Source organism: Streptomyces sp. NPDC005799 (genome assembly GCF_040630525.1).
GTDB classification, from domain to species: domain Bacteria; phylum Actinomycetota; class Actinomycetes; order Streptomycetales; family Streptomycetaceae; genus Streptomyces; species Streptomyces griseorubiginosus_B.
In genome coordinates this window covers 1-111822 of sequence record NZ_JBEXXQ010000005.1, presented here as the reverse complement: position 1 = coordinate 111822, position 111822 = coordinate 1, and the positions used below count along the sequence as shown (strand labels likewise).

Here is a 111822-nt window from a genome sequence, read left to right as displayed (position 1 = left end):
CCCTGCTGCACCACCGACTACCTCCGGCACGACGACGCCGACACCAAGGTCGTCATCTCCAACATCAGCTCCTCCAGCTCGGCCACCGACAAGGCCGACGCCACCTGGATCGTCCGCGCGGGCCTGGCCAACAGCTCCTGCCTGTCCTTCGAGTCAGCCAACAACCCCGGCCAGTACCTGCGCCACTACAACTACGAGCTGTACCTGAACGTGGACAACGGCGGCAGCGCATTCGCACAGGACGCCACCTTCTGTCCCACGACGGGCAACAGCGGGGTGGGCCACTCCTTCCAGTCCGTCAACTACCCGACGAAGTACATCCGCCACTACAACTACACGGTCTACATCGCCAGCAACGGCGGCTCCAACGCCTGGGACTCCGCGTCCTCGTGGACCCAGGACACCAGCTGGCTCACCGCCTCCCCCTGGAGCTGACCGGCACTTGCCCCCTCTGAGCACCCCGGCGAGCACGGCAGCCCTACAGAACCCCCAGGGAAGCCGTGCTCGCTTTCTTGCTCGCACGGAAACCTCGGTCGCCCGAGGGCTTGCGGCTGGGATGCGATCAGAGGGTCAGTACGACACGCTCGTGCATCTGACGGCCTTCGAGCACACGGTGCGCCTCACTGGCGTCCTGCATGCGCATGGTTGCGTACCCCCGCAGCCGGAGCCGCCCCTGCGTCAGCATGGACATGGTGTCCTCCAATGCGTGCGGAGCCCGCTGCGGACTGGGATGTGACAGTGTGACACCGAAGTCCGCCGCAGCGGGGTCGGACAAGGTCATGACGCGGTCGGCGGTTCCGGTCAACGCGATCGCGTCCGCCAGCACTCCCTTGCCCCACGCGTCGAAGGCGAAGTCGACAGCCCCGACACTCCGGACCGCGTCCACCAGCTCCGCGCCGTAGCGTACGGGCGTGGCACCCAGGGATGCGACCAGTGCATCGTCCCGCGCGCCTACGGCACTGATCACCTTGATGCCCTGAGCGACAGCCAACTGCGTCGCGATCAAGCCGACAGCCCCGCCCCCACCGAGCACCAGCAGTGTGTCGCCCGCCTTCACCGCCAGCTGCCGCAGGACCCCCGCTGCCGCCTCCGCCGAGGCCGGCAGAGAGGCTGCGGCCGCCCACGCGACGGAAGGTGGCTTGTGGACCCACATCGAGGCAAGCGCGTATTCAGCGTATCCACCAAGGTCGAAAAGCAGTGCCGCCACTTCTTCGCCGATCTGCGTTCCCTCGACTCCGGGTCCGACCGCGTCGACAGTGCCGGCCACCTCGAAGCCGAGTACGGCGTTGCGGCGTAGCGAAAAGGCTTTGAGCCGACCAGACCGCAGGGCGAGGTCGGTCGGGCCGATGCCCGCCGCCTTCACCTTCACCCTGATCTGCCCCTCGCCCGGCTCGGGAAGCGGGACGTCAGCCCATCGCAGCACGTCAGGACCGCCAAAGCCGGTCAATATAATCGCTTTTGGCATGTTTCCTCCGTCGAGAAGTTCATGAGTTCGTGTCATTCCGTTGGCGGGACGGCGCTAGGCGGGACGCGCGACGGGCAGCAGGCCGAGCTCCAGGAGGCTTTCGGCGGTGGTGGCGACAGCGTCGTCGCTGGTGCGGGGGTTCCAGTTGAGGACGGTGCGCGCCTTGTCGTTGCTCACATGGCGGATCTTGCCGAGGTTGGGTAGCACGCCCTTCAGCGCCGGGTTGGCCTCGGCGGCCCTGCGTACCGTCTCGTCCGGAAGCTCGGTGGTCGGGACGGCACCGGCGGCGTCGCCGAGCCGGTCGCGGATGGCGCGTGCGATCTGGTGCAGGGAGACGGCGTCGCCGGCGGCGGCGATGAAGCGTTCGCCGGCTGCCCTGGGGTCGGTCATGGCCTTGAGGTGCAGGTCGGCGGCGTCCCGGACATCGACGACGGCGAAGTGCAGGCGGGGTAGGCCGGGCATGGTGCCGCTGAACAGGCCGGTGATCATGTTGATCGAGGAGGAGTGGTCGTTGCCGACGACGGGGCCGAAGATGCCGACCGGGGCGATGGTGGCGAGCTGGAGGCCGTTGCCCTCGTGCTCGACGAAGTCCCAGGCGGCTCGCTCGGCCAGCGCCTTGGACCTGATGTAGGCGGGGATGTCGCTGTCCGGGTCGGTCCAGTCGTCCTCGGTGAAGGGCTGTTCGGTTGCGGGCCTGCCGTAGCCGACGGCGGCGAACGAGGAGGTGACCACCACGCGTTCGACGCCCGCGTCACGGGCGGCACGCAGCACGCGCAGCGTGCCTTGACGGGCCGGGACGATCAGATCGTCCTCGTGGTCGGGCTCGCCGCCCGGGAAGGGGGAGGCGGTGTGCAGGACGTAGCGGCAGCCCGCCACCGCCTCGGCCCACCCCTCGTCAGCGGTCAGGTCCGCCACCACGAACACGAGCCGCTCACCCGCGTCCACGCCCATGGCCTCCACGTCCCTGCGCACTTGGGCCTCGCGGTCGGCGGTCCGCACCGTGGTGCGGACCTGGTAGCCCTCACCAAGTGCCTGGGCGATCACACGGGAGCCCAGGAACCCGGAGCCTCCGGTGACCAGGACGGTACCGGTCGAAGTGCTGCTCATGGCTGGCCAACTTCCTTTGTCTTCTCGTCCTTGTAGTGGCCTTGTATGGAAAGGGATCAGCTGCGGCTAACTGGTCAGCGCCGGCAACAGCAGGGCGTCCATGACCGCGATGAGCTGGTCGGCGTCGGCCTCGGTGCCCGTGAAGAGCTTCTCCGCGAAGACGGTGCCCATCAGGAACATCTCGGAGTGCGCCAGAGCCGGATTGTCGGGACGGATCGTTCCGCGCTCGACGTGCCGGGCCAGGATGGTACGCAGCGCGTCGAGGTAGGGGGCGAACAGGACGTCCCGCAGGGCCTGGGCGAGGGCCGGGTCGGACATGATGGCCTGCCAGATTCCCAGCGTCGGGGCGCCCTTGGGGTGCGGTGCCGGCATCATGCGGGCCAGGGCCACCAGGTCGTCGCGGAGGCTTCCGGCGTCGATGTGCGGCAGCGGCGGGTACTTGCGCGCCATCATCGCCGTGATCACCAGCTTGGGCTTGTTCTCCCACTGCCGGTACAGCGTGGCCGTACTCGCCTGCGTCCGCCTGGCCACCTCGTCCACGGTCGCCTGCTCGTAGCCGACCTCCGCGACCAGATCGAAGGTGACGTCGAGGATCTCGCGCTCGCGCTCCTGTGTCAGCCGTTTGCGCCGGTTGGGGGCCGGTACCTGCCCAGTCATCAGTGATTCCCGTCGTCCAAGGTGCCGGCCCATGCCGCGTATCGAAAACGAGCTTTCGACAATACGTTTTCGATAAGGGACTGGCAAGTGGGCAGCGCCGTCCGAAGACGTCGTGGCTCACGGACCCGGATGGCTACCGGCTCGAGCTGGTGGAGTGGCCGTCCGGACATCCCGACGGCATCACGGCAGCAGACTTCTCCTGAAGCGTCCTGGCCGAGTTCCACGACCCCGCGCGCCTGGCGGGCGACATCAGACGGTTCACCAAGGCGGTTCTGCTCCCTCTCCGATTCCTCTACACCGCCGCCACCGGGGATCCCGGATCCACCGACGACGCCATCCACCACCACCTCGCCCATCCCTCACCGGTCGCCGGTGAACTCGTCCGCGCCGCGACGCGCGCACGCCACGGACAGCCGGGCCCGGCAGAGCACCTCACCGAGCTCCTCCGTGCCGACCTTGTCCCCCTCTACCTCCACTACATCGACAGCTGTCTCCCCGGACTGACGCCCGCGGACATCGACCTGTCCCATGGCCTCACCCTCTGGCGGACACGACTTCTGGACGAGAACAACACGCTGCCCGCACACCGCCCTCCAGAGAGCGACCTGCCCCATCGGGACCTTTGAGACGCAGCGCCTAATTCGGGTCGAGGACGGCCTGGAGGGCCGGGGCGAGGCCGCGTTCGATCTCGTCCGGCGTCAGGGTGGTCACTGCGGGGAGCCGCAGTAGATAGCGGGTGAGTCCGAGGCCGAGGAGCTGTGCGGAGACCAGGCCGGCCCGGCGTGCGGCGTGGTCCGGGCCGAGAGCGGCGGCCAGGGCGGGGGCGACCTGCGCCGCGAAGATCTCGTGCATCCGGGCTGCGGCCTGTTCGTTGGTGACCGCCGAGCGCATCAGGACCAGCAGTGCGTCGTCGGCCGGGTCGCCCTCCCAGCGTGCGAGGAAGTGCCGCACCAGGGTCTGGGGGACCTCGTCCGGGGGGACGTCCGTGAGGTCGGGCAGTCGCAGGTCGATGGTGAGTGTCGCGTCGAAGAGCTGGGCCTTGTTGCCGAAGTAGCGCATGACCATCGAGGGATCGATGCCGGCGTCGGAGGCCACGGCTCGAATCGTCGTGCGCTCGTAGCCCTGTGCCGCGAAACGCTCGCGTGCGGCCCGCAGGATCGCGGCCTTGGTGCGGTCCGAACGCCTGTCGGTGCTGGTGATCTCGGTGCCTCGCGTCATGCCAACGACTGTAGGTCAACGTGTGTTGACTTTCCAGTGCGGAATCGCGCATCATGCCAACAACTGTTGGCCAACAGCTGTTGGCAAACGTTCGTTGGCTTCGTCTCCCCGGAAGGAAACCCCGACATGAACACCACCGCACTCCCGGCCCGCACCGAGGTCGCCATCGTCGGCGGCGGCCCGACCGGGCTCGCGCTCGCCGTCACACTCGCGTCCGCCGGCATCGACTTCGTCGTCCTGGACCGGCTGGCCCAAGGCGCGAACACCTCACGGGCCGCCGTCGTCCACGCCCGCACCCTGGAGGTCCTGGACGAGCTGGGAGCGTCCGAGGACCTGATCCGGCGAGGCGTCCAGGTCACCCGGTTCGCCGTCCGCGACGGTGCCCGGAGGCTGCTGACCGTGCCGTTCGACCAGCTGCCCACGGCGCATCCGTACACGCTGATGGTCCCGCAGCACGAGACCGAGAGCGTGCTGCTGGAGCGGCTGCGGGCGATCGGTGGCGACGTGCACCGCCCCTACGAGGTCGCCTCCGTCGTCCAGGACGCGGACGGTGTCACGCTCACCATGACCACCGGCGAGACGCTGCGCGCCGCGTACGCCGTCGGCGCCGACGGTATGCACAGCACCGTGCGCGAGGCCGCGGGCATCGGGTTCTCCGGCAACGCCTACGCCGAGTCCTTCGTGCTCGCCGACGTCATGATGGACTGGGCCCCGGGCCCCGAGGAGGTCTCGCTCACCTTCGGCACCGCGGGGCTCACCGTCGTAGCGCCCCTGCCCGGAGGGCGCTACCGGGTCGTCGCCACCGTGGACGACGCGCCCGCCACACCGGATCTCGCCTTCGTCCAGCGGCTGTTGGACGAACGAGCCCCGGGCCAGGCCAAGGTCACCGGCCTGGCATGGTCGTCACGGTTCCGGGTGCACCACCGGGTCGCCGACCACTACCGTGCCGGCCGTCTGCTGCTGGCCGGCGACGCCGCCCATGTGCACAGCCCCGCCGGCGGTCAGGGGATGAACACCGGCATTCAGGACGGCTACGCCCTGGGCCAGGCGTTCGCGTCCGGAGAACTCGACGGCTACGAGGCGCGGCGCCGGCCCGTCGCCCAGCGGGTGGTCGCCTTCGCCGACCGGATGACCCGCGTCGCCACCACGCACAACGCGGTGGCTCGCGGAGCACGTAACATCGCCCTTCCCCTGCTCGGCCACACGGCGATGCCCAGGAAGCTCGCCACCGAACTCGCCGAGCTCAATTACCGGTAGGGCCACCGTGGTTCGCGGCTTCTCATCCCTGGGAGGTGGACCCTCGAGGTGGATCCTCGACGAATTCCGTGGAAACTCCACCTACTTCACGTGCCCATGACAGCATTCGGGCTGATGTTGCCTGTGTTGTCGAACGGGGAGTCGAATGAGGACGAGGCGTAGGGTGGCAGGGGTGTTGGCCGCGGCCGCCATGGCCGTGCTGGCGTGGGGGACACCGGCGCAAGCCGCGACCCCGGTGCCCACACCCGGGGCGCTGCTCCCGAACGGGACCAGTGCAGCGATGAGCAAGCTGGAGCTGACCGAGCACCGTGTGTCCCCCACGACGATCAGTACGCTGGACGGTCACCTGCCCAATGTCGGGGTGGACACGGTCCTGAAGTCCGCCAACCACCCCATGTACAGCAGCAGCGGTTCCGGGTGCACGAGCACCGAGTTGGCCGCACGGCCGATCAACCCTGCGGCGTCATCGGCCTACTGCTGGGACACCGGCGACGCCCTCACCCAACAATTCGTACCCCAGGGACTGACCTCGTCCGGCGACGCCGACGACGACGGCATGTGGGGCACGAACAAGGTGATCCTCTCGGGGTGGACCAACAACGACGACCTCGCGAGTTCCACCCCCGATGACGACGGCCTGGCACGGGTGGCGTTCATCGACGCCAACACCCCCGGCGCCTTCAAGTACCGGTGGGTGCTGCTGGTCGTGCCCACCAATGGCGGCGACGACTTCGACAAACTGGGCTCTCACCTCGGTGGCATGGTCTGGTTCGGCGACAAGCTCCTGGTCACCGCGTCCCGTGGAGACGACAGCAACAACGCGCTGTTCGTCTTCGACTTCAAGCACATTCTGCAGGCGACCGTGAACTCCCACGAGATCGGCAAGGTCAGCGGCGGCTACTCGGCACGCGGCTACCAATACATCATGCCCGCGATCGGTTCCTACAGCCTGGGCGGCAAGTGCAGTGGCGCATCCGTCACCGGCTACCCCTGCTTCGACGGGCTCACCATGGACCGCAGCACCAGCCCGTACAGCATCGTCGCCAACGAATGGCGCACCACCGGCGGTGACGCCCAGCCCGCCCGGATCTTCCGCTACGACCTCGCCGCTCCCGGCGGTGCCATGCCGCTCGTCACCAGCGGGGGGAAGGCCTATGCCGACCCGACCAAGAGCTACGTGACCAACAACGCGGCGGGGTTGCAGGCGGTGCTCGCGAACAACGACAAGTACTACGCAGCCGACGCCCTGTGGGGGCCGGGGGTGCACGGCATCATGTGGAAGATGAGCGCCGGCGGCGCCGCCACGTCGCACACCTGCAGCGGACAGGTCCAGGCCAACGCATGCTGGGCCCAGCACAGCGAGGGCATGTCGCTGTGGTGGAGCACCCAGCAGTTGTGGTCGCAGACAGAATGGGCCGCGGACTCCACCGGAGCGTGGAATCAACCGGCCATTCCCGAAAGGGTGTTGTTCTCCGTGCCGTTCTCCAACATGTGACGGCGGCGCCGGGCGGCGAGGCGGCACGCCATGAAGCCGCCGTGCGGGCGGCCTCCGCGCCGTGAGCGCCATCGCGACGACCGTGCGCTCACAGGTCCAGGACCAGGCGGGGCCCGCAGGAGCGGGAGACGCAGATGAGCATGGTGTCGCCGGCTGCCCGCTCGTCCTCGCTCAGGAGCGAGTCGCGGTGGTCGGGCGTTCCCTCGAGCACGTCGGTCTCGCAGGTGCCGCAGGTGCCCTCCTGGCAGGAGAAGTCGACCTCGACGCCTGCCTCCGTGAGGACCTGGAGCACGGAGCGGTCGGGCGGAACCGTGAGCGTGAGCCCGGCGCGGGCCAGTACGACGTCGAAGGCCTCGGTTCCGTGCGAGTCGGTCCGCTCCGCCGGGGCGAACCGCTCGACGCCCAGGGTGCCGGGCGGCCAGGCGGCGCACCGCTCCTGCAGGGCACGCAGCAGGGGCTCGGGGCCGCAGGCGTGTACGAACGTGCCCGTCTGCGGTTCGCCGAGGAAGTCCGTGAGATCCAGCAGACCGAACTCGTCCTGCGGGCGGACGAGGACGCGTTTTCCGTAGGGGGCCAGGCGGTCGAGGAACGCCATCGATCTCCTGGTGCGGCCGCCGTAGAGCAGACGCCAGTCGCTTCCCGCGGCGTCCGCCTCCTCGATCATGGGCAGGAGGGGCGTGATGCCGACGCCGCCCGCGATGAACAGATGGCGTTCAGCCGGCCGCAGCGGAAAGTTGTTCCGTGGCCCGCGCGCCCGTACCGCGGTCCCCTTCCTGAGGTGCTCGTGGACGTAGGCCGAACCGCCCCGGCCGTGCGGTTCACGCAACACGGCGATCTGCCAGGCGTCACGGTCGGCCGGACGTCCGCACAGGGAGTACTGACGGATCAGGGTGCTGTCCAGGAGCAGGTCGATATGGGCTCCCGGGGTCCACGGGGGCAGCGGCCCGCCGTCGGGGCGGCGCAGGGTGAGGCAGACGACACCGTCGGCGGCGTCGGTGCGGTCCGCCACGACGAGGGTCGCCTGGTCGGTGGGCAGGAGGTCGGTCATGGTCGTCAGCTCAGTCTCGTACTCGATGGGTGGGAAGGGCTGTCAGACCCGCGGTGGGACGCGCAGCAGCAGTGCGTCGCCCTGGCCGCCGCCCCCGCACAGGGCCGCCGCGCCCGTGCCGCCGCCGCGTCGCCGCAGTTCCATGGCGAGGGTCAGCACCAGCCGGGCGCCGGTCATGCCCACGGGATGGCCCAGGGCGATGGCTCCGCCGTTGACATTCACCCGCTCCGGCGGAACGTCGAGCTCCCGGACGGACGCCAGGGCCACCCCGGCGAACGCCTCGTTGATCTCCAGCAGGTCCAGGTCGGTGGTCTTGAGCCGGCCGTCGCGGGCGAGGGCGTCCCGGACCGCCCCGGCAGGCTGGACGAGCAGCGAGGGATCGGGACCCGCGACGGTGCCGTAGGCGCCGATCTCCGCGAGCGGGACCAGACCTTCCCGCGCGGCGCGTTCGGCGCTCATCACGACGACGGCCGCGCCGCCGTCGGACAGCTGTGAGGAGTTGCCCGCGGTGATGGTGCCCTCGGCGGAGAAGGCGGGCTTCAGCCGTCCCAGGCCGTCCGCGGTGCTGTCCGGCCGTACGCCTTCGTCCGTGTCCACCACGGTCTCGCCGCGGCGTCCCGTCACGGTGACGGGTGCGATCTCCTCGGCCGGCGTGCCCGACTCCTGGGCGTGGGCGGCCCGTTGATGCGACAGGGCGCTGTACTCGTCCTGCTCCTGGCGCGTCAGGTCGTACGGCCGCTGGTAGCGCTCGGTGGCGGCACCCATGGAGACGCCGTCGAAGGCGCACACCAGGGCGTCGCGGTCGAGGGCGTCCTCGGCGGTGGCGGCGCCGTACGCCAGGCCGCCGCGTGCCGTGCGCAGCAGGTAGGGAGCGCCCGACATGGACTCCATGCCGCCCGCGACGACGACCTCGTGGCGCCCGGAGGTGATCATGAGGTCGGCCAGGGCGATGGCGTGCAGACCGGACAGGCAGAGCTTGTTGACGGTGCTCGCCGGGACGGAGAACGGAATGCCCGCGGCCACGGCCGCCTGCCGGGCCGGATTGGGACCGGCCCCGGCCTGGACGACGTGGCCCATGACGACGGCTTCCACGGCGGCGGGCTCCAGTTGTACGGCGGCCAGTGCGGCACGGATGGCGTGCGCGCCGAGGTCGGCGGCGCCGACCGTGCTCAGGGCGCCCATGAGCTTGCCGATGGGTGTTCTGGCGCCTGCGACGATGACGGATCCGGGCACGGCCGGCACCTCCTGGGTACGAGGGGAACGAGGTCAGGCAGCCGCGTCGACGGCGCGCTCGGCGACGAGATGGCCCGTCTCGTTCACCGAGTGCAGGACGATCCGGCCGCCGGGCATCCGCCGTACCCGGCTGACCGAGGTGTAGTCGGGGTGGAACCAGAACATGCGGGGCAGGCCCAGCACCGTCGCCAGATAGGTGTTGGTGATGCCGCCGTGGCACACGACCGCGACACGTCCGCCGGGGTGGGCGTCGAGGATGGTCTGCATGCCCCGTCTCGCCCGGGCCCGGAAGGCGTTCCAGTCCAGATCCGGTACGAAGTCCTCGTAGCGGCCCTCGGACAGGGCGAGCGAGCGCGGGTCGTCCGCACGGATCTGTTCCGGCGGCGTGTAGGGGTGTGTCACGTCGGTGTCCCACTCGCGCAGGTCGTCCAGCACTGCGGCGGTCAGTCCCGTGAGCCGCTCCACGGGAGCCGCCGTCTCTCGCGCCCGCTGGAACGGGCTGGTGTACAGGGCGTCCAGGCCTTCGTGCACCAGCCAGGCGGCGAGCCGCTCGGCCTGCGCCGTGCCCTGCTGCGACAGCCCGGGGTCGTACTCGCCCGCCCGGGGAAGGCCGTGGCGGATGAGGAGGAGTTCGGTCATGGAGAGGTCCTTGACGGGGAGGGGAGTGGCTCAGCCGGCGATGGTGCGCTCGGAGCGCCAGTAGGGGCGGCGCATCGCGCGTTTGTCGAGCTTGCCCATGGCGTTGCGCTGCAGTTGCGGGACGAACTCATAGGTTTTCGGGCATTTGTAGGCGGCCAGCTTCTCGCGGCAGAACCGGTCCAGTTCTCCGGCCGTCGGCTCGTCGTCGACGGTCACGACCAGGGCGCGCAGCGACTCGCCGAAGTCCGGGTCGGGTACGCCGATGACGGCGACGTCGGCGACCGCGGGATGCAGCCGCAGCACCGCCTCGCTCTCGGCCGGGTACAGGTTGACCCCGCCCGAGACCACGACGTCGGCGGCCCGGTCGGTGATGAAGATGTAGCCGTCCGCGTCGACATGACCGACGTCGCCGAGGGTGAAGACACCGGGGGAGAGGTAGGCGGCCTTCGTCTTCTCGGGGTCCGCGTGGTAGCGCACGCCCCGGCCTTCGGGGGCGCGGAACGCGAGCAGGCCCGTCTCGCCCGGCGGCACCGGCCGGCCGGCGTCGTCGCTGACGAGCACCTCGAAAGGGGGCTGGGCGCGTCCGACGGAGCCCGGGCGTTCCAGCCATTCGGTGCTGTCGATGCGGGCCAGGGTGCCGGCTTCGCTGGCGCCGTACGACTCCGTGAGCACCGGACCGAACCACTCGATCATGGCTCGCTTCACCTCGGCCGGGCACGCGGAGCCGGTGTGCGAGACCTGGAGCAGGCTGGAGACGTCGTAGCGGGCGCGCACGTCCTGCGGGAGGGCGAGCAGGCGCTGGAAGTGGGTGGGCACCATCACGGCGGAGGTGACCCGCCACTCCTCGGTGCGGCGCAGGAACGCCTCCGCGTCGTACTTGCCGAGGATCACCACCGGCTGACCGGCGGCCAGATGTCTGAGCGCGGTCAGCGGTCCGTTGTGCTGCAGCGGGCCGCACACCAGGTGCGGGCCCGGCGGGAATCCGGACCGGGCGGCCAGCGCGGCCAGGTAGGCGGCGCTGTCGGCGATGTCGCCGCTCACCCAGCGCACCTCGGTGCCGCGGGCCCGTCCGGTGGTTCCGGACGTGTAGACGAGGGGAGGGCGGGCGGGCCGGTCCGTGGGGGCGGGCGTGGCGGGCGCCGCCTTCAGCCACGGTTCCCAGTCGAAGGCGTGTCCGGCGGGCTCGGTTCCGTGTGTCACCACGGGCAGGCCCAGTTCGCGGGCCGCCTCCACGGCGACGCCCGCGCCGGCGGGTCCGGCGACGATCGCGGTCGCGTTCGCGTCGACGAGTTGATCGACGAGTTCGCCGACCATCAGCTGGCGGGAGGTCGCCACCGTCCCCACTCCCGCGCGCAGTCCGGCCAGATGGGTCACGAGGGTCGGGATCGCGTTGTCGCCGAGGACGGCGACCCGGTGGTCGGGGCCCGGTGCGAACTGAAGCAGCCGTGCGGCCGCCCGCTCGATCTGGTCGGCGAGCCCGGACCAGGACAGCGCACCCCGGTCGTCGATCAGGGCGGGCTCGTGGGGTGTCTCGTGGGCACGGCGGTCGACGGGTGGAAGGGACATGGCTCCTCCGACGGCTCCTCGGTCCGTCCCGCGGCTTCGCGGGAAGGCGATGCTGAGACTGTAGCGTTTATCAAGAAAGTGCGGAACACTCTGATCCGGGTCGCAACCAATCGTCTCTGATCAAGGGCCGCATGCTGCCCCGTACGACCTTTCGTTACTCAAGCTCTCGTCCGGTTAGTGACTCGAGGAGGAGCCATGTCCAAGCCGGAAGCGGACCAGCCGCACATCGACGCCTGGCGCACCCAGGTCAGGCAGTGGCTCGCCACCGTGCTGGAATCCCGCCGGACCCCCGCGTCCACCCCCGAGGCCGCCGACCTCGCCGTGTTCCACAACCTCCCCGACGACGAGGAGCGGCTGCTGCTGGAGCGCTGCCGCGCCTATCAGCGCGCCCGCTTCGACGCCGGCCACCAGGCCCTCACCCTGCCCCGGGACAAGGGCGGAGCAGGACTGAGCGCCGCCCATGCGGCGGCCTTCGCGCAAGAGGAGTCCGCGTTCGAGGTCCCGCCGTCCACGGAGCTGATCAGTGTCACGGTGCGGCTGGTCGCCATGGCCGTCTCCCTGTTCGGCACACCCGCGCAACGCGACACCCACGCACGCGCCTTCCTGCGCACCGACCTGCTGGCCTGCCAGCTCTTCAGCGAGCCCGGCGCGGGATCGGACCTCGCCGCCCTGCGCACCCGTGCCCGCGAAGAAGAAGGGGCCTGGGTGATCGACGGGCAGAAGGTGTGGACCTCAGGAGCCCAGTTCGCCGACTACGGGCTGCTGCTGGCCCGCACCGACCCGGACGTCGTCAAACAGGCCGGCATCACCGCCTTCCTGCTGCCGATGGACACCCCGGGCGTGCAGGTGCGTCCCATCCGTCAGATGAGCGGCGGCGCCTCCTTCAACGAGGTCTTCCTCGAAGGCGTCCGCGTCCCGGACGAGCTGCGGATCGGGCGTCCCGGCCAGGGCTGGGAGGTCGCCACCGCCACCCTCGCCTTCGAACGGACCGCATCGGGCGGCGGCAACCGCCGCAAGGGCGGCACCTTCGCCGACGTCCTCGTCCTCGCCCGCTCACTGGGCCGCACCCGGGACCCCCTGGTCCGCCAGCGCCTCGCCGACCTGTACGTACGGTCCGAACTGCGCGCGGCCACCGTAGACAGGGTCGCCCGGGCGAGCGCCGACGGCGGCCGGCCAGGCCCCGAGGCGTCGCTGACCAAGCTCATGGCCTCCGACCTGCTCACCCGCACCGGCCAGACCGCGGCCGAACTCATGGGCGCCCGCATCAGCGCCGACACCGGCGAACCGGACACCTTCGCCTGGACCCAGCACCTCCTGGGCGCCCCCGGCTACCGACTGGCCGGCGGCACCGACCAGATCCAGCGCAACCTCATCGGCGAACGCGTGCTGGGACTGCCCGGCGAGCCGCGCACCGACCGCGTTCCCTTCTCCGAACTACCCGGCAACTGAAGGCTGTTGACACCGACTCAAAGGAGCGAGCATGGACACGGGACTGACCGGCGCGAAGGCGCTCGTGACCGGCGCCAGCCGGGGCATCGGCCGGGCGATCGCCGGACAACTGGCAGCCGAGGGCTGCGCACTGGCACTCTGCGCCCGCGGCGAGGAGGCACTGGCGAAGGCCGCCGCCGAACTGCGCTCCGACGGAGCGGCCGTCTACTGCGAGCCGGTGGACGTCACCGACCCGGACGAACTCACGGGCTTCGTGCAGCGGTCGGCGCTCGAACTCGGCGGCCTGGACCTGCTGGTCTCCAACGTCTCGGCCGGCAACGTCAAGGGCCCGACGTCATGGGAGACGAGCCTGCGCGGTGACCTCGTCCCCTTCGCGACCCTGGTCGAGGCGTCCCTGCCCCACCTCGAGGCCTCCGACCGGGCCGCCGTCGTGGCCATCGGCACGACCAACGCCTCCGACACCGCCCGACCGGCCGGAGCAAACTCCTACTCCGCCCTCAAGGCGGCCGTCGTCCAGCACGCCTCCGCGCTCGCCCACGCCCTGGCCCCCAAGGGCATCCGCGTCAACACCGTCTCGCCCGGCCCGATCGACTTTCCCGGCGGCGCCTGGGAGACCATCCGCACCAGCCGCCCGGAGGTGTACGAGGAGGTGCTCGCCAAGCTGCCGATCGGCCGCTACGGCACCCCCGAGGACGTGGCCGCCGCGGTCACGTTCCTGCTCGGCCGCACCGGATCCTTCTGTGTCGGCGTCAACCTCGTCGTGGACGGCGGGCTGCTGACCCGCGTCCAGTACTGAGACCGTGACCGGGCCGGCCGGCCGCCTGGACGCCGTACTGGTCTGCGGCGGCAGATGGCACGACATCGACTTCGCACGGCTGCGACTGCTGGAACTGCTCGCGGACCGGCCACAGGTGCGCACCCGGGTCTACGAGGACTACGACTGCCAGCCCGCCCTGGAGACCGCAGACCTGCTGGTCACCTACACCTGCGACGTCAGACCGGACGCCACGCAGCAGAAGGCACTGGCGCACTTCGTCCAGCGGGGCGGGCGCTGGCTCGCCCTGCACGGCACCAATTCCGTGATCGAACCCCCGCTCCCCGGCGGAAGACGCCTCTTCACCACACCACGGCTGCTCGGCGACGTGGCCGGGGTGCTCGGCAGCCAGTTCCTGGCCCATCCCCCGATCGAACCGTACGAGGTGAAGGTCACCCGGCCCGACCACCCCCTGGTCGCCGGGATCGAGCCGTTCACGGTCACCGACGAGCTGTACGTGTGCGAACTGCACGGCGACCGGGAGGTGCTGCTGCACGCCGAGTACACAGGGCCCTGCCGAGGCTTCGCCGAGGGCGACACAGCAGCACTCGACCGCACGCCCCGACCGGTGCTGTATCTGAAGCGACACGGCCTCGGCGAGGTCTGCTACTTCACTCTCGGACACTGCCGGGGCCGCTACGACATGCAGGACCTCGGGGTCGCGGACACCGGCCGCGTGGACCTCGGGCCGTGGCGCACACGAGAATTCCGCACGGTCCTGCGGCGCTGCCTGGACTGGGCCATGGGCGCCTGAAACCCACTTACGCCGCTTACCCCGGACAGCCGTCAGGCCGGGCCCGTACCAGACCCGGCCTGACAGCACATGACTCAGCCGTGCGGCAGCACGACCGCACGGCCGCTGATCTCCCCGGCGTGCAGCCGCTCGTACGCCGCCGGCGCCTCCTCCAACGAGAACGTCTCCACGTGACAGGAGACCAGCCCCTGGCGGGCGAGTGCGACGACGTCGAGGAGTTCCGGGACACTGCCCCAGTAGGGGAAGCAGGCGGAGACCTCGAACGGCAGCGCACCGCCGAAGCCGACCGCGAGGGTGCCCCCGCCGATGCCGACGACCGTCACGTCTCCCGCCACGGCGACCGAGGCCGCGGCGATCGCCACGGTCGCCTCGGCGCCGACGAAGTCCAGAACGGCTTCCGCGCCCCCGCCCCCGGTCAGCTCCCGCAGACGGGCCGGTGCCTCAGCGTCCGAGACCAGCGTCTCGTGAGCGCCGACCGTGCGCGCGAGCTCCAGCTTCTCCTTGCTGACATCGAGGGCGATCACCCGGGCCGGCGTCAGAGCCCGCAGCATCTGGACGGCGAGATGCCCCAGACCACCGACCCCGATCACCACCGCCGTACTGCCCGGCACCAGCTTGGACAAGGATCTGCGCAGCGCGTGATATGGCGTCAGCCCGGCGTCGGTCAGCGGGGCGGCCTGCACCGGGTCCAGCCCGCCCAGGGGGACGAGGTGGCGGGCTGAGTCCACCAGCATGTACTCGGCCAGGGCGCCGGGGGAGCCGAGGCCGGGCGGCATGATGCCGAGCCCGGCGGCGTGCGGGCAGCTGTTCTCCCGGCCCTCGGCGCAGGCGCGGCAGCGCCCGCAGCCCCACGGCCCGTAGACCGCCACCTCGTCGCCCTCCGCCACCCCGCTCACGCCTGCGCCGAGGGCGGCGACGGTGCCGACGCCCTCGTGGCCGAGCGTCAGCGGCAGGGGATAGGGGAACTGTTCCTCGGGCCAGCCCATCACCGCGAGGTCGGAATGGCACAGCCCGGCCGCCGTCACCTTCAGCAGCACCTGGCCGGGACCCGGCTCGGGCACGGGAATCTCGACGACCTCGGGAGCGCGTCCCACTTTCCGGTACTGGATCGCCTTCAACGTCATTCCTCCTTGTCGGGGACGGCCGCCGCGCCGGCCGCAGCGGGAACCGGGGGACTGGTCGCCTTCCGGCGGCGCAGAGCGGTGGGCAGGGCGATGCGTCCGCCCGTCAGCACCAACGCGACGATGAGGACCGAGCCGGTGAACAGGCTCGCGGCCCATTGTGCGCTGGTGGCCAGGCCCAGCCCCGTGATGCCGGTGCCGAGCAGCAGCACCGCGAGCACCGTGCCCCAGGCGTTGAAGCGGCCCGCGCGCAGCTGGGTCGCCCCGACGAAGGCAGCCGCGTAGGCGGACAGCAGATACGGGGTACCGGCGGTCGGGGAACCGGACCCGACCTGGGAGGCGAAGACGATCCCGGCGAAGCCCGACAGCAGCGCCGAGGTCACCAGGGTCATGAAGCGCAGCCGGTCGGTGCGCACTCCCTGCAGACGCGCCGCGTCGGCGTTGAAGCCCGTCGCGTACAGGCGTCGGCCGGTGGCGGTGTGTTCCAGCAGGAACCAGATGGCGACGGCGGCGAGAAGCAGATACAGCACGGGCAGGGTGATGCCTCCCACGTCGAGTTGCGCGAGGTCGGCGAACGGCTTGGCCAGGAGTTGGACACCCGTGATGGAGCTGTCGTCGGTGACCATGGTGATGAGGGACTGGACGAGGGCGCCGGTGGCCAGGGTGGCGATGAACGAGTCGACGCGCAGCACCACCACCACGATCCCGTTGACGACACCGACCAGCAGTGCGGCGGTCATCGCCAGGGCGATCGCGGTGCCGGGCCCGAGGCCCGCGGAGACCAGGAAGCGGGCGGTCAGCACACTGGTGAGGGACATGGTGTAGGCGACGGAGAGGTCGAAGACGCGGGCGGCCAGCGGCGGTACGACGCTCAGCGCGACCAGTCCCGCGACCGCGTTGCCGTTGAGGACCTGCTTGACCGTGATGGCGGTCGGGAACGTCTCCGGTGCCCAGACGGAGAAGACCACGACGATGACCAGCCACACATACACCGCGCCGATGCTCCGGAACGACAGCGCGGCCACCGTCCGCCGTCCCAGCCGGGCCAGGGTGTGCGGGGTGGTGCCGTCCGGCCGCACCGGCCGGACCTGCGCGGCCCGGGTCGGAGTGGATGTCATCTCACTCGGTTCCTTCCATGGCGTGGACGAGCGCGGATTCGGTGATGTCCCGGCCGGTGATCTCCCGTGCGATCCGGCCGTCTCGCACCACCAGGACGCGGGTGCACAGGGCGAGCAGGTCCTGGGTGTCGGAGGAGGAGACGAGCACGCCCATGCCCTCGTCGGCCTGGCGCTCTATCAGGTCGTACAGCTGCAGCCGGGTCGCGATGTCGACGCCCGCGGTGGGTTCGCACAGCGCGAGCACCGGAGGTCGCTGGGCAAGGCAGCGGGCCATGACGACCTTCTGCTGGTTGCCGCCGCTCAAGGTCGTGATCCTGGCTTCCCGCCCGGCCGTGCGCACCCCGACCCGCCGGATCCAGTCCTCCGCGAGGGAGGTTTCGCGCCGCCGGTGCAGCCGTCCGCCGGAGCCGCGCAGGCGGTGCAGCAGCGGGAGGGTGAGGTTCTCCGCGACCGAGAAGTCCGCGATCACTCCCTCGCCCGCTCGGTCCGCCGGCACCAGGGGCAGGCCCAGTGTCCGGGCGTGGCCGGCGTCCGTCCACGCGTCGGAGTGCGCGGGCAGGCGGAGTCTGCCGCGCACCGGTGCGGTGCGCGCACCGCACACCGCGTAGGGCACGATCTCGTGGCCGGAGCCGACCAGGCCGGTGATGCCCAGCCGTTCGCCCCTGGCCAGATCGAAACCGACGCCCCGCAGGGGCCCGGCCCACAGGTCGCGGACCTGGAGCACCGCTTCGGCTGAGGCGGCGGGCTGAACCGGTCGGTGGCCGCTGTCGATCTCCTCACCCGCCATGAGCTCCGCCAGTGTGCGCGGGGTCAATCCCGCGACCGGGCGCGTGGCGACGTGGCGGCCGCCGCGCAGGACGGTGACCCGGTCGGCGAGGGCGAAGATCTCGTCCATGCGGTGCGAGACGTACAGGACACCGGCGCCGGCGTCGCGGACCTCCCGGACGATGTCGAAGAGCCGGGCCACCTCCCCGGGTGGCAGCACGGCCGTCGGCTCGTCGAGCACCAGCACCCCGCTACGGCCTTCCCAGCCCTGCAGGGCGGCGGCGATGGCCACCACTGTGCGCTGGACGGGCGAGAGCAGGGACAGGGGCCGGCGTACGTCGACGTCCAGGCCGAACCGCTCCACCAGTGCGGTCGTACGCCGTTCCATCTCGCGCCAGCGGATGTTGCCGGCGGCCGTACGGGCGAAGCCGTGGCTGAGCGCCAGGTTGTCGACGGCGCTCAGCTCGGGCACCAGCCCCAGCTCCTGGTGGACGAAGCGGAGCCGGTCGTGCCGGCCGGCGGTGGCCTGGCTCAGGTCGAAGGTCTCGCCGTCGAGTTCGGCGACCGCTCCGGGCTCGGCGTGGTGGTAACCGGCGAGGATCTTGATGAGCGTGGACTTGCCGGAGCCGTTGGGGCCCAGGAGGGCGTGGATCTCGCCGGGGGCGATCTCCAGGTCCACGCCCTCAAGTGCCCGGGTGGGGCCGAATCTCTTCGACAGCCCGGCGATCCGCAGCACAGGGCGGGTCAACTCAGCCCCCACAGCGCCTTGAACTGCGCCTGGTAGTCCTGGATGAGGGGGAAGTCGCCGTCGGCGGAGGGCAGGTTGTCCTTGGTGACCAGCATGTTGGGCAGCGCCGCCTGCTGGTCCACGTCCATGGACTGGCCGGTGAAGTGCCGGGCCAGGGCGTCGATCTGGATCCAGGCCAGCTCGTGCGAGTTCAGCGCCATGGCACCGTCGGTGAGACCGCTCTGGATGTACTGGTAGTTCTGCGCGTCCCCGACGTTGACGACGATGTGCTTGCCGGTGATGCCGGCGGTCTTCAGCGCGGCCGGAACACCCACGTTGAGCAGGCCCAGGGAGAACACGACGTGGGTCACCTTCGGGTGCGACCTGAGGTAGGACACCACCCGGTCCGGCATGTCCTTGCCGACCGCTGTGATCGGTACGTCGACGCTGTCCAGTCCGCACGTCGGGCACCACTGCTTGTACTTGGCCGCGAAGGAGTCCTTGACGGGTTTGAGGATGGTGTAGGCCGGGAGGTCGAAGTAGACGGTGTCGGCCTTGCCGCCGCTGTCGGCCACCACCCAGGAGGCGATCATCTCGCCCTGGACGGCGACATCCTTGGGCCTGTTCTTGAGCAGGGAGATCCCGTCGCCGGCCACGTCGTCCGCGTTGGACTGGATGACGGGGATGCCGGCCGCCTTGAGCTGTGCCAGTTGCTTGGCGTAGACGGCGCGGGGGAAGCCGGAGGCGATGACGGCGTCCGGCTTGTCCCGCACGGCTTGTTCGTATGCGGCCTGGACGGACTCGGGGGTGCCCTGGGTGGCGATCTGCTTGACCTTCCAGCCGAGTTGCCCGGCCGCGGCCGTGGTGAAGTCGGCGAGGTCCTTGCAGGACTGGACGCCGCAGAGGATGAAGTCGATCTGCTTGCCGCCCGGGATCTTGTGGCCCACGGGAGTGCTGACGGGGATGTGGGCCGGGCGGGCGGAGTACGTCTTGAGGGCCGCACGGGCCGCCGTCAGGCCGGGGGAGTCGGCCGCCGCCGCGGCCTGTGAGGTGCCGGTGGCCGGGGTCGTGTCGTTGCCGCACGCCGACAGGGCGAGCAGGGCGGTGACGGGGATGGTGGCGGTGAGGGCGCGGCGGACCGCGCGACCGGGTCTGGAACTCATCGTCGAGTACTCCCGTGGTGTGGCGCCTGGGCTGCCGCGGCCCGCGTCGCTCGCGCGGCGGTCGGCTCCGTTTCAGGCGGTCCTGTGGGTGCCGACCGGGACGGGCGGCACAGGGGGTGGTGGAACAGGGGGCCTGTGATCGCCGGCGTGGGGCACGGCGTGGGCCGCAGGGGTGACCGTGCGGCGCTGGGGCGGGGCATGGAGCCCGGCCCTACCAAGAAACTTATGAGGAACTACAGCCTCAAGTGCGTGGGAGTGTGACACGCTGCGGCGGACTTGGGGAGGGGGTCGCCGCAAAATTCCCCGTTTCCGCGCCTGATTTCTGCGGTGACCTCGGCAGACCTGGGTCGGGGTGTTGTTGCGAGTGTTGCCGCCGGATGCCCCCGCTAACTACACTCACTCTAAAGTTTCTGCCTGAGGAGAGATGATGGACGAAACGTCGGAGGTGGGCGCCGCGCGGTGTCCCGGGCCCAGCGTCCAGGACTACCTCGACCGCGACAGCCGACCCGTTCCCGCCGCCCTGCGCCTTGAGCGGAACGACTACCTGGGCAGCGAGGACATCGACTCGGCACGCTTCGTCTCCCGTGAGTGGGCCGAGCGCGAGATGCGGCAGGTGTGGCGGCGCGTGTGGCAGTTCGCCTGCCTGGAGAGCGAGATCCCGCAGGTCGGAGACCACGAGATCTACGAGATCGGGGACGACTCACTGATCGTCGTGCGGACCGCCCCCGAGGAGATCCGCGCGTACGTCAACGTGTGCCTGCACCGTGGCCGGAAGCTGCGCACCGACGGCGGCAATGTCAGCGAGTTCCGCTGTCCGTTCCACGGTTTCACCTGGAACCTCGACGGGACCATGCAGCCCCCGCCGTGCGCCTGGGACTTCCCGCATGTCGCCCCCGAGAAGTTCGCGCTGCCCGAGGCCAAGGTGGCCACCTGGCGCGGCTTCGTCTTCATCAACATGGACCCGTATGCCGAGTCCTTCGACAGCTACCGCGGCACCTTCGACGACTACTACATCTGGCCGCTGGAGAAGCGCTACAAGTCGCTGCACATCGCCAAGGTGCTGCCCTGCAACTGGAAGGTCGCGCAGGACGCGTTCATCGAGTCCTTCCACGTGATCGCCACCCATCCGCAGATGCTGCTGTGGCTCGCCGACGCCAACTCCCAGTACGACGTCATGGCCGACCAGCCCCACTGGAACCGGATGATCAACATCCAGGGCGCTCCCAGCCCGCATGTGGCCGACTTCGTGACGGAGGAGGACGTGCTGGAGACGTTCTACGACTCTCGCGCCTTCTACTCGGCTGCCCAGGGCCGCGATCTGGTGGTGCCGGAGGGAGGCGAACTGCCCGCGATCCCGCCCGGCGGCACGGCCCGTCAGGTCCTCGCCGAGCGGATGCGGGACCAACTGGCGACCACCTCGAACCAGGACTTCTCGCAGACCCCGGACACCGAACTCCTCGACGCCATCAACTACTTGCTGTTTCCCAACTTCAACCCCTGGGGCGGCGCCAAGTCCAACATCGTCTACCGGTTCCGGCCCAACGGCCTGGACCCCGACTCGTGCATCGCCGAGATCATCTTCATGTCGTCCCCCAAGCAGCCCGGCGAGATGCCACCCCCGGCCAAGGTGCGCTGGGTCGAGGAGGACCTGCTCTTCGCGGACATCCCCGAACTGGGCGTGCTCGGACCGGTCTTCGACCAGGACTGCGAGAACCTGCCGTATGTGCAGCAGGGGCTGAAGGCGATGCGCAAGCCGGGCATTACCCTGGCCAACTACCAGGAGAGCCGCATCCGCCACTTCAACCAGACGCTCGACCACTGGATGAGCAAGTGACCCACACCGTGGCGGTCCGGCCCGCCGGACTGGAGATGGAAGTCCTCGACGGCGAAGACCTGTTCAGCGCCGCGCACCGGCTCGGCTACCGCTGGCCCACCGTCTGCGGCGGCAACGGCACCTGCCGCACCTGCTTCGTCCAGGTCGACGAGGGCGCCGGCAACTGCTCGCCGGTGGGCCCGCTGGAGCGCGAGGGCATCGAGGCCCTGCGTCGGCCCGTGGACGGCCGCACCCGGCTCGCCTGCCAGCTCCGGGTCGTCGGCCCGGTGACCGTGACCAGACGCGGCGTGCGCCGCCGAGTGCAGGAGTGAACGCCATGCCCAAGCAAGTGACCCATCCGCTGACCGGGCATGTCTACCGGCTCACGGAGGACGGGATGGTGGAGGTGACCGACCCCAGGACCGGGGCACAGGGCATCTTCGACTTCCAGGCCCGCTGGCAGTCGGGCGAACTGCGCCACGCCGACCTGCAGATGGCCGGCTGGGTGGGCCGGCTCGCCCGGCGCCGCTCCGTCCCGCAGCCGGAGGAATGAGCCGGTGACAGTGCGCACCACACGGGTGGTCTGCCTGGTACGCCGCCCGGACGGGGAGCCGGTCCCGGACGACTTCGCGCTCGAGCAGCGCGAGCTGCCGCCGCTCGGAGCGGGGCAACTCCTCGTCCGCAACCTCTACATGAGCGTGGATCCCTCGATGCGCGGCCGGCTGGAGAGCACCGAGAAGCACTACACGCACAACTTCACCCCCGGATCCCCGCTCGACGGGAGGGCCCTGGGCGTCGTGGAGGAGAGCCGGTGCGCCTCAGTGCCGCCGGGCAGCTTCGTACGCCACCAGCTCGGCTGGCGCGAACACGCCGTCCTCGACGCCGCCGCCACCGACGGCGCCGGGCGCATCGACCCCGCCCTCGCGCCGTTGCCCACCTGGCTGGGACTCCTCGGACAGACCGGTTTCACCGCGTACGTCGGGCTGACGCGGATCGCCGGGATCCGCCCCGGCGACACCGTCCTCGTCTCGGCCGGGGCGGGGGCCGTGGGCAGCGCGGCCGGACAGTTCGCCCGGCTGCTGGGCGCGGGACGCGTCATCGGCACCGCCGGCGGGCCGGACAAGTGCGCGCTGCTGGTGAAGGAGTTCGGCTACGACGCAGCCGCGGACTACCGGGCCGAGCCGGTGCGCGAGGCGCTCGCCAGGCTGGCCCCCGACGGCGTGGACGTCTACTTCGACAACGTCGGCGGCGAGCAACTCGTCGCCGCCCTGCACGCGTTGCGCCCCGGCGGGCGGGTCGCTCTGTGCGGGATGATGTCCCAGTTCGGCGCTGAGCGGCGCTCCGCCGACATCAACCAGCTCATCCAGGCGGTCCTCAAACGGCTGACCCTGCGCGGCTTCATCGTGCGCGACCACGACGACCTGCGCCCGGAGTTCGAGAGCCGGGTCACAGGCTGGCTGCGCTCCGGCGAGGTCACGGCCCGGGAAACGGTGGTGGAGGGCCTGGACAACGCCCCGCAGGCCTTGCTGTCCCTGCTCGCCGGCGGCAACGTCGGCAAGATGCTGGTCAGGCTGGACACCTGCGGAGTCGACCGGTAAGGGACGGCGAAAAGGGGCGGGGGGGGCGCGGGTGGGAACGGCGCCCCCCCCCCTTTAGCCGGGGGCGCGGCCCCCCCGCCCGGGGGCGGCCGGCGCGCGGGGCGGCGCGGGGGGGGGGGGGGGCGGCGCCCGCCCCCCCCCCCCCCGCCCCTTTTCGCCGGTGCCGGGCCTCAGCGCATGTCGCGCGAGGCGGTCACCTGGTGGGCCTGGAGACTGACGCCCACGCGTACGAGCCCGGACGAGGCCGCCCGGAACTCCTTGATGTGCGCGGTGGTGAAGTGCTCGTCGAGCGCCTGCTGGGAGGTCCACCGCTCGTACACCCGGATGCGTCGCTTGTCCGCGGGGTCGGCGGTCATCGCGTAGTCGAGGCAGCCGGGTTCCGCCGCACGCGTACGGTGGCCCAGCTCGACGAGATGACCCAGCATCGTGTCCCGGTCGGCGGGCTCGTAGTCCATCCACCCGGAGACGATGATCTGCTCTGCCATGTGCCGTACTCCCCTTTCCGGGCAGCGGGCCCGGCGCATCCGTTCTGGGAGCGCCGGGCCCGGCCCGTGGTGGTCAGCTGCCGAGCGCCGCCGGAACGCTGTCCACGGTGACGGTGCCCTTGTCGCCGTCGACTGTGATGACCATCCCGTCGCGCAGCCGCCGGGTGCCGCCCTCGACGGAGATGACGGCGGGGATGCCCAGTTCGCGGCAGACCACGACGGCGTGGCTGTTGAGTGCGCCCACATCCACGACGGCCGCCCCGGCGACGAGGAACAGCGGGGTCCATGCCGCGTCGGTGATCGGCGCGACCAGCACCTCACCGGGCTCCAGCGCCTCGCAGGACGCCGGGTCGCTGACCACCCGTACCGTGCCCGTGTAGGTGCCGTGGCTGCCGCCCACGCCGCTGAGGACATCGCCCTCGCCCGCGGCATCGGTCGTTTCCTCCGCGCGCCGTGGCCAGGTGTCGATCTCGGTCCGGGCGTCGTCCGCGACGAAGAACGGCGGCTCCAGCTCGTGCAGCCGCGCGTACTCCTCGAGTCGCCTGGCGATGACGGGGACGAACGCCTCCGGGTCGGTGACGTAGTCATCCAGTTCGCTGTCCAGCAGCATCATCACGTCCTCGGGCTGCGCGAAGCGTCCGGCTTCGACGCCGCGGCGGCCGAGTTCGCGCACCGTCATGCGGATCTCGTTGACGACGGTCACGCAGTTCGCCTTGGTGCGCTCGCGGGCCGGGATCCACACCTTGGACGCGTGCAGTCCGGCGTCGAACATGCCGTGCGCTTCCTCGGGAAGCAGCGCCCGGACCTGCCGCGCCGTCTGCTCCCGCCGCTCGGTCAGGCGCTGCCTGCGGCTGGCCGGGGAGTCGTCGTCGGGGCTGTGCCGGATCCGGTCGACCAGGGCCAGTGCCTGGACGGGCGCAGCCTCCCACGACAGGGCGTGGATGTCCCATTCGTTGGGGCCGCGGTCGCCGGAGGCGGCCAGGAACTCCTCGAAGGAGTCGCGGAAGGCCTTCACGTCCCCGTCCGCCCCGTCGAGCGCCCGCTCCACCGCGGCCGCGCCCTGGTCGAACAGGGCGGTCAGCTCGGCGGAGTTCGCCACCTGGCGCGACAGCGTCCACAGTCCGTCGGACGGGGAGGCGGAGTCGACGTCGCCGAGACCGCCGATGAGGTCGAGCATGGCGTCGGGGCGGTCCACGCTCGCGCACAGCGGGCCGAGGATCGCCGGCCCGACGGAGGCGGGCAGGGACGACTCGACGTGCCGCTGGTACGTCGTCTCCACCTGGCCCAGCAACGAGCGGGCGTACGCCACCAGTTGACCGTCGGACAGCTCGCTCAGGTCGGGTCGTTCGCGGCGCAGCAGGCGTAGCCGTTCCCGGTCGGCGTCGGCCTCAGGGAAGTTCGACTGCCCCAGCATCCGCTGGAGCGTCCCGCCCGCCTTGGCGGTCAGCTCCGCGTCCTCGTCCTCGGGATGCGCCACGTACACGGGGGTGTCGGAGCGCTGGCCGACGAAGGCCGCGTCGATCTGGTCCGCCGTCTGGCCCATGCGGATGCCGAACAGCCGCATGTGGGAGAGGTTGAGGTAGAAGTAGCCGCCGAACATCCCCACGAAGGGCGGCCGGGGACCGGCCACCTCCTCCTCGCGGTAGATGCCGAAGCCGACGAAGCCCTTGCGCCAGCCCTGCAGACCCGGCCCCCACACCAGGGTCCAGCCCAGGGGGCTGGCCGGTTCCGGGAGGGTCTCGCCCGCGTTGGCGCGGGTGTAGTGCGGCAGCCGCTCGCTGCGCTGCCAGTCCGTGATCCAGCTCTTCATGCCCGACGTCTCCCGCCGTCCGTGCCCGCGCCTGTCCCTGCCCGTCCCGCGCCTACCACTGCGCCGTTCCCCCGTCGACGCTGATCAGCGCGCCGGTGATGCCCGCGCCGGCGTCGCCGGCGAGGAGGGAGGCGACCGCGGCGATCTGCTCCACCGTGGTGATCTTCTTGGTGGCGGCGTGCTCGGCGAACCGGCCGAGCCACTCCTCGTAGCTGATGCCCTCGGCCTCGGCCGCCGCGGGACCGGCGGCCCGCATGAGGTCGGTGTCCACGGCACCGGGGCAGATGGCGTTGCAGGTGATGCCCTGGGTGCCGTACTCGAAGGCGGTCGCCTTGGTCAGGCCGTGGATGGCGTGCTTGTTGGTGATGTAGTGGCTGATCGCGGGCTTATTGGCCTGCTTGCCCTCCACGGAGGAGATGTTGATGATGCGGCCCCAGCCGTGTTCGAGCATCTTCGGCAGGGACCGGCGGGTGCCGTAGAAGTAGGCGTTGAGGTTGAAGGCGAGGGCGTGGTCCCAGGCCTCGTCGCTGAGCTCGTGCACGGGCGCGAAGCCCTGCGTGCCGCCCGCGTTGTTGACCCAGATGTCGAGCCGTCCGAACCTCTCGGCGGCGAAGTCGGCGAGGCCCTCGATGTCCTGCTGACTGCTGGCGTCGCAGGCGTGGAAGACGGCCCGGTCACCGGCGGCCATCTCCTCCAGCGCCTGCTTGCCCTTGACCTCGTTGCGGCCGCTGACGACGACCGTGGCGCCGTCGGCCAGGAATGCCTCGGCGATGGCGCGCCCGATGCTGCGCGTGCTGCCCGTGATCACCGCGACACGTCCGTCGAGGCTGCCCGTAGCCACCATGGTGTTCTCCTGCTTGTGTTGAGGGTGAGGGTTCGTCACCTGGCGGCTCGTTCTGCGGTTTCCAGGTGCGCGTGGATGGTGCGGTGGAAGTGCTGGAGGCCGGGCTCGTTGCGCCCGAAGACGAAGTCGGTACCGGCTGCGGCAAGAGCCTCAAGGCCCTGCTGGACTCCGTACGTCGTCGCGTAGTCCTCGTCGCGGACCACCTCGTGGAACCACTCGCCGAACTGGTCGGCGGCCTTGCGCTCCTCCTCGGTGACGGCCGGTTCGCGCAGCAGGATGATCTGCTGGGTCACCGATTCGGTGGCCGTGCGGGGAAGGACGAGGGAGACGGCGATCTTCTGGCGCCAGCCGCCGGCGATCGCGAGTCCGGGGAAGAGCCAGTAGATGGGGCCGACGCAGTCACCGGGGTCCCGCTGCTCGGGCGGCAGGTCCACCGCCCCGGCGATGGGCCGCAGGGCCGGCGCGATCCGCTGGTGCGGTCCCCAGGTGTCGTGCGCCATCATGTTGGAGAGGTTGGTCTCGAAGACGGTCTTCGGGTGCAGTGAGGCGAAGTGGTACGTCTCCAGATAGCCGTCCAGGGTGACCTTCCAGTTGGGGCTGGTCAGTTCCCGGGTCGCGTAGTGGTGGCACTCCGCCAGGCGGAGCCCCTCCAGAAGCGGGAGCAGATCGCCCAGCCAGTCGTCGAGGTCGTGCTCGGCGGCCGGGTCCAGCGACACGAAGACGATGCCGGCGCGTTCCCCGGCCGGCAGTCGCACCAGGCCGCGCCCTTCGCGGGGCACGTCGCCGAAGGTCTTCTCGGCGTACACGCCCCGCAGCTCCCCGGCCAGGTCGTAGGACCAGGAGTGGTAGGGGCAGGTGAGCCGTTTCGACACCCCGCAGCCGGGTTCGAGGAGCTTGGCCCCGCGGTGCCGGCAGGCGTTGATCATCGCGTGCACCGTGCCCTGCCGGTCACGGGTGATCAGGACCGGGACGCCGAGCACGTCGATCGCCTTGTAGGTGTTCGGGCCGGGAAGCTCGCTCGACATGGCGAGCGGCAGCGGAACGCCGCGGTGGACGGCGTCCGTCTCGCGCTGCCAGCGGCGCGCGTCGAGGTAGTGCGCGACGGGTTCCGTCCACTGGTCCGCGACCTCGTGGGTCGTGCCCGCGCGGTAGTGCTCGACCACGCGGTCGACCAGTCGGGCCGCATCCTGCCGCATCGCCACGGAAGAGGCGTCGGTGGACCGGTCCTGGCTGATCCATGAGGAGTATTCAGGGGCCCGGGGCGGCTGACGCTGATCAGCCGTTTCCTGGGACTGCAGTGAACTGGTCGGGACCACGGTGTCCTCACAATCCTCCCAGCCGAGAGCTGGGGAACGGCTCCGGTTGCGACAGCTGGGCTGTGAGCGACAAAACAACAGGGCTTAGTGTTGTCTGTCAATAGTAAGTAGGGAAGAAGCAGGTGGGTGGCCCCGGCCTCACCTCGTCCTCGGTGTCCGGTGAGGCACCAGAGGCCCCTGACCTTTCTGGTGACCGGCTGCAGCTTGAGGTGATGGCCGATGGAGTTCCCCGTGTCGATGACCCGTCCGTTCGAGGCCGGGATCGTCGTGGCGGACCTGGCGCTGATGGAGCGCTTCTACGGTGAGGCGCTCGGCTGCCCGGCGGTGCACCGTTCCGTCGTCCCCGGGGAGGTCGCTGGGCCTGCGGGGCTGGGCGGGCAGCTCACGGTCGTCTGGCTTCAGGTGCCGTCGGGGGGTCGGATCAAACTGATTCACCCTCAGGCAGCCGCCGTACCCGCGCCGGTGGCCGAGCCGCTCGCCGCGCGCCGCGGCCTGGCGTACGTCACCCTTCACCTCGACGACATGGACCCCGTCGTTGCCGCACTGCCGTCCGCGGGTGCCCGGCCGCTGTCCCGGCCGGTCGTGGTGGAGGCGCGCGGGCGGCGGATCAGCTTCTGGGCGGACCCGGAGGGCAATGTCGTCGAGTTGGTGGACTGCCCATAGTAATTAGACACCCTCTTCAGTAAGGTGCGCTCTGCTGGTTACTGTAGACCGGTGCAAGAAAGTCCCTCGGCGGGACACCTCCCTCGGGACGAAGGGGCGGACGATGGCGTACACACCACCGCACGAGCAGGCCACGACGGCCGCTGACGAGATTCCCGCGCAGGTCGTACGCGACCTGCACGAGCGCATGATCCGTATCCGGCTGTTCGAGACGGAGGCCGGAAAACTCATGGAGGCGGGCAAGCTCCCGGGTTTCCTGCACCTCTACGTCGGCCAGGAGGCGGTGGCCGCCGGAGTGATGGCGGCGCTGCACGACGACGACCAGATCACCTCCACCCACCGCGGACACGGACACGCCGTGGCCAAGGGCGTCAGCTTCCGGCAGATGTACGCCGAACTGTACGGCCGCGTCACCGGCGCCTGCCTCGGCCGCGGCGGCAGCATGCACATCAACGACGTCACGCTCGGCATGCTCGGCGCCAACGGCATCGTCGGCGCCGGCATCCCGATCGCCGTCGGTGCGGCCTTCGCCGCCCGCTACAAGGGCGAGGACAGCATCGCCGTCACCTTCTTCGGCGACGGCGCCACCAACATCGGCTCCTTCCACGAGGCCGCCAACATGGCCGCCGTACTGCGCCTGCCGGTCCTGTTCGTGTGCGAGAACAACGGCTACGCGGAGTTCACCCCGCAGTCGAAACACATGCTCCTCACCGATGTCGCCGACCGGGCGGCGGCCTACGGCATGCCCAGTGTGATCGTCGACGGCATGGACGCGGTCGCCGTCCACGCCGCCGCCGTCGACGCGGTCGCCCGCGCCAGGGCCGGCGAGGGCCCGATGATGATCGAGGCCAAGACCTACCGCTACTACGACCACCAGGGCGTCAAGGGACTGCGTCACCCCTACCGCTCGCAGGAGGAGGTCGACGAGTGGAAGGCCCGCGACCCGATCGACCTGCTCGAGGCCCGCGCCGTCGCCGACGGCACCGCCACCCGTGCGGAGCTGGACGAGGTATGGCGGCGCACGCGCGAGGAGATCGCCGAGGCCATCGCCCACGCCGAGGCCAGCCCCCTGCCCGACACCGCCGACCTGCTGCTCAACGTCTACTCGGGGTGACCGACATGACCGCCATCACCGAAGCACCCGCCGTCGCCCCCAACGGCACGGCCCGCACCCTCACCTACGTCAAGGCCTTCAACGAGGGTCTGGCCCAGGCCATGCGCGAGGACGACAACGTCTTCGTCGCCGGAGAGGACGTGGCCGGATACGGCGGCGTCTTCCGCATGTTCGACAACCTCCTCGACGAGTTCGGCCCCCGCCGCATGATCGACACCCCGATCTCCGAGGCCGCCCTCGTCGGCCTGGGCGTGGGCGCGGCCGCCCGGGGCCTGCGCCCCGTGGTCGACTTGATGTTCATGGACTTCATCGGCGTCTGCCTGGACCAGATCGTCAACCAGGCCGCCAAGATGAAGTACATGTTCGGCGGCGCCGTCTCGGTGCCGCTGACCATCACCACGGCCTCCGGCGCCGGCCTCGGCGCCGCCGCCCAGCACAGCCAGAGCCTCGAGGCCTGGCTCGCCCACGTGCCCGGCCTCAAAGTCGTGATGCCGAGCGACGCCTACACCGCCAAGGGTCTGACCGTATCGGCCATCCGCGACGACAACCCGGTCGTCATCATGCTCAACAAGGTCCTGCTGGGCAGCAGGAGCGAGGTGCCCGAGGACATCTACGCCATCCCGCTGGGCCGGGCCCACACCGCGCGGCCGGGCACCGACGTCACCGTCATCGCCCTCGGCCGCATGGTCGGCGAGGCTCTCGCCGCAGCCGAGGAACTGGCCGCCGAGGGCATCGAGGCCGAGGTCATCGACCCGCGCACGGTGCAGCCCCTGGACACCGAGACCATGATCGCCTCGGCCCGCCGCACCAACCGGGTGCTGGTGGTGCACGAGGCCGTCACCTTCGGCGGGCTCGGCGCGGAGATCGCCGCCCAGATCCAGGACGCCGCCTTCGACCACCTGGACGCCCCGGTCCTGCGCATCGGCGCGCCGTTCTCCCCGGTGCCGTTCTCGCCGGTCCTGGAGCAGGCCTACGTACCCGACGCGGCCCGCATCGCGCAGGGCTGCCGCCGGCTGCTGGAAAGGTCGTGACGACGTGGCGGTCGAGGTTCTGCTGCCGAAGATCGGCCTGACCATGCAGGACGGCACCATCGACGAGTGGCTGGTGCCGGCCGGCGCCTTCGTCTCCGAGGGTGACGCGCTGCTGCGGCTGGCCACCGACAAGGTCGACGTGGACGTCGAGGCGGAGGGGCAAGGGGTCTTCCACCCCGTGGTGCCCGCCGGTACGACCGTCCCGGCCGGAGCGCTCATCGGCTGGCTGCTGGCCGACGGCGAGCAGCCACCGGGCTCCGGCGACGCGTCCGAGCCCGCCGTGACGGGGACCAACGCGCAGGCCGCACCCGCCGCGGCTCCGTCCGCCAACGGCACGGCCACGCGCGACGGGACTCGGATCCTGTCCTCGCCCAACGCCCGGCGGGTGGCGGCAGAGGCCCGCGTCGACCTGAGCTGTCTGCGCGGCACCGGGCCCGGCGGCCGGATCGTCTCCGAGGACGTGGAGGACTTCCTCGCCGCCGACCCGAGCCGACAGGCTCCGGCCCCCCTGATCGAGGAGCAGGTCATCCCCGTCTCGCCCCTCGTGCGGCGACTGGCGAAGGAACGCGGCATCGACCTCGCCGCCGTACAGGGCAGCGGCGCGGGCGGCCGGATCCGCCGGGCCGACCTGGACGCCACGACCCCGACGCCCGCACCGGTGCCCCGGACCTCCCGCGGCCCGGCCACCGCGCCGCGGCCCGGTGACGTTCTCCCGCTCACCGGTATGCGCGGCACCATCGCCCGCCGGATGCATGCAAGCCTGCAGGAGATGGCGCAGCTGACGCACGGGTACGAAGTGCGGATGGACGCCGTCGTGGCCCTGCGCGACCAGCTCAAGCAGGAGTGGGCCGACAGCGATCTGCCGGTGCCCAGCCTCAACGACTTCCTGCTGAAGGCGGCCGCACTGGCCCTGCGCGAACACCCGCTGCTCAACGCGGGGGTGCGGGAGGACGCCATCCACCTCCACGAGGACATCCACCTCGGCTTCGCCGTGGCCGTCGACGGTGGCCTGCTCGTCCCCGTGATCGAGGACGCCGCCGACCTGCCGCTGCCCGAGATCGCCCGCCGGTCGCGGCAGCTGGCCGACGCCGCCCGTGCGGGACGGATCTCCCCGGCCCAGCTGGAGGGAGCCACCTTCACCGTCACCTCGCTCGGCGGCTACGGCGTCGACTTCTTCACCCCCGTGATCAACCCCGGCAACGTGGCCATCCTCGGTGTGGGCAGGCTCAAGGACGGCGTCGAGTGGGTCGACGACCAGCCGCGGCGGACGCGGGTGCTCACCCTCAGCCTCACCTTCGACCACCGCGCCGTCGACGGGGCCCCCGCCGCCGAGTACCTGCGCACCCTGGAGGCCCTGTTGCGTACACCGCTGCGTCTGCTGGTGTGAGGTGAGCGCGCGCCGCTCAGCCCTCGACCGCGGTGATCCGTTCGGAGAGGCGGTTGACCTCCTCGGTGAACGACCGGTGCCCGAGCGCCCGGTAGACCTCGTCCCCCCGGATCTGCGAGATGGCGGCGTTCTCCAGCAGGGCCAGCAGCGCGAGCCCGGTCACCGCCGCCTCCGCGTCGGTCACGGGCTCGCGGTCCTTGCGCACGAGCCGCACCAGTTCCTCCAGCAGCTGCGTACGGATCTCGTGGCGCAGCACTTCCGCCTCCTGGCTCATCCCTGCCGAGGAGACGAAGAAGACGGTGGCGGCCGACCGGTGCTCGCCCAGCCACGCCAGCAGCGAGGTGACCTCCGTGCCGATGCCGGTACCGGAAGCGTGCTCCGCGGTGAGCGACTCGAGCTGCTCGCGCAGCGCGGCGGCGAACACCCGCATCCCCTCCACCAGAACCTGGTCCTTGGAGGAGAAGTGGTAATACACCGCCGCGGACGTCATCTCCGCCCGCGCGGCGATGTCGGCCACCGTCACCTCGTCCGGCGGCTGGGTGGCGAACAGCTCCGTGGCAGCCTCGATCACCCACTGCCGACGCGACGGGCGGTGAGCGGCGCGGGTTCCGGAAGTCGTCATGGTGTCAAGTATGCCCAAGACCACTTCCCCAGCGCCCCTGCGGTATCAGGATTTACGGCACCGACGCCGCGGAGTTACTCGATACCATGGTCAGTAGGCCGGAGACATCCGCCACCGGACTCGGACACCGCGAGGGAGCACACATGGCCACCACGCCCCATGGCAAGCAGCCGGCCCACCGGCCCTCGCGGCGACAGCACATCATCGGCGCCGCGGTGCGTGTCTTCGGCTCCAAGGGCTTCGCCGAGACCAGCGTCCAGGACATCGCCGACGAGGCCCAGGTCGTGCCCACAGCCGTCTACTACCACTTCGACGGCAAGGAAGAACTCCTCGAACTGTCCATGCGCCGGGTCTTCGACCAGCTGAACGCCGTGGTGGAGGAGGCCCGCCCGGAGACCGAACCGGGCGACGCCAAGGGCCTGGTGCGCGTCATCGACGCCGTGTGGGACTGGGTGGAGAGCAACCCCGACGAGGCCCGGCTGTTCCAGGTCCAGATCGCCTCCGCCAACGGCAACGTCAAGGCTCTGCGCGACGAATTCGAACAGCGGCACATCCAGCGCGCCTACGACTACCTGCCCGAGGCGACCACGCGCAGCGCCCGCGCGGCCCGCTCCCGCCACGCCGCGCAGGCCTTGGCGGTCCGTACCCTCATCAGCACCACCATGCTGGTCACCGCGCTGCGCGCGGAAGGCGGTCCGCTGGCCGGACTGCCTCAACGCTCGGTGCAACAAGCGGTCAGGTCGACCGCCCTGCGGATCGTCGCCGCGGACCAGAGCGCCGTGACGCAGGGCTGAACAGCGCGCCGCTGCCGGATTCGCAGCCCGCCGTCCCGACACCCTCCAGCCGTAGGGAACCGGGACGTCAGACCTACGACCCTCGGCCGCGACGTCGTTCGGCCGGCCACTCACACCGTCAGCACCGAGCAGGCGCTGATTCCCGGCGCCCCGTACACATGGGTGAAGCCCACCCGCGGCCCGCCCGGCACCTGTGCTCCCGGCGCGCGGCCCTGCAACTGCCGTACGACCTCGTGGAACTGGCGCAGTCCCGACGCGCCCACGGGCTCCCCGCCGGCCAGGCAGCCGCCGTCGGTGTTCACCGGCAGCCGTCCCGTGGGATCCGTCTCGCCGGCGGCCAGCAACGCCTCCTGTTCGCCGTGCGCGCACAGCCCGGTCTCGGCCAGGTGGATCAGCTCCGAGCCGCTGTCGGTGTCCTGGACCTGCGCCACCCGCACATCCGCCGGAGACACTCCCGCCCGTCGGAAGACCGCCTCGGAGGCATCGACGCTGGGGCTGCGGTGCGGGCCCGGCGGCAGCCACGGGGAGAAGACCTCGAAGGAGCCGAACCGCCGGGTCCGCAGTGCCAAGCCCGCGAGTCTGACCGGCCGTTCGCACAGGTCGAAGGCGCGGTCACCGAGGGCCAGCACGAGTGCCACCGCGCCCTGCCCGGGCGAGCAGAACATGTACTGCGTGAGCGGCGGGCTGACCTCCGCGGAGTCCAGGATCTCCTGTTCCGTGAGCGGCTTGCGCCGCCAGGCCATGGGATGCCGCGAGCCGTTGCGGAAGGCCCGCTCGGCCACCCTCGCCAGCGTCCGCTCCGACATGCCGTACTCGTGCAGATACCGCTGGGTCTTCAGGGCGAAGAACTGCGTCGTCAGCATCATGCCGCTCTCGGCGTACCAGTCACCCAGCCCGTAGCGGGCCGGCGAGGCGTTGAACGCTCCCCGCTCGTGCTTGTCGAAGCCGACCGCCAGACCGAGTGCGGCCTCTCCCGCCCGGAGGGCGTTGGCGACCGAGAGCACGGTCGAGGCTCCGGTCGCGCAGCCGTTCTGCACATTGACGAACGGCACTCCGGTCAGCCCCAGCCGGGCCACCAGGGTGTCGGGTTTCCCGGACACGTCGGAGCCGCCCGCCGCGAAGCCGATGTCCTCCCAGGCGACGCCGGCGTCGGCCAGTGCCTCGCGCACCGCCCGCTCGGCCATGTCCATCCCGGTGACGGTCTCGTCGCGGCCGAAGGGGTGCATGCCGCAGCCGACGACGTAGACCTCGTCGGTCGTTGTCATCACTGGTCTTCCTGATCGGGTGCGAAGGCGAAGGTCAGCACTTGGTGGCCGTTCTCGTCCTGATACGCGGGGACTGTGGTGAGCCGGACGCGTCGCCCGATGCGTATCTCCGTGCGGGTCATCGCGAGCCGGGCCTCCACCAGCACCTCGCCGAGGTCCACGTAGCCGACGTGGTACGGCTTCCAGCCGCTCGACGGCGGCCGGTAGGGCGGCTTCGGCGGGAACGCCTGCAGCGTCCACGACCACAGCCGGCCGCTCTCCGGCAGGACATGGGGGGTCATGGGCGTGTGCGAACACCTGGGGCACGAGTCCTGCCGGGGGAAGACGACGGTGCCACAGGGGGAGCAGCGCGCGCCGACGAGACGCGGGGGATCAGCGCTGTCGAACAGGGTGTCGTCGATGAGTCTGGTGGTCATGCCGTCCCGCCTTCCGTGTCACCAGCCGAGCAGGTGCGCGAGTCGTTCCCGGTGGTGTGCGGCGCCGCCGAGGAGGACGGCGTCGGACTGGGCGCGCCGGAAGTACAGGTGCGCGTCGTGCTCCCAGGTGAAGCCCATGCCTCCGTGCAGCTGCACGCATTCGGCGGCCACGTGCACGAACGCCTCGCCGCACCAGGCCTGGGCGACCGCGGCCGCCTCGGCGAGCGCTTCGGGCGCCGCCGCGACGCGGACCGCGCGCACCACGGCCGACCGGGCGGACTCCACCTGGAGCAACATGTCGGCGCAGGCGTGCTTGACCGCCTGGAAGCTGCCGATGGACCTGCCGAACTGGGTGCGGTTCTGTACGTGTGCCACGGTCATGTCCAACGCGGCCTGGGCGCCGCCCAGTTGCTCTGCGGCCAGGGCCACCAGGGCCACGTCCAGCGCGCGGGTGACGACATCCGCGCCCTCCCCGCCGGCGGTCAGTGCGCGCGCCCGCGCACCCGTGAAGGTGATGACAGCCTGCCCTCGGCTGAGGTCCAGGGTGGGTACCCGGCGCACTGTCACCCCCGGCTCGCGCGGGTCGACGAGGAAGAGGTCCACGCCGTCGGTGCCCGCGGCTGCGACGACCAGTGCCTCCGCGTCGGCGCCGTCGAGGACGAACGGAGCGGTGCCCTCCAGGACCGGCACGCTGCCGTGCCAGGTGGCGACGGCGACCGGCACGCTTTCGGGCCGCCATGTGCCGTCGGGAGCCGCCACCGCCAGGCCGTGCACCCTGCCCTCGGCCAGGTGCGTCAGTGCGGAGTCGGCGGTGCCGCAGCCCGCCAGTACCTGTCCGGCCAGCACGGTGGACGACAGCAGAGGTACCGGGGTGAGCGTCCTGCCCAGCTCCTCGCAGACCACGGCGATCTCGGCGAGGCCGCCGATGCCTCCGGCCGACTCGGGCAGGCCGAGGGCGGCCAGGCCGACCTGGCGGCCGAGGGTGTGCCACAGCCCGGCGTCGATACCGGGAGCGTGTTCGGACATCCGGCGCACCGCGGCGGTGCCGCCGGTGTCCGCGCACACCGCGCGGACGGTCTCGCGAAGGTCGTCCAGCTCTGCCTGGGACAGGGCCGTGCTGTCGGTCATGGTGGTCGTCACGGTGTGCTCCCGCTGTCGTCGCGGCGCTCGCGCAGGGCACTGTGCGCGGCCGCCATACGGGCGACCGGTACCCGGTGCGCGGAGCAGGAGACGTAATCGAGGCCCAGGTCGTCGCAGAGGTCGATCGACTCGGGATCCCCGCCGTGCTCACCGCACACACCCAGCTTGATGTCGGGGCGGGTGCTGCGGGCCCGTTCGGCGGCGAGGCCGATGAGGGCGCCCACGCCATGCGGGTCGAGCCGGGCGAAGGGGCTGGCGTTCAGCAACCCGCGTTCCTGGTAGGTGCCGAGCACCTGGCGTTCGACGTCGTCGCGGGAGAAGCCGTAGGTGAGCTGGGTCAGGTCATTGGTGCCGAAGGAGAAGAACTCGGCGTGCTCGGCGAGTTCGGCGGCCAGCAGCGCGGCCCGGGGAGTCTCGATCATGGTGCCGAGCCGGTAGGGGACCCGGACGCCGGTGCGTTCGGCGACCGTGTCGGCCGCCCCGCGGACGTACGTCGCCGCCGCGGCCAGTTCCTCCGGCAGGCTGACGAGCGGAATCATGACCTCCAGCGTGGGCCGCACCCCGGTGGCGGCGACGTCCACCCAGGCGGCGAAGAGGGCCTCGGCCTGCGCCGGGTACAGCCGTTCGTGCAGCAGGGCCAGGCGCACTCCGCGCAGCCCGAGCATGGGGTTGGCCTCGCGCAGCGCGGCGGCCCGGTGCTCGGCCTCGGTGTCACCGGCCTCGCCCGGCGCGGGCAGGAACTCGTGCAGGGGAGCGTCCAGCAGCCGTACGGTCACCGGCCGGTCGCCGACGGCGGACAGCAGTGACCGGAAGTCCTCGTGCTGGGCCTGTTCCAGCGCGCGCAGTGCCTCGTTTCGGGCGGAGCCGTCGGCGGCCAGGAGCACCCGTCGGATCAGAGGCAGGCGTTCGCCCAGGAACTGGTGTTCGGTGCGGCACAGGCCGACCCCCTCGGCGCCCAGGGCGACGGCGGTGTCCACCTCCGCGGCCGTGTCGGCGTTGGCGCGAACGCCCAGCCGTCGTACGCCGTCCGCCCAGGTGAGGAGGGTGGACAGTTCCGGCGGTGGGCCTGCCGCGGTGACCGGGAGGCGCCCGGCGTACACGGCGCCGGTGCGGCCGTCGAGGGAGACCGGATCGCCTTCGGCGAACACCCGGTCGCCGATGCGCACGGTGCCGGCCACTGGGTCGACCCGCAGTCCTTCGGCGCCGCATACGGCCGGTGTGCCGGCGCCGCGCGCCACCACGGCGGCGTGTGAGGCGATGCCGCCGCTGCCGGTGAGGACCGCGGCTGCGGCCAGCATGCCGGGGACGTCGGCGGGGGTGGTTTCGTGGGCCACCAGGACGGCGGGCGTACCCGAGCCGGCCAGTTCGAGGGCGCGCTCGCTGGACAGGGCGATCGGGCCGGACGCGGCCCCTGGAGAGGCGGGCAGACCGCGGACGAGAGGTTCGTCCCCTGCGGTCGGCTTGAGCCGGGGGTGCAGCAGTTCCTGCACCTGGACGGGGGTGACCCGCTGCACGGCCGCTTCCCGCTCCAGTACGCCTTCCGCCGCCAGATCCGCGGCGAGGCACACCGCGGCGCGCAGCGGGGGGCGGCCGACGGCCGAGGCGGACAGCAGCGCGACCTCGCCGTCGCGCAGTTCGAAGTCGACGCGGACCGCGGCGTGCAGATGGCGTTCGAGGGTGAGCAGGGCGTGCTCCAGGAGCGCGCGCCCCGCGCCAAGTTCTTCCAGCGGTTCACCCGGGTGCGGGGGCGGTGCGCTGCGACGTACCCCGCGGAAGAAGGAGCCCCGGGTCGCGAAGCGGCCGGTGTCGGCGTCCCGGCTCTCCGCGGTGCCGTAGCCGGAGCGGTCCCAGGGGCCGATGCGCAGGGCCTGGACGTGCAGGGCGATGCCGAGGTCCGCGGGCAGTCCCTGGGCCTTGCGGGAGCGCCTGGCCCGGGGCGAGGCCCATCGGGCCAGCATCGCCCTGGCGGCCAGGGCGAGTTGCTTGGCCGGATCGTCGGGGTAGGGCCGTGCCCCGTGCTGCGCGGCTGCCGTCAGCAGCGCGTCGACGCGGGCCTGGGGGCCGTCGGCGTCGAGCCGGGCGTCGTCGAGTGTGTGGCCGGGCACGTCGAGGGCGTACTCGGCGATCATGCTCACGGTGGAGGCCCATACGTCGTACAGCGCCTCCTTCCGGCCGATGACGGCACACAGTCCGTCGGCGCCGGTCGGGGTGAGACCGATCCCGGCGAGGTCCGGCGGCAGCCCCGCGACCTCGCTCGGCGCGCTGGCCGACAGACGCAGCAGCAGCGGTCTGCCAAGATCGCCGACCTGGCGCCCCGACAGCTGCTCCACGAGTTCGACGGCGGCCCGTGCGGTCCCGGGCTCGCCCAGCGACGCGGCCGACTCGGCCGGCACGGTCAGTCCCGGCACCACCGGGAGCCCGAGCGTCACCAGCCGGTCCATGGCGAGGCCGTGTGTGCCCAGGCCGGTGGCGTCGAGTCCGCGGCTGCGGCCCTGGCCGTACGGCACCAGGCTGTGGCCGGAGGCGTGCGCCTGGGCGGGGGACCCGGCCGGGCGTTCGGTGATGCTCAATCCCGGCTCCCCGTGACCAGCTCTTCCTCCAGGGCCTCGTCCTCGGCCCGGCTGATCCCGAGGACCAGCAGCAGTTCCTGATGCAGCCGCATCCACACCGTGTGGTACGAGTCGCACAGCGGCGATGCCAGCCACTCCGTGGCGCCGTCGTCGAAGCGGTCGAGGGCGTCCTCCAGATCGGTCAGATACCGCCCGCTGCCCACGAGCACGGACTCGAGCCTGCGCAGCACGGGCTGGATGTCCTCGTGCACGTCCTCCAGCGCCTCGCGCACCCCGGCGTCGTAGACGCTGTCGGTGTGGTCGTTGGCGGTGCCGTCGGGGCGGCACTGCCATGCCGTGCACACCTCACGGATACGGCGGTTGACCGGCAGGAAGGCCCGGTAGGCCGCGGTGATCCGCCCCTCCTGCTCGGACCCCGCGGGCACCCGGAGGGTCCGTGCGGCGATTGTCTTTGCGCGCTCGGTCGGCAGGACCATGGGGCCCTTCACCATGGCCAGTCCGGCCTCGGTCAGAGGGCTGTGGTCGGACTCGGGCCTGCCGCGCCACATGCCGCGCAGGACCAGGTCGACAACGGCTTCGGTGAGGATCTCGTCGAGAGCGTCCGTCCCGTCCACGGCAGCAGGTTGCATCGCCACACCTTTTCCTCGGTTCCGTGTTGCCCGGAGGTTACGCTCCGGCAGGCTGGTTAGTGAAGGGGGTGTCAAGAAACACTTTCGGGTTCCCTCGACCCGGTCGGGCCTTTCGTCCGCACCCGGGCCGCCAGAAAGGCGTCCATGCGGGCCTGTGCCTGCTCGCCGTCCGCCAGGGCGGCGATCAGCCGCGCCTCCTCGGCGAGGTGGCGGCGCAGTTCGTCGCCGGTGTCGCCGCGCAGCAGTCTCTTCGCGGCGCGCAGCGCCTGGCCCGCCCCCGCGGCCAGGTCGGCGGCGCAGCGGAAAGCGGCCTCGTCCAGTTCCTCGTCCGCGACCGCCCGGGTGGCGAGCCCGTGGCGTTCGGCGTCCTCGCCGGTCAGGACCCTGTTGGTCAGGATCAGGTCCGCTGTCAGTCGGGGGCCCGCCAGGCGCGGCAGCAGCCAGGACGCCCCGCAGTCCGGAGTCAGGCCGATGGCGGTGTAGGCCAGTCGGAACCGCGCCGAACGCGCGGCCAGGACCAGGTCGCCGACGAGGGCGAGGCCGATCCCACCCCCCGCGACGGCACCGCGCACGGCTGTCACGACCGGCACCGGCAGCTCGTACAGGGTCGCCACGGCGGCGTGCGCGGCGGTCGCGACGGCGTGCACGTAGCCACCGGTGTCCGCGCCCCGGCCGGCGAAGGCGCGCAGGTCGCCCCCCACGCAGAAGGTGCTGCCCGACGACCGCAGCAGCACGGCGCCGCCCGGAGCCGCGGCGACCTCGGCGCTCGCGTCCCGCAGTGCCTCGGCCGTGCGCAGGTCCAGGGCGTTGCCCCGCCCGGCGTCCTCCAGTCTCAACTCCACCACTCCGTCGGGGTGGCGGACCACCCGGACCGGCTCAGTGCTCATGACGGTCGTCTCCCCTCGTCGCCGGGCGTGTCGCTCGGATCACTCGGGCAAGATACTGGAGACGTTGTACAGTTTCTAGGTCGCGACGGGCGCCCGTGCCCGGTCGCCCGTCGGCGGGAGGAACCGTGCCGATCCAGTTCGATCCCGACCCGGTCGTCACCCGACTCACCGAGAGAACCACCGAGTTCGTCCGCGAGGTGGTGATCCCGGCCGAGCGCGCGTGCGGCGGATCCGTGCATGACGCCCCCGAGGCCCTGCGTCAGAGCCTGCACAAAGGCGCCCGCGAGGCAGGGGTGTTCGCCCCGCACGTGCCCGAGCGCTGGGGCGGCCACGGGCTCGACCTGCGCGGACAGGCAGCGGTGTTCGAAGCGGCCGGGTACTCATTGCTCGGTCCGCTGGCACTGAACTGCGCAGCTCCGGACGAGGGCAACATGCACCTGCTGGAGAAGATCGCCACCGAACAGCAGAAGGAACGCTATCTGCGTCCCCTCGCCAGCGGCGAGACGCGCTCCTGCTTCGCCATGACCGAACCGGCCCCCGGGGCCGGCGCCGACCCCCGGTCCCTGCGGACCACCGCGACCCGGGTGCCCGGCGGATGGCGCATCGACGGACGCAAGTGGTTCATCACTGGGGCGAACGGAGCCGGCTTCACCATCGTCATGGCGCGCACCTCCGGCAGCCCCGGCGACATCGGCGGCGCCACCATGTTCCTGGTCGACGCCGGCACCCCCGGCATGCAGGTGGTCCGTGACATCCAGACCCTGGACGAAGGCTTCTTCGCCGGACACGGCGAGATCGTCTTCGACGGATGCGTGGTCGGCGACGACCATGTGCTCGGCGCGGTGGACCAGGGCTTCGCCGGCGCCCAGGTCCGGCTCGGCCCCGCCCGTATGACCCACTGCATGCGCTGGCTCGGCGCGGCCCGCCGTGCCCAGGACACCGCCCTGGAGCGGGCCGGGAGCCGGACGGCGTTCGGCTCGGTGCTCGGCGACCTCGGCATGGTGCAGCAGATGCTGGCGGACTCCGAGATCGACATCGAAGCCTGCCGCGCCCTCGTCCTGCGCACCGCCTGGGAACTGGACACCGGCTCTCCGGCCGCCGCGCAGCTGACCTCGGTGTCCAAGACCTTCGTGGCGGAGGCCGTCAACCGCGTGGTCGACCGGGCGGTGCAGATCTGTGGAGCACTCGGCATCTCCGCCGCGGACGCCCCGCTGGCCCGCCTCCTTCGCGACGTACGCCCCTTCCGCATCTACGACGGCCCGTCCGAGACCCACCGCTTCGCCATCGCACGCCGTGCGTTGAAGCCCTACCGGCAGTCCCTCCAGGGCGCAACCGCCGACTCGTGACCGCGATGGCCGGCCCCTCACCCACCCCCAAGGACCCTCACATGGAAACCATCACTCGCCTCGGCGTCGTCGGCTGCGGTCTCATGGGCTCCGGCATCGCCCAGGTCGCCGCCCTCGGCGGCCTCGACGTCCTGGTCGCCGAGTCGTCCCAGGAGGCCGCCGAAGCCGGCCGCCGAAGGGTCGTGGCCTCCCTCGACCACGGACTGCGCCGCGGCAAGCTCACCGAAGCCGCGCGGGACGCCGCCCTGTCCCGGCTCACCTTCGCCGACGACCTCGAAGCCATGGCCGACCGCCAGTTCGTCATCGAGGCCGTCGCCGAGAACCGCGACATCAAGACGGCCGTCTTCGAGACGCTCGACCGAGTCGTCACCGACCCCCAGGCGATCCTCGCGAGCAACACCTCGTCGATCCCCATCGTCGACCTCGCCGTCCGCACCGGACGCCCGGCGCAGGTCATCGGCATGCACTTCTTCAACCCCGTACCGGTGCAGAGACTCGTCGAGATCATCCCCGCTCTGACCACGAGCCCCGACACACTGCTGCGGACCCGGGCCTTCGCCTCCGAGCACCTGCGAAAGGAGGTCGTCGAGGCCAGCGACCGCTCCGGATTCGTGGTCAACGCACTCCTGGTGCCCTACCTTCTCGCAGCCGTGCGCATGGTCGAGTCAGGATCCGCCGGCGCCGAGGACATCGACCGCGGCATGGAACTCGGCTGTGCCCACCCCATGGGACCACTGCGCCTGCTCGACCTCATCGGCCTGGACACCGCACAGGCCGTTGCGGAATCGATGTACGAGGAGTTCAAAGAGCCCCTCTACGCACCGCCGACGCTGCTGCGCCGCATGGTCGCCGCGGGCCGTCTGGGCCGTAAGAGCGGCGGAGGGTTCTACGACTACACCGCCGTTTCGTGACCGATCACATGCCGCGTCGGACAGCGTCGCTCACCGGGTTCGGGCCGGTGCCGCCGACACGCCGGCGTCCTGCTCCCCGGCCCGGGTGATGCGGCGTCCGCCGCCTGCGACGACGTACATCACCACGGCGGACGCCATGGCGAGGGCGATGAGCGCGCAGACCGCCCACCAGCCGAGGTGGGTGTAGGCGCGGGTGCCGAGCCAGGATCCGGCGCTCGCGCCGAGGAACGAGCAGGTCATGTAGCCGGTGTTGAGTCGGCTGTGGATCTCCGGCCGCAGGGCGAAGATGCGGGCCTGGTTGGCGACCTGTCCGCACTGCACCGCCACGTCGATCAGCAGCAGTCCGGCGGCGAGGGCCACGATCCCGGCGATACCGCCGAGCGCGCCGGCCGTCAGCACGCCCGCCGCGGCGAGTCCGGCCGCTACACACCACAGGTTGACGCGGTCTGGCCCGTACCGGTCCACCCACTTCCCGGCGGAGGGGGCGAGGAACATGCTGCCCGCGCCGACGAGGGCGAGCACGCCCACGGCCTGGGTGCCATTCTTCGCCTCGCTGCAGCGCTCGCTGCCGATGTACTCGATCTCTGCTCGGGGGCCTCCCTGGACCTGCCGCCCATCGTCATGCCCGGCTTCGTCCGGTCAGGCGGCCGGGGCGGTGAGGACGGCCGTGGCGGCCAGCCGGAGATTCCTGATCATCGGATTCGGGTCGTCCTTGCGGCTGACCAGGACGACCTGGCTGGGGGGAGCACCCTCGATCGGGAGGGTGACGAGGTCGGGACGCAGTGAGCTGCGCCGATCGCCGACCGGTAGGACGGCGATCGCCCTGCCGCTCGCGACGAGTTCGAGCTTGTCCTCGTAGCTCTCGATCGGCGGCACACCGGCCCCGAGGATCCGGTAGGAAGCCCAGCCCGCGGTCTCGAACGCGCACGGCGCCGCCTCTTCGTCGGCCAGTTCTTCCGCGGTCACCGATGCGCGGTCGGCCAAGGGATGGCCGCGGGGGACCACGAGCATCCGGGGCTCCTCGTACAGCGGGGTGGTGTTCACGTCGTCGGCGGCGAGCGGCAACGGGGTCCGCGCGATCAGGGCATCGACGCGCTTGTCCGACAGTGCCCCGACCTCGCGGCAACTCAGATGCCTGGTGGCGATCTCGGCGTCCGGGTGACGGAGGCGCAGCTCCCGTACGGCCGCAGTGATCACCAGGTCTTCGACGTAACCGATGGTGATTCGTTCGGTCCGGGCTTGTTCACGCACGGCCAGCTCGGCCTCGCGTGCGGCGCGCAGCAGGGCCTGGGCCCGGGGGAGGAATGTCTGGCCGGCCGGAGTGAGCCGGGTGCCCTGGGGGGTGCGGTCCAGCAGTCGTGTGCCGAGATATTTCTCGAGCCGTTGGATCTGGCGGCTCAGCGCCGGCTGGGCCACGTGCAGGTCGGCGGCGGCCCGGCCGAAGTGCTGGTGCGCCGCGACCACGGTGAAGTAGCGCACCAGCCGCAGTTCCAGGTCCTGTCCGAGATCGTTCACCCCTGCAGGGTACGCGTCATGCTGTTTCGGAATGACCGGTTGCCGAAGGGGTCTTGGACGGCCGTGCCGTCCCGAGCCTTGACTGAAGGAGCAACGTTTCCCCGAGAAAGCGACAGGCGCGATGAAGGCGATCCAGTTCCACGAGGCGGGCGGGCCGGAAGTTCTGCGGTACGACGAGGTGCCGGTTCCCGGGATCGGCCCGGGCGAGGTACTCGTCCGGGTGCACGCGGCGGGCATCAACCCGCCGGACTGGTACCTGCGTGAGGGGATGAAGGTCATGCCGGCCGAGATGAGGCCGGCGCTCGAATTCCCCCTGATCCCGGGAACTGATATGTCGGGCGTGGTCCAGGCGGTCGCTCCGGACGTGGCGGGGTTCGCCGTCGGTGACGAGGTCTTCGGCATGCTGCGGTTTCCCGGATTCGACGGCCGGACGTACGCCGAGTACGTGGCCGCGCCGGCTTCTGACCTGGCTCACAAGCCGGCCGGTATCGACCACGTTGAGGCGGCCGGTGCGCCGATGGCCCTGCTGACGGCCTGGCAGTACCTGGTTGATCTCGGCCATGGCGTGCCGTCTCCCTTCACCGGCCAGGTGCACCGGCCGGTGCCGATCACGCCGGGGATGACCGTGCTGGTCAACGGGGCCGCTGGTGGAGTGGGTCACTTCGCGGTGCAGCTGGCGAAATGGAAGGGGGCACACGTCATCGCGGTGGCCTCGGGCCGGCACGAGCAGTTCCTGCGCAAGCTCGGCGCCGACGAGTTCATCGACTACACCACGACGCAGGCCGCGGACGTGGTCAGCGGCGTCGACCTGGTGATCGACACCGTCGGTGGCCCGGACAGCTCACGCTTCCTGACCGTGCTCAAGCGCGGCGGCACCATGCTTCCGGTGTTCTTCGCCGAGTACGACCCGGAAGTGACGGCGCGTCTGGGCATCACCGTCTCCAACATTCAGGTGCGTTCCAACGGCCCCCAACTCGCCGAGATCGGAGGCCTGTTCGACGAGGGCAAGCTTCAGGTCGGGGTGGACAGCACCTACCCGCTGCCCGAGGCGGGGCGCGCGCACACGCGAGCCGCGCGGGGCCACATCCAAGGCAAGATCGTGCTGACGGTGATCTCGTGAGCGCCGAACCTCATCAGACGGTGGCGGCTCCGGTGCTGCCTTGAGGAGCAGGCCTCTCAGTTGATCGACCTGGCGGCTGCCGACTCCCGGAAGTCGACGACAGCTTCGCCGTTGGTTCGCGCCCACTCGGTCAGCATCACGATCGGCTCCTGGAGTGTCCGGCCGAGCGTGGTCAGGCTGTACTCGACCCGCGGCGGCGCTTCGGCGTATACCCGCCGGTCGACCAGGCCGTTGCTCTGCAGGCGGCGAAGGGTCTGCGTCAGTACCTTGCGCGAGATCCCGCCGGACAGCGTGACGAGTTCGCTGTGTCTCCTGGGTCCGCCGGTGAGAGCGAACAGGACAACAACGGACCACTTGTTGGCGATGATCTCGATCGCCAGCCGTGCGGGGCAGTCGGCGAGGAACACCGTGCCCGCTTCCAGCTCCTTTGCCGCGCTCGTCAGGTCGGCTACTGTCATGTTCACGAGCCGAAGGTTACCTTTTGGTTCCTGTCGGCTTCCTAACGTCGAGGCCATGGAACTTCACTCCGGCCAGAGCCGCCCCACGGCCACGCTCGACCGACAGGTCATCGCCGTCAAGCCCATCACCGTTCCCACCACCGACCGCGGCATCGACCTGCAGGTCAAGGTCACCGCACCCGTCGAGGGGAGAGACCTGCCCGTCATCGTCTTCTCCCACGGCAACGCCTGGTCGATGGACGGCTACCAGCCCCTCGTCGACCGCTGGGCTGCTGCCGGGTTCATCGTGGTGCAGCCCACCCATCTGGACTCCCGCCGCCACGGCATCGGCTTCGACGATCCCCGTTTCGCCACCATCTGGCGTGTGCGCATAGCCGATCTGCACAGTGTCCTGGACGGCCTCGGCGACATCCTCGACCAGGTCGGCGGTCCGGCCGTGCGCGCCGACCGCGATCGCGTCGCTGCCGTCGGGCACTCCTGGGGAGCACAGACCGCCGGAGCCCTCCTGGGCGCCCGCGTCCTCGACACCGAGGGCAACCCGGGCGAGGACTTCTCCCACCCCGCCGTCAAGGCGGGCGCGCTCATCGCGGCCGCCGGTGCCGGGGACGCCCTGACGCCCTTCGCGCTCACGTATCTCCCGTTCGCGCGCCCGGACTTCTCCGGCATGAGCGCCCCCGCCCTGGTCATAGCCGGCGGAAAGGACCAGTCGTTGATGACCACCCGCGGACCGGAATGGCTCACCGACGCCTACCACCTCAGCCCGGGCCCGAAGCGACTGCTCACCATCGCCGAGGGCGAGCACCTCCTCGGCGGTATCTCCGGCGAGGCCGCCAAGGACACCACCGACGAGGACCCTGCCCGCGTCGCCCTCGTCGCCGACGCCGTCTCCGCCTACCTGCACGACGTCCTCAGCGTCGACGCACGAAGCTGGCAGGCCCTGCGGGACCGGATCAGCCACAGCGCCGGTGCCTTCAGCACCGAGAGCAAGTAGGTGGTTCGCGGCCTGGCCCGAGATCTTCGCTTCTTCGAGCGGCGCCAACCGCCGGCGCGGACACGCGAGGAGCGCGTGGTCCGGTCAGACGCTATGTCGCCCAGGTCTGCCCATGCCTACGTATCAAATGGGAGAACCGTTTCCCCTGATGTGTAGGTTCTGTGTGTGCGGCGTGGTTGAATCATGCGCAACTCGGCCAGGTGGCTTGATCTGATCGACCGGTTCCCTGTGCCCCGCACGCGTCGCGGGGCCCCGTCCGCTCCGTTCCTGTCCGCCGGGCCGGTCTGTGACCGTCCTCGCCCTGCAACGTCGTGGTCGACGTCGTGCCTGCTGGGCGGCGTGTCGTCCCGCAGGAAGGAACCCTCGTGAACGCCACCGTCTCCAACTTCCATTACGGCGCCGTAACTCCCGTTGCCGCCTACCTGATGGCCTGCCTCGGCGCGGCGCTGGGGCTGCGATGCACGACGCGTTCGCTGCGCCGCCCGCAGCGAAGAGCCGGCTGGCTGGCACTGGGAGCCATTTCGATCGGCTCGGGCATCTGGACGATGCACTTCATCGGCATGATCGGATTCAGCGTCCAGGGCGCGCTGCTCAGTTACGACACACCGAAGACCGTGTTGAGCCTCGCTGTCGCCATCGCGGTCGTCGCGGTCGGTGTGTTCCTCGTCGGCTACCGCGGCGGCTCACCCGTGAACCTGGGCGTCGCGGGGACGATCACCGGACTCGGTGTCGCAGCCATGCACTACCTGGGAATGGGCGCTGTCCACACGGACGGGACCCTGCACTACGACTTGACGACGGTGGCGTTGTCCGTCGTGATCGCGATCGCGGCGGCAACGGCGGCTCTGTGGGCGGCCATTTCCATCCACACCTTCTGGTCCAGCCTCGGCGCCAGCCTGGTCATGGGAGTGGCCGTCACCGGAATGCACTACACGGGGATGGCCGCGGTCTCCGCTCACATCACCGGGGCCGGCGGCGCGTCACAGTCGTCCACCGACCTGATCTCGTTCCTTCTGGCGATGCTCGCCGGCCCGCTCGTGGTCCTCCTGGTGGCGGCCGTGATCGTCATGTTCGACCCCGACTTGATCGTCGGAGACGAAGCACCGTACCAGGCCTTCGCCGGGACCGGGACCTACGACTCCGCCGCCCCGTATCCCTCCCCGTACCAGGCACAGAACCAGACGCACCGTACGGAGGGCTACGCGCCCTGACGGCCGTGCGCCGGGCCGCCTCGGGTGCCCCCCCGGGTCCTGGGATGTGCCCAGTGTTCGACCGGCCCGTGTGGTCGATTCGATGTGCTTCGCGGGCCGGTCGGACCGGGGAGGTCAGCGCAGTCCGGCGAAGAGGTCGTCCTCGGGTGCGGCCGTGCCGGTCGGGTCCTGAACGCGAAGGAAGGTCTCCGTGCCCATCAGTTCGCCGAACCTCTCCTGGCCCATCTTGAGGAAGAAGATGTTGTCGCCCTGGCTGGCGTGCGCGGCCAGCGCCTCGAACTTCTGGCCGCTGAACGCCGTGGCGTCCACCCACGTGGTGATCTCGTCGTCGGGAAGCCCGATCTCGGCCGTGGCAGCGGCCTCGGCGGGATCCGGCTCCGGCATGTCCTGACCGGACTCGCGCATGAACTCGCCGAACCGCTGCATCGCCGAGTGGGGCATCGTGGTCCAGTACACCTTCGGAGTCAGCTCGGTCAGCTTCAACGCCGCCATGGTGATGCGGTGGGCCTGAATGTGGTCGGGGTGGCCGTAGAAGCCGTTCTCGTCGTAGGTGACGACCACATCGGGCCGGTACTGCCGCATGAGTTGGGCGAGCCGGCCCGCGGCTTCCTGGACGGGGGTCTGCCAGAAGGAGTGGGGGGCGTCGTTGGTCGGCCAGCCCATCATCCCGGAGTCGGCATAGCCGAGCATCTCGAGATCGCTGACCTTCAGAATGTCGCAGCTCGCCTCGAGTTCCTCGCGGCGCATGGCGGCGACGGCCGCCGGATCGTGCCCGGGATCACCCGGCTTGACGCCTCCCGGTCCGTCACCGCATGCGCCGTCGGTACAGGTCACGAGCACCGTGCGGATGCCTTCCGCCGCGTATCGCGCCAGGACTCCTCCGGTTCCGGTGGCCTCGTCATCGGGGTGGGCGTGCACAGCCATGAGCGTCAAAGGCCGGTCCGTCATGAAACAGTCCTCCAGCAGAGCTACGTCGTCTTCCAGCAGCGTGGCGGGCGGGCCACGCTGCCGGTGCCAGGATTTTGGCGGGGCGCACGGTCCTGCGGTTTCTGTGGTTCCCGCCCGTGCCGTGCCGCCTTCTCTGCTGATGCAACCGCTCCGGCAGGACGATCTGTTCCCGGCGCGCTCGCACACCCCGGCCTCGGCTCTTTGAAAGAGCCTGCAGGCTCGATGACCGTCACCGGAGCCTCTTGGGCCCCGGCCGGAGGAGCAGGACGATCTTGCCTTGGGTGTTCACTGCTTCAGTCGCGCCGTCTCGCCGGGGGCGATGCCGCCTTCGCCGAACGCGTCCACCGCCACCCAGTACTCCGCGTCAGCATTGAGCGAGCGCAGGTCGAGACAGGTCCGCTCGTACACCAGCCAGCTGTGGTAGAGCTTCTCGGGATGGCGGCCGTAGCGGATGTTGTAGCCGGTGGCCGCGCTGGTGGCGTCCCATTCGATCCTGGCGGTGCGGCCGTCGACACGGTGGGCGCGGGCACGGACCGGGCGCGGGGCCGCGCCGTCACCCGTCCCGAAGGCGCGTACTCCGCTGACTGCGAGAACGCCGTCGAAGGGCATACGGCCGCCGGTGACCCGGATGTAGCGGGCGCGCAGGGGTGCGTCGAGCACGATGAACGCGTGCGGGGCATCGACGTCCGTCTCCCGGCTGTCGCGCACGACGGTCCATCGCTGTCCCTCCTGCGAGACCTCCACCAGGGTCTCCGCCGGCTGATGACGGGGAAAGATGCCGCGCCAGAACTGGCGGTTCCAGGCCGCTCCTTCGGGGACGTGCGGGGCGACGGCTCCCAGCTTGTGATCCGCCAGGTTGACCTGCACCGCGTTCACCGTCTTGCTCACGCCGAGGTCGATGGTGAGGGATTCGCCGGGTTCGCGGCTCCCGGCTGCCCACCAGGTGCGGATGTCCTCGTCGACAGTGGATGCGGGGGTGTGGCCGGGGGCGGCGGACGAGGCGGTGGCCTGCGCCTTGTAGGAGAGCAGCATCCAGGGCGGGGGCGTCCACGGATCGAACGGCGCGTCCGGGACGACGAAGGGATAGTCGGCGAAGTTCTGGTTGCAGAAGAGGACGCCGTCCTGGTCGAACCCTGCGGGGAAGATCCCGACGCGCCGCTCGAAGTCGTCGTTCACGGAGATGCGCATGGTTGACGCGTGCCACCAGTTTCCATGACGGTCCTGGAAGGTGCTTCCGTGGCCCGCCCCGGTGATGAAGCCGCCGGGTTTGGAGGAGAACGGGCTGTCGAGTGAGTACGCGAACGGGCCGAGCGGGGACGGGGCCGTGTAGTAGCCGTCGGCGTAGGTGTTGAGTTGCGTGGCGGGTGCCGCGTACTGCAGATAGTAGGTGTCCTGGTGCCTGGTCATCCACGCGCCCTCGATGTAGGGCTTGCCTTCGAGTCTGGCGAGGAGTTGCTCCTGGTCGGGGCGGGTCGGTGTGGTGACGTGGTCCTCGCCGACCTGTTCCCAACCGTGGGTCGCGACGTCGGCCCGGATCAACGGCACCGGGTCACCGATCCGCTCGAAGGTGTCCGAGAGGCGCGCTCCGTAGAGGGGTGTGTTGTTGTCGCAGCCCCAGTAGAGATAGACGGCGCCGTCGTCGTCCTGGAAGAGGTTCGGGTCCCAGAAGGGGAAGGTGCCCGGCGTGACCTCGACGAAGTCGTCCGCCAATGGATCCATGCTGCGAAAGAAGGGGCAGTTGTCCCTTTTTCTGGACGCGCTGATGTACAGGGCTCCGTCGACCTCCCGGACATCCGGTGCGTAGTCCAGGGCGGGCAGCTTGGAGGTCGCGCGGTACTCCCACCGCAGCAGATCCGCCGAGTGCCAGAACCCCGCCGACATCGACACGAACATGTAGTAGCGGCCTTGGTACAGCACGACGGACGGATCCGCCGCCTCCCGGTGGACGGACCGGCTGCCGGAGGCGCGTATGTCCTGGTAGCGGTAAGCGAGGTCGAGGGGATTGCAGATGACACGCTGGGAGGAGTGCATCGTTGGGTCTCCGAGGTCGGTGACGGAGGAGGGCGAGGCCGGCCCTGCGGACCGCACGGGCTGGTCGTACGTCATCCGCCGGCGAGGGCGTCCAGCAGCCAGTCGCGCCGTACGCACTGCTCAAGCGAGAAGGAGTCGGCCAGGGCGATGACGTCGTCGTCGCCGAGCCCGCGGAAGAGTTCGGCGTACTCCTGGACGAGAGGCTGGCCCAGCAGGATGTGCCGCAGGAGGACGTCCATCCACTGGCGGGTGCTGAACGGCCGGCCCGAAAAGCCCGGGAACTCGTCGGCGATGAGTTGCTCGAGCGGCTTGGCCAGTTCGCGGATCGTGCCCTGGGGGGAGCTCCACGCCTCCGCGCCTAGGCGGTGCTTCTTCGCCGTGAACTCGGCGACGTGCCGTTGGTAGGCACTGTGCGGTGCCGTGTGGACCAGTCCTTGCAGGCCGACGTCCTTGTACGTCCAGATGGACCAGCTCGCCTCGTGCCGCCGGTAGATGTCCAGCTGGTCGGCGAGGAGTTGGGCGCACTGTTCGTCGCGTGCCCGGTCGCCGGTGTAGACGGGTCCGAACTCGCCCACCCAGACCGGGGTGTTGGTCTTGCGCATGTAGGCGGTGCGGCGCAGGAAGGCTTCCTCGACCTGTTCCTTGTCGATCCAGGTGCCGTCCGTCTTGCCGGGGTATCCACCGCTGCGGGCGAAGCCTGCGCGTGCGTAGTCGTGGCAGGTGTAGACGGCGTTGTCGATGGGGTCGTGGAAGACGTCGAAGTCGGTGGAGTAGTGGTTGCCGTCGAGGAAGAGGATGTGGTGAGGGTCGACCGCGCGGATCGCTGCGGCGAGGCGGTCGTAGAAGGCGGGCAGCACCTGTCCTGAGTCGTCGGCGGGCTCGTTGACCGGGTTGTAGCCCGCCACCCACGGATGGTCCTTGTAACGGTCGGCGATGACCTCCCACAGGCGCACCACCCGGTCCTGGAAGTGCGGGTGGTCCCAGAAGAACGGAAGGTGCGTGGGGTTGTCGGAGTGCCACTGGTGGTTCTGGCCGCCGGGCAGGGAGTGCAGGTCGATGATGGTGTAGATGCCGTACCGCGCGCACAGGTCCACCACCCGGTCGAGCTGGGCGAAACCCTCCTCGCGGATCTCGAACGGGCGGGCGTCGTCCTCGAGGTGGCGGTAGTTGACCGGCAGGCGCAGGCAGTTAAGGCCCTTGGCGGCGAGCAGCGCGGCGTCGGCCTCGTCGAAGAAGGCCGTCAGGAACCGCCCGAAGAACAGATCGTAGCGGCGCTCGCCGAGGACCTCCCGTACCGCGGCGCGCATCGCGGCCTCGTTGCCCGGGAAGCCGGTGATGAAGTTCTCCATGTTCATCCAGCCGCCGAGGCCGGCGCCCCGGAGCCGGACGGGCGTGCCGTCGTACGTCTCCAGCCGGGTGCCGGAGACCCTCAGCAGCGGGTTCGGGGGAGTGGCGGATCGGGAGGGGGCGGAGGGCTGCGTCGTGGCCAAGACAGGCGGTTCCTTCGAGACGGGTGACGGGTGACGGTGGTGAGGGGGGCGTCGGTACGGCCCTCAGGGGCCGGCCGGCTCGTCGACGGCGACGAAGACGCGAACGTCCCAGGGCCCCAGACGCAGGTGGGCGCCGGCGGGCACGGCGGTGCCGTCCAGCACGTCTGTCAGCGTCGTCGGAGCGGTCACGTGTACGGGGTCCCAGTCCCAGTTGTGGACGATGTGGAGCCAGCGCCCGTTGGGGGAGGTGCCGGTGGCGGCGGTGACCGACGGCGGGAGGTCGTGCCAGCCGCTGCGCGGGGTCGGCGCGAGCCAGGTGGCCAGCGCGACGGCGAGATCGTGGCCCGGAACGGTGCCGACGCAGGTGACCCGGCCCGCGCCGTGCGGGCGTGTGGTGACGGCGGCCCAGCGGCCGAAGTGCGGATGGTCGTATGCGGCCAGGACCTGCGCGTCCACGGTGGTCAGGCCCTCGATCCAGCGCGTGGCCGTGGCCTGGTCGGGCAGGTGCAGCGGGCTGCCGGGCGCCGCGCGCAGCGGGATGTCGGCCGTCAGGTTGCTGAACTCCTCGTAGCTCGCCCCCGCGGCCTCGACGAGCCGCCCCGGAGCCGGTTCGTGCCGGGCCCGGGCCTCGTGGTCGGCGTAACCGGTGCGTGGGCCGAGCACGAGGTGTCCGCCGGCGTGTGCGTAGGCGGCGAGCCAGTCCAGGGTGGAGTCGGCGGCCAGGTACAGCGCCGGGACGACGAGGACGGGATGGCGGCGTGCCGCCTCCTCGGGGCTCGGGCCCAGGCGTTCGCCGCTGGGGTCGTGCAGTTGGCGGGCGTGCACGATACGGACCTGGCGGCCCGATGCGAAGGCGCCGCGGTAGAAGGGGTCGAAGATCCCGTGGTAGGCGTTGGCATCGGGGCTGCCGTCGGGCTCGGCCAGCGGCGGGTACTTCTGCATCAGCCACTTGCTCGGCGTCGAGTAGACCAGTGTGAGGTCCGCGTCCGGCTCCAGTCCGGCGACCAGGGCGCCCGCGGTCTCGAACTCCGCTCCCAGGCGGGCCAGTTCGTCATAGGCGCGGCCTGGTCTGCCACTGTGCGGGAGGATGCCGCCCACATAGGTCTCGGTCCCGAAGTGCAGGGTGTGCCAGTGCCAGTACTCGATCATCCGCGCGCCGCGGGCCACCAGTTGCCAGGCGGCCTGACGCCACTGGCCGTCGTAGGCGGGGCGGTTGTCCCAGGGCGGGCCGATGGTGCCGGCGTTGGTCTCGGTGACCAGGAACGGCGCTTGGCGGGAGGCGTACATCCAGTCCCCGATCTGGGAGACGGACCAGGCGCGTTCGCCGTACGACAGCGCGTCCTGCATGCCGTAGTAGGGGTTGCCGGCGGCGATGTCGAGGGTCTCGTTGAGCTCGTGGTCCTCGACTCCCGGGCGGGGGTAGGAGACGCAGGTCGTCACGAACTGCCCGGGGGTCGCGAACTCGCGGACGATGGCCGCCTGCCAGGCGACGAACTCGGTGGTCTGCCGGGCCTGGAAATCCCGCCAGGCGACGTCGTACTGCGGCTGGGTGTTGCCGTCCGGGAGCCACAGGTCGGCCCAGGTGCTCAGCCGGTGCGACCAGTGGACCAGGCCCCATTCGTGGTTGAGGGTCTCCACGTCGCCGTACTGGTGGCGGAGGTGGTCGGTGAAGCGCTGGAAGACGCCGTGGTTGTGGAAGAGTTCCAGGCCGGGCTCGTTGTCGACCTGGAAGCCGATCACCGCCGGGTGCCGGGCGTAGCGGGCGAGGACGCGGCGGACGACTCGCTCGGCGTGGAAGAGGAAGGCGGGGTGGGTGTAGTCGACCTCCTGGCGGGCGCCGAAGGGGATGCGTTCGCCGCTGCGCCGTTCGCCGGCGATCTCGGGGTACTGGCGGGCCAGCCAGGGCGGGATCGCGTAGGTGGGGGTGCCCAGGATGACGGAGACACCGCGTTCCTGGGCGCCGTCGAGCACGGGTTGGAGCCAGTCGAGGTCGAAGACGTCGTTCTCCGGCTCCCATGTCGACCATACGGACTCGCCGACCCGGATGACGGTGAAGCGGGCCTCGGCCATGAGGTCGAGATCGGCCTTGAGTCGTTCATCGGGGTGGTCTGTGCCGTAGGGGGGCCGGTACTCGTGGTAGTACGCGGCGCCGAAGAGGACGTGGGCGGGCAGGTCCGCCATGAAGGGGGCCTCCTGGAGGCAGGGTGGGCGGAGGGGCGGCGGAGGGGAGGTTCCGCCGACCCCGGATCAGCTGCCGTTGACCGGCTGGGCGTACGTGATCCCGTCGATGGTGGTGGTGAGGGTGCCGACGGCCTGGAAGTCGTTACGGAGCATCACGGACGGGCCGAGGGTGAAGCCGCCGGGGCCCGTGCGCTTGGTGCCGGTGTGCCGGCCGGTCAGCGTCAGGTCCTCGGTCCAGGTGACGCAGGCGAGGGCCGAGGCGGTACCCGGGGTGCAGCCGAGCGCGGTGTTGGAGACGCGCTCCACCGTCTCGGTGCCGTTGATGACGTTCGTGCCGTCGTCGCTGTAGTTGTCGTAGGCGACGCCGATGCCGAGGGTCTGGTCTCCGGCGCTGTCGTTGGTGATCCGTACGGTGGCCGAGCCGCGGTCCTGGCCGCGCAGGGTGTACGTGCCGGTCGGCACCGGTGAGGTCTTCGGCGGGTTCTGGCCCGGCGTGTACGGCACGCCCCAGGTGTGGTCGGAGACCGGAGCGGGAGACACCGGCTTGCCGGGCTTGAGGCCGGGGAAGCGGGCGATCATCAGCCGGCTGTTGCGGCCTCCTGGTTCCGTCGAGTCCGTGCAGCGGTGCGGTGTCGGATTCGCGCCGCAGGCCAGGTTCTCGGTGTAGACGACGGCGGTGCTGTCGGCGAGCCACACCGGGTCGGCGGCGGCGTTCCAGTTCGGGTCGGATCCGGCGTTGATCTGGAAGCCGTTACCGGTTGTGGGGTCGACGAGCCAGGGGGAGAAGTACCGGCGGTTGCCGTTGTTGCGGATCCCTGAGACGTACGGCGCGGTCGACAGCTGGGAGGTGAGCGGGGGCACCCCGGGCATCCCGGCGATGAAGTCGAGGCGTCCGGAACCCCTCACCTCATCGGCGAGCAGCCACCTGCCGTCGGGGGACATCGACATGGGGTCGGTGTAGTGAGCTTGCCGGGTCAGCGGCCGGGAGTGGCCCGTGGCGAGGTCGGTTGCCCAGGCGTCCATGCTGTCGGAACGCAGGCTCTGGATGCCGAGCACCGCCCGTCCGTCGCTGGTGAATCCGCGCGGTTCGCCGATCATGCCGGCCTGATTGAGCCGCAGTCGGTTGCCGTCCTCGACGGTCAGCGGCTGGTAGGCGGGTGAGGAGTTCGCCAGGACCGAGACCTTGGTCAGTTCGTAGCGCCGGTCGTGCCGGTCGTAGGCGAGCCGGCCGACGTACGGGATCTCCGTGAGGGCCCGGAAGTCGAGGACGTCCCAGACCAGGTGGACCCCGTCGGGGCTGAGGCGCCATTCGCGGCCGTTGTTGATGCCGGAGGCGTCGCGGGCGTACAGCGGCTTGCCGTTCCAGTAGATGGGCGTGATACGGGTGTCGGCGGGGGTGCAGCGCGGGTCGGTGACCGCGTAGGCGGCTCCGTCGGGGCCGCATTCCAGGATGCCGTTGCTCACCAGGACCCGCCGGTGGTCGGGCAGTTCGTTCGCGGGCGGGTAGGTGAGCTGGCTGGTGTCGATGTCGGGTCCGTACGACACCCCGCAGGTGACGCACTTCCATGCCTCGCCGTTGCGGAACGTGGTGCCGTCGGTGCGGACCACCAGGACCTGCGGGCCGCCGTAGACGCTCGCGGGGCCCGACTGCGGTGCTCCGGCGTAGGTGACGCCCAGGAACACGTACTTCGCGTCCCTGGCGGGGCCGGGTGTTCCGATGCCGCCCCAGTCGGCCGAGACACAGCCCGTGGGGTGGGTGCACACCCCGTCCGCCGGGACGGTCGGCGGCACGGGCAGTTCCTTGATGTCGACCCGTGGTCGAACGGTGGCGGGCGAGGCGTCGGCTGCCTGCACCTGGGTGCTGGACAGGGTGGCGGCGAGCACCAGCGCCGCCGTGGCCGCGGCGGCTCTGACGAGGGTGGCACGCTTGCGGCGAACTCGTGTGATCATTGCAGCTTCCTCTCTGGTCGTTGCCCGGTCACTTGAGTGCTCCCGCCGACAGCCCGCTGATGATGTGCCGCTGCGCGACGGCGTAGAAGATGACGATCGGCAGCACCGCGATGAGGGAGGCGGCGAGCAGGATCTGCTGTTGCGGGGAGTCCGCGGAGACGAAGTTGGTGAGCCCGCGCTGTACCGGCATCAGTGAGCTGTCGTTGAACAGCACCAGGCCCATGAGGTACTCGTTCCAGACCCCCATGGCCTGGATGACGGCCACGGCGACAAGCCCCGGCTTGGCCAGCGGGAGGATGATCCGCCAGAAGGTCCCGAGCAGGGAGGCCCCGTCGATCGCGGCGGCCTCCTCCAGCTCCCTGGGCTGGCTGGCGAAGAAGCCGCGCATGATCAGGATGGAGATCGGCAGCCCGCCGGCGATGAGCACGAGGATGTAGCCGATCCGGGTGTTGGCGAGCCCGAGCGTGATCAGCAGCTTGTACTGGGCGATGAACGAGGCCGGCATCGGGATGATCATGGCGACGAGAAGGGCGGCCACGACCGCACCTCGGCCGGGGAACTCGATGCGCGCCAGGGCGTACCCGGCCAGGCTCGCGATGACCAGGATCCCGAGGACCGCGGCCGCGGTGTAGAGGAGGCTGTTGGGCAGGTACTGGCTGAACCCGCCCTCGTTCCAGGCGGTGGCGAAATTGCCCCATTCGAAGGGGCGGGGGATCGGGTTCGTCCCCTTGTACAGCTGCTTGGCGCTCTGCAGGGATCCGCTCAGCACCCACAACACCGGCACCAATGCCTCGAGCGCGCCCGCGACCAGCAGTGCGTACAGGGCCATACGCGGCAGCCGGCCGGCGGGGCGTCGTGGGCTGGGGACCGATTGCGACACCGACGACGTACTGGACTCCTGTGCCGGGTCCAGAAGCGTGTTCACGGTCAACGTCCCTTCTCCGTCCGGGAGTCGGTGCTGCCGCCGAGCCTGCGGGAGACCCACAGCTGGAGGCAGGCCAGGGCGATCAGGCACAGCCCGAAGATGACGGACATCGCGGCCGCGCGGCCGTACTCGCTGTACTGGAAGGCCTGTTGGTAGATGTGCAGGGTGGGGACCTCGGTATGACCGGCGGGGCCGCCGTTGGTCAGCACCTGGACCGTGCCGAAGATCTGCAGACCGCTGAGCAGGGTCAGCACGCTGACGATGCCGGTGACGTGAGACATGCCGGGCCAGGTGACGTAACGGAACTGGGCCCACCCCCGGGCTCCGTCCAGTGACGAGGCCTCGTACAGCTCCTTGGGCACGTCCTGTCGGCCGGCCAGGAAGAGGATGAAGCCGAATCCCCAGTGGTACCAGACGAACACGGCGGCGACCGCGATCACGGCCGTCGTGGGGTCGCCCAGCCAGTTGTGCTGAAGACCGTCGAGGCCGACGGCCTTCAGCGTCTGGTTGACGACCCCGATGTTCGGGTCGAGGAACCAGGAGAACATCACACCCACCACGACGGTGGAGAACACCCCGGGCAGGTAGTACACGGTGCGGAAGAACGCCGATCCGCGGCGGGCGCGGTGCACGGCGAGGGCCATCACCATCGACACCGCGTTGGCGACGACCAGTCCGACCACGCCGTAGAGGACGGCGTTCTTCATCGAGCCCCAGAACTGGGTGTCGTGCAGCACGTAACGGTAGTTGTCGAGCCCGACGTAGGGCGTGTCCAGGCTCACCCCGTCCCAGGACTGGAAGCTCAGCAGGATGCCCTGCACGAACGGGACCACCGTGAACATGGCGATCACGGCCAGCGCCGGTGTGAGGAAGAGCCAGGCCGCCAGAACGCGACTGCGGCGCCGCATTACGCGCTCTTCTGCGCCGCGTCGAGGTCGCCGAGTACCTGGTCGACGGTGCGCTCCTTGAGGATGAGCGCCTGAGTGCCCTTCTGCAGGGCCGTGTTGACCTGCTCCAGGATCTGGTTCGGGACGAGTTGGACGTCGGAGATCTTCGCGGCGATGCCCGCCAGTTGCTCGGGGACGTCCTTGTCCGACACGGCGCGCGCGGAGGGGATCAGCGGAACGCCCTTGGCCCAGGCCTGCTGCTGCTTGGCGGCGGTCAGCCACTTGAGGAACTTCAGCGCCTCGGCCGCCTTCTTGCTGCGGGGATTGACGGCCGCGCCCTTGGCGGCGCCGCCGACCAGTCGTGGGGACCGGGTGCCGTCATCGGCCTTGGGCAGGGGGAAGGAACGGAAGTCGGTGAAGTCCGGGGCCGTGGCGCGCGCCACGCCGACGGCCGAGGTGCCGTCGAAGATGGCCGCGACGCCCTTGGTGTTGAAGAAGGCCTTCTCCACGGTGGGGTTGTCGGTGGTGCCGCTGGGCAGCGAGCCGGTGGCGATCACGCCGGCGTCCCGCAGGTCGGCCACGAGCTGGAGGGTCTTGCGCCAGCCCGCGCTCTTCCAGCTGTTCTTGCCCACGAAGGTGGCGTTCAGTTCCTCGTCGGACATGTAGTTGGACGCGTAGGACTGGATCACCTGGTTGGACAGGCTCGTCGCGAACCAGAAGGGGCCCTTCCCGGACTTCTTGATCTTCCGCAGCTGGTCGATGAACTCGCTCATGGAGGCTGGTGCCTGGTCCGGATCGAGCCCTGCCGCCTTGTACAGCGCGGCGTTGACGAAGATGCCGAGGGCGGGAGTCTCCCAGTGGGCGCTGTAGATGCCCGGCTTCACATGCTGCGGGTTGTCCGCCCCGAACGTCGTGGTCCTGAGCGTGGCGGGTCGGAAGGTGTCGCCCCAGCCGCCCTTCATCTGGTCCGTCAGGTCCATGGCCCAGCCGGCCTTGTAGTAGGGAGCCATGGAGTGGCCGTCCACCACCGAGTACATGTCCGGCATGTCGCGGGACTGCGAGCTCGACTGGAGCTTGGTCAGGAAGTCGGTCGGACCGACGTCGTCGATCCTGATCTTCACGCCGGTCTGCTGGGTGTACTGCTTGGCCAGCGCCTTCAGCGTCGCGGCCTGGCCCCGGGACTGGTTCATGAAGACGACCTCGGAGCCGCCGCCCGACGAGCTGCTCCCGCCCGAGCCACAGGCGGCCAGCGTGGTGGCGGCCAGTCCGCCGCCGACGGCGCCGAGGAAACCGCGGCGGGACAGGAACGGGGCGGCGGCCGGCGAAGCCGTCTGCGCGGTGTGGTCTCGCCTCATCGCGAGCCTCCTCCATGGGTCAGGGTGCCGAAACTTCACGGCGTAATTGATCGAAAGAGATTTCCGTCCGATTTGCTGACGGTGCACGCTAGATACGGCCGAGATCTTCGTCAACCCTTTGAACACGGCTTGTTTCAGCAGGAGATCGCTGACGATCGGATCGATAGGTGATCGAAAAAAGTTTCGGTGCTACGGTGCTCCGCGTGAGGAAGTAGTCTGACCGGCACGCTCGTCAAAGGGGGAGTCATGGCATCCGCTTCCAGCCGCGTCACACTGGCGCAGATCGCCGAGTATGCCGGTGTCTCGGTGGCCACCGTGTCCAAGGTCATCAACGGGCGCCCGGACGTGGCACAGCAGACCCGCGACCTGGTGCTGGACCTGATGCGTCAGTACAACTACGGCGGCAACCGTGACGACCTGCGCGCCCACCCCACCGTGGAGCTGTTCTTCGGCTTCGAGCGGCTGAGCATCTACCACACCGAGCTCATCCAGAGCGTGGTCGACGCCGGGGCCCGTGAGGGCATCGCCGTGGTGGTCAGCAGGCGCGGCGACCAGGATCCGGCAGCCGACCCCGCCGCCTGGGCCCGCGGCCTGGCCGCCGCAGGCCGCCGCGCCGTCATCACGGTCACGGCGAACACCCTGTCGGGCCCGATCCTCGAAGCCCTCAACCGGGTCCGGCTGCCGGTGGTGCTGCTCGACCCCGAGTCACTGCCCGACGGCTCGATCGTCAGCGTCGGCGCGACCAACTTCGCCGGCGGCAACGCGGCCACCGCCCATCTGCTCTCCCTCGGCCACCGCCGGATCGCCTTTCTCGGCGGCACGGAGCACGCCTGGTCCAACCAGGCCCGGCTGCACGGCTTCCGCAGCGCGATGGAGGCGGCCGGCGTGCCTGTGCTGGGTGAACTGATCCGCCACGCCGGTACGTTCCACGCCGCCGAGGGCGTCGAGCACGGTGGACGGCTGCTGGCCGTGGAGCCGAGGCCCACCGCTGTGTTCGCCGCCTCGGACGAACTGGCCGCCGGGGTCATCGAAGCCGCCCGGCTGCGTGGTCTGCGCGTCCCCGACGACCTCAGCGTCGTCGGCTTCGACAACACCCCGCTGGCCCAGGTGATCTCACCCCCGCTGACCACCATCCACGGCCCCGTCCCGGAGATGGGATCCGTGGCCCTGCGCACCGCCCTGCGCCTGGCCGCCGCCGAGGACATCGACTCCCATCACGTCGAGCTGGCCACCCGCCTGGTGGTCCGTTCATCGACTCGGGCACTGTCGGCCCCGAGCGACGCCACGGCCTGAACCGACCGGCCACCCCACGGAAAGGGAGGCGACGGCACCGATGGCCACGCCCGCTCCGTACGACCTCGCCATCGACTTCGGCGGCGACCTCTTCCCAGTCTCCGGCAGCAGCCCCCGCCTGTCGTGGAAGCCCCTCACCGGCATACCGGCGCACGCCGTCCACGAACTGGAGATCCACGTCGAGGACCGGCCGCCACTGACGACCCCCGCCCACGACCATCTCTACGTCGCCTGGCCGGCCCCGCCCCTGCGCAGCGGCGAGCGCGTCCGCTGGCGCGTCCGCTCCCGCGCCGAGTCACTGATCTCACCGTGGAGCGCCTGGCACGACTTCGAGGCCGGTCTGCTCGACGAGGACTGGACGGCGCACTGGATCACACCGGCCGACGACCCGCAGCACGCGCTCCTGCCCCCCGGCACCCGCCCAGCGCACGTCCTGCGGACCACCTTCACCGCGGCCGAGGTGGTCCGTGCCCGGCTGTACTCCACGGCCCTGGGCGTGTACGAGGTCTTCCTCAACGGCGAGCGCGCGGGCACCGTCGAACTCGCTCCGGGCTCGGCCTCGTACGACCGCACCTTGTACGCCCAGGCGGCCGACGTCACCGCGTCCCTCCTCCCCGGTGCCAACACGGTCGAGATCGTGCTGTCCGACGGCTGGTACCGCGGCCAGGTCGGAGCCTTCCGCAAACCCGCCGGTTGGGGCGAACTGCTCGCCGCCCGCCTGGAGTTGCACCTGGAACGCGCCGACGGCTCGCGTCAGACCGTACGCACCGACGAGCGCTGGACCTCCGCCCCGAGCCCCGTCACCCGAGCAGACCTGATGGACGGCCAGATCACCGACTTCCTCGCGGCCCCCGGCCCCGAACGGCCGGTCCTCGTCGACGCCGTGACCGCGCCCCCGATCGACTGGTCCCCGGCCCCACCCGTGCGCTGTATCGAGGACCGCCCCGTCGCCTCGCTCACCCGGCTGCCGGACGGCGCCTGGATCGCCGACTTCGGGCAGAACGCCTCCGGCTGGATCGCCCTCACCGACCTCGGCCCCGCCGGCACCCGCACTGTGATCGACCACGGCGAGCACCTCGACCCCGTCACCGGCGACCTCACCACCATCCACCTCGACATCCAGCGCCCGGGCGACCCCGTGACCGTCTTCGTCCAGCACGACGAGGCCGTCTCCTCCGGTGCCACCGGCGAGTACTTCGAGCCCCGCCACACCGTGCACGGCTTCCGCTACGCCCGCCTCCAGCGCGGCGAGGTGCCGCTGGAGGCGTCAAGCCTGACCATGCGGGTGGTCCACACCGACCTGCGTCCCACCGGCACCTTCGCCTGCTCCCACCAGGACCTCAACCACCTGCACGAGGTGGCCCGTTGGAGCTTCCGCGGCAACGCCGTCGACGTCCCCACCGACTGCCCCACCCGCGAACGCATCGGCTGGACCGGCGACTACCAGGTCTTCCTGCCCAGCGCCGCCCGCCTCTACGACGTCTCCGGATTCAGCCGCAAGTGGCTGCGCTCGGTCCGCGACGACCAACTCGACGACGGGCGCATCGCCAACTTCTCCCCGGACGGACGGCGCATCAAGCTCCGCGGCGACAAGCGCCTCGACATGATGACGGGTTCCGCCGGCTGGGGCGACGCCATCGTGCTGGTGCCGTGGGAGCTCTACCGGACCTACGGCGACCGGCAGGTGCTCGCCGAGAACTGGGACGCGATGGTCCGCTGGGTGGAATGGGCGCTCGCCACCGCCCGCACCGCCCGCCACCCCTCCCGCGTGGCCCGCTCCGAAGTGCCCTTGCGGCACGAGGAGTTCGTCTGGGACGGCTCCTTCCACTGGGGCGAGTGGGCCGAGCCCAAACCCCGCACCGAGGACGGCTCGCCCATCGAATCGACGGACGACGACCCCGAAGCCTGGATGAAGACCGACAAGGGCGAGGTCGGCACCGCGTTCCTGTACCGCTCGACCGTCACGCTCGCCAGGGTCGCCCGGGTCCTGGGCCGCGAGGCCGCGGCCGCCCGCTACGCCGGGCTGGGGGAGCGGATCAAGGAGGCCTGGCGGACGGAGTTCCTCGACGACACCGGCCGTACGACCGTCGACACCCAGGCGAGTTATGTCCGCGCCCTCGCCTACGGCCTGGCGCCCGAGAAGCTGCGCGACGCCGTCGCCGCGCGGCTGACCGAGCTCATCGAGAAGGCCGGCACACACCTGGCCACCGGGTTCCTCTCCACTGCCCACCTCCTGCCCGTCCTCGCCGACACCGGCCATGCCGACCTCGCCTACCGGGTGCTCCTCCAGCGCACCTCGCCCTCCTGGCTCGGCATGCTCGACCGCGGTGCCACCACGGTGTGGGAGGAGTGGGACGGCGTCGACGAGGACGGCAACGCGAACGCCTCGCTCAACCACTACAGCAAGGGCGCCGTCATCCAGTTCCTGCACACCCACACCCTCGGCCTGCGGCAGGCGTCGGACTCGGTGGCCTGGGAACGGTTCGTCGTCGCCCCCGTGCCCCACGCGTCGGTCGACTGGGCGCGCGGCACCTTCGACAGCCCGCGCGGCACCATCGCGGTCGACTGGCACACCCAGGGCGACACGCTGCACCTGACGGTCGACGTACCGCCCACCTGCACGGCCACCGTGGTCCTGCCCTACGGACGTGAACTGACAGCAGGGCCGGGCCGGTTCCGGTATCCGGCGGTCGACTGACGGCGGTGCGGCCCTCCAGTGACGGGCCCGAGGTCCTGACAGAATGCTCAAAAGGCTTCTGAGATGCTCGTCTTGGTGATCTCCTGAGCGACGTCCCAATGCTCCGCGAGCTTGCCTTCTTCGACGCGCCAGATGTCGACGATCGCCAGGTCAGGGCTCCCGTCCGTGAATTCCATGTGCAGGTGAAGGGCAACCATCGCCCCGTCGCTGATGATCCGCTTCACCGTGGCCCGGCCACCTTTGGCCGCTTCCTCTTCGAGATATGCGATGGCGCCTTCCCGGCCTCTCCCTGCTTTCGGGTTGTGTTGGACATAGTCCTCAACGGCGTACTGCTCGAAGGCTCGGCGAGCGCCATGAGCCTGCAGGGTGGAGAGGAAACCTTCAAGCACTTCACGGCTTGTCGGGACTGTCATTTTGGCCTCCTGGTGCCACAGTCTGCCGAACAGGCGAGGGCAGGGATCGTCGGTAGCTCCTGGATGGTGCACATCGAAGCCGACGATATGGGCGACTTGTTCATCCAACGAACATGCCCCTTGAGCGTGACGCGGGTCACTTCCTACGTTGACGCTGCTCGTCGGCCGGTCACCGTGCCGAGCGTTCTGAATCTGGTTCGGTTGAAGGGCCACGCGGAGGAACTCCGCGAAGACCCATGAGCGGTCGGCAGCAGTGTTGCCGGGCTAGCCGCAGCACAAGCATCCACACTCAGCGGCCGACGGGGAACGTCGGTTCGGCAGCAGCGTTTCGCGCGCAAGGAGTCATCCATGGTTCAGACCGACTCACCCAGTGACGCACCCGGGAAGGGGGGCGGAAACCCTCAGATCTCGGGCACTCTGCCCGCACCCATTCACGCTGTCCTCCTTGCGGAGACACCCCGTTCCGCCCTTGGAGGCGTCGAGGAAACCAGTTCTGCACGGCACGGGCGCTAGCCATGGCCGGCGAATCTGCGGTCCAGCCGGTCCCGCGGCTCGAGGTCCGTGGTCTCTCCAAGACGTTCGCGGGCGTCGCGGTCCTGGAGAACGCGAGTCTGACGATCAGCCCGGGGGAGGTGCATGGCCTGGTCGGGCAGAACGGCTCCGGCAAGTCGACGCTCATCAAGCTGATCTCCGGTGTCTACTCGGCGGATCCGGGCGGCGAGATCCTGCTCGACGGCGAGCGGATCGGCCCGCCGATCAAGGCGAAGGCGCTGCACGGACAGGGGCTCTCGTTCGTGCACCAGGATCTTGGTCTCGTGCCCGACCTCTCGGTGCGCGACAACGTGCGGGTCGGCAGGCACTCGGTCAACCGGATCACCCGCTGGATCCGGATCTCCCAGGACGCTGTCGCCGCGCGCGAGACGCTGGAATACCTCCGCACTGACATCGACCCGTCGGCCGAGGTCTCGACCCTGCTGCCCAGCGAGCGGGTCGCGGTCGCCGTCGCACGGGCACTGCAGGACCGGACCCCAGGCACGGGTGTCGTGGTCTTCGACGAGTCCTCGCGCGCCGTCCCGCATGAGGCGCTGCCGGCGTTCTACGACATGATCCGCCTGCTCAAGAGCCAGGGCACCGCCGTGCTGTTCATCAGCCACAACCTCAAGGAGGTGCTCGAGATCGCCGACCGGGCGACGGTCCTGCGCAACGGCCGTGTCGTGGAGGCGGGCATCGAGACGGCAGGGCTCGACGAGGCCAAGCTGGCCGGACTCGTCCTCGGGCGTGCCGCCGAACTCGGCGACATCATGGAGAGCCTGCCGCCCACGTCCCGGCCCGAGGCGGTCGAGTTCGTCGACGTCCGCGGCGGACGGGTCACAGGTGTGAGCGCTGCCATCCGTCGCGGTGAGGTCGTCGGCTTCACGGGGACGGTCGACTCCGGCCTGTCGGACCTCGGGCCGCTTCTCGGCGGCGACCGGCGCGGCACCGGCAGGGTCAGGCTCGGCGGACGCGTCGTCGACCTGGCCCGTGCCAAGGTCGTCGACCTCCTCGACGCCGGCATCGCCTTCATTCCCGCCGACCGGCACGACAAGGGTGTCGCGCTCGAGCTGACGGTCGAAGAGAATGCAACTCTCCCGCACCTGCGCAGCAGGGGAAAGCCCTGGTGGACCGGGTTCAAGTGGCAGCGCGCCGAGACCGAGAACATCGTCGCGCGGTTCGACATCCGGCCGCCGAACCCCACCATGCCCGTGGCCTCGATGTCCGGTGGCAACCAGCAGAAGGTGCTGCTGGGCAAGTGGCTCCTTGGGACGCCCGACCTGCTCGTGCTCGACGACCCCACACAGGCGGTCGATGTCGGCGCGCGACACGCGATCCTCACAGCGAGCCGGCAGGCGGCCGCCGACGGATCGGCGGTCGTGGTCTGCTCCTCCGAGGTGGAGGATCTCGCGGCGATCTGTGACCGGGTGCTCATCCTCCAGGACGGCCGGATCGCCCGCGAGATGACGCGACCGTTCGACGCGGACGGCGTTCTCTCCGCGATCTACGCCGCCGACGACGCGGCGCACCGTTCCACCCTTGCACCGACTCCCGCAATCGAGGCCTGATGGCAACCACACGGTCACAACCCACGATCGCCTCCGGCGTCGCGCCCCGGAAGACGGGCCTGCCTCTCTCAGGGGCTGGAGTCTACGTGCTTCAGCGCTACAGCCTCGTACTGCTGTGGATCATCATGGTGGTGCTCTTCCTGGTGCTTCTCCCGAACAGCGTCGACCTCACAAGCGCGTCGCGCGCGGTCTTCGGCCAGCAGACACCGGTGGTCTTCCTCGGCCTCGCGGTCATCGTCACGATCGCCGTGGGCGAGTTCGACCTGTCGTTCGCGTTCATCTACGGCCTGGCGGGAACCACGTTCCCGGCCCTGGTCGTTCTGCACGGCTGGCCGGTCCCGCCGGCGATCCTCGTGGCCCTCGCCGCGGCGGTGCTCGTCGGCCTCGTGAACGCGGTACTCGTGGTCGTCGTCGGGATCAGCTCGATCGTCGTCACCCTCGGCACGGGGAGCATTGCTCTGGGCATCGCGCTGTTGCTGTCGGACCAGTCGAACGTGAGCGGCCTCGACCCGGGGCTCGCGCAGGTCGCGCTCGGCAGTTTCCTGGGCCTCCCGGCGGTGTTCTGGTACGGCGTCGTGCTCGTTGTCATCACCGCCTACGTCATGACCGCGACTCCACTCGGCCGATCGATGCTGTTCGTCGGCTCGAACCCGAACGTCGCGAGACTCGCCGGTATCCCCGTCCGCCGTATCCGTTTCGGCGGCTACCTGATGTCCGCTCTGCTCAGCGGCGGTATCGGCATCATCCTCGCGTGCGGCGTCGGCGGGTTCAGTACCGCGACGGCCCAGTTGCAGATGATGCCGGCCCTCGCCGCCGTGTTCCTCGGAACAGTCGCGGTAGTTCCCGGGCGATTCAACGCGGTCGGTATGTTCATCGCCGCCTACTTCCTGCTGACGGGCATGTTCGGGCTGCAACTGCTCGGACTGTCCGGGTGGGTGACGAACGTCTTCTACGGTGCGGCGTTGGTCATCGCCATCACCGTGTCGTTCCTTCTCCGACGCCGTGCGCGGGGCTGAACCGGTTCCCGTGCGGGACTTCCCTTCCGCCGGGAAGCGATGCGAGACACGGCGGTGGCTGAAGTCGCCCTGGTCCTGACCTGCTCGCCCACGGACGGGACAGCGCTCTGCTCTCGAAGAAGAGGGCCAAGTGATCACCCACTCAAAGAAGAGAGGCAATCTCATGCTGAACGGGCGCAATCAATCGTGCGGACTTCTCGCCGCCTGCACGGTGCTGGCACTCGCCCTCGTCGGCTGCGACAGCGCCAAGACGAGCTCGGGCTCATCGGGAGACGCGGCGGGCACCGTACCGCCCAGCGTCACGAAAGCGGTCAACGCGGCGAGACAGCCGATCGACACGTTCGCCGCGCCGGGACCGGCCATCGACACCTCGAAGATCACCGGCGGGAAGGTCTACGTCGTCGTGCCGGCGCTCGAGGTGCAGGACTTCTCGGTCGTCGCAAACGAGATCAAGAGCGTGTTCTCGCGCTTCGGCGTCGACGTCGAAGCGTGCGGCACGACCGGCGGCTCGCCGGACGGCGTCGCCAACTGCCTTCACCAGGCGATCAACGCGAAGGCCATCGGCATCGTCACCGTCGGCATCACCCAGAACACCGCACCGAGCGGGATCGCCGACGTCGCGAAGGCGGGCATCCCGCTGGTCAACGGCCTGACGACGGCCACCGGACCTGGCGCCCCGAAGCTTGTCAGCTACGTGGCCCCGGGCTTCGTGAAGCTCCACTCCTGGCTGACCGATCAGTTCATCGTCGACTCCAAGGGCTCGGCCCATGTGCTCGCGATGCGCACGACCTCGAACGACATCACGCCTTCCTGGGCCAATGACGGCGTCGTCAAGGTGCTGAAGGACGACTGCGGCGGCTGCTCGTCGAAGGTGATCGACGTGAACACGGTCAACCAGGACAAGATCTCGACCGAGGTGTCGACATCGCTGGTGTCGGACTCCGACATGAAGTACATCGTGGCCGGTACGAACAACTACATCCCGGATGTCGTCTCGGGAGCGCAGGCCGCGGGCCGCAGTGCCTCGGAGACCAAGATCGGCACGGTGGGCGGCGCCCTGGCCGTGATGCAGCAGCTCGGCCAGGCCCAGTGGGTCGGCGCGGTCGCCGCGTTCAGCCTTCCGGCACTCTCTTGGTACATGTCCGATTCGCTGCTGCGGCTCATGGTGGGCCAGCCGCGTTCGGGCGAGCTGGACTTCCCGTTCCAGCGTCTGTTCACGTCCGCCAACGTCACCGGCCTCGACCTCAGCCAGAAGGGGTGGTCGAGCGGCTCCTGGTACGGCAAGGCCGACTATGTGAACGGGTTCCTCAAGCTCTGGGGCAAGAAGTAGATGGCAGGCGGCGAAACCACCGAAAGGAACAAGCAGGTGGTCGAGGCGTTCGTCAGCGAAGTGGCGATCGCCAAGCGACTCGACCGTCTCGACGACCTCGTCGCGGTCGACTACATCCAGCACAACCCACACGTCGGCCAGGGGCGAGAGGGCGTCCGTGAGTACTTCGCCGGATTCCATCGCGTAGGGGAGAAGGATCTCGATCCTTCCGGGACCGTCGAGGTCCACCTGATCGGCGAGGGCGATCTCGTGGTGCGACACGAGATCCGTGTCAACGGCTTGCACATCGACATATGGCGGGTCCGGGACGGCATGCTCCAGGAGCACTGGGACGCGTGGCGTTCGGCGCCGGGCTACGACCCCCCGACGGGATCGTGACGGCGGGTGCCGGACCCGGCGAGGCGGCCGGATCGGAACCCGGGCGGCTGGAACGCAACAAGCGGCTCGTCGAGGACTTCCTGGCGGTCGCCCACGGCGATCTCGCGGGTCTGGACCGGCTCGGCGAGTTCGCGGCCGCGGACTACATCCAGCACAACCCGAACATCGGGCAGGGACTCGACGGACTGCGCACGTTCTTCACGCACATCCTCTCGCTTCCGCCCTCCGAGCGCCTTGACCCCTCCAGGGAAATCGAGGTGCACCTCACCGCGGAGGGCGACTTCGTGGTCCGGCACGAGATCCGCGAAGACGGGCTGCTCATCAACGTCTTCCGTCTCGAAGGCGGCCTCGTCAAGGAGCACTGGGACGCGTGCCGCCCGCCGCCCGGCCGCGCGATCATCCACGGCCTCGAATGAAGTCCGATCCAGCGAAGGGAAAGGGGAAAGGAAATGGAAATGGCTGACGAGGCCTACGACCTCCAGCGCAACAAGCAGATCGTCGCCGAGTTCTTCGATGTCGCCCACGGCACGGTGGAGGGACTGGAGCGTCTCGACCGGTACGTGGCCGCGGACTACATCCAGCACAACCCGAACATCGAGCAAGGTCGCGAAGGGCTCCGGAAGTTCTTCACCTACATCCTCTCGCTGCCCCCGGAGGAGCGCCTCGACCCGGCGAAGGAGATCGAGGTGAACGTCATCGCCGACGGGAAGTTCATCGCCCGTCAGGCAATCCGCGAGGACGGGCTGCTGATCGACGTCTTCCGCATACACGACGGGCTGCTCGTCGAGCACTGGGACGCGTTTCGCCCGCCGCCGGGTGGCAAGGTCATCCACGGACTCGAGTGACATGACCCGACTTGAGCGCCGGCGCCATCCGGTCCTCGCGGAAGCCGGATGGCGCAGGCATCTCCGAGTCAGCGACGACGATCGATCCTGAGCCGTCGCGATGTGCGCGCCGGGCCCCGCGCCGAAGGGGAACCTGCCTTGCCTCCAGGGCTCGATCGGCTTCGGGACGAACGTCGCCCGAATCGCGTTGCCGACGGCTTCGCGAAAACGCTCGCGTGAGAAACTAAAGGACGCCGGGCGCGGAGGACGCCAGCGCCGCTTCCAACTCGCTCAGTACCTGCGGGTCCGTCAGCGGTTCGCCATGTCCGGGGCACAGAAGCAGCACGTCGTGGGCGGCCATGGCCGCGGCGGAGCGACGGGCCGAAGCCGCGTCGTCGTTGAAGTGGCCCAGTGTCGGCCCTCCCGGCGTGGTGACAATGAGGTCGCCGGTGAACAGGACGCGGGGCTCCCTCACCAGGAGGCCGATGCTGCCCGCCGTGTGCCCATCCCCGCTGATCACCGTCGCTCCGCCCCCGATCGCGACGATGTCCCCCGACTCCACCTCGGAGTCGACGCGACACGGGGGAGCGGGCGGGATACCGGCGGACACTCGCTCGAATATCGCGCGCTCCTCGTGGGTGAGCGTCCGGCGCGGGGGAGGGCGCTCACCGCGGATGACCGGAGCGTCGGCGCGATGCGCGACCACTTCAACATCGCCCCAGTTCGCCACATCCGCAGCCGCGCCCGTGTGGTCCTCGTGGTGGTGCGTCAGCACCAGTCGCTGGAGGGCTGTGGTGGGCAAGCCCAGTTCAGCGAGTGCGGGCTCGTCCCCGGGAAACCCCGCGTCGATCATCGTGACCTCTGATCCATCCCACCAGAGGTAGACCTGTGGGAAGTCCGTTCGGATCATGAAGAGATCGGGAGCAAGCTTGCGGATCTCAGTCGCTCGGTCGCCCATGGTCTGTTTCCTTCTTGTCCTGATGGCACCTGGCGGACGCGTACAGCGGCCGTCTTTGGCCGCGACGTTGTCATGCGGTGCCTCATCTCCACTCTGTGAACTCTCCTTTGTCGACGCCTCGTCCTGAAGCCTGCCGTCCGTTCATCGAACAACGGCGTCAGGACGAGGCTGCCCGCCTTCCCGGGCCTGGGACGGATGTACCGGATCCGGCGTCGGGTGCTGACGGAGATCGAGGGCTCCCGGGTCCGCTGGAAGGCGCGCGGACGGAGGCGGTTGCACGACCGATGCACCACCGCTGGCGGCACCGTCGGAGAGGACGTGTCCCACACCGCCGAACACCGACATTGCCGGTGCGACGTCTGATCTCGGCGAGGCGAGGTTCCGTTGGCCCCCGTTTGGGTGTGGCCGTCGACGGTCCCCGGCGGAGGGAGATCTTGCAGGTCGGGAAGCGGCGGACCGGCAAGGGAGCGACGTCGGACATCTTCTGCGCGGGGACAGCTTGTTCGTCCAATGAACAGGTCCATTGAGCGTGACGGTGGTCACTTCCTACTTTGGCGCTGCCTGGCAGGTCGGTCACGGCACCGGGCGACCCGAATCAGGGTTGGTCGCAGAGCTACGCGGAGGCGGTCCGCGCAGGCCCCGGGGCGGTTCGTCGGCGGTGTCGCCGCACGGTCGGACAGAGCGCCCCTCACAAGGTCCGGCGGCGAACGCCGGTTCCGACAGCAGCGCGTGCAGCGCGCAAGGAGTCGTCCATGGTCCAGATCGATGCACCCGCTGAGGCAAGCGGGGAGAGCGCCAGATACACCCTGAGGCCGGGCACGCTGGCCGCGGTGGTGCTCGCGGTGTGCCTCTCGCAGATGGCCCTTTCCGTTCCCTCGCTCATCACCGGGCTGATCCAGCAGGATCTCGCGCCGTCCTCGGCGCAGCTGACGTGGATCGTCGACGCCTTCTTCATCCCCGTCGCCGCGCTGGAGCTGGGCTTCGGCGTGTTCGGCGACCTGTTCGGCCGCAAGCGCCTGCTGCTCGGAGGAGCCGCGCTCATCGTCGTGGGCTCGGCCGTCGCGGTCCTGGTGCCGGGCGAGGGGTCGTCGACGGACACCCGGGTGACCTTGCTCATCATCGGCCAGCTCCTCAGCGGCATCGGGGCCGCGGCCATCTTCCCGACGAGCCTTGCGATGGTGGCGGCCGGCACGCACACCACCGCCACCCGCGCGCGTGGCGTGGCGGTCTGGGCCGCAGCGCTCTCGATCGGCGGCTTCCTCGGTCCCCTGCTGGCAGGCGTCGCCGCCAAGATCCACACCGGCTGGGACGGGAACGGGAACTGGCGCTGGGCCTATGTCGGTGTCCTGGTCATCGCCGCGGTCAGCGTGCTGCTGTCGCTGGCCCTCGCCCAGAACTCTGCCGCGCCCGAGGGCCGCTCCCTGGACTGGCCGGGTCAGATCACCGCCGCGCTCGGTCTGTTCGCTGTGCTGTACGCCGTGATCCAGGGCCCTGAGAGCGGTTGGGGGAGCCCGCAGATCGTCATCGCGTTCATCGCAGCCGCTGTCTTCCTCGCGCTGTTCGTCTTCGTGGAGGGCCGTGTCGCCCAGCCGCTCCTCCTCCTGAGCGCGTTCAAGAACCGGGCGTTCGCCGTCAACTCGGTGGTCACCCTGATCGGCATGTTCGGCTTCCTCGCGATCATGTACTCCACCAGCATCCGCCTCACCACCGTCCAGGGATTCAGCCCGCTGAAGAGCTCCATCGCCTACCTCTTCTTCGGCGGCATCGGCCTCGTGCTGCTGCCTCTGACGTCGAAGCTGCTGGAGCACTACAACCCCCGGTGGGTTCTCTGCGCGGGCCTGACGCTCATCGGGGTCGGCGGGCTGTGGTTCGCCGGAGTTCCGGCGAGCGACCGGGCGTTGGGCTCCATCGTCGGGCCGCTGATCCTCGCGGGCACCGGCTCGGGACTCGCCTTCGCCGCCATGAGCGCGGTCGCGGTCAACGCGCTGCCCAACCACCTCGCCGGGATGGCGAGCGGTGCCACGAGCACCTTCCGCGACCTCGGGTTCGCCTTCGGCCCCGCGATCGCGGGCGCCGTCGCGCTGGGCCAGGCCGCCAAGGAGATGGCCCGCGAGGTGACCGGCAATCCCGCCCTGAGCAAGGCGTACGAGGCTTTCCAGGACGCGCCTGCCCACGCTCCCGCGGAGCAGAGACCGCAGCTGGAGGCCGCGGTGCACGCCGTTGCCTCGGGGCCGCTCGGCGCCAACTCGGTGCCGGCGACCGTCACTTCGCCGGACGGTCAGGTGATCCCCTTCAACCCGCTCAAGGATGTCGCGTTCGACGCTCTCAGTAACAGTTACTCCCACGCGTATGTGCTCGGCGGTGTGGCCGCACTCGTGGCCGCGGCTCTCACCTTCGCGGCCGGGCGTGGTGGTCCGGGAGAGAAGCATCTCGACGACGATGGGCACGCCCTCGACGGCTGACCGTTCGACGGACCGGCCGCTGCCGGAACAGGGCAGTCGGCCGGGAACCCCCGGCGCCCGCCGCGGCCCCTCCTCGTGAGGGACCACCGCGGCGGGCAGCGCGGTTCCACGCACAACGATCACACCACAACTCGGACAGGAGTCGGACCATGACCACCACGACGGTTACCCAGGCAGAGGCGGCGTGGCTCGTCGCGATCACGAAAGGGGACGAGGAGCAGCGTGCGCTCATGCTCCCCGACTGCAAGATCGTGCACGGGCCGGTCGGGAACGTCCACGACCGCGAGCGCTTCCTCACCTACAACGCGTCGATGGGCGCCACCCTTGAGGCCGAGACCAGCGAGGTGACGTGCCGGGAGCGTGAGGGGCGGGCCATCGTGACGTGCTTCCAGAAGATGCGGATCCGGCGCGTACCGGATCTGCCGCCGTTCTTGGTGCAGGCGGTGGCCACCCGGGTGTGGTTCGCGACCGACGAGGGCTGGCGGCTCGGCCACATGCAGCTCTCCCGGCGACAACCCGCGGGATGACGCGCCGGTCTTCCCGCAGCAAGCGAGGTCACGATGTACGGATGGGAATGCCCGGCCGCCAGCCGAGGCTCCGGGACAGCCCCAGTCCGCTCGCGACCAGCGAGGGAACGGCCGCCTGCAGTTTGATCGAGCCTGCGGCCACCACGACGGATAGGGCCGCGACGACCTTGCCGCGGCCGTCGACGATGCGAGTTGCGACCGACTCGGCGCCTTCGGTCAACTCTTCCTTGACGACAACCGTTCCGGTCGAGCGACAGGACGCCAGTTCGCGACGGAGTTCGGCCGGGTCCACGATCGTCCTGGGGGTGAAGCGCTGCAGCCTGCCCGCCAGTACCTCGTCGATGAACTGCGGACTGCTGTGGCTCAGCAGCACCTTGCCGACACCCGAGCAGTGCAGGGGCAGATGGCCGCCTACCTGCGAGGTGAGCCCGACGGCGTTGACCGCCGAGAGGCGTTCGATGATCACGGCCTGGTCGCCCTGGAGGACGGCCAGCTGCACATGCTGGTGCAGAGCGGTGTACAGGTCCTCGACGAAGGGCTGGGCGGCGCTGCGGAGCGTCTCGGCACGCGGTGCGAGGGTGCCGAGACGCCACAGCCGCAGGCCGATCGCGAAGCGGTTGTCGCTGGTGCGCTCCAACGCGCCGGCCTCCACGAGTTCTAGCGTGAGGCGCCGCGCGGTGGCGTGCGGCATGCCGGTACGTCTGACCAGGTCGGCGAGGCTCAGCTCGGTGTGGTCGGGGTCGAAGGCGAACAGCAGGTCCCACAGCCGGGAGCTGACGGTGCGTCCCGGCTCGTTCGCGCGAGGCATGGCCCCTCCTCCATAGTTCGTGACCCCGAGCACCCTACCTCCTCTGTTCGTTGAATGGATGATGTAGTTCTTCCAACGGAAAACGTGTCGAATTCTAGGAGCATGATGAGCACAGAAGACGGCCCCAAGATCGCAATCCTCGGTGGAGGCATCGGAGGCCTCGCCGCCGCCGCATTCCTGCGCGAGAAGGGCTTCGACAGTGACGTCTACGAGCAGGCGTCCGCTCTGACCGAGGTCGGTGCCGGCCTGGTGATCGCGCCCAACGCCGCCCGCCTGCTGCGACGTCTTGGCGTCCTGGACCGGTTCGTGAAGCGCGCGGTCCGGATGGAGATCGGTTGGGAGTTCCGGCGCTGGGAGAACGGCGCCGTCCTGTCGGCGGAGAACCTGGAGGAGGGGTGTATCCGCCTGTACGGCGAGCACACCTACACCGCTCACCGCGCCGACCTGCTGGACGCTCTGCGGTCGGCCGTCCCCGAGCGCTCGGTCCACCTCGGCAGGCGTTGTGTCGCCGTCGAGTTCGAAGGCGACCAGGCTGTTCTGCGGTTCGAGGACGGCGAGAGGGTCCGCCCGGACATCCTCATCGGCGCCGACGGGGTCCACTCCCGTGTGCGCGGCGCCGTCGTCGGTCCCACTCAGGCGCGGGAGTCGGGCATCTGCGCTTTCCGGGCTCTCGTACCGGCACACCAGGCACCCGACTTCGCCAGGCGGCGGGCCCAGACCCTCTGGATCGGCCCCGACCACCACCTCGTGCACTACCCGGTCTCCGGCGAGGACTACGTCAACCTCGTCGCTTTCGCACCGGCCGGCGCCGACAGCGTGGAGTCCTGGACGGCCACCGCGACGGTCCAGGAACTGCTCGACGAGTTCGCCGGCTGGGATCCCCGGCTGGTGGAGCTGATCAAGTCGGCCGAGACGCCGGGGCGCTGGGCGCTGCTCGACCGTGAGCCCCTCGACCGCTGGAACCGGGGAAACGCGACCCTGCTGGGTGACGCGGCCCACCCGATGTTCCCGTTCTTCGCCCAGGGCGCGGCCCAGGCGATCGAGGACGGCGCCGTGCTCGCCCTGTGCCTCGCGGCGGATCCGGACGACCCGATCGCGGCGCTGAGCCGTTACGAGGAACTGCGTCGACGCCGCACGGCCCGCCTCCAAGAGGTGTCGCACGGAAGGTCGCACATCAACCACCTGCCGGACGGCCCGGAGCAGCAGGCACGCGACCTTCAGTACTCGCAGGCCGACCCGCTCCGGGAGAACGGCTGGATCTACGAGTACGACCCGGAGGTCGCCGTCTCATGAAGATCACTGCGGCGGTGTCACGTGAGAGTGGGAGCGTTCCCGGGCTGGAGCAGGTCGACCTCGGTGAACCGAGGCCGGACGAGGTCCTGGTGCGCATGGTGGCGACCGGCATCTGCCACACCGACATCAATGCGCACAACGGTCGCGGAGTGCCCGTTCCTCGCCCGATCGTGCTCGGGCACGAGGGTGCGGGCGTCGTGGAGGCGGTCGGCGCCGGGGTGACCCGCCTCGTGCCCGGTGATCACGTGGTGCTCTCGGGCAACTCCTGCGGTGTGTGCCGCCGCTGTCTCGACGCGCGGCCCACCTACTGTCATGAGGCGATGCGGGTGGCCTTCGGCGGCGCGCGACTCGACGGAAGCTCTCCGATCACCCAGGACGGTGACCGGGTCGGGGCGATGTTCTTCGGGCAGTCCTCATTCGCGACATACGCACTGGCGCCCGCACGGAGCGCGGTCCTGCTGCCGAAGGACGTTCCGTTGCACCTGATGGGGCCGCTCGGCTGCGGTGTCATCACGGGGGCGGGTTCGGTCCTGGAGTCGTTCCGGCTCCGTCCAGGGCAGTCGATCGCCGTGTTCGGCACCGGAGGCGTGGGGCTCGCGGCCGTCATGGCGGCCCGTCTCGCGGGTGCCCGGCACATCGTCGCCGTCGACATCAACCGGCCCCGGCTCGACCTCGCCCGGGAACTGGGAGCGACGGACACTGTACTGGGCGGCGCCGGTGTGGAACAGGCGCTGCGGGACATCGACCCCGACGGCTTCGACTTCGCGTACGTCACCGCGGACGTACCCTCCGTATACGCGACCGCGACGGCGTGCCTCGCTGTCGAAGGCACCCTTGGCTACGTGGTGGCACCCGCGGGCGAATGGGTCCCGGACACCGGTTACCTCCTCGCCGGCGGCCGCAGACTCCAAGGAATCATCGGGGGCTCTGCCAATCCCCACGTGCTGATTCCTCAACTCGTCCAGTACTGGCGGGCGGGACGGTTCCCCTTCGACCGGATGATCGAGGAGTTCCCGTTCAGTGACTTCGCCCGGGCGTGGACGGAGACCGGCTCCGGGCGGGTGATCAAGGCCGTGCTCAGGATGCCGGAAACCTGAGATCGCTTCCGCGAACCGGCCGGGCGACGGGGCCACGACCGGGCGATGCCCATCAAGACATTGGCCGTCCAACGAACACAGCCATTGTCGTCTCCCACGACCCCACCCAGACTGCGGCACGGGCGGCCCGAGACGCGGCCCGGCCCCAGCGCCCCCTTGTCGAAACCCCGAGTACGTCCAGAGAGGCGGACCATCGCATGGCAACCGCAACCGGTAGTGGGCTCGTCGTCAGAACGCTGCGGCGAGCCGGGGTCGACGTGGCCTTCGGTCTGCCCGGAGCACACATCGACGGCATCCTCCAGGACGCCCTGGACGCCAAGCTGCGGGTCGTCGACGTACGGCACGAGGTGAACGCCGGTCACGCGGCCGAGGGATACGCACGGGTCACCGGGGAGCTGGGAGTCGCCGTCGTCACGGCCGGGGGCGGCTTCACCAATGTCCTGACCTCTGTCACCAACGCCTACCTGGACCGGACCCCCGTTCTCTACATCACGGGCTCCGGCCCACTGGAGACGGACCAGGTCAACGACCAGCAGGCAGGATTCGACCAGGTCGCCATGGCGACCCCGGTGACCAAGTTCGCGCACCGCGTCACCCGCACCGAGCTGATCCCGCGTCTGGTCGCCCAGGCGATCCGCACCGCGCAGTCGGAGCCCAAGGGCCCGGTGCTCCTGGACATTCCCTGGGACGTCCTGCGCCAGTCGGTAGTCGTCGACGATGTCGACGACTACCGCGTCGAGGTCGACGGCACCGGCGTATCCCCGGCCGGTGCCGTCGACCGTATCGTCGAGGCGCTCAGTGCCGCCCGTCGCCCGATTGCGCTGGTCGGCAAGTCCTTCGTCACCGCCAAGGCACGGGCGCAGCTGCACGAGTTCGCCGCCCGTACCGGAATCCCCCTCTTCTCCGACTGGGAAGGCCTCGGGGCGATCGCGGGCTCGGCACAGCACGTCGGCCTTCTGCAAACCCTGGCCACCGTCCCCGAGGAGGAGCGTCCCGACCTGGTCCTGATGCTCGGTGTGCGTTTCGGCATGGCCACCCAGTTCGGCACCGGACGACTGCTCCCAAAGAGCGCGCGGATCTTTCAGGTCGATCCCGACGGCCGTGAGCTGGGCCGTCTGCAGGATGTCGAACTCGGCGTCCAGGCCGACCCGGTCGGCACGCTTGGCCTGCTGAACGAGCGGCTGGGCGACAACGGTGTGCCCTCGGGACGTGAGGACTGGATCACGGCCCTGCGGGACATCTCCGCCACCCGGCGCTCCGCGCTCGCCGGCGAGACCGAGCAGCACGAGGACGCCGCGATCCACCCGTACCTCGCGGTCCGTACGATCTCCGAGAGCGTGCCCGACCAGGCCACCGTCGTGGTCGACGGCGCCCTGACCGAGCTGTGGCTCTCCGAGACGATCGCGCTCGCGCCGCTGGCCCACTACCTCGGCCACGGATACCTCAGTGCGATGGGCAGCAACTTCGGCGTGGCCCTGGGAGCGCAGTACGCGCGTCCCGACAAGGCGACGATCCTCGTCACCGGCGACGGCGCCGTCGGCTACAGCCTCGCCGAGTTCGACTCCCTCGTCCGGGCGGGACTCCCGGTCGTCGTGATCGTCCTCAACAACCGGGCCTGGGGCGCCACCTTGCACACCCAGCAGTTCATCTTCGGACAGGACCGCGTCACGAACAACCGCCTGGAGAACGGCTCCTACAGCGGTGTGGCACGAGCCCTCGGCGCCGACGGCGTCGACGTCACCGAGCTGGACCAGCTGCGGCCGACGATCGAGGCGGCCCTCGCGGCCCGCCGACCGACCTGCATCGACGTACGAGTGAGCCTCGCGCCCATCCCTCCGGAGGAGCGCGTCCTCAACGGCGGAGCTCCGTTCGGCGGCGTCGAGATCGATGCCTGAGCCACCCCTCAGTGCGATCAGAAGGAGCGTCATGGACGACACGACCAGCGAGGGACGGCCCGGCTCCGCGATCAAGGACCGGCGTCGGCGGTTTCTCGGGAAGACCTGTCTCGTCACCGGCGGCAGCCGGGGCCTGGGACTGGCAACGGCACAGGCGTTCGCGCGTGAGGGCGCTCGCGTCGTCATCATCGCGCGTGACCCCGACCAGTTGAAGAAGGCAATCGAGCTGATCGGCGAGGGCACTGTCGCCGTGTCCGCGGACCTCTCCTCCGTGGCCGGCATCAAGGCCGCGCTCACCGAGGTCGCCGCACGCGTCGAACGGGTCGACGCCGCCTACATCAATGCCGGGGCGGCCGGCATGAAGCGCCTCGACGACCTGGACGAGGCCACGTGGGACATGGTGTTCGACACCAACGTCAAGGGCTCCTTCTTCGTCATGCAGGGCCTCAGGCCCCTGCTCGCACCCGGTGGGGCGGTCGTCTTCTGCGGTTCGGCGGCCGGTCGCCGGGCCAGCGCGGGAACCGCCGCCTACGGAACCAGCAAGGCCGCACTCGAGCACCTCACCCGCATCCTCGCCGCCGAGGTCGTCGAGGAGGGTATCAGGGTCAACATCGTCATCCCGGCCGGAATGAACACCGACATCTCCGCGCGTACGACAGGCCTGCCGCCCGGGGGAGCGGACGCCTTCCGGGAGCGGCTGAGGCTCAGCACTCCCATGCTCCGGGAAGGGGAGCCGGCGGAACTCGCCGACACCGTACTCTTCCTGGCCTCGTCCGAAGCCAGCTACATCACCGGTACAGCCCTGCTGGTGGACGGCGGCCTCACAAGCTTCCTCCGCCCGCAGGCGTAGAGAGGACGACCACCGTGGAGTTTCCCTTCGGCCAGCGGACCGACGCCGTCGTCCAGTTCGCGTACGCGGTACCCGATCTCGCCGCAGGAATGCGCTGGTGGACCGCCCAACTCGGCGTCGGCCCCTGGTTCGTGAACCAGAGGATCGCCGGCGAGGGGTCCACCTACCGTGGCGAGCCAGGGAAGGCCGAGTTCACCCTCGCGCTCGCCTTCTCGGGGCACATGATGATCGAGCTCGTCCAGACCCTCGACGACGAGCCCTCCATCTACAAGGAGGCCCAAGAAAGCCAGGGTTACGGCTTCCACCACGTCGCCAAGGTCGTCCCGAACGTCAAGGATGAGGTCGAACGCCGCGAGGCGAGCGGGGCGGTGGTGTGTTTCCGTGGCGTGGTCCCGGGGGGCGAGGTCTTCTTCCTGGACGGCGATGAGGGCGCCCCAGGGATGATCGAGCTGGTCCAGGACAGCGAGATCACGCGGCAGATATTCACCGCTGTCTGGCGGGCATCGGTCGACTGGGACGGATCGCGACCGGTACGCGACTTCGCGGAGCTGTTGCCGAGCTGACCATTCGGCCATCACGGGGGGAGGGGCGGTCCTGCCGGACCGCCCCTCCCCCCGTGATGACGTCACACACCTGTGGGAGCGAGGACGATGTCGAAGCGCACCCGGCTCCACGTACCGTCGACGACTCGACCGTCGGGTGTCGGTTTGCCGGCGGGCTGCCGCTCGAACCGCTTGATCAGCGAGTCCTTGACGCCGAAGACGGTGTCCTTGCGGCCGATGGGATCGCCCTCGGGGAAGATGTGCGTGACCAGCGTGCGCGTCCCCTCGTGGGACACCATGAAGTGCAGGTGTGCGGCGCGCAGCGGCGAGCGGCCGACCACGTCGAGCATCTTCCCGACGGGTCCGTCGCTCGGGATGGGGTACGGCGTCGGGGTGAGGCCCCAGAAGCGGTAACCGCCGTCGGCCGCGGAGAACAGGTGCGCCCGGCCGGCGCGCTTTCCGGCGTCGTACTGCACGTCGTAGAGCCCGTCCTCGTCGGCCTCCCAGACCTCGATCCGCGCGCCGGCGAGCGGCGAGCCGTCGGTGTCGGTGACGGTGCCCTCGACCCAGCAGGGCTCGCCGGGGGCGCCGAACGCCATGTCATCGCCGAGGTCGATCCGTGGGGCGTTTTCGACGAAGAACGGGCCGAAGACGGTCGCCTCCGTGGCGCCCTGGTACGCCTGGTTGTTGACGTTGATCGTCTGCATGCTCGCGCCGAGGGTGTCGGACAGCAGGATGAACTCCTGCCGGACGTCGTCGGTGATGTGGCCGGCCCTGGTGAGGAAGTCGATCGCCGTCCCCCACTCCTCCTCGGTCAGCCGGACCTCACGGATGAAGGAGTGCAAATGCTTCACGAGGGAGACCATGAGCTCGTGCAGCCGGGGGTCTTCGCAGGCGGCGAAGGAGGCGATGACGTTGTCCACCAGCCGCTGCTCGACCGCCTGTTGGTCCGGCGACACCTCGCGCTGGATCGTGCCGGCGTCGTCGGTCCGGGCCGAGTCGGGGTTGACGTAGGTAGCCATGGCGGCCTCTTTCAGCTGATCGGTTCGCCTGCCCACGCCGCCTGCAGCAACAGGGTCAGTTTCGCGTAGGTGACGTGAGTGGGGTTGTTGGCCGGGATCGCCTTCATGATCGGCCCCAGCGCCTTGGCGATGCCCTCCTCGGGCATGCCGTAGTCGCGCAGTGCCCGCGGCGCGCCCAGCACTTCACGCAGGGCGGCGAGGCCGGCGCTCGCCGTGCGGGTGCCGGAACCCGAGCCGAGGGCCTGGGCGATCCGAGCCTCTGCCTCGGGGGCGTGCGGGGCGTTGAAGGCCAGTACGTAGGGCAGGACGACCGCGTGGGTCTGGGCGTGGGGGAGGTTGAACATGCCGCCGAGGACGTGGCAGATCTTGTGGTGCATGCCGGAGCCGGCCGAGGCGAAGGCGACGGCGGCGAGGTAGGCGCCGTACAGGGTCTGCTCGATGCCCTGGACGCTGGTCGAGTCGTCGGCCACCGCGGGCAGGCCGGCCGCCAGGGCGCGGATGCCCTCCTGTGCCAGGGCCCGGTCGATCGGGTCGGCGCGGGGCCCCCACATCGAGTCGACGCAGTGGGCCATCGCGTTCAGGCCGCTGGCCACGGTCATCTCACTGGGGAGCGTGGCCAGCAGAGCGGCGTCGTAGACGACGGAGGCGGGCAGCACCCTGGCGTCCACACCGGTGGTCTTGGTCTCGCCCTCGGTCAGGCCCCAGACGTTGGTCGCCTCGGAGCCCGCGTAGGTGGTGGGGACCGCGATGATCGGCAGCCCAGTGGTCATTGTCACGGCCTTGGCCAGGCCGGTGGTGGAGCCGCCTCCGACGCTGACAAGGATGTCCGCGTCGGCGTCGGCCGCGGCCCGGCGGGCTCGCTCCGCGACCTCGACCGGTACGTGCATCACGACTTCCTCGTGGCGCAGCACGACCGGAGTCTCCTTGGCGATCGGGTCGGCCAGTTCCTTCTCGCGGTCCGACGCGATCAGCATGACCTTCGTGCCGCCGAGGGCCTCGACCTCCGCCGCCACGGCGGCAGGCGATCCTCCCGCCGCGAATACCACGCGTTGGGGGAGGGTCTCGTGGGTGAACCGCATCAGGCTTCCGTGAGCCACAGTCTGCCTTTCGAGTAGAGCTGCTCGACTGCTGTGCCGGTGAGGCCGGGGAGTCCTTGCTTCACCGTGAAACCCGCCTTCGTCTGCAGGTAGGCCAGGTGCCGGTAGCCGGTCGGGAACCGGTTCAGCAGGTCGGGGTCCAGCGTGAGTGAGGCAGCGGGGTCGACGAGGTCGAGCCGGTCCTTCTCGTAGATCGGCTGCCTGCGTACGAGGGTCCAACGTCCCTGGTGGCGGGAGAGGAAGTCGTAGAAGCGGCCGGTGCAGACGACGTCGACCTCCACGTCGTCGATGGTCGCGCGCTGGTTGATGGTCATCTTGGTCTGGGCGACGGCCCGGTCGCCGGCGATGTCCGCGGTGTGACCGCCCAGGAAATGCAGGATGCTGACTCCGTTCTCAAAGCCGTCACGACTGGCTTTGATGAAGTCGGTGGCGCTGCCCTGGAACCAGGTGGCGCTCATCCAGCCGTCGTGCGGGTGCCAGACCGTGGCGAAGCGGTCCCAGTCTCCGGCGTCGCGCCACAGCGCCCAGTTCTCGACGAGCTGCCGGATCTCGTGGCGATCCTTGTCGCTCTGCGACATTGTTGACTCCTTGGGGGCGGAGATCCCTGGTGCGAGGGTCTCGTCAGAGAGACCGGAAGAACTCCTCCAGTTCCCGGTCGAGCCGCTCGGAGGCTTCTGTCTCCCGAGCGTCCGCCAGCCATGCCGCTCCCACCGCAGGGCTGAAAGCCGCGGCAAGGAACCACATCCGGGGAAGCAGAGGCCGCGGGCGGGGCGCACGCCGAGTGACGAGCGCCCCACAACTTCGTCGCATCATCAGATGGGGTAGTGGCGGGATCCCGACTGGATGGTGATCCAACGCAGTTCTGTGAACTCCTCCAGCGCGGCGCGGGAACCGAAGCGCCCCCAGCCGCTGGCGCCGACCCCGCCGAAGGGCATCTGGGGCTCGTCGTGCACGGTGGCACCGTTGATGTGACAGATACCGGACCTGATCCGACGGGCCACATCCAGTGCCGCCGCCGCGTCCTGGCCGAAGACCGCGGCGGAGAGACCGTACTCGGTGTCATTGGCGACGGCGACGGCTTCGTCGGTGGAGTCGACCTCGATGATCGAGACGACCGGGCCGAAGGACTCCTCGCCGTAGATACGCATGTCCGGCGTGACACCGCGCAGGACGGTGGGTTTCACGAACAGGCCGTCGGCCGTACCACCGGTCAGGACCTGAGCACCCTTGTCACGGGCGTCCTCGATCAGCGCGATGACGTGGTCGCGGGCGGAGGTGTGGACCAGGGGGCCGATCTGTGAGGTGGGGTCGCTCGGGGGGCCGACGACCAGCTTGGCGGCGCGCTCGGCCAGCCGGCCGGACAGTTCGTCGGCGACGGTCCTGTCCACGATGACGCGCTCGGTGGACATGCAGATCTCGCCCTGGTTCATGAAGGCACCGAAGCTCGCCGCCGCGGCCGCTTCCTCCAGATCCGCGTCGGGAAGCACCAGGAACGGGGCCTTGCCGCCGAGTTCGAGGACCACGCGGGTCAGGTGGCGGCCGCCGAGTTCGCCGATGACGCGGCCGACCCTGCTGGAGCCGGTGAAGTTCACGCGGGTCACGGCGGGGTGGGCGATGAGCGCCTCGACGACGGCCGGTCCGTCCTGGGGCGCGTTGCTGATGAGGTTGACCGCTCCGGCGGGCACGCCGGCGTCGTGCAGCACCTGGACGATGGCGGCCTGGGTGAGCGGCGTCTGCTCGGAGGACTTCAGCACCACGGTGTTGCCCCACACCAGCGGCCACACGACGGCGCGCACGCCGAGGATCAGCGGAGCGTTCCACGGTGCGATGCCGACGACGACGCCGACCGGCTGACGTACGCCGAGGGCGGTGAGGCCGGGGACGTCCGACGGGATCACTTCGCCGACGGCCGCGTAGGCCTGGGCCGCCGCCTCGACGAGCATGCCCTTGGCGACGTGCACGTTGAAGCCGCACCAGGGCAGGGTGGCACCCATTTCGCGGCTCATCGTGGCCACGATCTCGTCAGTGCGCTCGCCGAGCAGGGCGGCCGCACGTTCCAGAACCGACCGCCGGGCGGCGGGCGGAAGGCCCGACCACTCCGCGAGGGCGCCGGCCGCGGCGTCCACCGCGAGGTTGACGTCCTCGACGGAGGCCGCGGCGACCCGGGCGATCGGTTCGCCGGTCAGGGCCTCGGCCGTCTCGTAGTAGCGGCCGTCCCTGGCCGCGACGTGCTCGCCCGCGATGAGGAGGTCGCTGGTCCGGACCGCGCCGGACGTGGGTGCCTCGGTCTCAGTGGCTGACATGTGGTTGCCTCATCTCCACGACAGCGGCTCACTGCCGCACGAACCCTGCATGTCGAACTCTCTTCGGCAGGCGACCGGTCCTGAACCCGCTTGTCCGTTCATCGAACAGTGGTGTGAGGACACGGCCGTCTGCCGTTCGGGGTGTCAGACCGGCGGCATGCGCTTGGCCTGGTGCATATGTGCCAGGCGCCAGCCCTCGGCGGTCTCCTCCCACACGCGCGTCACGGCCTCCTGCACCGGGAACGGCGGGAGGTTCTCGTCGAAGACGATGTGCATCTCCTGCAGACACGTCGTGATCGCGGTGTTGCCGCGCACGGTGATGCTGAGCTCCTCGGCCTTCGCGAAGACGTGGCGGCGGCGGGTCCAGGTGAAGTGGGCGAAGGTTTTGGCGTCGTCGATCTTCCCCACGGGGCCGTGGACCGCCTGGCTGTCGTCGAGCATGAGGGCGGTCATGGCCTCTTCGCCCTCGGTGAGTGCCACGAGCCAGGCGGCCTCCGCCTGCTCGATAGCCTGAACTTCCTTGCTGGTTGCGGTGGATGTCGTCGTCACAGGTCCAGCTCCAGAATCGGTGAGCGTGCTCGCGACGAGCACGTGGTGAACAGGCCGTCGGCGCGCTCACGGTCGGTCAGGATGTCGTCGCGGTGGTCGGGTTCTCCCGCGAGTACGCGCACGATGCACTCGCCGCAGATCCCCTGCTGGCAGGAGTAGGGGGCGTCGATGCCCTTGGCGAGCAGGACGTCGAGGACGCTCTCGCCCTCCTTGATCTCGTACTCGCCCCCGGTCTTGGCGAGCCGCACTGTGAACGCGCCGCTCTGTGTGTGCGCGTCGGCGTCCTGCGCGGGCGCGAAGCGCTCCTTGTGGATCGCGTCGGCGGGCCATCCCGCTGCCTGCGCGGAGGAGATCACGAAGTCCATGAAGCCTCCGGGCCCGCACACGTAGAGCGCCGTGTCGGGGGAGGCCGGGCCGAGGTCACCGACGCTGAACCGCTGGTCGTCCGGGCCGTCGTCGAAGTGCAGCCGTACGCGGGGGTTGCGTTCCAGCTCGTCGAGGAACGCCGCGTCCGCGCGACTGCGGGCGCAGTAGTGCAAGTGGTACTCGGCGCCCGTGGCCTGGAGCGCGTGCGCCATGGCCAACAGGGGGGTGATGCCGATTCCGCCCGCCACCAACAAATGGCGACGGGCCCGGTCCGAGACTCCGAACCTGTTGCGCGGACGCGAGATCCGCAGCCTGTCACCCGCACGGAGCCGGTGCATCGCGAGTGAGCCGCCGCGCGACGCCGTCTCGGCCAGCACGGCAAGCTGGTACCGGCTGCGGTCGTGCGGTGGTCCGCACAGCGAATACTGGCGGACCAGTCCCGCGACGGCGTCGCCGTCCAGGAGTACGTCGACATGGGCGCCGGCGGCGAACTCCGGGAGCTCGGCTCCGTCGGGACTGATCAGGTCGAGCACCACGATCCGCGCGGTCGCGTCGTGCCGGGCGATCACGATGGTGTCGAGCCATTCGTTACTCATGGTGCTCGCTCAGATTTCAGCCGTGACGTTGGCGCCGGTGTCGTCCGCAGGGCGTTTGCCGAGGGTGAAGATGCCGGAGTCGACATGGTCGATCTGGGACGGGTCGCGGACGATGTTGATCGGGTCGCGGCCGGCCTCGACATCGTCAGCCATCGTCAGAAGCATCCGGCGCAGCATGACGACGCCGCGGTCTTGGGTGGCGAGGGTTTCCTCGGAGTCCAGGGTGATAGCTCCCTGGGAGCCCTGCGCCTCGTTGTCACCGGGGAACTTCTGGCGCTCCTCGTCGGTCAGCTCGTGGTTCTGCTTGCCGTTCTGTGCGATGCCGATGACGAAGCGGACCATGCGCTCGGGATCGTTGCTGCGGATGGAGAAGAAGAGCCGGTGGCTGGTGTCGTCGGAGGGGACGACCCACAGCAACTGGTCGTGCCGTGCGTCGGGGGTCACCTTCACGAAGTCCGGCAGGCCGAAGACGTTGGGCAGGTGCTGCTCGACCGCGAAGCCGTACTCGGTGACCTCGCCGTCCTCACCTTCGATCTCGAACCGCTGGGTGTACTTCACGCCGTGGTCGGTGCGCTCGTAGGTCAGCCGCTCGGCGACGGTGGCCGGGTCGTAGAAGTTCTCGGGGAAGCCGAAGGTGCCGGTGCCCAGCATCTGGTAGCCGCTGTGCGTGGAGTGCAGCCAGGTGGTGTGCGACGGGTCGGCGGCGTTCTCGTAGATGTTGAGCCAGCTGAAGTCCGTCGGCATGCCGAGGACCGCCGCGTGCGGGACCGGCCAGCTGGCGAAGTACCTCTCGTCCTCCGCTGGGTCCTCCAGCGCGTCGTAGCGCGGGAGTTCGGGCTTGAGCTCGGGCGGGCCCATGTAGACGAAGACCAGGCCGTAGCGCTCCGTGACGGGGTACCAGGGCTGGCGGGCGGCGTCGCGCCTGCGCCCCAGGCCCGGCTCACAGGCCTGTTCGATGCAGCGGCCCTGGACGTCGAACTTCCAGCCGTGGTAGCAGCAACGGATGCCGTCGTCCTCCACGCGGCCGTAGAAGAGGCTGGCGCCGCGGTGGGTGCAGCGCTCGATCACGACGCCGGGATTGCCCTGACCGTCCCGGAAGACGACGAGGTCCTCGCCCAGCACGCGGGTCTTCTGCGGCAGCGCACGGGCGACGAGCGTCTCCGAGCTGGCGATGGGGTGCCAGTAGCGGCGCAGCGCCTCGCCCATGGGCGTACCGGGTCCCACCTCGCGCAGGCGGGCGTTGTATGACGGCTTCGGGCGGCCGTAAGCCGTGCCCGTGTCGATCTCTGAAGTGGTGGTCATCGTGCTGTCTCCCGTGCGGCTCGGGGCGCGGCCGGTGGCCCGGACAGGGCTGTGGGAGTCCCACCTGCGAGGGCACCGTCCCGTGCGACCCAAACTGATAAGTTGATTCACATTCGCATTTCGCGTCGCGAGGCGTCAAGAGGCAGTTCCGGTGCCGCCTTGATCGCGGTGACCGGAGCTGCCGGAGCGGATGCCGGCTCCGTATACGGTGGGTGGGTGACTACCGAACCGTCGCTCGATCTGCCCCAGCCACAGCAGGCGCGCAGTCGGCGGACACTGCAACGGATCCTGGACGCAGGTACCGCCCTCCTCGAGGAGGGCGGTACCGACGCGCTCACCATCGCGGCCGTCGCCTCTCGGGCGGGCGTCTCCGTGGGCAGTGTGTATCGGCGTTTCGGCGGCAAGGATCGTCTGGTCGCGGCTCTGCAGCACGCCATGATCGATCAGTTCCGCGCCGACATCCTTCGCAGATTCGCTCCGCTGCGCACCGATCCGGCCGCCCTGATCGCTTCGGCGGTGGCCGGGCTGACCGAGACCTTCGAGGCGCATACGCGTCTGATGCGTGTCTTCATCGCCGCGGCCACCAGTGATCCCGGAGTGGCTCGGGTGGGATCCGAGGCCAGCATCGATGCCAGCAAGGTCTTCCGGAGATTCCTGGAGCCGGTCGTGCCGATGATCGTCGCGCCGGACCCCGAGCGGCGCCTGGATGTCGCCTTCCGCCTGGTGTACGCGGCTTGCATGAACCGCGTGCTGCACGGTGAACACTTCGAGTCCGAACGCCCGCTGACGTGGCGTCAGCTCACCGACGAACTGGTCGACGCCGTCTGCCTGTACCTCCTCGGCACCTCGCCGCAGTGCGTCCGGCGGTAGCTCTCCGGATGTGAATGTGATTCTATCTTCATGTTCACCATCTGGCGGCGCCGCACCGGCCCGACCCATGGAAGACGGTCGGTCGACCGTTTGCTCGACTAGGTAAGGAACCGCTCCATGCGAGAGCCGCTCAGCTACGACATCGCACACGGCGCCGCACTCGCCGCTCTGGAAGCAGGAAGGGCCGAGGGGCACAAGGTGTGCGCTGTCGTGGTCAACCGAAGCGGCGTCACCAAGGTTCTGCTCAGCGACGACGGCGTCGGCCTCCTCGGTGTGGAGACCGCGCGACGCAAGGCGTACACCTCTGCCGTGAGCGGTATCCCCACCGCCCAGTTCGCGGCCTTCGCGGCGTCCCCGCAGATGCAGGTGGCCCCTCCCCACCTGGTCGACGCGAACCTTCTGCCGGTCGCCGGCGGTGTGCCGATCGTGACGGCCGACGGAGAGGTCATCGGCGCCATCGGGGTGGGTGGGGCGGACGACACCACCGACGACAGGATCGCGAACCGGGCTCGTGACTCCGTGGCGAAGATCGTCGCGTAAGCCCCTTCCAAGGGAGTCGTGGGGAACCGGGGCGTCGCCGGAGTATCACGCGGTCCCTGGTTCTGGGATCACCGCCCGGACGATCCCACGTGCGTGCCAGGGTGGTTCGCGGCGATGGGCGACGGCCGGTTCCGACGACCTCCACCGCACGCAGAGGATAGAGCTGGAGGTGGTGGCCCTCCGATGAAGCTGCACGAGCTCCTCGCCAGGCACGGCGGCACGGACCTGGGTATGTGCCCGTTCTGCCAGTGAGTTGAGGTGCTCCGCGGCGTCTTCGAAGACGGCTTCGACGAGTTCCTCGCGGTTGGCGAAGCGGCGGTAGGCAGTGCCGACACTGCCCCCGCGTGACGGGCGATGGCGTCGATCGTGACATCGAGTCCTCGTTCGGCGAAGACCTCCCGGGCGGCGAGGATGCGTTGCCGGTTGCGCTCCGCGTCGGCCCGCAGAGGGCCCGATACCGCACCGACGTGGTGCGCGAGCGGGCCCTGGAGACCACCGCGAGCCAAGAGCCCCCTTGCTCGCCAGCATGGCATGGACATTGCGGCACGAAGCCGGCGTCGGTGAAGCCCCGCCGTGTTCTGGACGGCGGCGCAAGCTGATGAGCCGATGGCGGAGCCGCTGCCGGACGGCAACCATCGTTGCGTTGCCGGCGCAGAGCCGGTATGGGTGCTTCCGGTCGGTTACGTGGTCGAGTCGGGGTGGATGAGGTGCTCGGCCCAGATGGTCTTCCCCGCAGAGGTGTAACGGGTTCCCCACCGTTCGCTGAGTTGGGCGACGAGCAGCAGCCCGCGCCCTCCTTCGTCGGTCAGGCGGGCGCGGCGCAGATGCGGGCTGATGGTGCTGCCGTCGGACACCTCGCAGGTGAGGGTCTGATCCCTGATCAGGCGCAGACGGATCGGGCCGGTGGCATGGCGGATGGCGTTGGTGACGAGTTCGCTGACGACGAGTTCCGTGATGAACGCGGCGTCCTCCAGCCCCCACTCGGTGAGGCGGTCGCGGGTCCGTCGGCGTGCCTCTGCCACGATCGCCGGATCGCTGGGCAGTTCCCAGGAGGCCAGGCTTTCCTGACCAAGGCCCTTGGCGCGCATCAGGAGCAGCGCGAAGTCGTCTGTGGCAGGGGATGGGCGCAGAGTGTCCAGGACGGAGTCACAGAGGGCTGAGAGCGAGGGCGCGGGCCGGACCAGTGCTTGACGCAGGGCGAGAATCCCCTTGTCGATGTCCTGGTCGCGGTTCGCGTACAGGCCGTCGGTGAACAGCGCCAGTACGGCGCCCTCCGGAATAGGCAATTCGAGGGCTTCGAAGGGCAGACTGCCCAGCCCAAGGGGAGGGCCTGCGGGCAGGTCGACGACCTGCGTGGTGCCGTTCGGCCCGACGAGGATCGGAGCCGGGTGCCCTGCCCGGGCGAGGGCGCACGTTCTGGAGACCGGGTTGTAGACGGCGTAGAGACAGGTGGCGCCGATGTCACCCGGGATGTCGAAGCCCTCGTTCTCCGTGGAGGCGGAGTGGGTCACTATGTCGTCGAGGTGGGTGAGCAGTTCGTCAGGAGACAGGTCGATGTCGGCAAGTGTGCGCACCGCCATGCGAAGGCGGCCCATGGTGGCGGAGGCGCCGATACCGTGCCCCACTACGTCCCCGACGACAAGCCCGACGCGTGCCCCTGGCAGGGGTATCACGTCGAACCAGTCGCCGCCGGCCCCCGCACCGCCTCGCGCCGGGGCATAGCGTGCCGCTGTCTCCACGGTCGGATGGACCGTGGGCCTGGGAGAGAGCAAGGAGCGCTGGAATGCCAGCGCGATGCCGCGTTCGTGGGTGAAGCGACGAGCATTGTCCAGGCACACGGCGGCTCTGGCCACGAGATCTTCGGTGATGATCAGGTCCTCGGGACCGAACGGCTCGGGTGACGTCGCGTAGCGAAGGAGAAGGGCGGTTCCCAGAACCACGCCGTGGGCCATGATGGGCAGTGCCATGAGGGAGTGCGCCCCGAACGTGTCGGCATGGGGCGCGTGAACGGGGTCCTCCTTCAGCCATCGGATGACGTCGGGATCCGTGAGAAGGCGCAGCTCCGCTGTGCCACCGGCCAGGCAGCGGGCGAGGGGAGACGAGGGCGGAGGCGTGTGCACCTCGTCGGGATCGAGCACGGCGCCGGACGGGAGCGGGCGGGAGCAACGCTGGGCCGCGCGGCGTAGTTTCGCGGAGTCGGCTGTATGTCCTTGGGGAGGCAGGTCACCGTGGAGAACGACGTCGTGAAGGTCGATGCCGATGAAGTCCGCGAAGCGGGGAACCACGATGTCCGCGAGTTCCTGTGCGGTGCCTTCCAGGTCGAGGGTCATGCCGATGCGGGTCCTGGCCTCGGTCACCAGGGCGAGCCGCTGGCGATTGTTGTACTGGGCGGAGTAGTCCTCCGCGGCCAGACACACCGCATGAACTCTGCCGTCCGCGTCCTTCAACGGAAAGATGTCCACAGCCCAGGCATGAGCTCTGCTCTCCTGCGGTAGCGCCACGACGTGCTCGGTGTATTCGGGCAGGCCGGTCTTGCCCACATGAAGGATCCGCCTCTCCACCTCCGCGAAGGCGGCCCCATGAAGGAACTCGGTGGCACGTCGGCCCCGGATACGGTGATCCGGAAAGCCGGCCACCAGCGCGGCTGCTTCATTCGCCCTGACCGCTCGCGCGTCGAGATCGTAGATCGCGAGGACTCGGGGGTGCTGCTGGAATGCCCACTCGATCAGCGTGATGTCCGTCGGCGTTTCCCCCTCCGGCTCCTCCGCCTGCTCGTCCGGCAGAGCGGCCACAAGGCAGGCCGCCCCTTGCTGTGTGTCCAGGAGCGGGACCATGCGGAGCCGGACGTCCAGGAGGTGTCCGTCACGGTGTCGCAGCCTTCGGCCGTCAGGGGACAGGAGATCGGCCAGGGGTCTGCCGATGATCTCCTCCGGAACGTGCCCGAGGAGCTCCCGTGCCGCGCGGCTCCAGTACGCCACACGTCCGTCGTTGTCACCCACTGCGATGGTGAGGAAGGTGCTGAGGCGTGCCTCGCTCCCGAGACGCGTGCGTCGGTCGGACGGTTCGTCGCAGCAGTCCATGGTGGCGTTCCGATCGTTGCCCTGCGGAAAGGCACTATCCACCATCGTCCGACCGGTGACGAACCGCAAACTCGCTTCGGCTTGATCCCTGGCGCTCAGCCCGATCCCGCGCTGTTGCGCAGGTGCTGCCCCCTGGCCCGGAACTCGGCGACCGTCTCGCCATTGCGGCGGACCGTGACATCGCAGATCACCGCACGTCCCAGAGCGACGCGGGTGACCGCCTCGGCCTCCAGTTCGTCACCGAGGAACGCCGGGCGGAGAAAGGCGATGTCGGCGTCGACGGTGACGACTGTGTCAGCGCCGAGACTGTTGACCGCGCAGGCGAAGGCGGTGTCCGCGAGGGAGAACACCAGTCCGCCATGTGCGATCGAGTGCCCGTTGACCATGTCGGGTCCGATCCGCATCCGCGCTGCCGCCGAACCGTTCCCGGCGTGCACCACCTCGATGCCCAGCAGGGCGGAGGCCCGGTCCGTCGTGAGCATCGCGCGTATCTTCTCGGGCAGCGTGGGGACCGTGCCCGCGTCGGGGGAGGGGAGGACACCGTCGCCCAGGTGGGATTCCGCCGTCACGTCCCTGCCACCTTCGCCGACGTGCCCGGGATGTACAGGTCGTCGGCCGTGACCGGTGGGTCGGGCATCATGCCGACCTCGCCGCGCAGGGTGAGAATGCGCTCCAGCCCGGCCCGGGAGGGCACCAGCGAGACGGGCCGGGTCCGCAGGTAGGTCGCCGCGGCCGCTTCGGTGCACCCTGAGCGGATCAGGGTCCGGGCGACCTGGTCGTCGGGGGTCCGCCGCAGCCAGCGCAGCGCCTGGTCCAGAGCGTCGACGTATCGGACGCGCGCTGGGTCGTCCGCCACGGCCGCCGGTACGACGACACCCTGTCCCGGGTAGTCGGGAAGGACGTCCTCGCCCCTGATGAGCGAGGTGAATCCCTCGTCCCGGGCATGCTCGTCGAGCGGCGGTCCGAGCAGGGTCGCGTCGATGGTCCCGTCGCTCAGCGCGGCCCACCGCTCGCGCACCCCGCCCACCGGGACCAGGGTGTAGTCGACCGGGGCGAGACCGTGGGCGCCCAGCAGATGCCGCAGTATGACGGAGAAGCCGTTGTCGACCGCGTCGACGCCGACCTTCGCCCCGCGCAACTCCTCGACGCAAGTGCGGGAACCATGGGCGACCAGCCGCAGAGCGGTGGTGCTCTCGATCTGGGCGACGAGCCGCAGATCGGCTCCCCCAGTGTTCCAGACGACCAGGTTGTCGATCGCGGTGATGCCTATGTCGGCCTCGCCTGCGCACAACTGGTGCCGTTGCTGGGCCGACGATGTGGTCGTCAGCGTCTCGACCGTGAGGCCGGCCTCGTCGAAACAGCCCAGCTCTTCGGCCAGCAGACACAACAGGGGCAGTACGAACACCGACTGCCGAAGGCGAAACGCCATTGGAGTGCTCCTCTCCACGCAGCCACACCCTAGGCGTTGCGAAACGGAGCGTCTAGGATGTGGTTCGTATCGGTATGCGCCTCGCCCGTGTCTGCCAGGATTTTCGGCAGGGAGAGGGGGATGGGAAGGTATCGTTCGCCACCCTTAACTATACGAGACGAGTCGTTTAGCATGTGCGGGCACGGCGGCTAGGTGACGCGCTCGGCACCCGCTTGGAACCTCTTCACAACGGAAGGAGCGGCGCACATGACTCTTCTCCTCGACGACGCGGCCGTTCAGTCGACGTTCGACTGGAAGCTCGCCATCACGGCCCTGCGCGAGGCGTATGCGGCCGCCGACGACGAGGCCCGCTTCCCGACCCGGATCATCGCCCGAGGCGGCGGCAACTGGGTCCGGACTCTGAGCGGAGTGTCCGGCGACAGCGGGCTGATGGGCACCAAGGTGATCGCCGGCGCCATGGGCCCACGCCAGTTCTCCTACCTGATCTCGCTGTTCGACCAGTCGTCCGCCGAGTTGGTCGCCCTCCTCGACGGCAATTCGATCACCGGCTATCGGACGGCGGCCACCTCGGCGCTCGCGGCCGCGGCGCTCGCGGTGCCCGGCTCCTTGGACGTCTGCGTCATCGGCTCCGGGTTCGAGGCCAAGAAGCACGTACGCGCCCTGGCGGCCGTGCGCGATCTCAAGTCCGTGCGCGTCCATAGCCCCCGGGCCGAGAGCCGCGCCCGGTTCGCCGGTGAACTCGGCGATCTCGGCACCGTGATCGTGCCCGCCGAGTCTCCTCAGGCCGCGATCGCCGGCGCCTCGCTGGTGATCTGCGCGGCACGTTCCTACGACGAGACCCCGATCCTGCTCGGTGAATGGCTGGAGCCGGGCATGACGGTGGTCTCCATCGGATCGACGGTCCGTGAACAGCGCGAGGTCGACGCCGAGGTGATCAGGCGCGCGGACGTCGTCGTCGCCGATGTCGTCGAGGAGGTCCTCCACGACACCGGTGACCTGATCGCGGCGCGTGAGGCGGGCATCGACATCAGCGACCGGATCACCTCCCTGGCCGGCCTTGTCGGCGGAATCGTTCCGGGCCGCACCGGTGACCGGCAGATCGTCCTGTACAAGTCCGTCGGCTCGGCCGTCCAGGACCTCGCGGTCGCCGCGATGTGTGCCCGCCGCGCCCGGGAATCGGGGCTCGGCATCGAGCTGCCCATCCGTATCCAGCCCGTTCACAAGTGAGTGACGAGAGACGAGACATGACCATCACCAGCGATGCCCGCGTTCTTCAGGACCCGGCGCTTCTCCGTACGGCCGCATATGTCGACGGACAGTGGATCGACCAGGGCGACTCCGGTCGCTTCGGCGTCCACAACCCCGCGACCGGCGAGGAACTCGCCGAACTGCCCTCGCTGAGCCGCGCCCAGGTCTCCGGGGCGATCGACGCCGCGGGCCGAGCGCTCCCCGGCTGGCGGGCCCTGTCGGGCAAGCAGCGGTCCCTGGTGCTGCGCGGCTGGTTCGACCTCGTCACCGAACACACCGAGGACCTCGCCCGGCTCATCACCCTGGAAGAGGGCAAGCCGCTGGCGGAGGCACGCGGCGAGATGGCCTACGCGGCCTCCTTCATCGAGTGGTTCGCGGAGGAGGCCAAGCGGATCCGCGGCGACATATTCGCCGCCCCCGACCCCTCACGCCGGGTCCTGGTCCTCAAAGAGCCCGTCGGTGTCTGTGCCGCCATCACGCCGTGGAACTTCCCGGCGGCGATGATCACCCGCAAGGCGGCTCCGGCGCTCGCGGCGGGCTGCACGATGGTCGTCAAGCCGGCCGAGCAGACCCCGCTCACCGCCCTGGCGCTCGCCGAGCTGGCCGAGCGGGCCGGGGTCCCGGCGGGAGTGTTCAACGTCGTCGTCGGCAAGGCCCGCGAGATCGGCCCCGAGCTTACGGGCAACGCGATGGTGCGCAAGGTGACCTTCACCGGTTCGACCGAGGTGGGCCGCCTGCTGATCGCCCAGTCCGCCGAGACGGTGAAGAAGGTCTCGATGGAACTCGGCGGCAACGCTCCCGTCCTGGTCTTCGACGACGCCGACCTCGAGGTCGCCGTGACGGGCGTGCTCGCGGCCAAGTACCGCAACACCGGTCAGGCCTGCATCAGCGCCAACCGGGTCTACGTACAGTCCGGCATCTACGACCGCTTCGCCGAGGAACTGGCGAAGCGCGTCGGCGAGATGTCCGTCGGGGACGGTTTCGAGCCCGGTGTCCTGCAGGGCCCCCTCATCGACGAAGCGGCCGTCGCCAAGGTGGAGGAACATGTCGCCGACGCGACCAGCCGGGGTGCACGGGTGATCTGCGGCGGGGCGCGGCACGAGCGGGGCGGGCTCTACTTCCAGCCGACGGTTCTCGCCGACGTCCTACCGGGCATGGTGATCACCCGGGAGGAGACCTTCGGCCCGGTCACGCCGCTGATCCGGTTCACCGGCGAGGCCGACGCCGTGTCCATGGCCAACGACACCGAATTCGGACTCGCCGCCTACCTCTACAGCCGGGACGCGGAGCGCGTCTGGCGTGTGGCGGCCGCGATCGAGGCCGGGATGATCGGTGTGAACTCGGGACTGATCTCGAACGAGGTGGCACCGTTCGGTGGCATCAAGCAGTCGGGCATCGGCCGTGAGGGCTCCGTCTACGGCATCGACGAGTACCTGGAGATGAAGTACCTGTCCTGGGAAGGCGCCGGCCCCGTGTGAGCCGCCCGCACCCCCGCAGGCGACCCTTGACACCCGAAAGGAATTGCACCATGCCCGCATACAGCCGTGCAGAAGCCCGCGAGTGGGCTCGCGAGAAGCTCGTCGGCGCCGTCAACTGCACCATCCCGTCCTTCACGAACGACCTGCTCGGCATCAACGAGCAGGCCGTCCGGCATGACATCCGGCTGGCCAAGGAACACGGATTCATCGGCACGCTCGGCGTCTCGGAGATCAGCATCACCCTGCCGGAGTACCTGGACTTCCTCCGCATCTCCAAGGACGAGGCCGGCGCCGACTTCCACATCGTCCACCACGCCAGCTGGAACAACCTCGAGCAGAACCTGGAGGCGGTGCGCGGCGCCGAAGAGGCCGGCGCCGACCTCGTGCTGCTGGCGTACCCGCCGAACTTCTACCCCGAGTCCGAGCAGGAGGTGTACGACTACACCAAGGCCATCTGCGACGCCACCGGCCTCGGCATCATCCTGTTCCCGATGACCATCTGGAACTTCTCCTCCCGGATCCACCCGTCCGACATCCCCACCCGGCTGATCCGTCGCCTCATCGACGACATCCCCAACCTGGCGGTGATCAAGGCCGAGGGGGGCTATCCGAACATCCAGAGCGCCGTTGAGTGCAACCGGCTCTTCGGTGACGAGGTCGTCATCTCCGTACCCATCGAAGCCGATCTGATCCCGCTGTCGCAGGTCATGCCCATCCAGCTCTCGGCCACCAGCGACCACGAGTACTACGGCCCGATGATTCCCCGTGTGATGGAGCTGCTGCGCGAGGGCAAGCACGACGACGCCACGCAGATCTTCTGGCAGCTGCACCCGGCACGCAAGACCAAGGCGAGCCTCTTCCAGGGCCTGCACGGCGGGTCCGTCCTCAACCGGATGGCCTGGAAGTTCCAGGGTTGGCTCCAGGGCTACAACGGTGGCCCCCTGCGCCAGCCCACGATGCGTCTGCAGGACGGCCAGATGGCGGCGCTGCGCAAGGGGCTGGTGGACTCCGGCCTCGAGCCGAGCATGGATCCGTTCCGGGAGTTCTTCATCGGCCGGAACCCCGCCTGACGCTCGCACGAACGCCTCGGCCCAGGACACCAAGGTGTCCTGGGCCGAGGCGTTCACCATGTCAGGTCTCCTGCATGTCAGGTGTTCCACCCGGATCAGTGCGACAGGGGCGGGCCTGAGCGCCACGCGTAGTGCGGCGTCATCCGGTTGATCCGCCAGCCCTCGGGGGTCCGGCGCAGCTCGGCCTCGTACCGGCCGCCGACCACGGTGTGTGTGGCGCCGTCCTGAGGATCGCGTACGTGGGTGCCGATGCATGACGCCGAGACATGGGCGACATCGCCGTCCAGTTCGACCCGTGGCAGTCCGACGTGGTGGTGCGTCCCGTGGTAGACGGACAGGTCGGCCCGCATACGGGCCGCGATGGCGTGCGGGCCGCGGATCATGTCCTGCCCGAAGGCGAGAACGCCGTCGGGCAGGAAGAGCGCCGCGGCCCCGAGCCATGTCCTGTGGTCCAGGGCCTGCGTGTAGCGGGCCAGGACGGCGGCGACCTCGTGCTCGGCACAGGCCGCCGATGATTCCTTCGGCTTCATGAGCGGACACTCCCTCGTGGTGCCGGTCAGACGCGTTCGTTGAGCCGGCGCTGTCGGCCGTAGGCGGTGACGACGAGCAGCAGAGCGAGGCCGTAGAGGATGCGGTTGTCGCCCTCCTCGAAGCCCTGGCCGGCGAGGATAGTCGTCAGTTCCGTCAGCAGCAGCGCGCCGAGCACGGTGCGGGTGTAGCTGCCGCGCGCCGTGCCGATCATCGTGCCGCCGACCACGACGGCGGCGATGCCGGAGAAGAGATAGGGATCGCCCGAGTTCGGCGTCGCACCGCTCGCGAAGCCCGCGACGAGCATGCCGACGACACCGGCGAGGGCGCCCGCGAACGCGAAGACGAGGACCCGGACCCGCCCGACGTCGATCATCATGAGCGCCGCGGCGCGAGGGTTGGCCCCCGTGGCGTAGAGCTGCCGGCCGATCCGGGTACGCGCCAGCACGATCCCCAGCACGACGGAGACCACGGCCCAGATCACGACGACGGGCGGCACCTGTAGCCCGAGGGTCGATCCGGCGACGGAGGTCCACTCCGACAGCACGGCGGGCGGCGGATCGACGATCTTGCCGTCGGTGAGGATGAGGATCCCGCTGGTCAGGATCGAGTACATGCCCAGCGTCACGACGAGCGGCTGGACGCCGAAGCGCTGGCACACCCAGCCGCTCGCCGCACCGGCGAGACCGGTCACGGCGATGACCACGACGGTGGTCGCGGTCAGTGACCAGTGGTGCTTTCCCGCCAGCTGGGCGGCGGCGACCGCACCGACGGAGAGGTAGCCGGCCACCGCGAGGTCCAACCCGCCGACGAGGACGACGAGCGTCTGTCCGACCGAGGCGAGGCCCAGCAGGCTCGCCAGGACGAGCATCGACATGACCGCCGAATGCCCGGTGAATCCCGGCACACCGACCGCGCCCCAGGCGAACACCGCGAGAACGGCGACCATCTGGATCAACGGAATCCGCTGCTGAGTCGCGGCGAACGCGTGCCCCAGCGCCCGGGCGCCCCGTACGCCGTCCGCCACGGGCCGCTCCTGTGTGACGGGGCCCGACACACCGCTGGTGCTGGTCATGCGAGCACCTCCTTCTTCTTGCCGCGGGCGAGCGTCGCGCCCAGGATCACGCCGAGCACGAGCAGCACCCCGTATGCCAACTGCACGTAGTTCGACGAGGCGCCGGTCGCGGAGAGCAGTTCCTGCAGCAGGAAGATCCCGCATGCGCCCAGGAACGAGCCCAGAACTCCTCCGGTGCCGCCTGCGAGCGAGGTGCCGCCCAGTGACACCGCGGCGAGCGCGACGAGTGCGTAGGTCGTGCCGAGCGAGGAGTCGGAGGACTGGATGAGCGCCGTCAGCGCGATACCGCCGATCGAGGCGAACAGGCCCGCGATGGCGTAGGTCCCGATGCGTACGGCGGTCACGTTCACGCCGGCCGAGAAGGAGGCCGCGTCGTCTCCGCCGACCGCGTACAAATTGCGTACGAAGGCGGTGCGCCGCAGGCCGAGCCACAGCACCGCGGGAGCGGCCATGGTCAGCAGGGCGCCCGGGAACCAGCCTCCCATCAGCCCGGCGAGGTCAGTGGTCCAGCTGCGCCCGGTGTCCCGCGGCGTCGCGGCGATCTTCAGTGCGGCGCCTGTCAGGACGAACAGTGAGCCGAGCGTCGTGATGACCGGATCGAGCCTGACGATCGCCACCAGGACGCCGTTGACCGCACCGACCCCGACGCCGAGCAGCAGGAGCAGCGGGATCGACACGAGCGGCCCGCCGAGCCCGTGCGGCAGCAGGACGGAGACGAGGACGCAGTTGACGAGCGTCGCCAGCGGACCGACGGAGAGGTCGACCCCGCCGCCGCCCAGGACCGGCGGTGTCGACGCCATGCCGAGGATCGCGAACGGCGCGAGGGTGCCGAGCAGCGCCGGCCACTGTGCGGGGGCGAGGAACGAGGGCCTGACCACGGCGTTCGCGATGACGAGTGCCACGACGAGCACGAGGACGAAGGCGTACGGCCGGGCGCGGAGCACGGCGAGGTGTCTATGCATCGGTGTGGTCCTTGTGGCCGAAGTAGGCGCCGACGAGCGCCGATCTGCTGAGGGAGGAGCGGGGGATCTCGGCGACCACGGCCGACTCGCGGAAGACGACGACACGGTCCATGAGTTCGAGCAGTTCGTCGACCTCACTGGAGAGCATCACGACGGCGAGACCTTCGGCGCACAGGCCCCGCAGTACGGCATAGAGGTCGCGCTTGGCCTTGAGATCCACGCCGCGGGTCGGGTCGTTGAGCAGCAGCACCGCGGGATCGGAGGCGAGCCATCTGGCGATGACGACCTTCTGCTGGTTGCCGCCGCTCAGTGTGGAGATCGCGTCGCCGTGCGAACGCATCGCCAGCCGCAGCCGCCGGGCGTGGCTGCGCAGGCGGGCGAGTGTGCGCGTGGGCCGGACCAGGCCGCCCCACGTGTCCCGGCGCAGGGTGGGCAGGGCGAAGTTCTCCCGGATGGAGAGGTGTTCGAGCAGCGCCTCCCCGCGCCGCTCGCGCGGTACGTAGACGATGCCGTTCTTGTAGGCGTGCACCGGGCCCGTGACCCGACGCCTTGTCTCGTCCTGGACGCGGCTGACCGTTCCGGACGGAGCCGGGATGCCGCGCAGGGCGTGCAGGAAGTGGTCCTGGCCCTGGCCTTCGAGGCCGACGAGCCCGACGAGTTCGCCCGCGCGAACGGCCAGGTCGACGGGTGCCGCGGTGGGTGTGAGCCGGACCTGCTCGGCTTCGAGCACGACGGGGCCGAATTCCCTGGCGGCTTCGGCTTCGGCTTCGGCCTCGGCGCCCGCCTCACGCACCTCACCGCCGGTCATGTGACCGATGAGGTCGGGGATGGACGACTGCGCCACCGGTATCCGCTCGGCGACCGTCGTGCCGGACCTGAACACCGTGATCACGTCGGTGATCTTGAAGATCTCGTCCATGCGGTGCGAAATGAACAGCACGCTGGTGCCGGTGGCGGTCAGCTCACGGACCACCTCGAACAGGCGGTCGCGGGAGTCGAGGTCGAGGGCCGATGTGGACTCGTCGAGGATCAGCACCCGAGGGTCTGTGACGAGTGCCCGGGCGATGCAGCACAACTGGCGCTGGGACAGCGACAGTTCGGCCGCGGGTACGTCGAGGTCGATCGGGGTGACCGCGAGCCGGCGGAGGATCTCCTCGGCGCCTCGGCGCCGCTCCGCCTTCGGCACGGTCTGCCGGATCACGCCGTCGGTGCCGAGCCAGATGTTGTCGAGGACGGAGCGGCTCGCCACGGTCAGCACCTCCTGGAACACCGTGGCGATGCCGAGGTCCCTTGCGCGCCGGGGCGAGGTGATCCGGCCGATCGGCGTGCCGTCGACGGCGAGGGTGCCACCGTCCATGGTGTGCACTCCCGAAAGGATCTTGACGAGGGTGCTCTTGCCGCTGCCGTTCTCGCCGATCACGGTGTGCACCTCGCCGGGCGCCAGACGCAGCGTGCCGGAGGCGAGGGCCTGGGTCGCGCCGAACGACTTGGTGATCCCGGTCGCCTCGACCCGCATCGTCTCGGGCTCCGACGTTGGCCGCGCGCTCACCTGCCTTCCGGCCTGCGCCGCGCGGGGGGCGCCTGCCGTCGTCATCGCGCGCTCTTCGGGAAGAAGTTCGCGAGGTAGGAGTCGGGCATCCAGGCGTCGTCGGGGTTCGCCGCCTCCCCGGTGCTCGTGGTGGTCCAGCCCTTCTGGTAGATCTTGCCGAGGGTGTCGTTCGTGATGTAGTCGGGCTGGGTGATGATCTGGTTCACCTTCGGCCCCTGCCCGGCGAGGATCTTCAGGGCGACCTTCGCGATGCTGGCGCCGATCGCGTTGTTGGGCGTTCCGGTGCCGAACTCCTGGTAGCTCGACATGTTCGTGTGGGCGTAGGCGATCGTGCCTCGGGTCGAGCCGACGTCGGCGAGCGGCGGGACCTTCTTGCCGAGCTGCTGGAAGGCGTTGATGACACCGAGGCCCATGTTGCCGGACTGCAGGACGCCGTTCACGCCCGCTGGGTGGGTCGAGAGGAACTGCAGCACGGCAGCCTTGGTCGTCGCGTTGACGTATCCGCCGGTCACCTCACCGGCGACCTTGATGTCCGGGCACAGGGCGAGGACGGCCTTGTAACCGGCCGTGGCGTCCGCGTCCTGCTGGACGCCGGGGATGCCGTGCACCAGCAGAACCGATCCCTTGCCTCCCATGGCCTGGACGACCTTGGCCGCCGTAGTGGCCGCCTGCAGCCAGTTGTTCAGCCCCACGCTCACCGCGGACGCCGACGGTGTGGTGGTCCATCCGGAGACGACCGGGATACCTGCCTCGGCGGCCGCGTCGATGACCTGGGCCGAGGGGCCGGGAGCGATGGGCTGCGCGATGATCAGGTCGGGCTTGTCGGCGATGAGCTGGTTGAGCTGCTGCAGCTGACCCGGCACATCGGCCGGGGAGGTCGGCGCGAGCACCTTGGTGATCGTGACCTTCCCACCGGCCGTGAGGGTCTTCTTGACCCCGGCGAGGGTCTCGGCCTGGAAGGTGTTGATCGGTGGCGGCCAGGAGATCGCGACCTTGTACGGTCCGGCATGCGCCGGCTTCCACTTCGTCCAGGCGGAGGCCTCGACCGGCTGGGTGAAACCGTTGTAGTTCGCCGCGACCGCGCCTCCGAGCGAGGAGAGGACGCCGGAGCCGTCCTTCGGGGGCTGGTGCGGTATGGATCCGCACTTGCCGGGGGCGACGCTCCTGGGTGCCTCGGCGCCCGCGGAACTCGTGGAGTTCGAGCCGGCGCAGGCCGCGAGTGAGGTCATGGCGGTGGCGAGTGCGGCGAGGGCCAGAACGCGTCGCTTGACGCGTCTACGGGGAGTGACCATTGCGTTCTTCCATTCTTGTCGCTCAGACATCGGTCGGTGCGCGGCGCCTGAACGGCGGACTGAAGCGACCGGGGGACGGCGTCTGGTATCCAACTGGTCGCCGCGAGCGGCTTGGCTCGCGACGTGCGGAGGCGGCCTGGTGACTAGCTGAGGCGCTCCAGGACGAGGGCCATGCCCTGGCCGCCGCCGACGCACATGGTCTCCACTCCGAGGTGTGCGTCGAGCGTTCGGAGACCGTTGAGGAGGGTCGTCATGATGCGGGCTCCGGTCATGCCGAAGGGGTGACCGAGGGCGATCGCTCCTCCGTGCACGTTGAGCCTCTCGAAGGGAATGCCGAGCTCCCGGGCGGAGGCGATGACCTGCACGGCGAACGCCTCGTTCATCTCGAACAGGTCGATGTCGCTGATCCGGAGGCCGGCGCGCGCCAGAGCCTGCCGGGTGGCGTCGACAGGTCCCAGGCCCATGATCTCGGGGGACAGGCCCGACACGCCTGTGGCCACGATGCGGGCGAGCGGCGTGACCCCGAGTGCGCGGGCCCGGGTGTCGCTCATGACGACCACCGCGGCGGCGCCGTCGTTGAGCGGGCAGGCGTTGCCCGCGGTGACCGTGCCCGCGGGCCGGAACGCCGGCCGCAACCCGGCGAGTGCCTCATAGGTGGTGTCCGGGCGCGGACTGTCGTCGGCGACCGCGACGGTGCCGTCCGGCAGCGTGACGGGGGTGATCTCGCGGGCGTAGAAACCGGCGCCGACCGCTTTGCCGGTGAGTTGCTGGCTGCGCAGGGCGAACTCGTCCTGTTCCTGGCGGCTGATCCCGCGGAGCGTGGCGACGTTCTCCGCGGTCTGCCCCATGCTCGCGTAGATGTCGGGCAGCAGCCCCTCCGTACGCGGATCGCTCCACGGTCGATGGGTGCGCGCCAGTTCGTCGGTGCGTGCCCGGGCCGGGGCGAACAGCGGGTTCGTCGTGTCCTCGGGATCGGTGCCCGCCGACGTGAACTGGCGGTACCTGGAGACGCACTCGACGCCCGCGCTGACGAAGACGTCTCCCTCGCCGGCCCTGATGGCGTGCAGGGCCATCCTGGTGGTCTGCAGTGAGGAGGAGCAGAACCGGTTGACGGTGGTGCCCGGAACCATGTCCAGACCGAGCTGGACGGCGACTCTCCTGGCGATGTTGCCACCGTGCTCTCCCTGTGGGTCCGCGCAGCCGAGGTGGAGATCGTCGATCAGCGCGGGGTCGAGTTCGGGCACCTGCTCCAGGGCGGCACGGACGGCGGCAACTGCCAGGTCGTCGGGGCGCATGTCCTTCAACGACCCCTTGAAAGCGCGTCCGATGGGAGTGCGCGCGGCAGCGACGACAACGGCCTCAGGCATGTGGATGGGCCCTTTCGCGGCGGATGGAGGGTATGCACGGGCGACTCGGGACGCCCTGTCGCGTCGGACCGCCGAGCGTGTGCTGGAAATACGGACACAGGCGGAGACGAGGACCACTAACTAAACGGTCCGTTTCGCGTCGACCATAGCTCCGAAAAGCGACCATCGGAAGCCCTCGCGCATCCGGCTGTTGTAACGCTGTAGTGCGATGCCCGACATGCTGTGGTCATCTTTCCTGTTGCCTCCACGAGTACTAGACGTTTCGTTTCGAACGTCTTACCGTGAGCGAGGCTCCGGCAGAGAGGAGCATCCTGATGACGGCGTACCCTCGCCGTACGCACGGCTCAGGCCCCGCGGCCGACGGCCCGGTCGCCTCGAGTGCTCGGCACACCGCCCCCCTGGAGCCGTGCTGTCGCAGGGCCCGGCACCCTCAGTCCCCGAGCGACGCGTTCCGTCCCGCAGGCACGGAGTTCACACATCCTTGGAGTTCACATGCCTAACGACTGTGAAGTCATCGTCGTCGGCGGCGGTCCCGTCGGAGTGCTCGCACTTGCACTGCTGGGCCATGCCGGGATTCGCGCCGTCGGAGTCGAGCGCGAGCCCGAGATGTGGTCGCAGGCACGGGCCGTTCACTTCGACGGGGAGACGATGCGCTCGCTGCAGGCCATCGGCCTGGCAGAGGACGTCGCCGCCCGGTCCAAGCCGATGCGCGCCTTCCGGATGGAGAACGAGGCCGGCGAGACCCTCTTCACCAGGCCCACCGGCCAGTTGGGCTCCCAGGCCTGGCACGACGAGGTCCTGTTCCACCAGCCGGAGATCGACTCTCTTCTGCGTGCGGAGGTCGCTCGGCTGCCCGGTGTCGAACTGCGCTGCGGCGTCACCCTCACGGAGATTGAAGAGGACGACGCCGGTGTCCGCTGTCACGTCCGGACGCGGGACGGTGTCGACGAGATCCTCACCGCCAGATGGGTCATCGCCTGCGACGGTGCCCAGTCGACCGTCCGACGTGCTCTCGGCGTGGCCTGCGAGAACCTCGGCACCGACGACCCGTGGCTGGTCGTCGACGGACGTCTGAGGGGTGACGCCCCGATCGAGGGGGACATGGTCTTCCTCGGGCGCCACACGCGTCCCGCCCTGTGGGTCAACCTCCCCCGTGACCACGTGCGCATGGAGTTCAAGCTGATGCCCGGCGACGACCGCGAGGAGATCGTCACCGACGGGGCCATCGCCCGGATCAGCCGAGGCGTCCTCACCCCGGAGACGTTCACACCCGAGCGCAAGGCTGTCTACACGTTCCGCGCGCGGGTGGCCACCAGCTGGCGTGTCGGGAACGTGTTTCTCGCCGGGGACGCCGCCCACCAGGCACCGCCGTTGTTCGGCCAGGGCCTCTGCGCGGGCCTTCGTGACGTGACCAACCTGGTGTGGAAGCTGCGGCTGGTGGCACTCGGCAAGGCGTCCGCCGACCTTCTCGACACCTACGAGTCCGAGCGCAGACCGCACGCCCGGTACTGGGTCGAGAAGGCCGCCACCATGGCGCACCTCGTCCAGGCCACCGATCCCGTCATCGCGGCCCAGCGGGATGCCTTCGTCCGTGTCAACCCTGCCGCCTCCCACCCCGAGAGGCCTGCCCTCGGGCCGGGAGCACACCTCGGCACGGATCCCTGCGCGGGCCATCTGTCCGTGCAACCGGTCCTGCGTGACGGGCGTCGTCTGGACGAACTGGTCGGCAGACGCTTCCTGCTCGCGGCGGACCCCGGTCTCCTCGCGGATCTGCCCGCGTCGGTCCGTCGGCAGCTCGACGAGGACGACGAGGTCGTGGTCCTGACCACGCCGGAGGAGACCGGCCACCTGCTCACCTCGGTGAAGGCGCCGGCCGTGATCGTCCGCCCGGACCGCTACGTGCTGGGTACGGCGCAGGACACGGCAGACCTCGAGGTCCTCCTGCAAACCCTTCCCACAACCCGGTCCGACCCACAGCACCGGCCGACGCCGACCACCGCCGCGAGCGCGCCCCGAGCCTGACCCCCGCACGCACATCAGCCCGCCCCACGGAGCCACCCATGTCCTTCTCGCCCATCACCCATCTCCGCCACGTCGACATCGCCGTGCAGGACTACGACAAGCAGGTCGCCTTCTATGCCCAGAAGTGGGGCCTGACCGAGACCGGCCGGGACGGTGACGTCACCTACTTCGCCGCCGTCGGGTCACCGGAGCAGTACGTCATCCGGGTCCGCCGCTCCCGGGACAAGCGCCTGGACCTCATCGCCTTCGGCTCGCCGGACCGTGCGACGGTCGACGCGCTGGCCGAACGCCTGGGCCGCGCCGGTGTGCGGCTGGTCGGCGAGCCGGACGCCCTCCAGACGCCCGGTGGCGGGTACGGCTTCCGCTTCTTCGACGTCGAGGGCCGCACCGTCGAGGTGTCCACCGAGGTTCAGTCCCGTACGCACCGCAAGATCGAGGAGCGCGAGGACATTCCCGTGCGCCTCTCCCACGTGGTCCTGAACTCTCCCCAGCCCGAGCGCATGCTGGCCTTCTACGAGAAGCACCTGGACTTCCGTCTGTCCGACACCCTCGTCCACCCCGACCTCGGCGGCGTCATGTGGTTCGCCCGGTGCAGCCCCCAGCACCACAGCATGGCCATCGCCCGCGCCCCCCACGCCTCCCTGCACCACGCCTCCTTCGAGATGCGCGGCATCGACGAGTACATGCGCGGCAGCGGCCGCCTGCTGCGCGACGACGTCCCCAAGATCTGGGGCCCCGGCCGCCACCTCGCCGGCGACAACTGCTTCACCTACTTCAAAGACCCCAACGGCAACACCATGGAATACACCACCGAGTTCCCTGAACTGGACGAGGACACCTGGCACCCCACCCTCTTCGACACCCGCAACCCTGAGACCTCCGACCAGTGGGGGACGGCGAATGCGATGAATGAGTTCGTGACCCGGGAGATGTTCAACGATCCCGACAAGGCCCTGTTCACCGCACCGCCTGTGTGAGGTGTCCCCGGCTCACCCGGCCGCCGGCGTCTCCGGCCGGGGCGCCAGCCCCCGGATGCCCATGTCCACCAGCTGCTCCGCGAGAGAGTCATCCAGCGGGGCGAGGCCGAAGAGCAGGTGCAGATAGACGGGGGCGTAGATCATCTGCGTGGCGGCCGCCGGGTCGAGGTCGGTGCGGAAGACGCCCTCGTCGATGCCGCGCTGCATGAGTTTCTCCACCGCCCGGTACCGGTCGTCCCAGAACCGGGAACGGAACGTCTGCAGCGTGGCAGGATCGTACTGGCACTCGGCGATGATCTGCGAGATCAGTTTGCCCTGCGGGCCGGCGTACCGGGCGATCAGCGCCTTGAGATGCGCCAGCAGCGCGTCCCGCACCGGCAGCTTCTCCGGGATCCTGGTCTGTGCCAGGTGATTGTCCATGAAGGCGTCGATGACCACCGCGGCCTTGCTGGGCCACCAGCGGTAGATCGTCGCCTTGCTGACCTTGGCGCGCTTGGCGATCGCCTCGATGGACAGCTGCTGCACCGTGACGGCCCGCTTGCCGTCCCGGACCAGCAGGTCCATGGTCGCGTCCAAGACCGCCCTGCGACTCGATTCACTCCGTATTGCCACGGGCCAAAAATACCGCACCTGATCGGATTCCAACCCAGCTTCCAGAGGGATCGACAGCTCAGATCGGTCTCGATAAGATACGAAACGTATCGTTCATGATAAGGGGTTGATGAGAATGAAGATCGGTCGGATCTCTGTACCTTCTCCGGATGGTCCCCTGACACGGCTGGTCGCCGTGCGGCCGGAAGCGGGACAGGTCATCGATCTCGCCCGCGCCTACGCACTGGGCCGACAGGAGCAAGGGGCCACCCCGGACGCCGCCCGTCGGCTGGCCGCGGCCCTTTTCCCGTCCAGCACGGCTGAGGCGATCGGCGCCGGACCCGCCTTCCTGGAGGCCGCCCACTGGGCGGTGGAGCAGGCCGGCGACGACGCCTCGGCCGCCCTCGACGAGGTCACCTGGGCCGCGGCCGTCGACCCGCCGGTCATCCGCGACGGACTGACCTTCCCGCAGCACATGCTGGGGTTCTCACGGAAGGTGGGCGGCGGTCTGCCGAACCCGCAGCTGTTCAGCACACCCGGCTACTTCAAGGGCAGCACCGGTGTGGTCTACGGCCACGACCAGGAGGTCCCGTACCCCGGGTACTCCGAGTTCGTCGACTACGAACTGGAGATCGGGATCATCGTCGGCGCGGCGGGACGCAACCTGACCCCCGAGCAGGCCGGAGCCCGGATCTTCGGCTTCACGATCTTCAACGACTTCAGCGCCCGTGACGTCCAGGGCCCCGAGATGGGCATGGGCATGGGCCCGCAGAAGTGCAAGGACTACGCCTACGGCATCGGGCCCTGGATCACCACCGTCGACGAACTGTCCTCCCTGGAAGGGCTGAGCGGGACGGTCACGGTCAACGGCGAGGTGTGGAGCCGCACCGTCTCCGACGGAATGATCTACTCGCCTGCCGAGTTGCTCGCCTATGTCTCCATCAGCGACAACCTCCAGCCCGGCGACCTCATCGGCTCCGGCACCCTCCCCAACGGCTCCGGCCTGGAGATCGACCGCCGCCTCAAGCCCGGCGATGTCGTCGAACTGGAGCTGAGCGGTGTGGGCGTCCTGCGCAACCGGATGAGCGCCGAACCGGACAAGGCCCCCTGGTGGCCCGAGCCCCGCCCCTACCCCTTCACTGCCGAGACCGACTGAGGACGGACAAGACACATGGCTTACCTGCAAGGCCCCGAGCCCGTCCGCCGGATCGTCACCGGACACACGGACGACGGCCGCTCCACGATCATCATCGATGGCCCCAGCCCCAACGTGTTCGCCTCCGAGACCGTCACCGGCTTCGGCGCGGTCGTGCCCTGGCTGACCGAACCGGGAGACATCTCCAACAGCGGGAACGACGACCCGGCCACCGCCGACGCCACTGTTCCCATGTACCCGAAGGTCGGCGGTACGGTCTTCCGGATCGCGAGCTTCCCGCCGGACACGCACTACGCGGACGGCACCGAGTCCCTCTTCGGTGACATCGGCGGCGAGCACGCGCGGGACGCGGCCGGGGACATGGACACGGCGGATGGCAGACACTTTTGGTTCCACCGCACCGACAGCCTGGACTACGCCATCGTCCTGGAGGGCGAGGTCTGGCTACTGACCGACGAGGGCGAGACCCTTGCCCGCGAGGGCGACGTGATCGTCCAGCGCGGTACCAGCCACGCGTGGTCCAACCGCAGCGACCGCGTCTGCCGCGTGGCGTTCATCCTGCTCGGATCCCTTCCCCTGGATCCGGCCCAGTCATGACAGCCGTCGACGACGTCCTGTGGCGGCCCGACGGCCGACGGACCGGGGCGTGCGCGCTGGCCCGCTTCCGCGAGCGACTCGACGACTACCGGGGAGGCGACGACTACCTCGAACTGTGGCGCTGGTCGACCGCCGAGCCGGACCGCTTCTGGCAGGCCGTCGTCGACTTCGAAGGGGTACGCCTCGGCGGTACCCCCACGGGGCCGGCGGCCCCCGCCCGGATGCCCGGCGGCGCCTGGTTCCCGGGCCGTACGGTCAACTACGCCGAGCACCTGCTGCGCGAGCGGACCGGTGACGCGCTTGTCGTGATCGACGACGACGGCACTTCGCACACCGTCTCCCGGGCCGAACTGCGCCGCCGCGTCGGCGCGCTCTCCGCGACGCTGCGCTCCATGGGAGTGGGCCGCGGCGACCGGGTCGCCGCCGTGCTCCCCAACCGTGCCGAGGCCGTCGTGGGCCTGCTCGCCTGCGCCAGTGTCGGCGCCGTGTGGTCGGTGTGCTCGCCCGAGTTCGGGGCGGAGGCGGTGCTCGCCCGGTTCGCCCAGCTTCAGCCGCGCGCGGTGATCCTCTGCGACGGCTACCACCATGGCGGACGGAGCTTCGACCGACGGGACGAGATGGCCACCGTGCTGGCAGGTCTGCCGTCCGTCGAACATGTCCTGTGGGTCGACCACATCAACCCCGGCAGCAGGCCGGCGACGGGGCTGCCGGTCCACTCCTGGGGCGAGGCGACCGCCGACGCCCGCGAGCCGGAGTTCGCGGACCTGCCCTTCGAGCATCCCCTGTGGGTGCTCTTCTCCTCCGGCACTACCGGGGTGCCCAAGGGCATCGTCCACGGACACGGCGGTGTACTGCTCGAACACCTCAAGACCCTGCGCCTCCAGTCCGACCTCGGCGAGGGCGACCGCTTCCTCAACGTCGCCAGCACCAGCTGGGTGGTCTGGAACATGCTGGTCTCCGGGCTCGCCGTGGGCGCGACGATCGTCCTGCTCGACGGCAGCCCCGTCCGCCCAGACCTCGGCCGGGTGTGGCGCGAGGTCGCCCGGCACGACGTGGACATGGTGGGCCTGAGCGCCGGTTATGTGCACGCCTGCCTCAAGGACGGCGTCGTACCCGAACGCGGCCGGCTGCGGACGGTCCAGGTGACCGGCTCCCCGCTGTCGACGGCCGGGTTCCGGTGGATCTACGAACACTTCGGCGACGTCTGGCTGGCGTCGATGAGCGGTGGCACCGACGTCTGCTCGGTCTTCGTCGGAGGCGCGCCCACCCTGCCGGTGCGCTCCGGACGCCTCCAGGCCCCGGCCCTCGGCGTCGCCGTCGAGGCGTGGGACCCGGACGGCAAGCCGGTGCTCGACCGGCGCGGCGAACTCGTCGTCACCCAGCCGATGCCGTCCATGCCGGTCGGCTTCTGGAACGACCCCGACGACAAGCGCTACCACGACAGCTACTTCGCCATGTACCCAGGCATCTGGCGCCACGGCGACTTCATCGAGTTCGCCGGGGACGGCAGCTCGGTCATCCACGGGCGTTCCGACTCCACCCTCAACCGCCAGGGCGTGCGGATGGGACCGGCCGACATCTACCGGGTCGTCGAGGAGATACCCGAGGTCGCGGAGGCGCTCGTCGTCGGAGCCGAACTCGGCGACGACTACTACATGCCGCTGTTCGTGGCCCTGCGCCCCGACGCGGACCCCGGCGCCGTCGAGCCGCTGATCCGGTCGGCGATCCTGGCGAAGCTCTCGCCGAGGCACCTGCCGGACGAGATCGTCCCCGTACGAGCCGTCCCGCACACCCGCACCGGCAAGAAGCTGGAAGTGCCCGTCAAACGGCTGCTCCAGGGCGACGCCCTGGCCGACGTGGTGGATCTCGGGTCGGTCGACGACGCGTCGCTCGTCCGCGAATACGCGGCCTTCGCCCAGTCCCGCACGGCGGGACTCGTGAACCGAGGGAACTGAGGAACCCATGACAGCGACACCCTTCTCCGTGGGCACCTTCGCCGACGGCACCGCAGTTCCCTTCCCGGGTATCGTCGTGGACGACAGGGTCTACGACACCCGTGCCGTCCTGCCCGCTGCGGCGACCACCGCGGCGCTGCTCGCCGACTGGGACACGGCGCTCGACGCGCTGCAGACGCTCGCGGACTCGGTCTCCGGTGACGGGCGGCCGGTCGGCGAGCTGCGGGTGATGGCGCCCGTCCAGCCTCCGGGCCAGATCTTCGGCGCCGGAGCGAACTACCGGGAGCACGTCATCCAGATCACGGTCGCGCACCGGCTGGGTGCCGCCGACGCCACCGAGGAGGAGCTGCGGGAGCAGGCGGCACGCGAGCTGGACGAGCGCGCGGCCCATGGCGAGCCGTATGTCTGGGTGGGGGTCCCCTCCGCGATCAGCGGCCCCTACGACGACGTGATCCTCCCGGCGGTGGGAGACCACCACGACTGGGAGCTCGAACTCGGCGTGGTCATCGGCAGGGAGACCCGGAACGTCACAGTCGAGGAGGCTCTCGACTCGGTGGCCGGCTACACCATCTGCAACGACCTCACCACCCGCACCCTCGTGCCCCGCACCGACATCCCGATGATGGGCACCGACTGGATGCGCGCCAAGAACCACCCGACCTTCTATCCCACGGGCCCCTACCTCGTCCCGGCCCGCTTCGTCCCGGACCCCGCCGCACTCGACATCACCCTGCGCCTGAACGGGGAGACGATGCAGAAGGGCAGCACCTCGGACATGATCTTCGGTGTAGCCGCCCTGATCTCCTACGTCTCCCGCATGGTCACCCTGCAGCCGGGAGACATGATCATCACCGGTTCCCCGGCGGGCAACGGCTCCCACTACGGTCGCTTCCTCCGGCCGGGCGACGTGATGGACGCCGAGATCACGGGTCTGGGCGTGCAGCGCACGGTCTGCCGCGCGGCGACCGACAACATCTGACCGACCGCCAGGACGCGGGGGCCGCCCCGCGGCCCGGGCC

The 111822-nt window shown here is 69.9% G+C and carries 101 protein-coding genes and 2 pseudogenes (1 of these 103 only partly in view); 47 read left to right on the top strand and 56 right to left on the bottom strand.

The features are described from left to right. Nucleotides 1-435 carry the 3' end of an alpha-L-arabinofuranosidase B gene (locus ABZ453_RS07190; RefSeq protein ID WP_359012398.1) on the top strand. 1122 nt of this gene lie to the left of the window's left edge, so 435 of the gene's 1557 nt are visible here — the last part of the coding sequence; the start codon falls outside the window, past its left edge; it ends in the stop codon at nucleotides 433-435. A 127-nt stretch (nucleotides 436-562) separates the two neighbouring features. On the opposite strand, the gene ABZ453_RS07185 is transcribed toward ABZ453_RS07190, so the two are convergent. The 3 genes from ABZ453_RS07185 to ABZ453_RS07175 all read right to left on the bottom strand — a co-directional run bounded on the left by ABZ453_RS07185 (nucleotide 563) and on the right by ABZ453_RS07175 (nucleotide 3229). Continuing rightward, nucleotides 563-1465 (bottom strand): alcohol dehydrogenase catalytic domain-containing protein, encoded by a 903-nt coding sequence (locus tag ABZ453_RS07185; protein ID WP_359012396.1) that lies wholly within the window; start codon nucleotides 1463-1465, stop codon nucleotides 563-565. Between the two features lie 54 nt (nucleotides 1466-1519). Next, nucleotides 1520-2572 carry an aldehyde reductase gene (locus ABZ453_RS07180; protein WP_359012394.1) on the bottom strand — a complete coding sequence of 351 codons (1053 nt, stop codon included), beginning with the start codon at nucleotides 2570-2572 and terminating at the stop codon, nucleotides 1520-1522. A gap of 66 nt (nucleotides 2573-2638) precedes the next feature. Then, nucleotides 2639-3229 (bottom strand): TetR/AcrR family transcriptional regulator, encoded by a 591-nt coding sequence (locus ABZ453_RS07175; RefSeq protein ID WP_359012392.1) that lies wholly within the window; start codon nucleotides 3227-3229, stop codon nucleotides 2639-2641. 101 nt (nucleotides 3230-3330) lie between these two features. Here ABZ453_RS07175 and ABZ453_RS07170 point away from each other — a divergent pair. Then, nucleotides 3331-3432: pseudogene (locus tag ABZ453_RS07170) on the top strand (VOC family protein); the annotation flags it as partial. A 156-nt stretch (nucleotides 3433-3588) separates the two neighbouring features. Here the strand turns inward: ABZ453_RS07170 and ABZ453_RS07165 are convergent. Both ABZ453_RS07165 and ABZ453_RS07160 read right to left on the bottom strand, forming a co-directional pair. Next, the gene (locus ABZ453_RS07165; RefSeq protein ID WP_359012390.1) at nucleotides 3589-3759 is read right to left on the bottom strand and encodes a hypothetical protein; all 171 of its coding nucleotides are present in this window, start codon (nucleotides 3757-3759) and stop codon (nucleotides 3589-3591) included. 106 nt (nucleotides 3760-3865) lie between these two features. Next, complete coding sequence (locus tag ABZ453_RS07160; RefSeq protein WP_359012388.1) at nucleotides 3866-4447, bottom strand: TetR family transcriptional regulator; 582 nt, start codon at nucleotides 4445-4447, stop codon at nucleotides 3866-3868. Nucleotides 4448-4573: 126 nt separating this feature from the next. Here ABZ453_RS07160 and ABZ453_RS07155 point away from each other — a divergent pair, with 126 nt between their 5' ends. Together ABZ453_RS07155 and ABZ453_RS07150 are read left to right on the top strand one after the other, a co-directional pair. After that, entirely contained in the window at nucleotides 4574-5704 is a 1131-nt protein-coding gene (locus ABZ453_RS07155; RefSeq protein WP_359012386.1) for an FAD-dependent monooxygenase, read from the top strand. A 163-nt stretch (nucleotides 5705-5867) separates the two neighbouring features. After that, a complete protein-coding gene (locus ABZ453_RS07150) occupies nucleotides 5868-7199 on the top strand; it encodes a hypothetical protein (RefSeq protein WP_359012384.1) in 1332 nt (443 codons plus the stop codon). A gap of 88 nt (nucleotides 7200-7287) precedes the next feature. On the opposite strand, the gene ABZ453_RS07145 is transcribed toward ABZ453_RS07150, so the two are convergent. The 4 genes from ABZ453_RS07145 to ABZ453_RS07130 are packed head-to-tail and all read right to left on the bottom strand — an operon-like array spanning nucleotide 7288 to nucleotide 11685. Beyond that, a complete protein-coding gene (locus ABZ453_RS07145; RefSeq protein WP_359012382.1) occupies nucleotides 7288-8247 on the bottom strand; it encodes a PDR/VanB family oxidoreductase in 960 nt (319 codons plus the stop codon). 42 nt (nucleotides 8248-8289) lie between these two features. Further along, complete coding sequence (locus tag ABZ453_RS07140; protein ID WP_359012380.1) at nucleotides 8290-9480, bottom strand: acetyl-CoA C-acyltransferase; 1191 nt, start codon at nucleotides 9478-9480, stop codon at nucleotides 8290-8292. A 33-nt stretch (nucleotides 9481-9513) separates the two neighbouring features. After that, nucleotides 9514-10119, bottom strand: a complete 606-nt coding sequence (locus ABZ453_RS07135) for a histidine phosphatase family protein (RefSeq protein ID WP_359012378.1) — start codon at nucleotides 10117-10119, stop codon at nucleotides 9514-9516. Nucleotides 10120-10149: 30 nt separating this feature from the next. After that, nucleotides 10150-11685 carry an AMP-binding protein gene (locus tag ABZ453_RS07130; protein WP_359012376.1) on the bottom strand — a complete coding sequence of 512 codons (1536 nt, stop codon included), beginning with the start codon at nucleotides 11683-11685 and terminating at the stop codon, nucleotides 10150-10152. A 195-nt stretch (nucleotides 11686-11880) separates the two neighbouring features. Here ABZ453_RS07130 and ABZ453_RS07125 point away from each other — a divergent pair, with 195 nt between their 5' ends. From ABZ453_RS07125 to ABZ453_RS07115, 3 genes are read left to right on the top strand one after another with little or no spacing between them, the layout of a single operon-like run. Then, nucleotides 11881-13134: an acyl-CoA dehydrogenase family protein gene (locus tag ABZ453_RS07125; RefSeq protein ID WP_359012374.1), complete on the top strand. Its 1254-nt coding sequence runs from the start codon at nucleotides 11881-11883 to the stop codon at nucleotides 13132-13134. A gap of 31 nt (nucleotides 13135-13165) precedes the next feature. Next, nucleotides 13166-13930, top strand: a complete 765-nt coding sequence (locus ABZ453_RS07120; RefSeq protein ID WP_359012372.1) for an SDR family oxidoreductase — start codon at nucleotides 13166-13168, stop codon at nucleotides 13928-13930. 4 nt (nucleotides 13931-13934) lie between these two features. Continuing rightward, nucleotides 13935-14702 (top strand): ThuA domain-containing protein, encoded by a 768-nt coding sequence (locus ABZ453_RS07115; protein ID WP_359012370.1) that lies wholly within the window; start codon nucleotides 13935-13937, stop codon nucleotides 14700-14702. A gap of 74 nt (nucleotides 14703-14776) precedes the next feature. Here ABZ453_RS07115 and ABZ453_RS07110 read toward each other — a convergent pair whose 3' ends face one another. Genes ABZ453_RS07110 through ABZ453_RS07095 form a run of 4 tightly spaced genes read right to left on the bottom strand, consistent with a single transcriptional unit; the run spans nucleotide 14777 to nucleotide 19596 of the window. Continuing rightward, nucleotides 14777-15820 (bottom strand): NAD(P)-dependent alcohol dehydrogenase, encoded by a 1044-nt coding sequence (locus ABZ453_RS07110; protein ID WP_359012619.1) that lies wholly within the window; start codon nucleotides 15818-15820, stop codon nucleotides 14777-14779. 2 nt (nucleotides 15821-15822) lie between these two features. Further along, complete coding sequence (locus tag ABZ453_RS07105; RefSeq protein ID WP_359012368.1) at nucleotides 15823-16941, bottom strand: ABC transporter permease; 1119 nt, start codon at nucleotides 16939-16941, stop codon at nucleotides 15823-15825. A gap of 1 nt (nucleotide 16942) precedes the next feature. After that, the gene (locus ABZ453_RS07100; RefSeq protein WP_359012366.1) at nucleotides 16943-18454 is read right to left on the bottom strand and encodes a sugar ABC transporter ATP-binding protein; all 1512 of its coding nucleotides are present in this window, start codon (nucleotides 18452-18454) and stop codon (nucleotides 16943-16945) included. Beyond that, nucleotides 18451-19596, bottom strand: coding sequence for a substrate-binding domain-containing protein (locus ABZ453_RS07095; protein WP_359012365.1), 1146 nt, complete (start codon nucleotides 19594-19596; stop codon nucleotides 18451-18453). Before ABZ453_RS07095 ends, ABZ453_RS07100 begins: the two co-directional genes overlap by 4 nt. A gap of 424 nt (nucleotides 19597-20020) precedes the next feature. Between ABZ453_RS07095 and ABZ453_RS07090 the strand changes: the two genes are divergently transcribed. From ABZ453_RS07090 to ABZ453_RS07075, 4 genes are read left to right on the top strand one after another with little or no spacing between them, the layout of a single operon-like run. Continuing rightward, complete coding sequence (locus tag ABZ453_RS07090; RefSeq protein ID WP_359012363.1) at nucleotides 20021-21430, top strand: aromatic ring-hydroxylating dioxygenase subunit alpha; 1410 nt, start codon at nucleotides 20021-20023, stop codon at nucleotides 21428-21430. Then, a complete protein-coding gene (locus ABZ453_RS07085) occupies nucleotides 21427-21741 on the top strand; it encodes a 2Fe-2S iron-sulfur cluster-binding protein (RefSeq protein WP_359012361.1) in 315 nt (104 codons plus the stop codon). Before ABZ453_RS07090 ends, ABZ453_RS07085 begins: the two co-directional genes overlap by 4 nt. Before the next feature lie 5 nt (nucleotides 21742-21746). Then, on the top strand, nucleotides 21747-21962 hold the full coding sequence (locus ABZ453_RS07080; RefSeq protein ID WP_359012359.1) for a transposase: 216 nt from the start codon (nucleotides 21747-21749) through the stop codon (nucleotides 21960-21962). 4 nt (nucleotides 21963-21966) lie between these two features. After that, entirely contained in the window at nucleotides 21967-23007 is a 1041-nt protein-coding gene (locus tag ABZ453_RS07075; protein ID WP_359012358.1) for an NADP-dependent oxidoreductase, read from the top strand. 170 nt (nucleotides 23008-23177) lie between these two features. Here ABZ453_RS07075 and ABZ453_RS07070 read toward each other — a convergent pair whose 3' ends face one another. The 4 genes from ABZ453_RS07070 to ABZ453_RS07055 all read right to left on the bottom strand — a co-directional run bounded on the left by ABZ453_RS07070 (nucleotide 23178) and on the right by ABZ453_RS07055 (nucleotide 27342). Continuing rightward, nucleotides 23178-23492, bottom strand: coding sequence for a putative quinol monooxygenase (locus ABZ453_RS07070; protein ID WP_359012356.1), 315 nt, complete (start codon nucleotides 23490-23492; stop codon nucleotides 23178-23180). Nucleotides 23493-23565: 73 nt separating this feature from the next. Next, nucleotides 23566-25302 carry a PEP-utilizing enzyme gene (locus tag ABZ453_RS07065; RefSeq protein WP_359012355.1) on the bottom strand — a complete coding sequence of 579 codons (1737 nt, stop codon included), beginning with the start codon at nucleotides 25300-25302 and terminating at the stop codon, nucleotides 23566-23568. 52 nt (nucleotides 25303-25354) lie between these two features. Then, entirely contained in the window at nucleotides 25355-26146 is a 792-nt protein-coding gene (locus ABZ453_RS07060; RefSeq protein ID WP_359012353.1) for an SDR family NAD(P)-dependent oxidoreductase, read from the bottom strand. Between the two features lie 35 nt (nucleotides 26147-26181). Further along, a complete protein-coding gene (locus ABZ453_RS07055; RefSeq protein ID WP_359012617.1) occupies nucleotides 26182-27342 on the bottom strand; it encodes an aromatic ring-hydroxylating dioxygenase subunit alpha in 1161 nt (386 codons plus the stop codon). 339 nt (nucleotides 27343-27681) lie between these two features. Here ABZ453_RS07055 and ABZ453_RS07050 point away from each other — a divergent pair, with 339 nt between their 5' ends. The 4 genes from ABZ453_RS07050 to ABZ453_RS07035 all read left to right on the top strand — a co-directional run bounded on the left by ABZ453_RS07050 (nucleotide 27682) and on the right by ABZ453_RS07035 (nucleotide 31657). Further along, nucleotides 27682-28125 carry a VOC family protein gene (locus ABZ453_RS07050; protein WP_359012351.1) on the top strand — a complete coding sequence of 148 codons (444 nt, stop codon included), beginning with the start codon at nucleotides 27682-27684 and terminating at the stop codon, nucleotides 28123-28125. A gap of 103 nt (nucleotides 28126-28228) precedes the next feature. Continuing rightward, complete coding sequence (locus ABZ453_RS07045; protein WP_359012349.1) at nucleotides 28229-29239, top strand: thiamine pyrophosphate-dependent dehydrogenase E1 component subunit alpha; 1011 nt, start codon at nucleotides 28229-28231, stop codon at nucleotides 29237-29239. 5 nt (nucleotides 29240-29244) lie between these two features. Continuing rightward, complete coding sequence (locus tag ABZ453_RS07040) at nucleotides 29245-30270, top strand: alpha-ketoacid dehydrogenase subunit beta (RefSeq protein WP_359012348.1); 1026 nt, start codon at nucleotides 29245-29247, stop codon at nucleotides 30268-30270. 4 nt (nucleotides 30271-30274) lie between these two features. Further along, the gene (locus ABZ453_RS07035; RefSeq protein ID WP_359012346.1) at nucleotides 30275-31657 is read left to right on the top strand and encodes a dihydrolipoamide acetyltransferase family protein; all 1383 of its coding nucleotides are present in this window, start codon (nucleotides 30275-30277) and stop codon (nucleotides 31655-31657) included. A 16-nt stretch (nucleotides 31658-31673) separates the two neighbouring features. Here the strand turns inward: ABZ453_RS07035 and ABZ453_RS07030 are convergent, their stop codons facing one another. Then, entirely contained in the window at nucleotides 31674-32279 is a 606-nt protein-coding gene (locus ABZ453_RS07030) for a helix-turn-helix domain-containing protein (protein ID WP_359012344.1), read from the bottom strand. 143 nt (nucleotides 32280-32422) lie between these two features. Here ABZ453_RS07030 and ABZ453_RS07025 point away from each other — a divergent pair, with 143 nt between their 5' ends. Then, entirely contained in the window at nucleotides 32423-33073 is a 651-nt protein-coding gene (locus tag ABZ453_RS07025; RefSeq protein WP_359012342.1) for a TetR family transcriptional regulator, read from the top strand. 110 nt (nucleotides 33074-33183) lie between these two features. On the opposite strand, the gene ABZ453_RS07020 is transcribed toward ABZ453_RS07025, so the two are convergent. The 6 genes from ABZ453_RS07020 to ABZ453_RS06995 form a co-directional block, all read right to left on the bottom strand. Further along, on the bottom strand, nucleotides 33184-34338 hold the full coding sequence (locus ABZ453_RS07020; RefSeq protein ID WP_359012340.1) for a thiolase family protein: 1155 nt from the start codon (nucleotides 34336-34338) through the stop codon (nucleotides 33184-33186). Beyond that, the gene (locus tag ABZ453_RS07015) at nucleotides 34338-34754 is read right to left on the bottom strand and encodes an OB-fold domain-containing protein (RefSeq protein WP_359012338.1); all 417 of its coding nucleotides are present in this window, start codon (nucleotides 34752-34754) and stop codon (nucleotides 34338-34340) included. The genes ABZ453_RS07020 and ABZ453_RS07015 overlap by 1 nt, the downstream gene beginning before the upstream one ends. An 18-nt stretch (nucleotides 34755-34772) precedes the next feature. Further along, nucleotides 34773-35882, bottom strand: a complete 1110-nt coding sequence (locus tag ABZ453_RS07010) for an acyl-CoA dehydrogenase family protein (protein ID WP_359012336.1) — start codon at nucleotides 35880-35882, stop codon at nucleotides 34773-34775. A gap of 8 nt (nucleotides 35883-35890) precedes the next feature. Further along, complete coding sequence (locus ABZ453_RS07005) at nucleotides 35891-38464, bottom strand: putative PEP-binding protein (protein WP_359012334.1); 2574 nt, start codon at nucleotides 38462-38464, stop codon at nucleotides 35891-35893. Beyond that, complete coding sequence (locus ABZ453_RS07000; protein WP_359012332.1) at nucleotides 38461-39093, bottom strand: hypothetical protein; 633 nt, start codon at nucleotides 39091-39093, stop codon at nucleotides 38461-38463. Before ABZ453_RS07000 ends, ABZ453_RS07005 begins: the two co-directional genes overlap by 4 nt. 71 nt (nucleotides 39094-39164) lie before the next feature. After that, nucleotides 39165-39980, bottom strand: coding sequence for an enoyl-CoA hydratase/isomerase family protein (locus tag ABZ453_RS06995; RefSeq protein ID WP_359012330.1), 816 nt, complete (start codon nucleotides 39978-39980; stop codon nucleotides 39165-39167). Nucleotides 39981-40105: 125 nt separating this feature from the next. Here ABZ453_RS06995 and ABZ453_RS06990 point away from each other — a divergent pair, with 125 nt between their 5' ends. Then, a complete protein-coding gene (locus ABZ453_RS06990) occupies nucleotides 40106-41326 on the top strand; it encodes an acyl-CoA dehydrogenase family protein (protein WP_359012328.1) in 1221 nt (406 codons plus the stop codon). A 41-nt stretch (nucleotides 41327-41367) separates the two neighbouring features. Continuing rightward, the gene (locus ABZ453_RS06985) at nucleotides 41368-42237 is read left to right on the top strand and encodes a 3-hydroxybutyryl-CoA dehydrogenase (protein WP_359012326.1); all 870 of its coding nucleotides are present in this window, start codon (nucleotides 41368-41370) and stop codon (nucleotides 42235-42237) included. Nucleotides 42238-42267: 30 nt separating this feature from the next. On the opposite strand, the gene ABZ453_RS06980 is transcribed toward ABZ453_RS06985, so the two are convergent. Both ABZ453_RS06980 and ABZ453_RS06975 read right to left on the bottom strand, forming a co-directional pair. After that, the gene (locus tag ABZ453_RS06980) at nucleotides 42268-42765 is read right to left on the bottom strand and encodes a hypothetical protein (RefSeq protein ID WP_359012324.1); all 498 of its coding nucleotides are present in this window, start codon (nucleotides 42763-42765) and stop codon (nucleotides 42268-42270) included. A gap of 111 nt (nucleotides 42766-42876) precedes the next feature. Then, on the bottom strand, nucleotides 42877-43752 hold the full coding sequence (locus ABZ453_RS06975) for a LysR family transcriptional regulator (RefSeq protein WP_359012322.1): 876 nt from the start codon (nucleotides 43750-43752) through the stop codon (nucleotides 42877-42879). 121 nt (nucleotides 43753-43873) lie between these two features. On the opposite strand from ABZ453_RS06975, the gene ABZ453_RS06970 reads away from it, so the two are divergent. Further along, nucleotides 43874-44872, top strand: coding sequence for an NADP-dependent oxidoreductase (locus ABZ453_RS06970; protein ID WP_359012320.1), 999 nt, complete (start codon nucleotides 43874-43876; stop codon nucleotides 44870-44872). Nucleotides 44873-44928: 56 nt separating this feature from the next. On the opposite strand, the gene ABZ453_RS06965 is transcribed toward ABZ453_RS06970, so the two are convergent. Then, entirely contained in the window at nucleotides 44929-45330 is a 402-nt protein-coding gene (locus ABZ453_RS06965; protein WP_359012615.1) for a helix-turn-helix domain-containing protein, read from the bottom strand. 55 nt (nucleotides 45331-45385) lie between these two features. Between ABZ453_RS06965 and ABZ453_RS06960 the strand changes: the two genes are divergently transcribed. Then, nucleotides 45386-46321 carry a chlorophyllase gene (locus ABZ453_RS06960; protein ID WP_359012318.1) on the top strand — a complete coding sequence of 312 codons (936 nt, stop codon included), beginning with the start codon at nucleotides 45386-45388 and terminating at the stop codon, nucleotides 46319-46321. Between the two features lie 365 nt (nucleotides 46322-46686). Continuing rightward, nucleotides 46687-47532, top strand: coding sequence for an MHYT domain-containing protein (locus ABZ453_RS06955; RefSeq protein WP_359012316.1), 846 nt, complete (start codon nucleotides 46687-46689; stop codon nucleotides 47530-47532). Between the two features lie 114 nt (nucleotides 47533-47646). Here ABZ453_RS06955 and ABZ453_RS06950 read toward each other — a convergent pair whose 3' ends face one another. The 8 genes from ABZ453_RS06950 to ABZ453_RS06915 form a co-directional block, all read right to left on the bottom strand. Beyond that, a complete protein-coding gene (locus tag ABZ453_RS06950; protein ID WP_359012314.1) occupies nucleotides 47647-48480 on the bottom strand; it encodes a PIG-L family deacetylase in 834 nt (277 codons plus the stop codon). 285 nt (nucleotides 48481-48765) lie between these two features. After that, nucleotides 48766-50511 carry a family 43 glycosylhydrolase gene (locus ABZ453_RS06945; RefSeq protein WP_359012312.1) on the bottom strand — a complete coding sequence of 582 codons (1746 nt, stop codon included), beginning with the start codon at nucleotides 50509-50511 and terminating at the stop codon, nucleotides 48766-48768. 71 nt (nucleotides 50512-50582) lie between these two features. Beyond that, nucleotides 50583-52001 (bottom strand): glycoside hydrolase family 5 protein, encoded by a 1419-nt coding sequence (locus tag ABZ453_RS06940; protein WP_359012310.1) that lies wholly within the window; start codon nucleotides 51999-52001, stop codon nucleotides 50583-50585. Between the two features lie 63 nt (nucleotides 52002-52064). Next, nucleotides 52065-54182: a beta-galactosidase gene (locus ABZ453_RS06935; protein ID WP_359012308.1), complete on the bottom strand. Its 2118-nt coding sequence runs from the start codon at nucleotides 54180-54182 to the stop codon at nucleotides 52065-52067. 66 nt (nucleotides 54183-54248) lie between these two features. After that, complete coding sequence (locus tag ABZ453_RS06930; protein ID WP_359012306.1) at nucleotides 54249-56132, bottom strand: hypothetical protein; 1884 nt, start codon at nucleotides 56130-56132, stop codon at nucleotides 54249-54251. 28 nt (nucleotides 56133-56160) lie between these two features. Beyond that, entirely contained in the window at nucleotides 56161-57057 is an 897-nt protein-coding gene (locus tag ABZ453_RS06925) for a carbohydrate ABC transporter permease (RefSeq protein WP_359012304.1), read from the bottom strand. A 2-nt stretch (nucleotides 57058-57059) separates the two neighbouring features. After that, a complete protein-coding gene (locus tag ABZ453_RS06920; protein ID WP_359012302.1) occupies nucleotides 57060-57965 on the bottom strand; it encodes a sugar ABC transporter permease in 906 nt (301 codons plus the stop codon). After that, on the bottom strand, nucleotides 57965-59299 hold the full coding sequence (locus ABZ453_RS06915) for an extracellular solute-binding protein (RefSeq protein ID WP_359012300.1): 1335 nt from the start codon (nucleotides 59297-59299) through the stop codon (nucleotides 57965-57967). The genes ABZ453_RS06920 and ABZ453_RS06915 overlap by 1 nt, the downstream gene beginning before the upstream one ends. A 246-nt stretch (nucleotides 59300-59545) precedes the next feature. Here ABZ453_RS06915 and ABZ453_RS06910 point away from each other — a divergent pair, with 246 nt between their 5' ends. Both ABZ453_RS06910 and ABZ453_RS06905 read left to right on the top strand, forming a co-directional pair. After that, nucleotides 59546-60592, top strand: a complete 1047-nt coding sequence (locus ABZ453_RS06910; protein WP_359012299.1) for a LacI family DNA-binding transcriptional regulator — start codon at nucleotides 59546-59548, stop codon at nucleotides 60590-60592. 40 nt (nucleotides 60593-60632) lie between these two features. After that, the gene (locus ABZ453_RS06905) at nucleotides 60633-63290 is read left to right on the top strand and encodes a family 78 glycoside hydrolase catalytic domain (protein ID WP_359012297.1); all 2658 of its coding nucleotides are present in this window, start codon (nucleotides 60633-60635) and stop codon (nucleotides 63288-63290) included. A gap of 47 nt (nucleotides 63291-63337) precedes the next feature. Here the strand turns inward: ABZ453_RS06905 and ABZ453_RS06900 are convergent, their stop codons facing one another. Further along, nucleotides 63338-63811: a nuclear transport factor 2 family protein gene (locus ABZ453_RS06900; RefSeq protein ID WP_359012295.1), complete on the bottom strand. Its 474-nt coding sequence runs from the start codon at nucleotides 63809-63811 to the stop codon at nucleotides 63338-63340. 407 nt (nucleotides 63812-64218) lie between these two features. Between ABZ453_RS06900 and ABZ453_RS06895 the strand changes: the two genes are divergently transcribed. The 6 genes from ABZ453_RS06895 (at nucleotide 64219) to ABZ453_RS06870 (ending at nucleotide 69371) form a co-directional block, all read left to right on the top strand. Further along, a complete protein-coding gene (locus ABZ453_RS06895; RefSeq protein WP_359012294.1) occupies nucleotides 64219-65802 on the top strand; it encodes a sugar ABC transporter ATP-binding protein in 1584 nt (527 codons plus the stop codon). A gap of 86 nt (nucleotides 65803-65888) precedes the next feature. After that, entirely contained in the window at nucleotides 65889-66818 is a 930-nt protein-coding gene (locus ABZ453_RS06890) for an ABC transporter permease (protein WP_359012292.1), read from the top strand. 163 nt (nucleotides 66819-66981) lie between these two features. Beyond that, nucleotides 66982-68148 (top strand): hypothetical protein, encoded by a 1167-nt coding sequence (locus ABZ453_RS06885; RefSeq protein WP_359012290.1) that lies wholly within the window; start codon nucleotides 66982-66984, stop codon nucleotides 68146-68148. Then, nucleotides 68149-68526 carry a nuclear transport factor 2 family protein gene (locus tag ABZ453_RS06880; RefSeq protein WP_359012289.1) on the top strand — a complete coding sequence of 126 codons (378 nt, stop codon included), beginning with the start codon at nucleotides 68149-68151 and terminating at the stop codon, nucleotides 68524-68526. Continuing rightward, nucleotides 68484-68942: a hypothetical protein gene (locus tag ABZ453_RS06875; protein WP_359012287.1), complete on the top strand. Its 459-nt coding sequence runs from the start codon at nucleotides 68484-68486 to the stop codon at nucleotides 68940-68942. Before ABZ453_RS06880 ends, ABZ453_RS06875 begins: the two co-directional genes overlap by 43 nt. Nucleotides 68943-68981: 39 nt before the next feature. Continuing rightward, entirely contained in the window at nucleotides 68982-69371 is a 390-nt protein-coding gene (locus ABZ453_RS06870; protein ID WP_359012285.1) for a hypothetical protein, read from the top strand. A gap of 223 nt (nucleotides 69372-69594) precedes the next feature. Here ABZ453_RS06870 and ABZ453_RS06865 read toward each other — a convergent pair whose 3' ends face one another. Beyond that, nucleotides 69595-70308 carry an MBL fold metallo-hydrolase gene (locus tag ABZ453_RS06865; protein WP_359012283.1) on the bottom strand — a complete coding sequence of 238 codons (714 nt, stop codon included), beginning with the start codon at nucleotides 70306-70308 and terminating at the stop codon, nucleotides 69595-69597. Nucleotides 70309-71060: 752 nt separating this feature from the next. Here ABZ453_RS06865 and ABZ453_RS06860 point away from each other — a divergent pair. Both ABZ453_RS06860 and ABZ453_RS06855 read left to right on the top strand, forming a co-directional pair. Next, entirely contained in the window at nucleotides 71061-72770 is a 1710-nt protein-coding gene (locus ABZ453_RS06860) for an MFS transporter (RefSeq protein WP_359012281.1), read from the top strand. 149 nt (nucleotides 72771-72919) lie between these two features. Then, nucleotides 72920-73297 carry a nuclear transport factor 2 family protein gene (locus ABZ453_RS06855; protein WP_359012279.1) on the top strand — a complete coding sequence of 126 codons (378 nt, stop codon included), beginning with the start codon at nucleotides 72920-72922 and terminating at the stop codon, nucleotides 73295-73297. 28 nt (nucleotides 73298-73325) lie between these two features. Here ABZ453_RS06855 and ABZ453_RS06850 read toward each other — a convergent pair whose 3' ends face one another. Continuing rightward, the gene (locus tag ABZ453_RS06850) at nucleotides 73326-74105 is read right to left on the bottom strand and encodes an IclR family transcriptional regulator (RefSeq protein WP_359012278.1); all 780 of its coding nucleotides are present in this window, start codon (nucleotides 74103-74105) and stop codon (nucleotides 73326-73328) included. Nucleotides 74106-74207: 102 nt separating this feature from the next. Between ABZ453_RS06850 and ABZ453_RS06845 the strand changes: the two genes are divergently transcribed. The 5 genes from ABZ453_RS06845 (at nucleotide 74208) to ABZ453_RS06825 (ending at nucleotide 79803) form a co-directional block, all read left to right on the top strand. Next, on the top strand, nucleotides 74208-75398 hold the full coding sequence (locus ABZ453_RS06845; RefSeq protein ID WP_359012276.1) for an FAD-dependent monooxygenase: 1191 nt from the start codon (nucleotides 74208-74210) through the stop codon (nucleotides 75396-75398). After that, nucleotides 75395-76495, top strand: coding sequence for an NAD(P)-dependent alcohol dehydrogenase (locus ABZ453_RS06840; protein ID WP_359012274.1), 1101 nt, complete (start codon nucleotides 75395-75397; stop codon nucleotides 76493-76495). The genes ABZ453_RS06845 and ABZ453_RS06840 overlap by 4 nt, the downstream gene beginning before the upstream one ends. A gap of 197 nt (nucleotides 76496-76692) precedes the next feature. After that, the gene (locus tag ABZ453_RS06835; RefSeq protein ID WP_359012272.1) at nucleotides 76693-78390 is read left to right on the top strand and encodes a thiamine pyrophosphate-binding protein; all 1698 of its coding nucleotides are present in this window, start codon (nucleotides 76693-76695) and stop codon (nucleotides 78388-78390) included. Nucleotides 78391-78421: 31 nt separating this feature from the next. Beyond that, nucleotides 78422-79240: an SDR family oxidoreductase gene (locus ABZ453_RS06830; protein WP_359012270.1), complete on the top strand. Its 819-nt coding sequence runs from the start codon at nucleotides 78422-78424 to the stop codon at nucleotides 79238-79240. Nucleotides 79241-79254: 14 nt separating this feature from the next. Next, nucleotides 79255-79803 (top strand): VOC family protein, encoded by a 549-nt coding sequence (locus ABZ453_RS06825; protein ID WP_359012268.1) that lies wholly within the window; start codon nucleotides 79255-79257, stop codon nucleotides 79801-79803. Nucleotides 79804-79865: 62 nt separating this feature from the next. Here ABZ453_RS06825 and ABZ453_RS06820 read toward each other — a convergent pair whose 3' ends face one another. From ABZ453_RS06820 to ABZ453_RS06790, 7 genes are all read right to left on the bottom strand, one after another. Then, nucleotides 79866-80804: a dioxygenase gene (locus ABZ453_RS06820; RefSeq protein ID WP_359012266.1), complete on the bottom strand. Its 939-nt coding sequence runs from the start codon at nucleotides 80802-80804 to the stop codon at nucleotides 79866-79868. An 11-nt stretch (nucleotides 80805-80815) separates the two neighbouring features. Beyond that, a complete protein-coding gene (locus tag ABZ453_RS06815) occupies nucleotides 80816-81883 on the bottom strand; it encodes a maleylacetate reductase (protein ID WP_359012264.1) in 1068 nt (355 codons plus the stop codon). Further along, nucleotides 81883-82479 carry a nuclear transport factor 2 family protein gene (locus ABZ453_RS06810; protein ID WP_359012262.1) on the bottom strand — a complete coding sequence of 199 codons (597 nt, stop codon included), beginning with the start codon at nucleotides 82477-82479 and terminating at the stop codon, nucleotides 81883-81885. Before ABZ453_RS06810 ends, ABZ453_RS06815 begins: the two co-directional genes overlap by 1 nt. Before the next feature lie 234 nt (nucleotides 82480-82713). After that, on the bottom strand, nucleotides 82714-84204 hold the full coding sequence (locus ABZ453_RS06805; protein ID WP_359012260.1) for an aldehyde dehydrogenase: 1491 nt from the start codon (nucleotides 84202-84204) through the stop codon (nucleotides 82714-82716). A 144-nt stretch (nucleotides 84205-84348) separates the two neighbouring features. Further along, the gene (locus ABZ453_RS06800) at nucleotides 84349-84753 is read right to left on the bottom strand and encodes a nuclear transport factor 2 family protein (RefSeq protein WP_359012258.1); all 405 of its coding nucleotides are present in this window, start codon (nucleotides 84751-84753) and stop codon (nucleotides 84349-84351) included. Continuing rightward, nucleotides 84750-85715, bottom strand: a complete 966-nt coding sequence (locus ABZ453_RS06795; protein WP_359012256.1) for a PDR/VanB family oxidoreductase — start codon at nucleotides 85713-85715, stop codon at nucleotides 84750-84752. The genes ABZ453_RS06800 and ABZ453_RS06795 overlap by 4 nt, the downstream gene beginning before the upstream one ends. Nucleotides 85716-85724: 9 nt before the next feature. Next, nucleotides 85725-87017: a Rieske 2Fe-2S domain-containing protein gene (locus ABZ453_RS06790; RefSeq protein ID WP_359012254.1), complete on the bottom strand. Its 1293-nt coding sequence runs from the start codon at nucleotides 87015-87017 to the stop codon at nucleotides 85725-85727. A gap of 168 nt (nucleotides 87018-87185) precedes the next feature. Here ABZ453_RS06790 and ABZ453_RS06785 point away from each other — a divergent pair, with 168 nt between their 5' ends. Then, nucleotides 87186-87887: a TetR/AcrR family transcriptional regulator gene (locus tag ABZ453_RS06785; protein ID WP_359012613.1), complete on the top strand. Its 702-nt coding sequence runs from the start codon at nucleotides 87186-87188 to the stop codon at nucleotides 87885-87887. A 117-nt stretch (nucleotides 87888-88004) separates the two neighbouring features. After that, on the top strand, nucleotides 88005-88427 hold the full coding sequence (locus ABZ453_RS06780) for a heme-binding protein (protein ID WP_359012252.1): 423 nt from the start codon (nucleotides 88005-88007) through the stop codon (nucleotides 88425-88427). A gap of 243 nt (nucleotides 88428-88670) precedes the next feature. On the opposite strand, the pseudogene ABZ453_RS06775 reads toward ABZ453_RS06780, so the two are convergent. The 4 genes and pseudogenes from ABZ453_RS06775 to ABZ453_RS06760 form a co-directional block, all read right to left on the bottom strand. Then, nucleotides 88671-88933: pseudogene (locus ABZ453_RS06775) on the bottom strand (helix-turn-helix domain-containing protein); the annotation flags it as partial. Between the two features lie 174 nt (nucleotides 88934-89107). Then, nucleotides 89108-91552 (bottom strand): SpoIIE family protein phosphatase, encoded by a 2445-nt coding sequence (locus ABZ453_RS06770; RefSeq protein WP_359012250.1) that lies wholly within the window; start codon nucleotides 91550-91552, stop codon nucleotides 89108-89110. Between the two features lie 50 nt (nucleotides 91553-91602). Next, a complete protein-coding gene (locus ABZ453_RS06765; protein ID WP_359012248.1) occupies nucleotides 91603-92076 on the bottom strand; it encodes a hotdog fold thioesterase in 474 nt (157 codons plus the stop codon). After that, nucleotides 92073-92936 carry an ABC transporter substrate-binding protein gene (locus tag ABZ453_RS06760; protein WP_359012246.1) on the bottom strand — a complete coding sequence of 288 codons (864 nt, stop codon included), beginning with the start codon at nucleotides 92934-92936 and terminating at the stop codon, nucleotides 92073-92075. The genes ABZ453_RS06765 and ABZ453_RS06760 overlap by 4 nt, the downstream gene beginning before the upstream one ends. Before the next feature lie 246 nt (nucleotides 92937-93182). Between ABZ453_RS06760 and ABZ453_RS06755 the strand changes: the two genes are divergently transcribed. Genes ABZ453_RS06755 through ABZ453_RS06745 form a run of 3 tightly spaced genes read left to right on the top strand, consistent with a single transcriptional unit; the run spans nucleotide 93183 to nucleotide 96732 of the window. Then, nucleotides 93183-94163, top strand: coding sequence for an ornithine cyclodeaminase family protein (locus ABZ453_RS06755; protein ID WP_359012245.1), 981 nt, complete (start codon nucleotides 93183-93185; stop codon nucleotides 94161-94163). A 17-nt stretch (nucleotides 94164-94180) separates the two neighbouring features. Continuing rightward, nucleotides 94181-95662: an NAD-dependent succinate-semialdehyde dehydrogenase gene (locus tag ABZ453_RS06750; protein ID WP_359012244.1), complete on the top strand. Its 1482-nt coding sequence runs from the start codon at nucleotides 94181-94183 to the stop codon at nucleotides 95660-95662. 50 nt (nucleotides 95663-95712) lie between these two features. Beyond that, complete coding sequence (locus ABZ453_RS06745) at nucleotides 95713-96732, top strand: dihydrodipicolinate synthase family protein (protein ID WP_359012243.1); 1020 nt, start codon at nucleotides 95713-95715, stop codon at nucleotides 96730-96732. Between the two features lie 95 nt (nucleotides 96733-96827). On the opposite strand, the gene ABZ453_RS06740 is transcribed toward ABZ453_RS06745, so the two are convergent. From ABZ453_RS06740 to ABZ453_RS06715, 6 genes are all read right to left on the bottom strand, one after another. Next, entirely contained in the window at nucleotides 96828-97262 is a 435-nt protein-coding gene (locus ABZ453_RS06740; protein ID WP_359012241.1) for a nuclear transport factor 2 family protein, read from the bottom strand. A 26-nt stretch (nucleotides 97263-97288) separates the two neighbouring features. Continuing rightward, complete coding sequence (locus tag ABZ453_RS06735; protein ID WP_359012239.1) at nucleotides 97289-98335, bottom strand: ABC transporter permease; 1047 nt, start codon at nucleotides 98333-98335, stop codon at nucleotides 97289-97291. Next, nucleotides 98332-99297, bottom strand: a complete 966-nt coding sequence (locus ABZ453_RS06730; RefSeq protein WP_359012238.1) for an ABC transporter permease — start codon at nucleotides 99295-99297, stop codon at nucleotides 98332-98334. The genes ABZ453_RS06735 and ABZ453_RS06730 overlap by 4 nt, the downstream gene beginning before the upstream one ends. Continuing rightward, the gene (locus tag ABZ453_RS06725; protein WP_359012236.1) at nucleotides 99290-100891 is read right to left on the bottom strand and encodes a sugar ABC transporter ATP-binding protein; all 1602 of its coding nucleotides are present in this window, start codon (nucleotides 100889-100891) and stop codon (nucleotides 99290-99292) included. The genes ABZ453_RS06730 and ABZ453_RS06725 overlap by 8 nt, the downstream gene beginning before the upstream one ends. Then, nucleotides 100888-102138 (bottom strand): substrate-binding domain-containing protein, encoded by a 1251-nt coding sequence (locus ABZ453_RS06720; protein WP_359012234.1) that lies wholly within the window; start codon nucleotides 102136-102138, stop codon nucleotides 100888-100890. The genes ABZ453_RS06725 and ABZ453_RS06720 overlap by 4 nt, the downstream gene beginning before the upstream one ends. Nucleotides 102139-102281: 143 nt before the next feature. Continuing rightward, nucleotides 102282-103505: an acetyl-CoA C-acetyltransferase gene (locus tag ABZ453_RS06715; protein WP_359012232.1), complete on the bottom strand. Its 1224-nt coding sequence runs from the start codon at nucleotides 103503-103505 to the stop codon at nucleotides 102282-102284. A 492-nt stretch (nucleotides 103506-103997) separates the two neighbouring features. Here ABZ453_RS06715 and ABZ453_RS06710 point away from each other — a divergent pair, with 492 nt between their 5' ends. After that, nucleotides 103998-105527: a bifunctional 3-(3-hydroxy-phenyl)propionate/3-hydroxycinnamic acid hydroxylase gene (locus tag ABZ453_RS06710; protein ID WP_359012230.1), complete on the top strand. Its 1530-nt coding sequence runs from the start codon at nucleotides 103998-104000 to the stop codon at nucleotides 105525-105527. A 38-nt stretch (nucleotides 105528-105565) separates the two neighbouring features. Continuing rightward, nucleotides 105566-106504, top strand: a complete 939-nt coding sequence (locus ABZ453_RS06705; RefSeq protein WP_359012228.1) for a VOC family protein — start codon at nucleotides 105566-105568, stop codon at nucleotides 106502-106504. 12 nt (nucleotides 106505-106516) lie between these two features. On the opposite strand, the gene ABZ453_RS06700 is transcribed toward ABZ453_RS06705, so the two are convergent. Further along, nucleotides 106517-107068 carry a TetR/AcrR family transcriptional regulator gene (locus ABZ453_RS06700; protein WP_359012226.1) on the bottom strand — a complete coding sequence of 184 codons (552 nt, stop codon included), beginning with the start codon at nucleotides 107066-107068 and terminating at the stop codon, nucleotides 106517-106519. A 223-nt stretch (nucleotides 107069-107291) separates the two neighbouring features. On the opposite strand from ABZ453_RS06700, the gene ABZ453_RS06695 reads away from it, so the two are divergent. From ABZ453_RS06695 to ABZ453_RS06680, 4 genes are read left to right on the top strand one after another with little or no spacing between them, the layout of a single operon-like run. Beyond that, on the top strand, nucleotides 107292-108251 hold the full coding sequence (locus ABZ453_RS06695; protein ID WP_359012224.1) for a fumarylacetoacetate hydrolase family protein: 960 nt from the start codon (nucleotides 107292-107294) through the stop codon (nucleotides 108249-108251). A gap of 15 nt (nucleotides 108252-108266) precedes the next feature. Further along, nucleotides 108267-108848 carry a cupin domain-containing protein gene (locus ABZ453_RS06690; protein WP_359012222.1) on the top strand — a complete coding sequence of 194 codons (582 nt, stop codon included), beginning with the start codon at nucleotides 108267-108269 and terminating at the stop codon, nucleotides 108846-108848. Beyond that, nucleotides 108845-110803: an acetoacetate--CoA ligase gene (locus ABZ453_RS06685; RefSeq protein WP_359012220.1), complete on the top strand. Its 1959-nt coding sequence runs from the start codon at nucleotides 108845-108847 to the stop codon at nucleotides 110801-110803. The genes ABZ453_RS06690 and ABZ453_RS06685 overlap by 4 nt, the downstream gene beginning before the upstream one ends. A gap of 7 nt (nucleotides 110804-110810) precedes the next feature. Continuing rightward, nucleotides 110811-111782, top strand: a complete 972-nt coding sequence (locus ABZ453_RS06680; protein WP_359012218.1) for a fumarylacetoacetate hydrolase family protein — start codon at nucleotides 110811-110813, stop codon at nucleotides 111780-111782. Nucleotides 111783-111822 lie beyond the last annotated feature (40 nt).

What these genes read in the sequence shown, in the direction of transcription:
- ABZ453_RS06920 (WP_359012302.1), bottom strand. Translation starts at nt 57,965, where the DNA reads ATGCGGCGCCGCAGTCGCGTTCTGGCGGCCTGGCTCTTCCTCACACCG.
- ABZ453_RS07105 (WP_359012368.1), bottom strand. Translation starts at nt 16,941, where the DNA reads ATGACATCCACTCCGACCCGGGCCGCGCAGGTCCGGCCGGTGCGGCCG.
- ABZ453_RS06855 (WP_359012279.1), top strand. Translation starts at nt 72,920, where the DNA reads ATGACCACCACGACGGTTACCCAGGCAGAGGCGGCGTGGCTCGTCGCG.
- ABZ453_RS07125 (WP_359012374.1), top strand. Translation starts at nt 11,881, where the DNA reads ATGTCCAAGCCGGAAGCGGACCAGCCGCACATCGACGCCTGGCGCACC.
- ABZ453_RS06850 (WP_359012278.1), bottom strand. Translation starts at nt 74,105, where the DNA reads ATGCCTCGCGCGAACGAGCCGGGACGCACCGTCAGCTCCCGGCTGTGG.
- ABZ453_RS06995 (WP_359012330.1), bottom strand. Translation starts at nt 39,980, where the DNA reads ATGAGCACTGAGCCGGTCCGGGTGGTCCGCCACCCCGACGGAGTGGTG.
- ABZ453_RS06750 (WP_359012244.1), top strand. Translation starts at nt 94,181, where the DNA reads ATGACCATCACCAGCGATGCCCGCGTTCTTCAGGACCCGGCGCTTCTC.
- ABZ453_RS07065 (WP_359012355.1), bottom strand. Translation starts at nt 25,302, where the DNA reads ATGAAGAGCTGGATCACGGACTGGCAGCGCAGCGAGCGGCTGCCGCAC.
- ABZ453_RS06810 (WP_359012262.1), bottom strand. Translation starts at nt 82,479, where the DNA reads ATGTCGCAGAGCGACAAGGATCGCCACGAGATCCGGCAGCTCGTCGAG.
- ABZ453_RS07020 (WP_359012340.1), bottom strand. Translation starts at nt 34,338, where the DNA reads ATGACAACGACCGACGAGGTCTACGTCGTCGGCTGCGGCATGCACCCC.
- ABZ453_RS07175 (WP_359012392.1), bottom strand. Translation starts at nt 3,229, where the DNA reads ATGACTGGGCAGGTACCGGCCCCCAACCGGCGCAAACGGCTGACACAG.
- ABZ453_RS06985 (WP_359012326.1), top strand. Translation starts at nt 41,368, where the DNA reads ATGGAAACCATCACTCGCCTCGGCGTCGTCGGCTGCGGTCTCATGGGC.
- ABZ453_RS06870 (WP_359012285.1), top strand. Translation starts at nt 68,982, where the DNA reads ATGGCTGACGAGGCCTACGACCTCCAGCGCAACAAGCAGATCGTCGCC.
- ABZ453_RS06840 (WP_359012274.1), top strand. Translation starts at nt 75,395, where the DNA reads ATGAAGATCACTGCGGCGGTGTCACGTGAGAGTGGGAGCGTTCCCGGG.
- ABZ453_RS06680 (WP_359012218.1), top strand. Translation starts at nt 110,811, where the DNA reads ATGACAGCGACACCCTTCTCCGTGGGCACCTTCGCCGACGGCACCGCA.
- ABZ453_RS06905 (WP_359012297.1), top strand. Translation starts at nt 60,633, where the DNA reads ATGGCCACGCCCGCTCCGTACGACCTCGCCATCGACTTCGGCGGCGAC.
- ABZ453_RS07045 (WP_359012349.1), top strand. Translation starts at nt 28,229, where the DNA reads ATGGCGTACACACCACCGCACGAGCAGGCCACGACGGCCGCTGACGAG.
- ABZ453_RS06915 (WP_359012300.1), bottom strand. Translation starts at nt 59,299, where the DNA reads ATGAGGCGAGACCACACCGCGCAGACGGCTTCGCCGGCCGCCGCCCCG.
- ABZ453_RS07000 (WP_359012332.1), bottom strand. Translation starts at nt 39,093, where the DNA reads ATGCAACCTGCTGCCGTGGACGGGACGGACGCTCTCGACGAGATCCTC.
- ABZ453_RS06885 (WP_359012290.1), top strand. Translation starts at nt 66,982, where the DNA reads ATGCTGAACGGGCGCAATCAATCGTGCGGACTTCTCGCCGCCTGCACG.
- ABZ453_RS06795 (WP_359012256.1), bottom strand. Translation starts at nt 85,715, where the DNA reads ATGAGTAACGAATGGCTCGACACCATCGTGATCGCCCGGCACGACGCG.
- ABZ453_RS07010 (WP_359012336.1), bottom strand. Translation starts at nt 35,882, where the DNA reads ATGACCGACAGCACGGCCCTGTCCCAGGCAGAGCTGGACGACCTTCGC.
- ABZ453_RS06970 (WP_359012320.1), top strand. Translation starts at nt 43,874, where the DNA reads ATGAAGGCGATCCAGTTCCACGAGGCGGGCGGGCCGGAAGTTCTGCGG.
- ABZ453_RS06710 (WP_359012230.1), top strand. Translation starts at nt 103,998, where the DNA reads ATGCCTAACGACTGTGAAGTCATCGTCGTCGGCGGCGGTCCCGTCGGA.
- ABZ453_RS06820 (WP_359012266.1), bottom strand. Translation starts at nt 80,804, where the DNA reads ATGGCTACCTACGTCAACCCCGACTCGGCCCGGACCGACGACGCCGGC.
- ABZ453_RS07015 (WP_359012338.1), bottom strand. Translation starts at nt 34,754, where the DNA reads ATGACCACCAGACTCATCGACGACACCCTGTTCGACAGCGCTGATCCC.
- ABZ453_RS06945 (WP_359012312.1), bottom strand. Translation starts at nt 50,511, where the DNA reads ATGCACTCCTCCCAGCGTGTCATCTGCAATCCCCTCGACCTCGCTTAC.
- ABZ453_RS07055 (WP_359012617.1), bottom strand. Translation starts at nt 27,342, where the DNA reads ATGCGGCAGGATGCGGCCCGACTGGTCGACCGCGTGGTCGAGCACTAC.
- ABZ453_RS06740 (WP_359012241.1), bottom strand. Translation starts at nt 97,262, where the DNA reads ATGAAGCCGAAGGAATCATCGGCGGCCTGTGCCGAGCACGAGGTCGCC.
- ABZ453_RS07135 (WP_359012378.1), bottom strand. Translation starts at nt 10,119, where the DNA reads ATGACCGAACTCCTCCTCATCCGCCACGGCCTTCCCCGGGCGGGCGAG.
- ABZ453_RS06685 (WP_359012220.1), top strand. Translation starts at nt 108,845, where the DNA reads ATGACAGCCGTCGACGACGTCCTGTGGCGGCCCGACGGCCGACGGACC.
- ABZ453_RS06965 (WP_359012615.1), bottom strand. Translation starts at nt 45,330, where the DNA reads ATGACAGTAGCCGACCTGACGAGCGCGGCAAAGGAGCTGGAAGCGGGC.
- ABZ453_RS07040 (WP_359012348.1), top strand. Translation starts at nt 29,245, where the DNA reads ATGACCGCCATCACCGAAGCACCCGCCGTCGCCCCCAACGGCACGGCC.
- ABZ453_RS07130 (WP_359012376.1), bottom strand. Translation starts at nt 11,685, where the DNA reads ATGTCCCTTCCACCCGTCGACCGCCGTGCCCACGAGACACCCCACGAG.
- ABZ453_RS06690 (WP_359012222.1), top strand. Translation starts at nt 108,267, where the DNA reads ATGGCTTACCTGCAAGGCCCCGAGCCCGTCCGCCGGATCGTCACCGGA.
- ABZ453_RS06705 (WP_359012228.1), top strand. Translation starts at nt 105,566, where the DNA reads ATGTCCTTCTCGCCCATCACCCATCTCCGCCACGTCGACATCGCCGTG.
- ABZ453_RS06960 (WP_359012318.1), top strand. Translation starts at nt 45,386, where the DNA reads ATGGAACTTCACTCCGGCCAGAGCCGCCCCACGGCCACGCTCGACCGA.
- ABZ453_RS07090 (WP_359012363.1), top strand. Translation starts at nt 20,021, where the DNA reads ATGATGGACGAAACGTCGGAGGTGGGCGCCGCGCGGTGTCCCGGGCCC.
- ABZ453_RS06760 (WP_359012246.1), bottom strand. Translation starts at nt 92,936, where the DNA reads ATGGCGTTTCGCCTTCGGCAGTCGGTGTTCGTACTGCCCCTGTTGTGT.
- ABZ453_RS07185 (WP_359012396.1), bottom strand. Translation starts at nt 1,465, where the DNA reads ATGCCAAAAGCGATTATATTGACCGGCTTTGGCGGTCCTGACGTGCTG.
- ABZ453_RS06745 (WP_359012243.1), top strand. Translation starts at nt 95,713, where the DNA reads ATGCCCGCATACAGCCGTGCAGAAGCCCGCGAGTGGGCTCGCGAGAAG.
- ABZ453_RS06935 (WP_359012308.1), bottom strand. Translation starts at nt 54,182, where the DNA reads ATGGCGGACCTGCCCGCCCACGTCCTCTTCGGCGCCGCGTACTACCAC.
- ABZ453_RS06715 (WP_359012232.1), bottom strand. Translation starts at nt 103,505, where the DNA reads ATGCCTGAGGCCGTTGTCGTCGCTGCCGCGCGCACTCCCATCGGACGC.
- ABZ453_RS06830 (WP_359012270.1), top strand. Translation starts at nt 78,422, where the DNA reads ATGGACGACACGACCAGCGAGGGACGGCCCGGCTCCGCGATCAAGGAC.
- ABZ453_RS07070 (WP_359012356.1), bottom strand. Translation starts at nt 23,492, where the DNA reads ATGGCAGAGCAGATCATCGTCTCCGGGTGGATGGACTACGAGCCCGCC.
- ABZ453_RS07145 (WP_359012382.1), bottom strand. Translation starts at nt 8,247, where the DNA reads ATGACCGACCTCCTGCCCACCGACCAGGCGACCCTCGTCGTGGCGGAC.
- ABZ453_RS07080 (WP_359012359.1), top strand. Translation starts at nt 21,747, where the DNA reads ATGCCCAAGCAAGTGACCCATCCGCTGACCGGGCATGTCTACCGGCTC.
- ABZ453_RS06780 (WP_359012252.1), top strand. Translation starts at nt 88,005, where the DNA reads ATGCGAGAGCCGCTCAGCTACGACATCGCACACGGCGCCGCACTCGCC.
- ABZ453_RS07180 (WP_359012394.1), bottom strand. Translation starts at nt 2,572, where the DNA reads ATGAGCAGCACTTCGACCGGTACCGTCCTGGTCACCGGAGGCTCCGGG.
- ABZ453_RS06790 (WP_359012254.1), bottom strand. Translation starts at nt 87,017, where the DNA reads ATGACCACCACTTCAGAGATCGACACGGGCACGGCTTACGGCCGCCCG.
- ABZ453_RS07155 (WP_359012386.1), top strand. Translation starts at nt 4,574, where the DNA reads ATGAACACCACCGCACTCCCGGCCCGCACCGAGGTCGCCATCGTCGGC.
- ABZ453_RS06735 (WP_359012239.1), bottom strand. Translation starts at nt 98,335, where the DNA reads ATGACCAGCACCAGCGGTGTGTCGGGCCCCGTCACACAGGAGCGGCCC.
- ABZ453_RS07095 (WP_359012365.1), bottom strand. Translation starts at nt 19,596, where the DNA reads ATGAGTTCCAGACCCGGTCGCGCGGTCCGCCGCGCCCTCACCGCCACC.
- ABZ453_RS07160 (WP_359012388.1), bottom strand. Translation starts at nt 4,447, where the DNA reads ATGACGCGAGGCACCGAGATCACCAGCACCGACAGGCGTTCGGACCGC.
- ABZ453_RS06805 (WP_359012260.1), bottom strand. Translation starts at nt 84,204, where the DNA reads ATGTCAGCCACTGAGACCGAGGCACCCACGTCCGGCGCGGTCCGGACC.
- ABZ453_RS06700 (WP_359012226.1), bottom strand. Translation starts at nt 107,068, where the DNA reads ATGGACCTGCTGGTCCGGGACGGCAAGCGGGCCGTCACGGTGCAGCAG.
- ABZ453_RS06950 (WP_359012314.1), bottom strand. Translation starts at nt 48,480, where the DNA reads ATGACGGACCGGCCTTTGACGCTCATGGCTGTGCACGCCCACCCCGAT.
- ABZ453_RS06835 (WP_359012272.1), top strand. Translation starts at nt 76,693, where the DNA reads ATGGCAACCGCAACCGGTAGTGGGCTCGTCGTCAGAACGCTGCGGCGA.
- ABZ453_RS07060 (WP_359012353.1), bottom strand. Translation starts at nt 26,146, where the DNA reads ATGGTGGCTACGGGCAGCCTCGACGGACGTGTCGCGGTGATCACGGGC.
- ABZ453_RS06910 (WP_359012299.1), top strand. Translation starts at nt 59,546, where the DNA reads ATGGCATCCGCTTCCAGCCGCGTCACACTGGCGCAGATCGCCGAGTAT.
- ABZ453_RS07050 (WP_359012351.1), top strand. Translation starts at nt 27,682, where the DNA reads ATGGAGTTCCCCGTGTCGATGACCCGTCCGTTCGAGGCCGGGATCGTC.
- ABZ453_RS06845 (WP_359012276.1), top strand. Translation starts at nt 74,208, where the DNA reads ATGATGAGCACAGAAGACGGCCCCAAGATCGCAATCCTCGGTGGAGGC.
- ABZ453_RS07165 (WP_359012390.1), bottom strand. Translation starts at nt 3,759, where the DNA reads ATGGGACAGGTCGATGTCCGCGGGCGTCAGTCCGGGGAGACAGCTGTC.
- ABZ453_RS06895 (WP_359012294.1), top strand. Translation starts at nt 64,219, where the DNA reads ATGGCCGGCGAATCTGCGGTCCAGCCGGTCCCGCGGCTCGAGGTCCGT.
- ABZ453_RS06860 (WP_359012281.1), top strand. Translation starts at nt 71,061, where the DNA reads ATGGTCCAGATCGATGCACCCGCTGAGGCAAGCGGGGAGAGCGCCAGA.
- ABZ453_RS06930 (WP_359012306.1), bottom strand. Translation starts at nt 56,132, where the DNA reads ATGATCACACGAGTTCGCCGCAAGCGTGCCACCCTCGTCAGAGCCGCC.
- ABZ453_RS06755 (WP_359012245.1), top strand. Translation starts at nt 93,183, where the DNA reads ATGACTCTTCTCCTCGACGACGCGGCCGTTCAGTCGACGTTCGACTGG.
- ABZ453_RS06725 (WP_359012236.1), bottom strand. Translation starts at nt 100,891, where the DNA reads ATGACGACGGCAGGCGCCCCCCGCGCGGCGCAGGCCGGAAGGCAGGTG.
- ABZ453_RS06865 (WP_359012283.1), bottom strand. Translation starts at nt 70,308, where the DNA reads ATGGGCGACCGAGCGACTGAGATCCGCAAGCTTGCTCCCGATCTCTTC.
- ABZ453_RS07025 (WP_359012342.1), top strand. Translation starts at nt 32,423, where the DNA reads ATGGCCACCACGCCCCATGGCAAGCAGCCGGCCCACCGGCCCTCGCGG.
- ABZ453_RS06815 (WP_359012264.1), bottom strand. Translation starts at nt 81,883, where the DNA reads ATGCGGTTCACCCACGAGACCCTCCCCCAACGCGTGGTATTCGCGGCG.
- ABZ453_RS06770 (WP_359012250.1), bottom strand. Translation starts at nt 91,552, where the DNA reads ATGGTGGATAGTGCCTTTCCGCAGGGCAACGATCGGAACGCCACCATG.
- ABZ453_RS07030 (WP_359012344.1), bottom strand. Translation starts at nt 32,279, where the DNA reads ATGACGACTTCCGGAACCCGCGCCGCTCACCGCCCGTCGCGTCGGCAG.
- ABZ453_RS06730 (WP_359012238.1), bottom strand. Translation starts at nt 99,297, where the DNA reads ATGCATAGACACCTCGCCGTGCTCCGCGCCCGGCCGTACGCCTTCGTC.
- ABZ453_RS06880 (WP_359012289.1), top strand. Translation starts at nt 68,149, where the DNA reads ATGGCAGGCGGCGAAACCACCGAAAGGAACAAGCAGGTGGTCGAGGCG.
- ABZ453_RS07120 (WP_359012372.1), top strand. Translation starts at nt 13,166, where the DNA reads ATGGACACGGGACTGACCGGCGCGAAGGCGCTCGTGACCGGCGCCAGC.
- ABZ453_RS06720 (WP_359012234.1), bottom strand. Translation starts at nt 102,138, where the DNA reads ATGGTCACTCCCCGTAGACGCGTCAAGCGACGCGTTCTGGCCCTCGCC.